Consider the following 80,744-nt stretch of genomic DNA (forward strand, 5'->3'; position numbering starts at 1 on the left):
TCCTGCATTAGCGCTTGGGATGCCGACACCATCGTTGGCAAAGATTAGAAAAGCGCGTTATTGACCTTGGTCGAACCTGTTACCCGCTACGCTATCATCAAACAAACCGATTTCCGAAACATCAGCGATCGGGAGATACGCAGGGTTCAAGATGAGTTGAACCACCGGCCAAGAAAAACACTTGGCTACGAAACGCCAAGTGTTTTATTCTTGAATCTGTTCCAACCACTGGTACCTTAGTGTTGCACTTGAAATCCGAATCCAAGGACCTTTTACCATATCTTATTCGACGGTTTCAGATAGCGTCCGTCATCAAACGTATTAATCCACTGCGGTCTTAACGCAATAAAAATAGCAACAGTAATACCGCTTAAAAACGCCTCTGCCCATGCAATAAGGAAAAACACGGGAAATGCCGTACTCCACAATGCCGTTTCAGGGAAAGCCCGCACCCTGTCCAATATACCGACCAAAACGCCCCCGGTCAGCAACATGCCTGCTGCGGATGCTAAAAAACCATTGACGAAAATGAAGATAAAAATATTGGCGGGAAGCCGGTTGACCCAAGCGCGCGACAGCAAATTGACCGCCAGTGCAGGCAGAAACAGCGCAAGCGCATTGACCGGATAGGCCTGCCAATCTGAGCCGAATATCCAAACATAGGGCAAATACAGCAACGCACAGACCCAAAATGCCAGCGGTACACCGAGCATCAAGGCAATCAGGTTAACCGCCAACAGATGGTAACTCATCCCCGCAAGCTGCCCGCCGTCAGGGGTGGCATTCAAGCTCCAGACCGACGCCAAAATAATCCCTGCCAATGCGGCTGCCGCACCATGTTTTCGAAAATCACGATAAGCCTTCGGCGCGGATAGTGCCAACAATAAAACCAACATGCACCATGCAGCGGCCAAAATCAAACCTGAAAACCATCCCGTTTGGAAAAGCATATATCCTCGATGTTTAAAAAGCGTTTCAGACGACCTGATTATAGTGGAAACAAAGCCTTGTCGGTTTTGTTTCACTCTAAAAAGCGTTAGAATAACGGACTTTGCTTTTTTGACTCGGGAAAATTTCAATATGTTGTGGAGCGTGCTGGTTATTATTTTATTGCTTGCCATCGGCATCGTGTTTTTACTGCACAAAAAACAGGAACAGGATTGGGAACGCGAGCTGGCCCGTCTGAAACGTGACAGGGATTTTGACGAAAATCCGGACGAAGCATACGAACTTGCGGAAGAAGCAAAAACCACTGGAAACAAAACCATCGCCCGCCAGCGTCTTTTGGCGGCGCAACACGACTATAAAAAACGTACGCAAACGCTTTCAGACGACTCCTCTTTCTCTCCAAGCTCGCTGGCAGAGGCTATGGGCGCATTTCAAGTTTCCCCTTCCGTACAAGAAGATGCGGCAGATTCATCACCCGCATACGAAACGTCGTCTGGAACCGATTTCGAGCCGGAATACCTCCACGAGCCTGAATTTCCCGCAACGCGCGACAATCTCCTCCCCAAAGTCCGTCCAAATGCCCACAAACCTGAGCAATATCCGGAAATCGTACCGTTTGAAACGTCCGATACGCCCGAATATACGCCCGGTTTGGTAACAGGCGGCGCTCTCGAAGAGATTACTTTGGAAGAAGCCACCCGCTCTCTGACCGAAGCTGCCGTTCAAGAATGGGAAGAGCATCAAACTGCCAAACAACACCCCGTTGCCATCACCGCTGAAAGCGAACCGGAAATCCGTTTGTGTGGGACATCGGTTACACCGATGAAAGGTTTGGAAGTCATTGATTTCAACGACCCTGTCTTACGCCGTACGCGCGAACGCGTCAAATCTTATGTGGACAGCATCCATCTGGAACAAGCCGGCCGACCCCATATCGAAACGGCACAAACCGCTTTGCGTACTGCCGAACGTGAGTCTGTTCCCTATACGTCCGATTATTATGGTCAAAAAGACGAAATCAACGTCATCGACATCCAAAATAATCTCGCCATGCGCCGTGCCGCTCGCGACAAACTTGCCACAGCCGTTGCCCCTGTGCGCGGATACCAGCCTCAAATTATTGAAGATGAAGATATTTTTGCCAATCTGAAACTGCCCGCAAACCGCCGCCGCAAGCTCAAGCACTCCGAAGCTGCCGCAGAAAAAATAACCCGTCGTCAACTGTCTCAACAAGAAGCAGAAAGTGTTGAACCATCAACAGCGAAACCCACCTCATCCTTTACAGCAAGAAGCCCAGCTCCTTCTGTCAGCCGAAAAGCGGCGGTTCCCGCCAAACTGTCCCGCGCCGTTCGTGAAAACACTTTTATCTCCCGTCCGCCCGCTCCTGACACAACCGTCATCGAACCGCCGCCCGTACCGCCCGTACCGGCACCTGCGGTCGATATTCCGAAACCGCCCCAATTCGATTTACCCGAAAACAAAATCGATATTCCCGAACCGCCCGTGTTCCGTAATCATCCCTCCGTTTCCGTATTTGAGTCGGAAGTTAACGCGCACATCAGCAACAATCCGGAAATCTCTATACATGATTACCTGATTCGCGAATCGGCAAGCGACACAATTAATGACGTTGATTCCGAAGCAGACAAAGATACCGTGGATGTATTCGGACGCGGCCTGCCACATGAGCAAACGTCGTCTGAAAACATTGAAACCAATGAAACACCATGGTTTGACGGCGACGATGATTGGGACGCGGCTTCAGACGACCTCACCGCCCCGCAGACGAACAGTATCCATCTGCCGACTACCGCCCTGCTCCTCCCGCCCCAATTCGACCCTGCCGCTACGCAGACCGAAGAAGAATTATTAAACAACAGCATCACTATCGAAGAGAAACTGGCGGAATTCAAGGTCAAAGTCAAAGTTGTGGATTCTTATTCCGGTCCGGTGATTACGCGTTACGAAATCGAACCTGATGTCGGCGTGCGCGGCAATTCGGTCATGAACCTCGAAAAAGACCTCGCCCGTTCGCTCGGCGTTGCCTCTATCCGCGTTGTCGAAACCATTCCCGGCAAAACCTGCATGGGTTTGGAACTGCCGAACCCGAAACGCCAAATGATACGCTTGAGCGAAATTTTCAATTCGCCTGCGTTTGCCGAATCCAAATCCAAGCTCACGCTCGCGCTTGGTCAGGATATTACCGGACAGCCTGTCGTTACCGACTTGGGCAAAGCGCCGCATTTGCTGGTTGCCGGTACGACCGGTTCGGGTAAATCGGTCGGCGTTAACGCCATGATTTTATCCATGCTCTTCAAAGCGACGCCTGAAGATGTGCGCATGATTATGATTGACCCGAAAATGCTGGAATTAAGCATTTACGAAGGCATTCCGCACCTGCTCGCGCCTGTCGTTACCGATATGAAGCTGGCAGCAAACGCGCTTAACTGGTGCGTCAATGAAATGGAAAAACGCTATCGCCTGATGAGCCATGTAGGCGTGCGCAACCTTGCAGGCTTCAACCAAAAAATTATGGAAGCAGCGGCACAAGGCATGAAAATTGCCAACCCGTTCAGCCTGACACCCGACAATCCCGAACCTTTGGAAAAACTGCCGTTTATCGTCGTCGTGGTTGACGAATTTGCCGACTTGATGATGACCGCAGGCAAGAAAATCGAAGAACTGATTGCCCGTCTCGCCCAAAAAGCCCGCGCTGCCGGTATCCATTTGATCCTTGCCACGCAACGCCCAAGCGTCGATGTCATCACCGGTCTGATTAAAGCAAACATCCCGACACGCATCGCGTTCCAAGTGTCCAGCAAAATCGACAGCCGCACGATTCTCGACCAAATGGGCGCGGAAAACCTGCTCGGACAAGGCGATATGCTGTTCTTGCCGCCCGGAACAGGCTATCCGCAACGCGTTCACGGTGCGTTCGCTTCAGACGACGAAGTACACCGCGTAGTCGAATATCTGAAACAATTCGGAGAGCCCGATTACATCGACGATATTCTGATGAGCGGCACAACCGACGATCTGCCGGGCATCAGCCGCAGTAGCGACAGTGAAGTTGATCCGATGTATGACGAGGCAGTATCCGTTGTTCTGAAAACGCGCAAAGCCAGCATCTCAGGCATCCAGCGTCAATTACGCATCGGCTACAACCGCGCCGCCCGTCTGATTGACCAAATGGAAGCAGACGGCATCGTTTCGCCTGCCGAAACCAACGGCAACCGTACCGTTTTGGCACAAAGCAGCGAACATTTGGACTAAAGCCACACCACCGCAGGGAAAAAGCCGATTGCCGTTGCAGTTTCCCCTGGTTTTGGTACAATACCGCCATTCATTCTTAAACAGACAAGCCGCCGAAATTTAGGCGGCTTGTATTTTTATTTTCATTTTGTGGATTATATTTACCGCGTATTACCAGGCAAAAGCAGCCCAAACGCTTTTGCGGAGAAGACAAACCATGCAAAAAATTCCATTGACCGCACGCGGCGCAGAATTACTCAAACAAGAATTGCAACGCCTCAAAAGCGTCGCCCGTCCCGAAATCATTGAAGCCATCGCCGAAGCGCGTTCACACGGCGACTTGTCCGAAAATGCCGAATATGAAGCTGCCAAAGAAAAACAAGGCTTTATCGAAGGCCGTATTTCCGAGTTGGAACACAAATTATCCATGGCGCACATCATCAATCCTGCCGAAATCCACGCAGAAGGCAAAATCGTCTTCGGTACGACCGTAACGCTGGAAGATTTGGAAACCGAAGAACACGTTACCTATCAAATCGTCGGCGAAGACGAGGCAGACATCAAAGAAGGTAAAATCTACGTCGGCTCCCCCATTGCCCGCGCCCTAATCGGTAAAGAGGAAGGCGATGTTGCCGAAGTACAGGCCCCTGGTGGTGTACGCGAATACGACATTATTTCGGTTCAATATATCTGATTGCCCTGAATATTATTAATATAAAAGGTCGTCTGAAAACCAAAGAAAATGGTTTTCGGACAACCTTTTCAGCATTCTCCCTAATTGCTGCTTAAAAGGAAAAGGAACGATAAATCAAAGTTCCGACACAAGACAACTCAACTTCATATTCCTGCCCCCTACTTTTTCATCCGCATTCAGCAAAAAAGGTCGTCTGAAATTTTTCAGACGACCTTTCATCAATCAAAATCGACTCAACGATTATTCAGGTGCTTTTTCTTCGCGGGCAGGAGCTTCGACCAAAGCCTTGATAGACAGACGTACGCGGCCGCGGTCGTCCACTTCCAACGCTTTCACATTCACAACCTGGCCGACTTGCAGATAGTCGCTGACATTGCGCACACGCTCGTGGGCGATTTGGCTGATGTGTACCAAACCGTCTTTGCCCGGCATCACGCTGACGATGGCGCCGACGTTGTTGTCGAGGATTTTAACCACAGTACCTTCGTACACTTTGCCCACTTCCACTTCGGCAGTGATTTCTTCGATGCGTTTTTTCGCAGCGTCGCCGGCTTCTTGAGTGGTTGCGGCAATAGTGATGGTGCCGTCTTCCGCGATATTGATTTCAGTACCGGTTTCAGAAGTAATCGCACGGATGGTTTCGCCACCTTTGCCGATAACGTCGCGGATTTTGTCTTGGTTGATTTTCATGGTGAACAGGCGCGGAGCATGGGCTGACAACTCTTGCGGACCTGCCACGGCAGCTTTCATCTGCTCCAAGATGTGCAGACGCGCGTCTTTGGCTTGCGCCAAGGCAATCTGCATGATTTCTTTGGTAATGCCTTGGATTTTGATGTCCATTTGCAGCGCGGTTACACCCTCGGTCGTACCGGCAACTTTAAAGTCCATGTCGCCCAAGTGGTCCTCATCACCCAAGATGTCGGTCAATACGGCAAATTTGTTGTTGTCCAAAATCAGCCCCATCGCGATACCGGCAACGTGTGCTTTCAAAGGCACACCGGCAGACAGCAGGCTCAAGCAGCCGCCGCAGACGGAAGCCATAGAAGACGAACCGTTGGACTCGGTAATTTCGGAAACGACACGCATGGTGTAGCTGAATTCTTCAGGGGACGGCAATACGGCAACCAATGCGCGTTTTGCCAAACGGCCATGTCCGATTTCGCGGCGTTTCGGCGCGCCGACGCGACCGACTTCGCCGGTAGAATATGGCGGGAAGTTGTAATGCAGCATGAAGCGGTCGGTGTATTCACCGGAAAGCGCGTCAATGATTTGTTCGTCGCGGGAAGTACCCAAAGTCGCTACGGCAAGGGCTTGGGTTTCGCCACGGGTAAACAGGGCGGAACCGTGTGTGCGCGGCAATACGCCGGTTTGGATGTTCAAAGGACGGACGGTGCGGGTATCGCGACCGTCGATACGCGGCTGACCATCCAAAATTTGGGTGCGGACAACGTCGGCTTCCAAATGTTTGAAAATACCTTTGATTTCATTGGCAGCCAGAGTATCGGTTTCTTCGCTAATCAGCGCATCTTTCACTGCACTCCAGGCTTCGTCCAATTTAGCGGAACGTGCTTGTTTTTGACGGATTTTGAACGCTTCTTTAATGGCTTCGCCAGCAATTTCGCGCACTTTGGCAACCAATTCTTCATTGGTTTCAGGCGCTTTCCAATCCCATACTTCAGGGTTTACTTCATCGGCGAACTCGTTGATGGCGTTAATCGCCACCTGCATTTGGTCGTGACCGTAAACCACGGCACCCAGCATCACATCTTCCGGCAGGATTTTGGCTTCAGATTCCACCATCAAAACAGCTTTGGATGTACCCGCAACCACCAAGTCCAGCTTGGATTTAGCCAGTTCGGCTTTAGTCGGGTTCAGCACATACACACCGTTTACATAACCTACTCGCGCAGCACCAATCGGACCGGCAAACGGTACGCCGCTCAACACCAGCGCAGCGGACGCGCCGAGCATGGCAGGAATGTCGGAATCGATTTCAGGATCAACGGAAACCACCATCGCAACGATTTGGATGTCGTGGTAGAAACCTTCGGGGAACAGCGGACGGATAGGACGGTCGATCAGACGGCTGGTCAAGATTTCTTTTTCGCTTTGTTTGCCTTCGCGCTTAAAGAAACCGCCGGGGATTTTACCTGCGGCATAAGTGCGCTCAAGGTAATCAACAGTCAGAGGGAAAAAGTCTTGACCTTCTTTGACTTCTTTATTGGTAGTCACAGCAACCAAAACAACGGTGTCGCCCATCGATACTTTAACAGCCGCTGCTGCTTGGCGCGCGATTTCGCCGGTTTCCAAAGTAACGGTGTGATTGCCATATTGGAAGGTTTTAACGTGTTTATCGAACATTTCGTTCCTTTCGAAATGCCGCACGCTAAAACACTAATAATGCACACTAAAAGTGAGAATGTGCATAGTTAGGGTTTCAGGTGTGCGGCGGTTGGTAAAAACTATATTTTTCAGACGACCTTTTAAAGGTCAATCCAAACGCGCATTATAATAGCAAATGTAAGTAAATCCAAGCATTCATGACAGCAAAAAGTCATCTGAAACGCCTTTCCGTGTTTCAGACGACCTTTTGTTTAATCCGCCATTTGTATCAAACTGTCGGCGAGGCGGTCGGCGGCTTGGCGGTAGCCTTTGCCTGAGAAGTGGACGCCGTCTTTAGCGGCAAGGCCTTGGTTCATCCAACTTTTCATGCTGCATTCTCCACCCATCGCGTTTTGCCACGACCAATACATGATTTTTTCGTCGCGGGCGACGCGCTGCTGCATTTGTTGGATGCTGCTTAAAGTGGCGGGACGTGTGCCGCAGCTTCCTGAAGTGCTTTTAAGGGATTCGGGTGCGCCGAGAATCAGGATGCCCGCATCAGGCAGGCTTTGTTTGATTTGGCGGATGTAGCTGCGCCAGCTTTGTTCGGTGGCTGTGATGTCCAAATCGCGGGCGAAGGCTTCGTTGGTGCCGTAGGCGATGATGACGAGGTCGGCGCGGGTTTGGGCAAGGTCATCCTGCCAAGAGGGACGCCATTTGGACCAGTGAGTCAGTTGCGCGCCGTTGATGCCGAGCGCGGAAACGGTTACGCCGCGTCCGGGATTTTCGATATTGATGTAGCCGATGTCCCAAGGCATGGAGCTGCTGAGGGTCAGCGGCAGGCGGCTGTTGCTGCGGATAATTTGCCAGCCGCTGTTTCCGGCGGGAACTTCGCGTCCGTTGAATGAAAGGGTTTGTTCGGGCAGGACGGGTTTGGCGAAGACGGAAATCTGCTTATCGCCGCTGCTGCCGTCTTTGGCACTGATGGTAACGCTGCTGCCGTTGGCTTTGGCGATGATGCCGCCTAAGGGGAAGTCGTCTGAAACGCTGCGGCTGCTGACGGTTTGCCACGAGCCGTCATAGCGGACGGCTGCGCTGCGCTGACCTTTGACGGTAGAGGGGTAAATCCAGCCTATGCCGCCATCGCCCCATTTTTGTTGGAGACGCAGGCGCAGTTGTTCGGTGAAAAGGTCGCCGGCGGTGTGTGAATCGCCGATTTGGAGGATGCGGAATTTGCCGTCCGAGCTGCGGTCGAGTTTTTTGAGCTTGGAGAGCCATGTGGGACGGCTGCTGCCGTAGTTTTCCAGCAGCATATCGGCGGCTGGGGCGGCGGCAGACAGGCACAATGCGGTAAGGGATACGGACAGGGTTTTGATATTCATGAGTTTCCTGTGTGTGGTTTCAGACGACGTCTTTTGACGCGGCGGACGGCTATTGTAACGAAAAAGACGGCATTGGATAAACAAAACGCCGTCCTTTTGCTGCCGATGCGGGCTTAACGTGCGGATAATTGTTCCGTGCGTTCTTCGCCGTTCATTTCAGGGGTCGTCTGAAAAACGATTTTTTCCATGATTTTATCCGCCAGCAGTTTTTGCCCTTCAGCAGAGAAGTGGATGCCGTCTTTGCTGCGGTAGCGGATGATTTTTCCATTGATGTTGACGGAGTCGGCGTAGGTGTCGGAGCCGTTGCTGAGGAGCTTGTCGGTCGGTATCCACAAGGCTTTTGGACTGATCTCGTCTGCTAAAAGTTTGTCGAGATATCGCATTTGCTTGTTAAGTTTTGCCTGTTTCATATAAGGAATGCCCATCCAAATGACTTGGACATGGTGTTGCTCGGCGGCGGTCAGGATGCGGTTGACACGGCTGAGGTATTCTTCCGACCATTCGGGCGAGGCGAATTTCAGGTATTTTTTGCCTTTTGGGAAGTCCCACGGGTCGTTAGGACCGAGGAAGACGACCAAAAGGCGGATGTCGGTTTGTTGTTTGAGTGTCTGCTCGATGGTGTTCGGCCAGTCGAAAAACTTGGGATAGGATAATCCGGTACTTTGTTTGCTTAGGTTCACCGACTGGATACCGTATTGTTTTTTCAGGCTTCTTTCGACAAAAGGCGCAACGCCCTGCATCATCGAGTCGCCCGCAAAAAAGACCTTGTCGCCTTGTCCGAGAACGATATTGGCGGGCGGGGCGATAGGGAGACGGTGCGTGTCGGGTTGTCCGCCGTTTTGTGCCGTTTGGGGTTGACGTCCGTCGGCGGGACGGTTTTTTTCGTGCGGTTCGGACGCATTGAGTGCATCTTGTTCAGACGCCCCGTCGTTTTGAGCGATTTGAGGCTCCGATTCGGCAAGTGTAGGCTGTCCTGCCAAACGTGCTTTGAGGTCGTCTGAAAAAGCGTAAGCGTTTTGTTGCAACTGTGCGCCGGTGCGCCACCATTCATATTCGGACAGCGGTTCCAGCGGGGATGCCTGATGATAAGTTTGCTGCCAATAGGCATTGATGGAGTCTTGGCTGAACCACGCCGCGCCGAAAGTGCAAACCAAAAGGGAAGCAAACAGGGAAATAAAGCGTTTCATGTTCTGATTATCCTTTTAAAAGTCGGCGTAAATAAAGCCTGGGATGCCCGACGGCGCCAATACGATAATTAGCACCAACGCCAGCGTCAGCGGTATAAACCAAAGCCACATCGGCATTTTTTCCAACACCGTCACCGCGCCGTCAAACAGGCGAAGCAAATACGGGTAGAGTAAAATCATCAGACCAAACGCGGCAAGCAACAGGATATCCGCCTGCTTTGGAGCCGCCCACCCCGATTCGTTGGCGAACAAGGCATCAAAAACCATCTGCGTATCGGCGAGGCTGCTTGTGTTGAACACGACGAAAGTGAAGCAGACGAAATGGAAAGTGACGAACCAGGCAAGCGGACGCAAGATTTTCAGACGACGTGAACCGTCCCGACCGAATATCTTGTCGCCGCAGTTGAGCAAAATTAATGCCACGCCGTGCAGCGCGCCCCAAAGCAGGAAATTCCAGCCGTAGCCGTGCCAAACGCCTGACAACACCATCGCCAGCAACAAGTTGAACTGCGTCAGGACGAAGCCGTGTTTGTTGCCGCCCAAAGGAATATAAATATAGTCGCGTATCCAAGTGGAAAGGCTGATGTGCCAACGGTTCCAGAAGTCGCGGATATTGAACGCGCGCAGCGGTGCGGCAAAGTTTTTCGGCAGGCGGAAACCGAGCAGCATCGCCATCCCGATAACCAAATCCGAATAGCCTGAAAAATCAAAGAAAAGCTGGAAAGTATAGCCGTACACACCCGACAACACGCCCCAGCCGTCAAACTGGGCGGGATTCTCGAAAACAGGCGATACCCAGCCTTCTCCCAGCGCGCCCGCCAACCACCATTTCTTTGCAATGCCGAGCAAAATCAAGCACACCGCCAGCGCGGGGCGCACCAATGCGCGCGGTTCGGCAGTCCGAATCTGCGCCAAAGCCCCCGCCTGTTCGCCGTCTATGCTTTTAAACGCCGCCGCGCGGATAATCGGTCCGGAAGTAATCGTTGGGAAAAAGCTCAAATGCAGCAGCAACTCATGCCACGCAAACCGGTCGCCCATCGGATGACGGCAGCAGTACACCAAATAAGCCAAAGATTGAAACGTGTAATAAGACAGCCCCAAAGGCATCAAGATATCGACAATCTCGCTCTGCCCCGTGTATTGGCGGATAAACGGGCGGAAAAAATCGAAATATTTGAAGAAACACAATACCGCCAAAGCCGACGCTATGCCGAAGCCCAGCCAAAATTTCCGCACGTTTTCCTTTTCAGACGACATCAAAAGAGCAAGCAGATGCACGCAGGACGAATAGCAGGCAATCACAGCGGCAAAGATGGGATTCAAGTGATACAGCCAACCCATACCCGCCAGCAGAAGCAAAACATTCTGCACCGACGGCATACGGAAAAATGCCCAATAAAGAGGCAGAAAAGCAATAAAAAATACTGCGAATTCAATCGACAGCAACGGCATAAATGTTCCTTGAAATTTTTATTATTCAGACGACCCGAAATATAGGTTTGGCAACTTGAAATAAAACCATGCATTGTAAATAAGTGTTCGAATCTATACAACTAACGTTAATCTGAAAAAATAACCGTTCGTCAAAAGGATAGGCAACTAAAGCGTTTGCACATGGCATCATTTTATTTATAATTATTTTACATATAAATACCTATCCCATCGGGAAAGAGCGATGCCTGAGTCTCTCTTAAAGTATTATGTAAATAAAAACAGCCGATACCTTCCTGTATCGGCTGTTTTGTTTACCGCTTCATTCATATCGGCCTTACTGGTGTTTGGGCAGCTCTTTCAAAGTGAGCGGCTGGATGTACCAAATATCGCGGCAGTAGTCGGCGATGGATCGGTCGGACGAGAAGAAGCCCATATTGGCGATGTTGATCAACGCGGATTTTCGCCATGCGGCAACATCGCGGTAGTGTTCGTCCGCTTTGTATTGCGTGTCGATGTAACTGCGGAAATCTGCCATCAGTTGATAGAAATCGCCGTAAGGTTGCAGGACGTCGTTGTAGCGGTTCGGCTCTTCAGGGGAGAATGTACCGTTGCTGATTTGGTTGACGACGCGGCGCAGGTCGTTGTCGCGCTCGATGTAGCTTAACGGGTCGTAACCGTTGCGGCGGATTTCTTCCACTTGCTCGACGGTGTTACCGAAGATGAAACAATTGTCCGCGCCGACCTTTTCCAGAATTTCGACGTTTGCGCCGTCCAGCGTACCCATGCAGAGTGCGCCGTTGAGTGCGAATTTCATGTTGCTGGTGCCCGATGCCTCCGTACCTGCCAGTGAGATTTGTTCGTGCAAATCGGCGGCGGGAATGATGATTTGGGCGAGGCTGACGCTGTAATTAGGGATATAGACGACTTTAATCAGGTCGCGGATACGTTCGTCGTTGTTGATGGTTTTTGCTACATCGTTAATCAGGCGGATGATTTTTTTCGCCATATAGTAAGCGGATGCGGCTTTACCGGAGAAGATGAAGACACGCGGTTGCCAGTCGAAATCCGGGTTTTCCAGGATTTTGTTGTAGCGGTCGACGATGTGCATCAAATTCAATGCTTGGCGTTTGTATTCGTGGATGCGTTTGATTTGGATGTCAAACAATGCGTCCGTGTTCACCTTGATACCCAATTCGGTTTCGATGTATTTGGCGAGGCGTTCTTTGGCGGCTTTTTTCACTGCACCGAATTCCGCCTGTACGCTTGCATCGTCAACTTTTTCGTTGAGCTTGGTCAGATTGTCCAAATGCAGACGCCAGTCTTGTTCGCCCAAGTGTTTATCGAGGAAACGGGTCAATTCGGGATTGGCGATGTTGATCCAGCGGCGCGGGGTCACGCCGTTGGTTACGTTGGTAAAGCGTTCGGGGAACACTTTGGCAAAGTCGGCGAAAATGGAAGTCGTCATCAGGTCGGAGTGGATTTTCGCTACGCCGTTGACTTTGTGCGAACCGATGACCGCCAGCCATGCCATGCGGACGCGGCGGCCGTGGGTCTCATCGATGATGGATACGCGGCGGACGAAGTCGTCGTCGAAGTTGCCGATGGCGCGCAGGGCGTTCAGGAAGTAGGCGTTGATTTCAAAGATGATGTCCAAATGACGCGGCAGCAGGCGGCCCATCAAATCAACCGGCCAAGTTTCCAAGGCTTCGCTCATCAGGGTGTGGTTGGTGTAAGAGAAAATCTTGCAGCACATATTCCATGCTTCGGTCCACGCGATGCCTTCTTCGTCAATCAAGATGCGCATCAACTCGGGAATCGCCAGTACGGGGTGGGTATCGTTCAAGTGGATGGCGACTTTGTCGGCAAGGTTTTTAATGCTGGGGAAACGGCATTTGTGGCGCGCTACGATGTCTTGTACGGATGCGGAAACAAGGAAATATTCCTGTTTCAGGCGCAATTCGCGACCGCTGTCGGTGGAGTCGTTCGGATAGAGGACGCGCGAGATGTTTTCGTCGCTGTTTTGCGCACGGACTGCGGAAGCGTAATCGCCGCGGTTGAAGTCTGCCAAATCAAAGCGGTTGCCGGCGTGTGCCGTCCACAGCCGCAACGGGTTGGCGACGTCACCGCCGTAGCCGGGGATAATCTCATCGTATGCCATCGCAGAAATTTCTTCGCTTGGATGCCATTCTTTTTTATCACCCATATTGATGACTTGTCCGCCGAAGCTGACGGCGTATTGTTTGTTCGGACGGCCGATTTGCCATGCCAAATCTTGGTCGAGCCATAAATCGGGTTTTTCGACCTGCTGGCCGTCCACGATTTCTTGTTTGAACATACCGTATTGATAGCGGATGCCGTAGCCCATGGCGGGAATGCGCAAGGTGGCGAGCGAGTCGAGGAAGCAGGCAGCCAAGCGACCCAAACCGCCGTTGCCCAAGCCGGGGTCTTGTTCTTGTTCGCAGACATCGGCGAACTCTTTGCCCAATTGTTTGAACGCCTCTTCAAATTCGGCATAAACGCCTTCGTTAATCAAAGCGTTGACGAAGGCGCGTCCCAACAGGAATTCCATGGAAAGGTAGTAAACCATGCGTTTGCCGTTGTCGATGTGGGCGCGGCGGGTTTGCAGGAAGTCTTCGGCAATCAGGTCGCGCGCGGCGAGCATGGCGGCGTTGAGCCATTGGTGTTCGGTCGCCTCTTTCGGATCGACGCCCAAAATGAAAATCAATTTATAGACAATGGACTTGCGGATGGTTTCGGCATCCGGTTTCGGCATGACATAATCAAAACCTGAAATGGGTTGTTTTTTCTTAGCCATGATAGCCTTTCTCTGTTGAGGATGGGGTGATGAAGCGGGGGAATTTGTATCTTTTGGCGGTCTGAGGTCGTCTGAAAAGCCGTATGCCTTTATGTTCCGTTAAGCAAGTCAATCAAGTAAATTTATTACTAATCCCCAGCATTATAACTGAGACATCATGAATAACAGGTTTATCTCTTAAAAACATCTCGCTAACTAAAAAGTATTATTTATCCGGCGATGCGTTTGTACGATGCAAAACCCAAATACCCATATGTTCGACTGTCAGCTTGCCATCTGTATTGTAATTAAACTTCTCAGATGGTACGCAAGAAAGCTGCCAACTTCCTTGAGGCAGGTTAAATATTTGTCGACTACGTTTGGCGTTGATCAACAGTAGCCACTCATCGTCCAGCACAATCTGCATAGCTTTTGCGCTGCGATTGTGCCAGCAAAGCTCGCCCATCGGTTCGCCTTCTGCATTGAGCCAGCCGACACGCTCTTTTTCCCACCAGACGTCATCACCCAGTAATTTAATTTCTTGCCGCAGGCGGATTAATTCGCGCGTATAGTTTTGCAACGCCTCATCCGCCTGATGCCAATCCAGCCAAGTTATCGGGTTGTCCTGACAATAGCTGTTGTTGTTGCCCTGTTGGCTGTTGCCAAACTCGTCACCCGCCAGCAGCATGGGCGTGCCGTTGGCAAGGAACAGCGAGGCAAGCAAGGCTTTGGCGGTGCAGGAACGGTCTTCCAAAACCGCCGCATCTTCGGTTTCGCCTTCGATGCCGTGGTTGTAGCTGATGTTTTCGTTATGCCCGTCGCGGTTGTCTTCGCCGTTGGCGTGGTTGTGTTTTTCGTTGTAACTGACCAAATCACGCAACGTGAAACCATCGTGTGCGGTGATGAAATTGATGCTGGCAGAAGGATGGCGGCCGCTGTGGTTGAAAATATCAGACGACCCCGCCAGACGTTCGGCAAACGCGCCCAAATTGCCGCTTTCCCACACCCAAAACGCACGCATATCGTCGCGGAAACGTCCGTTCCACTCGGCAAAAGGCTGCGGGAAATTGCCCAAGTGATAGCCGCCTTCGCCGATGTCCCACGCCTCGACAATTAATTTGCAGCGTGCCAACACGGGGTCTTGGTAAATCACCTGAAAAAAACGTCCGTAAGCCTGAAAATCGGGTTCGCGCCCCAATACCGTTCCCAAGTCGAAGCGGAAACCGTCCACATGAAATGTTTCCGCCCAATAGCGCAAGCTGTCCGCCGCCCAACGGGTTACGTCGCGGCGGACGATGTTCAACGTATTGCCGCAGCCCGACCAATTTTCATAGCTGCCATCGGGCTTCAGCCAATACCACAAAGCATTGTCTATGCCGCGCTGGCACAGCATCGGGCCTTTTTCATCCTGTTCGGCGGTATGGTTGTACACGACATCCAAAATCACTTCCAAACCTGCTTGGTGCAAGGTTTTGACGGCTTGTTTGAACTCCTCCGCAGCGCGTTCGGCATCTGCGGCATAAGACGGCTCGACGGCAAAATGAGAATAAGTGTTGTAGCCCCAATAATTGCTCAAGCCCATTTTTTGCAGGTGGTATTCGTCCAAATGCTGGTGTACCGGCAGCAGCTCGACGGCGGTCACGCCCAAATTTTTCAAATAATCAATCACGCGCGGATCGGTCAGCGCTTGATACGTTCCCGCGTGTTCCAAATCGGGGAACTGCTTGGTAAATCCTTTCACATGGGCTTCATACACTATTGTCCTACCCCACGGATGGTTCGGACGGCACTCGCCGCCCCAATCAAAATCATCGTCGCCCACTACCACGCTTTTGGGCACCATCGCCGCATTGTCCCGCTCGTCTTCCGGACGAAACCACGCCATTTCTTCATCGTCCCGGTAACTCGGCTTGCCGTCGATTTTTTTGGAATACGGGTCAATTAACAATTTGTTCGAATTGAAACATGAGCCGCCCGGTGCATCAGCGCGTCCGTAAACACGAAAACCATACTGCTGACCTGCTCCGACCTCCGGCACAAAGCCGTAAAACACCGACCCGCGCCGCGAAGGCATTTCCAAACGGGTTTCCTTTCCCTTGTCAAAGAGACACAGCTCGACTTTTGCAGCATGGATGGAAAACAGCGCAAAATTCGCGCCTTCCTCAGTCAGCGACACGCCCATCGGATAAGGCGCACCTTCTTCAATGCGCCATGTTTTGGTTTTCATTTTGTTTGTCCTGATTTGATGGAAACGCTTCGGGCTGCGCTTCCGGATAGGTATTCTTTTTATAGTGGTGATGCTTGAATGGAAAGAGGTCGTCTGAAAAACGAAATCCCGTTTTCAGACGACCTCTTTTAGCCATAAACCTTTGTTTTCATATCAAGGCCGTCCGAATCCGTCAGATGCTAATTCGGCAACCTTACCGCCAGCTCGGCGGGCCATGTCCCTTTGTCGTCGGTTTTCACGAAACCGTTGCCCGTCAGCCCGCCTTTCAGCAGACGGTTGTATTTCACCGCCGTCTCGCGCGGCACTTGCAATTTCACTTTAAACATCAGCTTCGCGCGTTCATCGACCGTTTCCACCGACTTGGGCGTAAATTGCGCGTCCGTCGCGATGAATTTGATTTTGGCGGGGAACACCGCATCAATGCCGTCCAAACGGATACGCGCCTCATCATTGACTTTCAGACGACTTATGCTGTCGGTCGGCAGAAAAATATTCATCGAAACATCGGCAGGATCAAGCAGGCTGACCACTTTCGAACCTGCCGCGACCACGTTGCCCGCTTCCGCAATGGTGTATTCCACCCTGCCCGCTATCGGCGCTCGGATATTCATATCATCGTTGGCGGATGTAGCCGATTTGACTGCCGCCCTCGCCTGTTCGACACCGGCGCGCGCTTCCGCTTGCGCGGCGGCACTTTGCGCCACTGTCGCCCGCGCTTCGTCCCGCGCCGCTTCAGCCGCCTTGACCGCCGCAACAGCGCGCTCATAATCCGCCTGACGTTTGGTAACTTCCGATTGCGACACCAGCTGGTCGGCAAGCAATTTGCGCGCATTGTCCAGCTCCATTTTCGCCACGCGCAACTGCTGCCTGTTCGCGTCCACATTCGCCTGAGCGCGCGCAACCGTCTGTTTCATCTGCGCTTCGGCAGCTTTGGCGCGACCGACCGCCTCCTCTTGGCGCAATTCCGCCGCCCTAGCCTCTTCCAAACGGCTGCTGCTGGTTTCAGACGACAGTTCCGCCAAAATATCGCCCTCTTTCACATCTGCGCCCTCTTCCACCAAAACCGCCTTCACCCGCCCCGGATACAGGCTGGCGACATCGATGCGGTTCAGCTCCAGCCGCCCGTTGGATTGCGCGATCCATGCAGGCAAAGTTTCTTTCTGGTTTTGAAGGACATACCACACGCCGCCCGCAACCATCGCGACGGTAAGAGAAGCAATAACAGCTTTTTTCATGTTGCGTTACACCTTAATCATCAAAACGGACGCGCCTTAGAGCGGTATTGCGGAAACAGCGCGGCAAACGCCCAATCTATCCTTTGGTGGATGGACGAATCGGTCAGCAAATCCTCATGCCGCCCGTTCATCTCATCGGTAAGTATCCCCAACATACGGTAACGCGTGTTCATAATCATCGGCGAGATGACCGCGCCGTTGAGAAACTCAAACTGATTCAACAATTCCAATTCCGACACACCCTCCCTGCCGTCGCACGCCCTGATATGCCGGATCATCCCGTAGGCAAGCATCTTATGCTGCTTTTTTAACGCTTTGGTAATCAAATCCACGCCCTCTTCGCTGTCCAGCAGCATCCTGTGTATCCACGCCAAATGCTCCCGTATCGTAACCGCTAGCCGCCAGACAATCTGATACAGCCGCTCCGCATCTTCGATATTTTGGGCAAAATCGAACGACACCCGCCCCAAAGCCCGATTGCTGTACTCTATCAACATCGCCTTCACGAATTCGTCTTTATCGGCAAACATCCTGTTGAACGTTTCCAAATTCGAATTCAAATGCTCCGCGATCGCCTGCTCTGACAGCCGCTTGTAGCCGCATCTAGGATAAAAACAAATGCCTGCGGAAATAAATTGCGCACTGGTTACACCGTTCATTATCTTCACCTCATCTGCCTGTATTGTTGTCATAGGACAAATATCCAAGACTCAAATGAAACAAAAATCTTCTGAAATATAGTGGATTAACTTTAAACCAGTACGGCGTTGCCTCGCCTTAGCTCAAAGAGAACGATTCTCTAAGGTGCTGAAGCACCAAGTGAATCGGTTCCGTACTATCTGTACTGTCTGCGGCTTCGTCGCCTTGTCTTGATTTAAAGTTAATCCACTATATCAGGCTGTCTGCGGACGCTGCCGTCAACCGTCAACGCATCATCCGCCCCCTGCCCGATACAAATGCCAACCCACTGTTATTTTATAAAACACGCAAAACGCCCCGACTCAATCATCCTGTCTGATTTTTTATTTCACTATATAACAAACCGCCCCCGCCTTCAATGCAGCCAAGCCCCCAATCATCATTAAAATCCGATAGTTAAATTTGTTTTAAGAGGATATGGGTCGTCTGAAAAAACGGTTTCAAACGATTTGAAGGCAAGCACCAAAATAAATAAACGCCTTATCAATATCTGAATGTTTGGAAGTAACTATAAAAAATCGTCTGAAAACTAACTTCCCGTTTTCAGACGACCTTTGCTCATTCTTTAGCAAATTGCTGCGTAAAGCGGATAAATTCTTCTTTTTTCGCTTTTGCCTTGCCCGAATCGATGGCTGCTTCGGCAGCTTTGACACCGTCCGCCAACGAAGGCACGACATTGCCGGCATAAAGCGCGGCGGCGGCGTTGAGCAGGACGATGTCGCGTGCCGCACCATGTTTGCCGCTCAACACTTCATCCATTTTCTCCAACGATTCTTGCGCGTTGGCGACTTTGATTTCGTCCAAATCGCGGCGGATTTCAATGCCGAAATCGGCGGGGCTGATGTCGTATTCGCAGATTTCTCCGTCTTTCAGCTCGGCAACGCGAGTTTTGCCGGTCAGCGTGATTTCGTCCAAACCGCCTTCGCCGCACACGACCAAAACGTGTTTGGAACCAAGCTGTTTCAATACGCGCGACAGGATACCGCATAAGTCGATGTGAAACACGCCCAAGAGCTGGTTCGGCGCACCGGCAGGGTTGGTCAGCGGGCCTAAGATATTGAAGATACTTCTAAACCCGAGCGAACGGCGCACGGGCGCGACGTGGCGCATCGCGCTGTGATGGTTTTGGGCAAACATAAAGCCCAAGCCTGTTTGACGGATGCTTTCGGAGACTTGCTCCGGCGTAATGTTCAACACCGCGCCCATCTGCTCCATCACGTCCGCCGCGCCGCTGGACGAGGAAACGGAACGCCCGCCGTGTTTGGCGACTTTCGCGCCCGCCGCTGCCGCGACAAACATGGAAGTCGTGGAAATATTGAAGGTTTTTGCGCCGTCTCCGCCCGTACCGACAATATCGACGAGGTCGTCTGAATTTTCCAGCGGCACTTTGGCGGCAAATTCGCGCATCACGGCGGCGGCGGCGGTGATTTCCGATACGGTTTCGACTTTAATCCGCAATCCGGTCAAAATAGCGGCGATTTGTTCGGGCGGCACCTGCCCGCTCATAATCTGGCGCATCAGGTCGGTCATTTCATCGTAAAACAATTCATTGTTGCTGATTAATCGTTCGATGGCTTGTTGCGGTGTAATCATGGTTCAATCCTTTTTACGGGTATTTTTACGTCAAACGTCGTCTGAAAATTTTCAGACGACGTTTGGTTTAAGCGGCGGACGCTTGGAAGTCTTTAAATTCTTCCAAAAAGTTTTTCAACATATCGTGTCCGTGTTCGGTCAAAAGGGCTTCGGGGTGGAACTGCACGCCTTCGATGGCGTATTCTTTGTGCCGCACGCCCATGATTTCCTGATCTTCCGTCCATGCGGTAACTTCCAGACAATCGGGCAGCGTATCGCGGGCGATGACAAGGCTGTGATAACGCGTGCAGGTAACGGGGTAGGGCAAATCTTTAAACATGCCTTTGTTTAGGTGGAACACAGGCGAAACTTTGCCGTGCATCAGCGTTTTTGCCCGCACTACATCGCCGCCGAACGCTTCGCCTATCGTCTGATGCCCGAGGCACACGCCCATAATCGGCAGCTTGCCGGCAAAATGGCGCATGGCGGCGACCGAAATGCCCGCTTCTTTCGGCGAACAAGGACCCGGCCCGATAACGAGATATTGCGGCTTCAAAGCTTCGATTTCTTCGAGCGTAATATCGTCGTTGCGGCGGACGACGACTTCCTGACCGAGTTCGGCGAAATATTGGACGATGTTGTAGGTGAAACTGTCATAGTTATCAATGAACAAAAGCATTTTGAATCTAACCTGCTGTTAATTAAAGAATCTTTGTTATTTCCGCCTGAATCATACCCGATTTAATACCCGCTTTTGATTTTCCGTTATGAAACTGGGCGCGTTTTAATCCAGTTTTCAACTTCATCCAATCGCCATCGGGAAGCTGCTCCAATCTTGTACGGGCGCGGAAATTCTTCATCCTTAATCATGGCATAAATTTTTGTCTTACCGCAACCTGTTTTCTCGATGACTTCTTTTATTTTAAGCAATTTCATTTTCTGCCTGCCTTTCATATTTTCATCAGGCGGCGGAAATGCCGCCTGTCGGATTGGTAGTTATTCAGCCACCGGCGCATTGTCGCCCCGTACAAACTTCGCAAGGTCGGGTTTAAAGTAATTTTCGCCTTTCACGATTTTCCCGCTCTTGTTAAAGATTGGATTGCCGTTTTCGTCGAACTTGCTCCAGTTTGACAAATTGACTTCTTTCAGCGCGCCGACCATATCAAAGCCCATCATATAGCCCACGCCGATTGCGGTTACAATCTGATCGCAAAGCGCGTCCAGTAACTCAATTTGCCAGTTTTCAGGCAACTCTACATCTTTGCCATCAATATCTTTATCAATGGCTTCACACGCATAAAATTCTTGCGCAACCTCATATGTCCTGCTTTCTATATTGTTGCAGGACAACGCCGCCATCATTTCGGAAACTTCTTCAAAATGCGCCCCGATTTGGGTTGCCTTATCTTTTTCTGTTGGATTTGGCTTTGCTGCCTTGAACCAATTAATGATTTTTTCGATATTCATCTTTGTCCTTTCTGATATTCGTTTATCTGCGTCGCCCCTTTCGGGATTCCTGATAGCTCGATAGCCATGACGACTGCGGCGATCAGGATTGCGGCTATTACTTCTTTCATGCCTTGCACACCCTTTCTCCAATCCACCGCATGACCGGAACTGCCATACTGTTGCCGATGGCTTTGTAACGCGGCGTGTCTGGGCATTGCTCGGCTGGCTTGTTTCGCCACGGAATCAGGGTGTAGTTGTCGGGGAAACCTTGTAACCTTTCGCACTCGACGGGGGTTAGTTTTCGTACTTTTGGATAATTTATAACGCAATTGCCGTTACAAATTTGGTCTGAATCTACGCCGCGGCCGCCAAACCCAGTGCTTAACGTTGCTCCAATTTTTGAAACTAATAAGGTTTCACTACCACCAGACAGCGCGCCACCTGTTCTTTTTACTGTGCCGCCAACGTCGGATTCTCGATATGTTCCAAAGCTGCTTTCAATAAAGGCGGAAGATTCTTCCCCCTTTTTTCTGCTCTGTTCAAGATTCCCGCTTTCGCCCGGCTGCTCAAATAGTATTTCGGCGATACGTCTGTTTCGACTACCTGCCGCAAGAAACACTCTTCGGCGACGTTGGGGAACTCCGAAATATTGGGCATCCAAGATTCGCCATGCGATTTCGCATTCGTCTGAGCGCACAATACCTGCACCCGTCCATCTGCCCCTTGTTGGGACAAGCTCTTTGGACTCGCCAAGCAAAGCTGCCAAAAAACATCCGAAGGCGTTGTCTCGTGTTGATAAAACGCCGGGGACGTTTTCCCACAGTACAACTGCGTCGGGCAGTCCGTAGCGTCTTCGAATAGTGTTAATTGCATTTAAAATCCTTACAAAAACAAGCGTCAGGTTTCCGCGTTCGTCATTTAGGCTGTTTCTTAAGCCGGCAACCGAAAAAGCCTGGCAAGGTGTCCCGCCGACCAATATATCCGGTGCCTCAATTTCGCCTGACAAAATCCGTTCCGGTAACGTCGTCATGTCGCCGTGATTTGGGACATCCGGGTAATGATGCGCCAATACGGCGCATGGGAAAGGTTCAATTTCGGAAAACCATATCGGCTTTAGATTCAATCCGTCCCACGCAACGGATACCGCTTCAATTCCACTGCAAACGCTGCCATAGGTTAGCTCTTTCATGCTGCTGCTTCCTGTCGTACAAGACTAATCAGGTTCGCCGCCCGCTTGAAATGCTTAGTCCAGTTGAAGCAGCTAAAGCCGGTGCCGCTGTCGCAATGTCGGATGATGTTTTCCGAATCCTTGACAGCCTGAACCAGTGCGCCCCCCTTATTCGCGACAAGCATTTTCATCATCGGTTGCCGCACGTCTCCGATGCGTTGCGGTCGTACAGGGTTTAATGGCTTGCCGTACATCGCCGAAAGCTCCGCATCTGCGTGAATGCCTACGTCGTAAAGAAGGTTGGCGGCGTGTAGGATTCGGTCTGTAAATTCTGCGTATGGCATTTTCAGGCGGCGAGCTTCCGCGCGGGAATCGCTGCCGTTGACGACTTTATCAACCGCCGAAATCAAACCGCCATCAAGCTCCAAAAACATCATGGATTTTTTTGTAACACTGACGGCGATTGAGTATGTCGATACTTCGGCAATCAAGCGAACTGGCGCGTCTTTCAAAAACTCTTCATATGCGGCAAAGAGATTAGACAGTGGGCGCAACACGAGTTGACGCTGATTTGGGCTAAGGTCGTCAAAATCCTTAGTCCATTGCGCGACCGCTTGCGATGCTTCGCGGCAGGAAAACTCCACGCTTTTCTCGTTCGCTGGGTCGTCTGTGTTGCAGTACAAGCCCAATCGTTGCACCTGCTTGATGATATGCTCGGCGAAGTTGATTAATTCCTGATTGCAGGCATAGCGCATATCTTGCAGGGATAACCACATCTTGACGCTACACGTTACCGCTTCATCTTCTGACACTTTCACGCCTGACAACATCTCGGCGATGTTCTCTTTTTGCGCTTTTGACAAAGTGGATAGGCGGTTTCGGTCAACGTTTTTGATTGCCCCCGCGCGTTTCAGTGCGCGCTCTTGCTGCGTTGATTTTTTTGCCGCGCGCTTGGCGGCAAGTATTTGGCTTGCCGTTGGTTTTGTTGCTACTGTTGCTGTTTGCATTTTGTTTCCTCGCTTTTTTGATGCCGTCCTCTCAACGGCTCGGGCGTTTGGCTGCCTATGGTCTAATGCCTCTCGTTATAAGTGCATTGCCGCGTCTATCGCGTCGCGCATACTGTCGATGTGCTTTTCAACACACTCGCGCGGGAGTAACACGCTGCCTATTTTGTTGTGCTTGTCTGCCAGCCAATCAAGGCGAACGGTGTCAGGGTGTGGGATTGGCTCAAATTCTTCGGCATAGTCAGCATTAGTCACTGTATTACCCTCAAGAACAAACCAAACGGAATTAAATTGCGCGTGTATAACAACAGCTTTCGCGCCATCTGATTTACGACGGACAATATCGCCGAATTTAAATTTATTTGTCATTTTTGCTCCAAAAGCGGTTATTTATATAGAGTACTTGACTTCCAGTCTCATTGCAGCGTCTATTGCATCGCGCAATAATGGTTTAGGCGTGGTTAGGTCAATATCATCATCAACCAAAACCCACCCTTTCATCATCTGCCGCTTGACCATGCCATCAATGTTGATAACTCTTTCAATAAAATCCAAGCGCAAAGTATCGGGATGCGGGATTAGTTCGAGACTCTCGGCATGTTCCTGCGAAACGCCTTTTGTATGCTCCCAACGGATGATGTAACTGTATTGGTTGCTTCCAGCATCTACCACCAAGCCTAATGTCTTGTTCGGGTGCATTCGGCTTTTAACCATGTCGCCGAATTTAAATTGTTGCGTCATGTCTCACTCCTAAAACGGGATGTCATCTGATTCATCACTACCATTAACAGTAGCGGCCGGTGCTTGTCGGTGCGGATACTCAGGCGGTGCGCCATTTTGCGTGGATTGTGCCTGTTGTCCATCATTACCACCGCCGAGCATCTTCATTTCGTTGGCGATGATGTCGTATGCGGTACGCTCCACGCCGTTTTTGTCGGTGTATTTTCGGCTTTGGATTTTGCCTTCCAAATACACCTGACTGCCTTTCTTCAGGTATTGCCCGGCGATTTCAGCAAGGCGGCGGTACATGGTGATGTTATGCCATTCAATTCTCTCTTGACGCTGCCCGCTTTGGTCTTTCCAGCTTTCGCTTGTTGCGACGCTGAAATTACAGACGGCTTCTCCGTTCGGCATATAGCGCGTTTCAGGGTCTTTCCCCAATCGTCCGATTAAAGTTACTTTATTCAACATTTTTGTTTCCTTTTAAAACTGTTTTGACAGGCTTCCAAACGGTTCGCCCGTTCACTTCCTGCGCCTGCCTGATTCCGACTATGTGGATGTCGGGATTGCCCGCAAACAGCCTGATAAATTCCTCCGCCGTCTCGATTGACGAATATTCAGGGCTGATTTGGTAGCGGGCGTTGCTTAACCGCGTCCATTTGCGGGTATCCTCGTACCACTTCGACTGCTTTTTGTCATATACAAGCCGCCGCCGTTTCTCTTCTTCGGGACGGCTCTTTCCGAAAACAGCAAACATGACGGCTCCTTACAGGGCGTTGATTTCTGCCTTTTGCTCGTCGGTCAGGTTGTAGTTTTCCAGCACTTCGGCAACTTCTTTCATCCCGGTGGATACTGCCTCCACCAATTCCGCGAACTGCTCTTCTGTCGGCGTAGGCTTTGGTGCTTTTCCCACCGGTTCAGGCTCTACCTCCTTGATGGGCTGCGCTTCGACCATTGCGTTTAAATCCTGCGCGTCTGACTTTTTGACTTCTTGGATTGCGAACCAGTCAGACGGCTTACTCATGCCGTCTTTAAGGCTTGTATAGATTTTCCGCAATTCGACAATCTGCGCGGGGCGGATGGCTTCGAGTCGGCATTGATAACGGTCTTGGATGTTTTCGGGAGTAATGCCAAACTTGCCCATCGCCTCGGTCAGTTTTCGGATGGTCTCTTTGACTTCTTCGGGTTTTGTGCCAACACTCGCCGCCTGCGTAACGGAACATTGCGACAATGCCGCCTCCACGATGTCGCCCGGAATGATGCTCAAGATACAGGCGCGTAAACGTCGGCTGCCTTGATTCGCCACCATCTCGTAAATGTCGCGCGGGTCAGTCAGTGTTTTAGTCCCGCCTTTTGCCATGCGTTTATGTGCGACCTGAAATACCTTTGCTTGTCGGACGTTGGTTTCCAAGTCCCATGCGTAGGCTTCGACTGTTGACACGCCGTTTTCCTGCGACAGTTCACGAATGCCAAAATCAAGGTTTCCCCAGTTTTGCGCCAACACTTCAGCCAGTCGTATTGATGGTCCTTCAACGTTTTGCCCGCCGCGCGGGTAACTGTAAACCGCCGAATCTGCCAGCGTCTGACGTGTGCAGGCATTTAAGATTCGGTCTGCCGCCTGAATCTGATTGCGCGGGAACTGTTTAGCCATGAATACCATCGCTTGGATTTCACTGGCTTCGCGTTGCGCCTTGACTTCGGTCATTGTGTTTGGCAGTGCTTCAGAAACCGCCGTTTGTTGAAACGGGTTTTTTACCATTTGATTCATAATGTATCCTTAATCGTAGTATGCCCAAGCCGGTAAAGATAACGGCTCGATTTGTTCGCTATATGCCTGAAATGTATTTGTTTTGATACATTCAGAAAGCGTCATTAAATCCCTGCGGAACAGTTCATGCCCGCGCTCTTTTGCCTCGTCGTCCAACGTGTAGCAAGCGACGGCAAACGGTGCTTTTTTCTCAACGGCGATAAAGATAAATCCTTTCGGATATTCCCCCGTCGCCTGATATATCCCGTTACTGTAAAAAGCGTCTTGAACGTGGTAGCGGTAATTTGCGACCGACCGCGCGAAACCTTGCGGGCTTGCATCTTCCGTTGACTTCAGGTCAACGATGATTCCGTTGCTATTCCAAAAATCAGGACGACAACGGCAATCAATCCCTGTTTCTTCGTCGCGCCAAAAGACAGACTGTTCGGGCTTGCCGCTGCTCAACAATGCCGCCGCCTTTGGGTGTGTTTGGATGGCTGCCGCCATGGCCTTTATTTGCTCTACCCATTCGGCTTTTAAAATCGTCTTGCCGCCTTTTTCAAGCTCTGCCAGATATGCCTTACCGTCTTTTGTGCGCCCGTTGAAGTCATCGGGCAAGACCGCGTAAGATTCGGCAAACACTTCAGGCAATAAGATGTAGTCGTGAAACGCGCTCCCGAAAATCATCGCCTGTGTGCTTTCGATTTCCGATTCCCGCGCATATTTGTAATGCGCGGGGCTTTTGGTAAGTTGGTCTAACTGTGTCTTGCTGACCGCTGCATGGCTGTGGTAGTCGGCATTGCTCATATTGCTTATGATTGTCATAACCCACCCACCAAAAGGCTATCCATATAAACCCGCGCGTCAGATTCCGTCTTGAAAACTTTAACGTCCTCCAACTGCGCCCGCTTTGTCTTGTCGGGTCGGTATGTGACCTTGTTGTAGCCGTCGGGCATGATTCCGACTTGATAACCGCCTCGTACTTTTCGCATGACTACATTCGGGCTGCGCGGCAAACCCATAAAGCCTTTAACCTTTGCCGCGCGGTTGCTGTTCATGGTGTATGGTTGGTGGTACATTTCGGAATCCTTTACTCATAATCCGTATCAGGCTTTAATGGCATGATATAAACTTGGCAATTTAGAAACTCGAACTTAAACGCCTTAAATTCTGTTTCATTAATTTGGTTCGAAAGGTAAACGGGGTAGAACATCGGGAACTGTAAACCTAAAGCCTTTTGAATCTTGCCCAGTTTTTTTATGTAATGAATAGCAAGTTTCAGACTTTCGTTCTTAATATCAACCTGTTTTAAATCTTCCGGGTTGATATTGGTAACGCTTTTATCGTTCGGGAAACTTGTTTTAAACATCTTTTGCTTTAAGCTCAGAATTGAAAACTCGCCATCTTCAAAACAGATGCTGATAAACGGGAAGTCTTTGTCCGTTTTTTTGACTGCGTATTTAATCCAGTCGGTCGGAATCATTATGCTTTGTGGAATATCTTTAATTTTTTCTTCGTTAATTACGCAATAAATATAACCATTAGTCGCCTTGATTTTGCCTTCTTCTTTATCAAGGAAAACGCCGTTAATCGGTCTTGGGTTGTCAGTTGCCGCCGCATATGCCGCCGCTTTCAATAAATTTTTATGTATATTAAATACTTGCATTTTATTTAACCTCCGCATCGCCGCGCATTCTTTCGGCGGCTGTCAGTTGTTCGTACATTTCCGCTATTGCGGCTTCGTTTTCGCGCGTCGCTTTTGCTGCCTCCTGCATTTCATGGCGGGCGATGTCGTCGCGGATGTTTTCGTATGGGTCGATAGAGTCCACGCTGATTGATGAAGCTGTCGTGTAGTCCATATATGCCTGTGCTTTCGCGTATGCCTGTACGCAAAAAGCTACTGTCGCCGAAGCGATGATGATTGCTGTGTATTTCATGGTTTCCTCGCTGATTCATGATGTTTGGGATTGCCCGCCGAATCTTCCTTACTAAACTCGGCGGGCTTGGCTGCTTCTTCGTTCAACCTGCGCCGCGGCAACTAAAGGTATCGTCGCCCGCGCATTGTCGCGGTTTGAGGCGGTGTAAAACTTTTCAATCAAAACCACCGCCGGCGTCCCCACTCACGACTTACGGTCTGCCTACTCTATTCCACTTCATGGGTATTCTTTTCAGGCTGCGATAATCCGCGCCTGCTCGATATATCTGTCCGCGTAGAAATCAAGATTTTCGATTCGTGTGTAGTAATGGTCGTCTTCGATAGCGGCTTCCATTACTTCCATCATTTCATCGCCAATCCACGCGGCTTCATCTCTCAGATTCATTCTGTATTCCCACTGGCGCGGGGTTTCGTCTTGGCATTGCTTGAGGGCTTCGCGGTACTCAAACGCTGTTTTCATGACGAGATATTCGATGTCGTCTTCCAGCGCGGTAAACGCTTCTTGCTTCGCCTCGCTGATTGCCTGCGCTCTCGTGTAGGCAGCGTCCTCGCCCGCCATGCCCCAATCGGATGTGATCGGTTCGCAAATCATTCGATGACCTCGCATGATATTGACGGAGACGATGTGATTTTCAGTTTCGTACCGTCGGGGAAGTAATAAAACATGGCTTTTTCTGTTGCCGCTCCCAGCTTCCCACCGACAAATCCGATCGTTTCGATGGTGTCTCTGAAAAGCTGGGAAGCTGAAAAACCTGCTTTCGCCTTGTCTTCAAATTCGCCCTTTACCCATCGGGCTTTGTTGTTGATGTGTTCGCTTAAATCAAGCATTTTGCGTTTCCTCGCGCTGTTGTCTTAATCAAGGGTTCGGGGCTTCCCGTTTCCTCGTGCCGTTGCCCTGCCGTGTGTAGTCGGCTTTGTGCCTCCGCGTTGGCGGTAGCTCGCCCAAGCCCTTGATTAAGCCGCCTGTCTTTCAAAGCGGCTCTGTTTGCGCTGCGGGTTGTTGTCTTTTCGGCTTCCCGCCTGCCTGTAACCGTTTGTTCGACTTCCCCCATGCCTATCCATGTCTTCCTATCGGCTTTCGCCTACCTGAAGGGCGGTTACTGCGTTTCCTGACTTTTAAAGATCGTTTAAACCGTGCCAGACTTTGTTTAGCTGTCTGTTTTGTTTCGATGTGTGTATTATAGCAAAGCTAAATATAATGTAAATAGCAATGCTAATCTAATTTGCTATATTTTTTGCTATATATTGATTTTAAAAAGAATTTAGTTCGAACTGATTTGAACCGCCTTGAACAAGGCGAAAAAAAGCCGCCCTAAATCGGCGGCTGTCAAGGTAGTAGCTTGTTGATTTTCTATTTCGGATATGAAAAAGCCCGCATTGCGCGGGCTTATTTGAGCTTAGAGGTTATGTTTGATTCATGGCAATTAAAGCAGCTTTTGCTAAAAAACCGCTACGGGTCTCATGATTTGCCGAAGTGTATTCATCTACTCTATCAAGTAGATACTGCGGCCAGCTAACATTAAACCTAATTTGCTGTTGGCTGATTTTGGCTGGGTCGATTTCAATCATTACCCATGTTGCTCCATCATAATCAGACTCTTGGCTTAAATCGGCAATACTGCTTACGGAAAGATTTTTAAACTCTCCGTCTTCAATCATGCCATCAATGTGCATATAGGCGGCAGAACGGGCATTTGAGATTGCTTCTTCAATAGTGTCGCCATAAGAGAAGCAGCCCGGTAAGTCAGGAATGGTTACGCCATATGCCGAATGACTGTCCTTGTGCAAAGCGGCAGGGATAAACATTTTTCATCCTTCTTTCATTTCGTGGATTTTTTGTGGTGGGTGAGTAGGGGCGTGAGATACCCTTGATTATTTGGTTAGAAGAATGGCAGCGGGTTTCCCCGCTGCTTGCCTTTACTTCAAACCGGCTTGCTTAAAGATATTTTTTACCGTACCTATCGGCAAGTCTTTTTTTGGATGTGGTACTGTTACACGACCTTTTTTTGTTGGGTGCTTGTATTGCGAATGGCTCCCAGATTGTGCAACTTTATACCAACCATCCTGTTTGAGTAGGGCGATAATGTCTAGACTATTCAATTATATCTCCTACGCTCAAAACATGGCACGTCTGCCATGTGTGTAATAATACACACCATTCTAATAATTGTCAAATTCTAGTGTGTATTTGTGTGTAAAGATTTAGGTAATCTTCAAGCAATCACGCTCCACCAAAAAACCCGACCGATAACATTTATGTCGCCTGCGTCTGCCTCTTCGTCGGGGTAGGCTTCGGAATTGTAGCTTTTGATGCGGATTTTATTGTCAGGCAGTTTTTGCAGAATTTTTGTCCGTAAAAGCCCGCCATGATTGACGGCATAGATTTTCCCGTCCTTGATAACCTTGTCGGCGGTGTTGATGCCGAGTGTCGCGCCGTCGGGAAATACCGGCTCCATGCTGTCGCCGTCCGCGCAAACGCAAACCACGTCGGCAGGATTGATGCCGTGCCGTCTAAGGGTTGATTTCGAGAAGCGCAGTTTATAGCCGTTGTAGTCCTCGATGTCGTCTGAAAATCCGTTGCCCGCCGATAAATGCACGTCCTTATAAAACGGGACTTCGCAATCATCAGCCGATAACGGCGTCTTACTGTCCCAAACGTCCAGCGTGCCAATTACTGTAGCGTTTGATTCAGGTCGTCTGAAATCTTCTTTCCCGTCTAACCACCCGCGCGGCAAAGATAGGGAATCTTCAATCTGCGCCGCTGCGCCATTGCCTATATTCCGATAGCCATTTACCCACTGGTTTACCTGCGCCGGCGCTTTCCCAATAGCGCGGGCAAATTCCGCTTGGCTGCCGTTAAACCGGCTTTCAATCAAGTTTTTCAGATTATCAAGTCTGCTCATTTCTTTACTCCCAGCTAAATCAACGTTTTAAATTATAAAGCAACGCTATATATAACAATGCTACTATTTTGCTTGCGTTTTGAGAATAGCTTTGCTATACTATTGCTATATTGAATATAGCAAGGTTGAAATATGAACTTAATTGAATATTGCGCCATTCGCGGGAATCAATCTTACCTAGCAAAAAAAACGGGGATTTCACCGGCATTCATCAATCAGATCGCACGAGGCGTTAGAAGTGTTCCTGTTCAGTCAGCGGCACTGATTGAACAGGCAACAAAAGGCGAAGTAACACGGCAAGAGATGTCCCCTGATGATTGGGAAAAGATTTGGCCTGAATTGGCAAAAAAGCAGCGAAAAAAGTGAATAACCGAAAGGAAAGAAGATGAAGAAGCAGGACAGAAACCGCCTGTCAAAGAAAGACAGACGGCTGATTAAAAAGGCGATGCTGAAAGCCGCCGCCAAAGGCAGCGATGAGGTTTACAAAATCGCGCTGGGTTTGAAAGAAGGCTTTGAATTACTTGGAAAGTAGCTCAATCAAATGGCCGTCATCGGTATTTAGCTCCGATTCTTCGAGTTTTTGATGAAGTGTTTGGATGAATACCGCCAATTCTTCGGCTTGTCCTTTGGCTGTATTGCCGTTTAAGCGGATAGAACCGCTGCGGATAAGCTCTTTGGTAAGTAGGAAGGATAAGTTGGACGACATTTTTTACTCCGTCGGTTGTTGTGTGGAAACTCGATTGTAACGGAGTGATGACAAATCGGAAAGACGGTTGACTGCCCGGACAGACGGGCGACCGATAAAGAAAAGCCCGCACGAGGCGGGCAATTCCCCTGAATTGCGAGGAAACGATTCAGGTAAGACTAAAAGTAAGGCGAAAGGAATTATGAACCAAAAACAAACGCAATGCAAGAAGATTGTCGAGTATATCCGGCAAAACGGGCATATCACATCTTTGGAAGCGGCAAAATATTTGAATATCACGCAGTTATGTTCTCGGATTATCGACTTGGAAAGCAGGGGCTTTGTTTTCAACAAGCCTAAATTCAAGGTCGGCAACTGTAAAAATCCGGTTGCCCATTACTCGATAGCAAGGTCAGGAATCGAACCATGAACGAATTTATCCCAAACAGTTTTCAGATTGCAAACTCGGTTATCGATGAATACCTGTCGCAGATGAGCGGGAACGCCCTTAAATGCTACATCTTGATTGTCAGAAAAACAAGGGGTTGGCAGAAGACGCATGACAGCCTATCAATTTCGCAGATTCAAAAAGCGACCGGAATCAAGTCAGAGGAAACGGTCGAGAAAGCTATTAACGAACTGGTCGAATTAGGGCTGATTGGCAAGCAAAGCAGAGTCGGATTGCCGAACGTGTATTTTCTAATTTCAGACCCCAAAAATGGGGGGACACCACCCCCAAAAAATGCACCACCCCCAAAAAATGCACCACCCCCAAAAAATGGGGGACACCACCCCCAAAAAATAGGGTAGGACCACCCCTAAAAAATGGGGGTCACATAAATACAAAATACAAAAAACAAATAACTACTAACGTAGTTATTAATACAGCGCCCGAAAAAACAGCGAAAAAACCGACCAAGCACGACGCCGATTTGGCACTGTTGGCAGAGCATGGAATTACCGGGCAAATCGCTGAAGACTTTTTGACAATCCGCAAAGCAAAACGGCAGCCGCTGACAGAAACGGCAATGCGCCTGATTGCAAGCGAAGCTCAAAAAGTTGGCATGACGGCATTTCAGGCAGTTGTTTTTTCCATTGGCAACGGCTGGGGAAGTTTCCGCGCTGAGTGGGTTAGGAATAAAACCTTTGGCAAACAGTCAGGCGGGAATGGTGGCTTAACCCACAACATGACGGCTGATGTACTGGACGGCAAAGAATACGGCGATCAGCCGACAACAGATTTCTAAGGGGGTGGATATGGCTTTGAAAAGTACCGCCGATTTTTTAAAAAACTATGGAAACGCCAAAACGGAGACACGCAAATGTGCGGAACATGGCGAATACACGTCAAAAAGCATTTTCCGCGGCGTGTGGACTGGCTGCCCTGTTTGCCAAAAGCTGAAAGCGGCGGACGAGATGGCGGCATACGCGGAAACGCTGCGCCGTGAAGCAAAGCACGACGAACTGTCAAAACGCATCGGGCGATCAGGCATCGCAGAACGGTTTAAAAATTGCCGAATTGAAAATTTCAAGGTCGATGAAGGCGTGATCGGAATGGCAAGGGCAAAAGCCGCCGCCGCCGACTATGCGGAAAACTTCGAGGATGTTTTGCAGACCGGGCGGAGTATGATTTTTTCAGGCAAGCGTGGTACTGGGAAAAATCATCTCGCCTGCGGCATTGCCCACAAAATCATCGGCGACGGGAAAAGCGCGATTGTTATCACGGTGGGAGATATGTTGCAGACGGTTAAAGACAGCTTTAACGGCGGCAGTGAAAAAGAGGCTGTCGGCGTGTTTGTAAAACCCGACTTGTTGGTGCTGGATGAATTTGGCGCGGGCAGCCTGTCTGAAACGGATGGTCGGATTTTGTTTTCGGTCATCAACGGGCGATATGAGCGGCTTATGCCGACGCTGGTGTTAACCAATCTGTCCCCCGAAGAATTTCGGCAAAACGTTGACGCGCGTATCAGAGACAGACTGCGCGATGGTGGTGGGAAATTAATACCGTTTGACTGGGGGAGTTATCGTGCGTGAAACCTGTTACCACTGCGCCCACGCAGATTTCAAAGCCGAATCAGAAGGCCCTATGCGCGGGTTTGCGAGGTGTACAAAGGCGCGAAATACAGAGGAACGGGCAACGTTCTACCACGGCGGGCATATCTGCCATCTGAAAGATTTTTTGGTCGGGCGGCAGCGGATTTGAAGCCGCACCGGCGGCGACGATGGCAAAACGAAGTGAAATTTTTGAAAAATGGCGAACGAAAGGAAAGTGAAAATGAATTGGATCGAATTATTCAGCTTTTTTATGATTTTATTTATGGTGGCGGGCATTGCCGTCAACGCGGCTTCACGCGCGCCGCTTGATGAGTTTGGTCGGAGGATTGAGCATGACGACTAAGAAATGTACCAGGTGCGGCAAAGAAAAGCCGTTGGACAAATTCCTATATTTGCAAAAACTGCGGGCGGACGGTTCGCGCGGGAGAATGGCGGAATGTAAGGCTTGTAAGTGTGAAAGGGTCAAAGCCTACTACCGGGCTAAAAAGGCAAAACTGGCAGAGCTTGAGATTAAGCAGGCAGAAGAAGCAGTCAAGACGGCGTTGTCTATGCACGAAGCCGCGCAACAGGCAAATCAGGCATTCCCGCTTTTAAGCCCGGCGTATTGGGACGTGGGAGCGGCAATGCGGGCGCATGAAGAACTGGGGATAGCATGGTAGTTTTGAGTTTACCCTATCCCATCAGTACAAATCGATATTGGCGGACGTTCCGCAACCGTCAAATCGTCAGCAAGGAGGCGGCGGCATACAAGGCGCGGGTTGCCGCCATCGCCGCTGAAAACGGTATCAAGCCGACCGATAAGACGGTAAGTCTGACAGTCCAGTTAATCCCAAAGGCGAACAAGGACGGGTCGGCAAGCAAAGTCTGCTTGGATTTGGACAACTGCCTAAAAGTCTGTTTGGACGCGTTACAGGGCGTCGCCTACGAAAACGACAATCAGGTCAGACGCATTGTTGCCGAGTATGGTAACGAGCCGGTCGCAGGCGGGGGGCTGGTGGTAAAGGTTGAGGAGTTGGAATGAGCCAAACCAAAGAGGAAAAGAAGCACCTTGAGCGCGTGGCCTCTCTCGGTTGTATCGTCTGCCGTAACAGTGGGCGGTACAACATACCGGCAGAGGTGCACCATATCCGAAACGGAGCAGGGATAGGGCGGAGAAACAGCCATTTTGAGACGATACCGCTATGCCCTGCCCATCATCGGACTGGTGGAGTGGGGATAGCCTTTCACGCCGCGCCGCGAACGTTTGAGAGCCTGTACGGAACGGAGCGAGAGTTATTGCAACAGGTTCGGGGATTATTAGAGGATGAATAGTCAGAAATTCAAAGCAACCGCCGATAACGCGGGCAACATCGTAACACTGTTTACTAACGAGCTTAAAAACTGGGTTAAGAATGGGGATTTAGAAATCACGATCCGACCTTACAAAGCCAAGCGAAGCCATGAGCAGAACAAAAGGCTTTGGGCGATTTATGGGGAATTAGCAGATAAGGCATGGGTCAACGGCAGGCGGTACAGCGCGGAAACGTGGCACGAGTATTGCAAAGGCGTGTTACTGGGCTTTGATATTAAAGCCATGCCCGACGGCACGGAAGTCAAAACGCCGATAAGCACAACCACGCTAAACACGGCGGAAATGACGGACTATCAAAACCGCTTGCAATCGTGGGCGGCTGGGGAATTTGGAATAATTTGGGAGTTTTGATGTACAAGAACGTGGAACAAGTCTTACGAGATGTTTATAAAATTCAAGGTGTACGGATGGAGCCGCTGAACAACACGGCTTCGGTCTGTGCTTGGTTCGAAAGCAAGGGTGTGATGGGTGGCGGTGGAGAATTGACGCAAGCCGAGACGCACGCAAACGCCGCGATGATTATCAGCCGCATAGAGCGCGTGCTTAACCGCTACGAGTTGGCGGCGGTAGAGTGTAAATACAGCAGCGACTTGAGCGGGATTATCGACCTGACGGCGTACATCGAGGAGCAAAACAACGGCGTAAATCTTCTGTTATGCGACGCCATTTTGTCAAATCTGTTCACGGAGCAGCCAAAGAAAACCGCCATCATGGATAAATACGACGTGTCGAACGGTCATGTTTACCGACAGTTTGAGAAAGTGGGAAAGATTTTAGCGGGGATTGAGACATCGGCTTATCTGAAACTCTATGACGAGTTTAAACAATGTGGCATAATCTCATAACCCACATTACTACACAAAAAAAGGATGAAAAATGAAGAATCTGATTCTTGCTGTTGTTGTCGCTGCTGGCTTGGTAGGTTGCGCCGGTACTAATTTTAATTGGGATAATGCTCGCCAAGTAAAAGAGGGTATGAGCGAGCAGCAAGTATTATCACTGCTTGGTAAGCCAAACATGACGACATCCACACCAAACGGCTTGATTTATGTATGGTCGTTCGCAAATGGATTCACTGGTTCAGCGCGTTCCGTTTCCGTGATTATGAAAGATGGTGTTGTGGTTTCCGCCCCATCTATTCCTGATAGCTATTAAACGCTTGACATAGCGGAGGAAAATGTTAGAATTATGGTATAGTTTGGAAATAGCTATATAAACCGCCTTTATTGGGCGGTTTTTGCGTTTTCAGACGACCTGAATTTCAGGTTTTCTAGCCGTGCTGTAACTGGCAAAAGGCAAGGGGCGGCGTAGCCGCTAAGGAAGATGACGCGGACGCTTCCAAATAAACTAGGGGGTCGCGCCCCACTCTCCTTTGTTGACAATCTGTAAAAAACGCGGAGCAAGTGAAACAGTGTTTGCCCGACCTAATGGTCGCCTGCCATGACAGGCTGTAAAGCGGTTCTTGCATATAGCCCCTGCCGTTATCGGTATGGGGCTATCCCTTTTATGTTGCTGTGTTTACACTCCTTGCCGTCTAATTCTGATTAACTTCGGAATCAGGCGGCTTTCTTTTTTCTGTGAGGTTCGATATGAGCGAGAAAGAAAAACGCCCTATCGGGCGTCCGACGAAATACAAACCTGAGTATTCCACACAAGCGCAAAAGTTGTGCTTATTAGGCGCGACAGATGAGGATATGGCAGATTTTTTTAATGTCGAAGTATCGACAATTAATAACTGGAAAAACGAATTTCCCGAATTTTTGGAGTCCGTAAAAAGAGGGAAGATGTTGGCGGATGCAAATGTCGCTGACCGATTGTATCAGCGTGCAATGGGCTATGAAGCCCCTGACGTAGATATACGGGTAGTTGGTGGAGAAATTATCCAAACCCCGCTGACGAAATACTACCCGCCTGACACACCTGCTGCTATTTTTTGGCTAAAAAACCGACAACGCGGGAAGTGGAGCGACAAATCGGAGCTTGACGTTAAATCAAGCGACGGCAGCATGACGCCGACGGTACGCTTAGATGCTGAAGAATATCGCAAGATAGCCAAAGAGGTTTTGGAAAAGGTTTAGCATAAAATGCTAATCTTATGAACGGCTAGAATGCCATTTTTAATTAATCTTCCAAAGGAATTTAAAATAAAATGGCATTAGAGCAATTCAGCAAAGAAGAAATATCGGTCATTCGCGATTTAAGCTCTATCAATCTGTATATGTTCACGCGCTGGATGTTTCGTGAGCGTCGCGGTTATCAGTGGCTTCAGGCGCGGCACCACGCCCTAATCTGTGATGCGCTTGAACGTGTTTTCAACGGCGAGACAAAACGCCTGATTATCAACATTCCGCCGCGCTACTCTAAGACAGAGATAGCGGTTGTGAACTTCATCGCGTGGGCGATGGGGCGTGTGCCTGATTGTGAGTTTATTCATGCGAGTTATTCGGCGACACTGGCGGTCAATAACTCCGTGCAGATCCGGAACTTGGTACAGCATGAAGAATATCGCGTGATATTCCCGAATGTGGAACTTGAGAGCGAAAGCAGCAGCCACTGGAAGACGACCGCAGGCGGCGTAATGTATGCGACTGGCGCAGGCGGTACGATTACCGGCTTCGGTGCTGGTAAGCAACGGGACGGCTTTGGCGGGTGCATCATTATTGACGATCCGCACAAAGCCGACGAAGCCCGAAGCGAGGTCAGGCGGCAAAACATCATCGACTGGTTTCAAAATACGGTCGAATCGCGGAAGAATAGCCCTGAAACGCCAATAATTTTGATTATGCAACGCCTGCACGAGAAAGATTTGGCGGGTTGGCTACTTGACGGCGGCAACGGCGAAGAGTGGGAACACCTTTGCTTGCCAGCGATTCAAGAAGACGGCACGGCGTTATGGTCTGAAAAGCACGATATCGAAACACTGCGCCGAATGGAGCAAGCCGCGCCGTATGTATTTGCTGGGCAGTATTTGCAACGCCCTGCCCCGCCCGATGGCGGTACATTTAAGCCTGATAATCTGCAATTTGTGAAAGCCCTGCCCGCTGGGAATATCAGATGGGTGCGCGGATGGGACTTGGCGTCCACTGCGAACGACGGCGACTACACAGCAGGCGGCAGGCTTGGTGTTACGGAAGACGGGCGGTACATCATCGCCAACGTCGTGCGCGGTCAGTATGGCGCGGATGAGCGGGATAGGATTTTGAAAAACACGGCGCAAAAAGACGGCGTGAAAACGAAAGTATCTATCCCACAAGACCCCGGTCAGGCTGGTAAATCGCAAACCCTGTATCTAACCCGTCAACTGGCGGGCTTTTCTGTATCTGCTAGTCCTGAATCGGGCGACAAGGTTACACGCGCCGAACCGTTCGCGGCACAGGTTAACATCGGTAACGTGATGGTATTGGATGACGGCACATGGGATACAGATGCGCTGATTGCTGAGATGCGGATGTTCCCAAACGGGCAGCACGACGACCAAGTCGACTGTTTAAGCCGCGCCTTTGGCGAGCTACTGGATACCCGAACAGGCATGATTGATTACCTGCGTTCGCAGGTCGAGGCAAACAAATGAGTAAAAAGACACCATTATCACAGGGCTTTATTGCCCGCGTTGCCGCTGGTGTCCGTTACGCCTTTACCGGCAACGCGGACGGGTGGTTTGACGCGGGCGAGCCTTTAGCCCCTGTTGCACAACAGGCAGAGGGTCGGCGGTTCGATTATGAGCCGTTTTACAACGTTGGGCATTCCAAACCGCGCGAACGTGAGGCGATAGGCTTTGCACAATTACGCGCCCTTGCCGATAACTACGACGTGCTGCGTCTGGTCATCGAAAAGCGCAAAGACCAGATGGAATGCCTGAAATGGACAATCCAAAAGCGCGACGTTGCGTCAACGGCGAACAACGAATCGCAGCGCAAAGACCAAAAGGTCGATGAAGCGATCGCATTTTTCCAGTCGCCTGATAAAGAGCATACATGGTCGGACTGGCTGCGTATCTTGCTGGAAGACCTGTTTGTTATTGACGCGCCGTGCATCTACCCACGAAAAACGCTGGGCGGCGACTTGTACGCCCTTGAAGTAATAGACGGCGCGACGATTAAGCGCGTTTTGGACAACACAGGTCGCCTACCTGCCCCGCCCGAAACGGCGTATCAGCAAATCCTGCATGGCATGGCGGCGGTCGATTACACGGCTGACGAGTTGGTTTACCGCTCACGCAATAATCGAAGCTACAAGGTTTACGGGTATTCGCCCGTCGAGCAAATCATCATGACTGTGAATATTGCCCTGAAACGGCAAATTCACGCGCTGGAATACTACACGGCGGGCAGCGTTCCCGATGCTTTGGTCGGTGTGCCTGAAACATGGTCGGCTGACGACATTCAACGCTTCCAAGAATACTGGGACTTGCTGTTGTCGGGCGAGACAGCGGAACGGCGCAAGATGCGTTTCGTACCGGGCGAGTTGTCCCGAAACTTTAAAGAGACCAAACAGCCGCCGTTGAAAGACGTTTACGATGAATGGCTAGCCCGCGTCGTCTGCTTTGCGTTTAGCGTCGAGCCTACACCGTTTGTGGCGCAGGTAAACCGAAGTGTGGCAGAGACTAGCCGCGAACAATCGCTTTCCGACGGCATGAGCAGCCTGAAGAACTGGGTGAAAGCCCTGATTGATGACGTGCTTGCCCGATATATGGATATGGCGTCGTATGAGTTTGTTTGGCAGGAAGAGGAATCGCTCAACCCAAAAGAGCAGGCAGAAATTTACGCCATCTACAAAAACGCAGGCATTCTGACCGCTGACGAAATCCGTGCCGAACTGGGTAAAGAACCGTTGCCAGAGCAGGAGCAGCCTGAGCCAAATCAGCAAGACGACAAACAGCCCAGAGAGCAGCCGAACCAAGAGGCTGAAAAGCTGGGAAAGTCGGAAAGCCCGATGAGCGAAGACGAAGCCGCTGCGCTTATTGAGGCTTATTTGCTGACGCGTGTGGACGGCTTGGCTGAACAAATCACCGCGCTGATTGCCGGGGCGGCTGTCGACTGGCAGGCTGAAGACCTGACCGCCGAAATGAACCGGGTAGCGAAAATCGTTACCGACGGTTTGGATTTTGGCGACTGGGACGGCTTATCCGATGTGGTCGAGCCGATAATCAGACGCGCGGCGGAAGATGGGGCGGTTGCCGCTTTGTTGCAGGTTATGCCTGACCCCGCTGTCGGTATGGTTACGAACATTCGCAGCCGTGCCGTCAAATGGGCGCATGACCGCGCCGCCGAAATGGTCGGCATGAAGTGGGTAGGCGGCGAGCTTATCCAAAATCCTGCCGCCGAATGGCAAATCACAGAGGGGACGCGCGAAATGATACGCGCCCAAGTGGTCGAAGCCATGCAAAACGGCGACAGCGTGCAGGAGTTGGCGGGTCGTCTGAAAGAATCCCATGCTTTCAGCAATACCCGCGCCCGAACGATTGCCAGAACCGAAACGGCGATGGCGGACAATATGGGCAACCTGATAGGCTGGGAAGAAACGGGGCTTGTTGCCGGTAAGCGGTGGATAACCGCCGAAGACGACAAGGTATCAGAAATTTGCAATACCAACGGCAAGATGGGTGTGATTGGTCTGCATGAGCATTTCGCACATGGCGGCATGACGCCGCCCGCACACCCTAATTGCAGATGCACGGTCGTGCCTGTTTTGGCAGAGGATATGCCGAAAGTTTAGTTTTTACTGTTGGTAGTGTTGGGGTTTGCCGCTCTCTTTACGGGGGCGGCTTTTTTTTGGAGTACAGAATGGCAAAGTTATACGCAGAAATCGCCAAGATGGAAGCGCAGGACGACGGTACCGTCAAAGTTTGGGGTTATGCCTCAAGCGAAGCGGTCGATTCAGACGGCGAAATCATTGCGGCGGAAGCAATGAAAGCGGCTATTCCCGATTACATGAAGTTTGGCGCGGTGCGTGAAATGCACGGCTCAAACGCAGCGGGGACAGCTATCGAAATCAACGTCGAAGACGACGGGCGCACGTTCTTCGGGGCGCACATCGTTGACCCTATTGCGGTTACGAAAGTCAAGACAGGTGTTTACAAAGGCTTTTCAATCGGCGGCAGCGTTACCGCCCGCGACGAGTTGAACAAGTCGCAAATCACGGGCTTGAAGCTGACAGAAATCAGCCTTGTTGACCGCCCTGCCAATCCTGACGCGGTGTTTACCTGCTACAAAGCAGATAAGCCCAAAGACGGCGAAGAGGTAGCGGATAAGGACGACGAGCCAGCCGACAAAACCGATGAAACGCCCGCCGACGATACCGAAAAGGCAGACGGCGACAAGAAAGATGACAAAGAAGACGGCAAGAAAGACGAAGCCGAGAAATCGGCAAGCGTTGATTTGTCTGAATCTGAAATCGCCATCTTGAAAGCGGTCTTGGCTAAAGCCGAAAAACCGAAAGACGAGCCGGTCGCTAAATCGATGTACCAAGTCAAATCACTGGCTGACGTGCTGACGTCGCTGAAATGGCTGATTGAAGACGCAGCCTACGACAACATCGATGAAACCGTTATCGCGCAAATCAAAGAATCAGCGGGCAGCCTCGCCGAATCGTTGAAAGCGTTGGCGGCAAGCGAAGCCGACAAGCTGGTTGATGGCTTGGCAGCTAAAGCCGACAAATCAGACGACCTTGCCAAAGCCGAATCAGTGGACGAACTGGCGAAAGCGCAAGACGCGCTGAAAAAATCAAATGACGCACTTGCCAAAGCGCAGGCGGAAATCGAAAGCCTGAAGAAACAGGCAGCCCCGCCGAAAGGCATCACCAAAGCCATCGGCAAAGCAGAAGATAACGACGAAGACCCTCTGAATGGTTTTCAGCCGATTGTGAAGAATGACGGTTCGCTTGATGACGTGGCAACACTCGTCAAGGCAGCACAAACAGGTCGTCTGTAACACCGCTTACAGGCGGTTTTTTTATTATCAGGAGCGATAAATGAAGAACGTGAATCTAATCACAAAAGAAACAATTGAGCTGATGAAGTCAGCTCAAGCAGGCGGCGAGCCGCTGAATAAAGGTTTTACTCAGCCGACCAGCTTTACCACTGGTTTGCAAACCTATGACCTTTCCGCGCCGTCTCAAAAACTCTATCCGGTATTGACCCCGTTGCGTAACCGTATCCCTCGCGTGGGCGGTGGTCGCACCATCGGCTCAAACTGGAAAGCCATTACCAACATCAACGTCGGCAATCAACGCGCAGGTATCAGCGAAGGTAAACGCGGCGGCGTCATCAACCATGAAATCGTTGAACGAAACGCCCAATTCCGCGCCATCGGCTTGGAAAACCAAGTAACCTTTGAAGCGGATTACGCGGCACGCGGTTTCGAGGATGTAAAAGCGTTGGCGGTTGCCCAAACTCTGCAAGCGACTATGGTTGCGGAAGAAATGATTTTGCTGGGTGGTAACACCAGCCTGAAAGCAGGCGTTACCCCTACCCCGACCGCTGTCGCCTCTAACGACACTTTGGGCAAAATCAGTGCCTCTACCCTGTCCATTGTCTGCGTGGCTTTGGGCTTGCAGGCATACTGGGATGTGGCAGGCGCAAATAACGGCGCAATCGGTCAAAGCCTGAACATCAAGACCGCCCAAGTCCCTGCCAAAATCACACGCCAAAACGCTGACGGCACGACTGACACATTCGGCGGCGGCTCTGCCCAAAAATCTGCGGCAGCTTCCGTTTCTGGTGTTGGCACAGGCAAAAAAGTAACCGCCATGATTCCAGCCGTTCGCGGCGCGGTTGCCTACGCTTGGTACTGGGGTGCGGCTGGCTCTGAAAAACTGGGCGCGATTACCACTTCTGCCAAAGTGGAAATTTTGGCAGATGCTGAGGGTACTCAAACCGCTGCTTCCCTGCCGTCTGAAGACAATTCGACTTCAGTGCTGGAGTTTGACGGCTTGTTGACCCAAATCGCCCTGCCTGATTCAGGCGCGTTCTGGTCGGACAATAAAGGCAACGGCTTGACCTCTGACGGCGCAGGCGGTGTGTATGAATTTGAAGAAGCGTTCGCGCATTTCTTCTCGAAATACCGCCTGTCCCCCGATACCATCTACGTCAATGCCCGCGATTTGGCTGCGTTGACTAAGCTGATTATCGGCAACGGCGGTGCGCCGCTGATTAAGCTGAAAGTGGACATTGACAACGCCGCGAACATTCGCGCGGGTGTGGTGGTCGGTTCATACCTTAACAAAATTACAGGCGACGAACTGAACATCGTGGTTCACCCGAACTTACCAGCCGGTACTTACCTGTTCTACTCGACCCGTCTGCCCGCCTATGTGCAAGGCATCGGTAATCTGCTGCAAGTACGCACGCGCCAAGAGTATTACCAAATCGAATGGCCGCTGCGTACCCGTATGTATGAGTACGGTGTCTATGCGGACGAAGTGTTGCAAGGTATGTTTATGCCTGCGTTTGGTATGATTACCAACGCCGCCTAACCCTAACAAGGTCGTCTGAATTTTCGGGCGACCTTTTCTTTTGGAGAATCAAAATGACAGAAATGGTTAAATTACAAGCCCCCGAAGGCTTTACCGATGTTTCCTTTGGTAGCCAAAGCTACACAGTGGGTGAAGACCGCATCGTGGAAGTCCCCGCCGAAGCGGCACAATTTTTGTATCAGTTCGGCTTCGGTAATGTTGCCTCTGAGCCTACTGAAGAGCCTGAAAAAGCCAAGCGCGGACGCAAAGCGAAAACCGAGCAGCCGGCAGAACAACCAGCCGAACAAGCTGAAACTGTTGAAGCGGTAGAGCCTGCTGAAGCCGAGCAGGTTGAAGCTGAGCAAGCCGCCGAAACTGAACAGGCTGAATAACGATGACCGCCCTTGTCTCTCTTGATTTATTCAAACAGCGACTAGGCGTTACCCACGATAAGCAGGATGGATATTTCCAAACCCTGCTTAACGGGGTATCGGCGGCTGTTGAAGCCTATATCGGGCGCAAACTCGAAGCGGCTGACTACGTCGAGCGTTACAACGGCAACGGTAAAAACCGCATCGTCCTGAATCAATACCCTGTCTTGTCCGTGTCGTCCGTGAAAATCAATGGGCGCATGGCGAACGACTGGGATTTTGATAATTGGCTGCTGATACGTCATGCCTGTTTTGCACAGGGAATCCGAAACGTCGAAGTATCGTACCGCGCGGGCTATGAAACCATACCCGCCGATATTCAGGAAGCTATCTTGATTATTGCAACGCAGCGCATGAACGAAATCGAGAACAAGGGCGTACAGTCGAAAACACTTGCAGGCGAAACCATCTCGTTTTCAACGTTCAGCGAGTCGGGTGGTATGCCGCCGTCAGCGTTTGCGATACTCAATGAGTACAAGCGGAAAGGCGTGTGATGCTGAAGATGGAATTTATCGGCGGCGATGTTTTGGTGGCGTTATTGCGAGCATATGGCGACAAGGTTCAGACGGCTATCGTGAAGTCTGTCGCACGGTCGGCGTTGAAGTTGCAAAGCGAAGTCATGGAAAACCGCCTGTCTGGACAGGTTCTGAATGTACGGACGGGCAATCTTCGTCGGTCGATACACCAGCGCGTAACCAACACGGGCAGCGCGGTAATCGGCGAAGTCAACACAAACGTCCGCTACGGCAAGGCACATGAATATGGTTTTGCCGGGACGGTCAATGTGAAAGCCTCTTTACGGCAGGTTCGCCAAGCGTTCGGACGCCCGCTGAAATCCCCGCGATATGTTCAGGTTCGCGCGCATTCCCGCAATGTACGCCTGCCTGAGCGGTCGTTTTTACGGACGGCTTTGCGCGATATGAAGCCTGAGATTGAAGCCGATTTGAGAAATTCCGTGAAAGGGGCATTGCAATGAACCGCGAAGCGATTTATTCCGCGCTGTGGGCAAAGCTGGACGCACTGGACGGCTTTGTAACCAAAAGCCGCAAACTGCTGCACTGGAACGACGTGAAACGCTACGACCAGCCCGCGTTATTCATGGCGCAGGGCGATATGCAGGCGGTAACGTTGACAGGGCAGGAAACCAAGTGGATTTTGCGCGTCGATGTTTACCTGTACGTCCAAACGTCAGGCGAGCCGCCCGCGCCCATTATGAATCCGCTGATTGACGCGGTGTGCGATACCGTGAACGCCGTCCACCCTATCACGGGCAAGACGGCTTTAGCGGTTGATGGTGCGGACATTGAGTATTGCCGCGTTGAGGGTACGGTGGAAACAGACGAGGGAACGCTTGGCGAGCAGGCGGTCTGTATTATTCCGATTATGATTTGCGCCGCGTAATGCGGTTTTATTTTGGAAAGGAAATGTCATGCAGTTGACGTTTGGTAGCGGCGAGGTTTTCGCCGAAATGATTACGGATGCCTATGGCAACCGTGTACAGAACGCAACGCCCGTGCGAATCATGGGCTTGCAGGAAATGTCCGTCGATTTGTCGGCGGAATTGAAAGAGTTCTACGGTCAAAACCGATTTGCTTTGGCGGTTGCACAAGGTAAGGTCAAAGTGTCGGGCAAATTCAAGGGCGCACTGATTAACGGTCTCGCCCTGAATACCCTGTTCTTCGGCGCGGAATATGCAACCGGAACCATGAAAGCAATTTGGGCGGATGTTGCAGGTAAGGCTATCCCTACAAGCGGCGCATATACCGTCCAAGCAGCCGCCCCTAACGGCGGACGCTTCGTGGAAGACGCAGGCGTGATGGGTAGCGACGGCACGGCATACGTCAAAGTAGCGAGCAATCCGACAGCCGGTCAATACATGGTGTCGGCAACAGGCTTATACACCTTCGCCGAAGCGGATAAGGGTAAAACCGTCTATCCGAGCTTCACCTACACCCAAACCATGCCGTCAGCCAAGAAACTTGAACTGACCAACTTGGCGATGGGCAACACGCCGACCTTTAAGCTGAAATACCTGACGCAGTTCAAGGGCAAAAAAGCCCTGCTGGAACTGGAAAGCGTAACCAGCGGCAAACTGGGCTTGTTCTCGACCAAAAACGACGACTTTTCCGTCCCTGAAATCGACTTCACGGCGCAAACCGATGAAGCGGGCTTTAAAGTCGGTACGTTGTGGATCCAAGAGTAATCCATGCAGACCGTCCGAAAGGGCGGTCTTTTTATTTGACCTGAATCAAGGAAACAAAAATGACAGTACGAATTAAAGGCGTAACCGTTGAACTGAACGGCACAAATTACGTTATCCCACCTATCGCACTCGGCGCGCTGGAGCAGTTGCAGGAGCGCATCGGCGCATTTGACGGCAACGTCCAAGACGCCAAACAAATCTCTACCGTTATCGACTGCGCCTATGCCGCCCTGCGCCGAAATTATCCCGATATGACGCGCGAACAGGTCGCAGATTTGATTGATATTGCCAATATGGGCGACGTATTTGCCGCCGTGATGGACGTTTCGGGACTGAAACGCAAAGAGCAGGAAGCCGCACAAGCGGGGGAAGTTCAGGCGGCGGACTGAGTTTCGGCGCGATGATTGCCCACGTCTGCGCCTCTACGGGGTGGACGTGGGACTACGTCGCCGACAACTTGGATTTGCCGCGCATCAAACATCTGAACGAGTATTGGCGCGAACACCCGCCCGTGCATATCTTGGTAGCGTCGTACATGGGCATTAAGCCGTCGTCAGGCGTCGTACAGAGCGAAACGGACGAAGCCGAAGCCATCGGCATGCTTGGCGGTAACAAACTGTCTGAAGACGAATTTGATGCCTTGCTGAAAGCGAAAGGAATCATCTAAATGGGCAATGCGATTTTTCCCACGTTTCCCGGCTTGAAGTGGGGGCGGAAAAAAACGGCGGTATGGAGTACCGGGACGCAGAAATCGGCAAGCGGCCGTGAATTGCGAACCGCTTACTACACTTACCCGCAATGGCGGTTTTCGCTGTCTTTCGAGGTATTGCGGACAAAAGCGTCTGTAAATGAATTGGAACGGCTGGCAGGATTCTTCAACGCCCGCAAAGGCAGCTTTGAAAGTTTTCTGTATGAAGACCCAACCGACAACGCCGTAACCGATCAGCCTATTGGAAACACGGTGCAAGGCGTTACGCGCTATCAGCTTGTCCGTTCGATTGGTGGATTTATCGAGCCTGTGTTGGCTGTCAAGGAGCGACCCGCCGTCAAAGTGGGCGGCGTAGCGTTGACGTATGGGCGCGATTATTCCGTTACCGATAAGGGCGTTTTGGTTTTCAACACGCCACAAACGCCGGGTCGTCCGATTACATGGACAGGCGGTTTTTATTTCCGCGTGCGATTTGCGTCTGATACGGTGGATTTTGAAAACGTTTTGGGCAGCCTGTGGGCAGCCAAAAAGATTGAGTTTACGAGCGTGAAGTTATGAAGACAGCGACAAAAGAACTAATTGACTTGCTGCACGGTAGCGACGAGTTTCAGATGGCGGATTTGTACACCATCACGCTTTCGGGCGGGCAGGTGCTGCGCCATACCAGCGCAGATATGCCCGTCGTTTGGGATGGGCAGACCTACGAAGCGCATAAGCTGATCATTAAGCGCGGGGCAACCCGTATCGCTGTCGGCTTGGACGTGGATTCCAACACCCTGCAAATCGCTTCCGACCCTGATTACAGGCTTGAGGGCTTGCAATGGGCTGAAGCTGCTTTGGGCGGCGTATTGGACGGCGCACGGGTCAAGATAGACCGCGTATTCTTCGGTGTTGGCGCATCATCTATCGGCAACATGGTAGAGGATGCAAACGCAATCCTAGAGGTGTCGGGCGTGAATCGAACCGAGACCAAGACGCTGCAAGTTCGTGGCGATTTGCCGAATGAGTTTGTTTTGTCATGTGATATTGCGCTTGAAAACGCTACATCAATCTACGGTAAACCCTATCCGCGTATCGGTGCCGAATTGTCTGTAACCTATACGGATAATTCCGTCGGCTATTTTAGTTGCTGGTACGAAGATGCGGTCAGCGGTAGTACAAAAACGCTGTCTGATCGCATTTCGGCAAAACACCAAATCCCCGCAGGTAAGACGGTCAAGGAAATACACAGCCTGATTTTACAGGCACGATACCAAACGTCTGATTCCATCAGGATTTCAGGCGTTGATTTGCGGTCGGTTGCCGATGTTAACGGCTCTCTTGCCGAACTTCGCCCCGTCGGTGCTGTGAATATCTTTTCGGGGCGCGTGTCGGATGTATCGGGTAGTAGGTCGTCGGTAAAGGTTGACGTCAAATCTGACATCGAGCTTTTGAACGTATCAAGCCCGCGCAACATCTATCAGGCGGGCTGCATGAGAACGCTCTATGACGAGGGCTGTAAAGTCAACCGCGAAAAATTCACGGTGGACGGTCGCGTAACCGAAAACAGCCAAACAGGCAATGCGCTGAAACACAATCTGACGCAGCCTGACGGGTGGTTTTCGCAGGGCGTGATTAAGTTTACGAGCGGTCGAAACGCAGGCTTGAGCAGGACGGTTAAGGCGCATAACGGCAATACGTTTGAATTTGCCCTACGCCTGCCCTACCCGCCGCAAGCGGGTGATGTGTTTAAGGTTTATCCGGGCTGCAACAAACGTCAGGATACCTGCAAAAACAAATTTAACAACGTCGTGCATTTTCGCGGATTCCCGTATATCCCGTCTGCTGACACGGTGGTTTAAAGGTCGTCTGAAATGGATTTGAGAGAGCAAATCATCGAAGAGGCGCGGTCATGGCTTGGTACGCCCTATCATCATTTCGCAATGGTCAAGGGCGCGGGCGTGGATTGTGCCATGTTGCTTGTCGGAGTTTACGGTGCGGTCGGTATCGTCCCCGATGACTTCACGCCGCCCAAATATTCCCGTGACTGGCATCTACACCGCGACACGGAGCGGTATTTGGAAGTCATCGCCAAGTTTTGCAAGGAAACGGACGACCCAAAGCCCGGTGACATTGCTATGTGGAAGTTCGGGCGCACGTTTAGTCATTCCGCCATTTTGGTTGGCGACGGCAAGATTATCCACAGCTACATCGGGCGCGGCGTGGTTTTGGACGACATCAATCAGCCCGAACTTGACGGGCGCGAAGTGAAATTTTTTACGTTGGAGGCATTTCATGAACATTGAAGTATCAGCCTACGGGCTTGGCGGCGGTAGCGGTGGCAGCGGTGGCGGCAGTTATGACGACACAGCAATCAAACAGGAATTGTCACGAATCAGGCAGGCGGTAGCAGCTTTGCCGAGCGGCGCGCCGTATGACGACGCCGAAATCAAAAAAGAACTGGAAGCCGTCAAGAAGCAACTTTCTGACCTGCCTAAGGGCGGTGGTGCAACATACGACGACAGCGACTTGCGAAAACAGCTTGCCGCCGCCGTAGCGCGTATCGATGAAATTGCTGACACCCGCAAAGAGTATCAGGCGGCGTATATCGCGCGGGCGGACTTCCTGACAAATCCTGCAAACAATGAATTTATGACGGTCAAGTTCAAAAAACCGTTCAGCAAAAAGCCGTTTGTCAAAGTGACTTTGGACTTGGTAACCGTACAAGCACGGCTGACCTATCAGGCAAACGCGACAGAAACAGGTTTCGATATTGCAACCAACTACGCAGGCTCTTTGCTTGGCTTGTGGTACGAGGCGCATTTAGTAGATTGATATTTAGAGGTTTTCTATGGGCGGTAAATCATCAACCATTACATCGGCAGAAGAACGGATTTTATCGTTACAGGTACAACAATCGTCGCAAGGGCTTACCCTGCCTGTCATCTACGGCAGAACCCGTGTAGCCGGAAACCTGATTTGGTACGGCGACTTTGTTACCATAGAAAACAAGACCACAACACAGCAAGGCGGTAAAGGCGGCGGCGGTGTGAAGCAAGTCGATATTGCTTACACCTACGAAGCCGCCGTCATGCTTGCTTTATGTGAGGGCGAAATTCAAGGCGTCGGTCGTATTTGGCGTGATAAGGAAAAGTTCGATTCGCTGGCACAATTGCGCCTGACGCTTATGCGCGGCGGCGACGAACAGCCGTTGTGGACGCATTTGGCGCAGGCGAAGCACCAAAACCAAGCCTTGAACTATTCCGGCACCGCCTACCTGTGCAGCCCAAATTACGAACTGACGAAATCCGCGCAAATCTACCAACACAATTTCGAGGTCATCGGGAAACTGGGCTACTCCGGCAACATTCCCGACGCAAACCCGCGCGAAATTATCCGAGACCTGCTGACAAACCAACGCTACGGCTGCGGATTTCCCGTTGACAGCATTGGCGATACCGACCGATACAGCAACTATTGCCGCGCGGTCGGTATTTTTCTAAGCCCCGCCTACACAGAACAGGGCGAGGCGCAACGGAACATTTCCGAACTGCTGGAGCAGACCAATAGCGCAGCGGTGTTTTCGCAAGGTCGTCTGAAAATCGTCCCCTACGGCGACGGCAATTATTCGGGCAACGGTGCGGTCTATGTTGCCGACAACAAGGCGTTATACGACCTGACCGATGACGATTTTATCGTCTCAGGCGCGGAAGACCCTGTAAGCGTCGAGCGAAAAACCAATGCCGACGCGTTTAATCAAATCCAAGTCGAGTATCTCGACCGTGATAATGACTACAACGTCGCCATCGCCGAAGTGAAAGACCAAGCGAACATCGAGCAGTACGGATTGCGCCCGAAAGAAGCCGTCAAAATGCACGGTATCTGTAACAGCAAGGTCGCGCAAAAAGTAGCCCAGCAACTCTTGCAGCGCGCCCTGTATGTCCGCAATGAATATGAGTTTAAGCTTGGCTGGAAATACTGCCTGCTTGAACCGATGGACATTGTAACCCTGACTGACGCAGGGCTTGGTTTGAATAAAACGCCCGTCCGAATCACGGAAATTGAAGAGGATGAAGAGGGTGTCCTCTCTATCAAGGCAGAAGACTACCCTGTCGGCGTTTACACAACGTCAGAATACCCAACGCAGCCGTCTTTGGGCTATTCGGCAGACTACAACGTTTCGCCGGGTAATGCCCATGCGCCTGTTATCTTTGAAGCCCCGTTGCAACTGACAGGCGGCGAACCGCAAATTTGGATGGCAACCGCCGGTGGCGATATGTGGGGCGGTGCTGAAGTGTGGGTGTCAACCGACGGCGACAGCTACACGCGCGTCGGCGCAGTCAATCACAAAGCGCGTTTCGGCTCGCTGACGGCTGCTTTGCCGAATGGTGCGGTTTTCGACCGTACCAACACCCTGAGCGTGGAAATTTCCGCCGGGCAAATCACAGGCGGTACGGAGCAGGACAGCCGCGATTTGCTGACGTTGTGTTATGTTGATGGCGAGTTTTTGGCATACACAAACGCTGAACTGAAAGGCGTGGGTCGTTACACGCTGGGCAACCTGACGCGCGGCGCGTATGGATCCGCTATTGACAGCCATGCGGCTGGCAGCCAGTTTGCGCGCATTGATGATACGTTGTTCAGATACACCGTTCCGCGTAACTGGATTGGTCGCACGGTTTGGGTCAAGCTGGTTTCGTACAACGTTTTCAGCGGTGGCATCCAAGATTTATCGTCTGTTCCCGCGTATTCCTACACCATCAAGGGCGCACCGCTGGGTCAGATTCAAAACTTGCGTCTGACATCATCTTGGGCATACGGCAAAGAAGCCGTCATCGTTTGGGATAAATTGGACGGGGCAGATACCTACGACATAGAAATCTACGCAGGCAACAGCCAACGCCGTTTACGCGCAATCAGCGGTATTGTGGACAACAGCTACACCTACACTCAAGCGGATATGAAAGCCGACGGCGGGCAGATGCGTGATGTTGTTTTCAAAGTTCGCGGTCGAGCCGTTACCAGCAAGACGGGCAACTGGGCGCAAATTGCGGCGCAAAATCCGCAACTGCAGGCATTGCAAGGCATCGCTATCGACAGCGGTTTGAAACAGGCGTTTTTTACTTGCCAAAAACCCGCTGAAGAAGACTTTGCAGGGATTATTATTTGGGTTTCCGAAAACGCAGCTGTACCGACCACTGACGCAAACAAAGTCTATGACGGTGCGGAAACGTTTGTAACCATTGCAAAATGCAACGGCAGCCCGCTGGAGAAAGGAAAGACCTATCATCTACGCGCGGCAGGCTATGACAGCTTCGGTAAAGACGCCCTAAAAGTCAGCAACAGCGTGGCTTTTACCGTCTATGACGTCAATACGACCGACCTGTCGGAAAGCAATCTGAACAAGTCATTGCGCGATAAAATCAACCTGATTGACAGCAACGGCACAGGCAGCGTCAACGAACGTATCAAAAACGCGAAGGAAGACAGCAAGCGAGAAGTCCAGACCCTTTCTTCCAAGTTTGATGCGTTTGAAGTGGGCGGTAGAAACTACGCCCTGTCGACAGGCAATAACGCAAAAGTGTTGGCCGTCAGTGGGAATAATCAGACCAAGTCCGTCAATATTGACGTTTCCCCTAATTTGGAACTGAAACAGGGCGATAATCTGATTATCTCGTGTGATATCGAACTGACAAACGCTACATCACCGCACGCCAAACCCTACCCGCGAATCGGCGCGGAATTTTCCGTTACCTATGCCGATAACTCGGTCGGCTATTTTGGCGCATGGTACGACGAAGCCGTCAGCGGTACGACCAAAACGCTGAAACAGCGTCTTGTTGCCAAACACACGGTTGCCAAAGAAGTTAAATCCGTTCGCGGAATTATTGTTCAAGCGCGTTATCAGACGTCCGATGCCATCAAGGTTTCGGGCGTGAAGCTGGAACGCGGAACGGTAGCGACCGACTGGACGCCTGCGCCTGAAGACAATGACGGTTTGCAGGAAATCAGCGGGACGGTTCAGGTTGTACAAAATACACTGGCCAAAGCGACGGGCGACATTAAATCGCTTGGCGAGCGTATCACAACAGCCCAATCAACCGCTGACGGCAATAAAGCTACGGTACAAACCCATGCGAAAAGCATCAACGGCTTAGAAGCGCAATACACGGTCAAGGTTGACGTCAACGGTAAGGTAGCGGGCTACGGCTTGGCAACCACGCCGAGAAACGGCACGCCTGAAAGCAAATTCATTGTCAACGCCGACCGTTTCGGTATCGGCGCACCGGGCAAAGAAGATGCTTTTCCCTTTACGGTAGACACACAGCAAAACCGTGTCGGTGTGAACGGCGAGCTGGTGGTAAACGGCAAAGCCATCATCGACAGGCTTAATGTCGGCGATATTGACGGCAACAAAATCCGTGTCAACAGCATTGGTGCCAGTAGGATTATCGCAGGCAGTATTGATTCGCGCGAAATCAGAGCGGCGGGCATTAACGCCGACCGCCTGAACGTGAATCATTTGTCGGCAATATCTTCGGATTTGGGGGATATTCGCGGCGGTAACTTGAATATCGGTAACGGTAATTTCACGGTGACGCCCGAAGGTATTTTGACGGCTAATAATGCGGTTATTCGCGGTCGCATTGAAGCCGATTCCGGGTATTTTAACGGGGTTATGAAAGCCTCCCATATCGAAGGCGACGTTTTCCGGGTACGTACTATGGAGCGCATAGGTAATATTTGGCGGGCTGAGTTCCCGGCTGAGGGGGTGCCGATGATGTGGCATATTGCAGGTACCGCACTGGTAGAAATGAATAAGAATCCGGCAAAACAGGATATTGCTAAACTAAGACTGAATGGAGTGAATATTCCTTTAGAATATAGTTCAATCATAACTAAACGTAGCATCTTAAATGATAAATATTCTACCGATTCAAAGAGTTTTCTTTCATATTCTTTTGGCTGGTATCCTGCCCAGGTAAGCGGCACGAATTTGATTGAGGTTCAGATTAATAGTGGATATTTTAAGGAGGATTATCCAGTTTTACAGACAGCTTATATAGTAAATAACGACCCATTGTATCATCGGCTCTCCCAGAATAAACGCTGGATAAGATACAAGGACGAGCATATACAAGATGGCGGCTCGTGGGAATCATTGCCTTTGCCTCAGAACATACTGGGTATCAGGTTTAATGCCATCCACCAGCACAATACGGGCTACAAGTTTTATTACAAGATGGAACACTCTTTAGGTATTGATGATATTGGTGTAGCCGGTAATGGTAATGTTGATACTGGCCTGAGTAGAGAATGGCAAACTCCTTTGCAATCGCCTGTATTAAAGTTTTACACGCAAAACAAATTTGTCATCTTGAGATATATTGACGTTCTGCAATATGTTTAACAAACGCCCCGAAAGGGGCTTTTTTATGGAGATTTAAATGGTTATCGCAATTAAGCATGAAATCGAAGACGAAATCACGGGGGCGGTTGCAAGCCACCATGTGATTGAGTATGTCAGTATCGACTACAAATACGGCAGCGCGACCGCGACGCTTAACGGCTATGTGTCCCAAAAGGCGTATGAAGCGGGTCGGAATCCGCTTTGCTCCCACTCGATTGCCGTCAACGTGCTGCCTGAAGAAGGCGAGGTATCCCGCGCATGGCTGTACGGCAAGGCGGTTGAGCAGGAGAACGAACAAAGCGTCTTTTCAGGCGCGGAACTGGTCGAAGCCTAATCTAAATTTGAAACCACGCCCGTGATGATTCACGGGCTTTTTTATGGGCGGTCGTATGAGCGATTTAGAAACCAAAATCAAGATAACCGTCGAGAACGGCACGGCTGCGGGTTTTAATCAGGCAGCAAACTCTGCGTCGAATGCTTCCAAGCAGATTGAAAACGCTATCGGTCAGGTGCGATCAGAATTGACGCGCAGCTTTTCCGAAATGCAGAAATCGATGGAAAAGGCGTTTGACGTTGATATGTCCGATTTTTCAGGCAGTATCGGCGACGGCAGGGAAAAGGTCAAAGCGTTAAACGCGGAGCTTGCCAAGACGGAAAACGTCGCAGAACAGGCGGCGGGCGGGCTGGGTAAAATCGGCACGCTGTTGGCGGGATTTGCATCGGTGTCTTTTGCGAAATCCATGCTTGATACCGCCGACGCCATGCAGTCGATAAACAGCCAAGTTAGGCAGGTGGTGTCGTCTGAAAGCGAGTATTTGGCCGTCCAACGTCAGCTTTTGGATGTAGCGAACAATACCCGTGCATCGCTTGAATCAACGTCGAGCCTGTACGTTTCGACAAGCCGTGCCTTGAAAGACTACGGCTACACGCAACAGGAAATCTTGCAATTTACCGAAGCGACAAATAACGCGATGACAATCGGCGGTGTGGCAGCGCAACAGCAAGCGGCTGCGTTGATGCAGTTATCGCAGGCTTTGGGCAGCGGCGTATTGCAGGGCGACGAATTTAAATCCATTGCCGAAGCCGCCCCTATCCTGCTGGATACCATTGCGGAATATATGGGCAAATCCCGCGCTGAGATTAAAAAGCTGGGCAGCGAGGGACAACTGACGGCGGATGTGATTTTCAAAGCCATATCGGGCGCGTCGGAAAAATTTGGCGAGCAGGCGGCAAAAATGCCCATGACGATGGGTCAGGCTTTGACGGTGTTTTCGAACAACTGGCAAAGCATGGTCTCCAAGCTGCTGAACGACAGCGGCGCAATGAGCGGCATCGCCTCCATTATCAAAATGATTGCGGATAACCTGAATTTGGTCGTCCCGATTATGGCGGGCTTTGCGGTTGCCATTGCCGCTGCGACGGCGCAGGTCATCGGCTTAAATGCTGCCATGCTTGCAAATCCGTTTGGGCTGGTTGCGGTTGCCATCGGCGCGGTTATCGGTTTGATTGCGCAGTTTGGCGATGAGATAGATGTTTTCGGCGGGGGCTGGTCGAATCTGCTTGACGTGATTCAGGCGGTTTGGCAGGCAATCACGGAAACCATCGGCGAAGCCATCGGCGCAATAAGGGAATGGTTTGACGGGCTGACGGGCTGGCTTGGCGAAAGCGTGGGCGGCTGGTCGGCTTTGTTCGAGCGTGTGATGGGCATCATATCAAGCGTCATCGGCGCATCGGTAAATGCCTTCGTGAACACGTTTGCGACCGGCTGGATGCTGATTCGCGAAGCCGCCAACAATATGCCGCAATTCTTCGCCAATCTCGGCAAATCTATCGGCAACGTGTTTATCTCCGCGATTGAGTGGATGGTAAACAAGGCAATCGGCATGATTAACAGCATGATCGACTTTGCCAACAAAGCCGCGTCGATGGTCGGCGGTTCGGGCATTAAAAAGCTGGATAACGTCGACCTAAAAAGGATGGACGATGGCGGGCTTGGCGGTCGAATCTCTGACAGCATGTCAAAAGACCGTGTTGGAAGCGCAGTTGACAACATCAAAGCCCGCGCTGCTCTGGTTCACGAACGAAAAGCCATGCGCGGCGGTGGTGGCGGAGGTGGGAGCATACCGAAATCCCGCGTCCCGTCAGGTGGTGGTGGTGGTAGTGGAGGTGGTGGAAGTGGTCGCAAAGGCGGCGGGCGTAAGGGCAGAAGCGGCGGCGGTCATGCCGGCGCAGCCAAAGACCCGATGCAGGCATGGGAAGAAGAAATCAAAGCCCAAAAGCTGGCACACCGTGAAATGCAGCGAGACACGCTGAATCATCAAGAATGGGATTTGGCGCGGGAAGCCGCTTACTGGCGCGCGAAACTGGCAACGGTTGACGCAGGCAGTAAAACAGGCTTGAAACTGCGTGAGAAAATCCTGACCCTCGAAGACCAGCTATCCAAGCAATCGACAGAAGCCAAAATCAATCAGGTGGCGGCATGGGAGAAGCTGGATAAGCACAAGCTGGATATGGAAAAGGACGCGGCAGACCAAGCCCTAGCCGCTGGGCGCATTTCGCAACTCGAACGCCTAGACTTGGAAATCGAGTTTGAAAATCTCCGGTACCAAATCGCCTATGACGCATTGCAAGAACGGATCGCACTTGCCGAACAAGACCCGACATACAGCCAATCAGCTATCGACAAGCTGAAACAGCAAATGGCGGAACTTGGGCAAGGTCACGAACGCGAGCAAACCAAGAATCAGGGCAAGCGTGAAAACCAACGCCGAAAAGATGCGCCCAACGTCATGGAAATGCTGCAAGACGGCGGGAAAAACGTTTGGGAAGAAGCACAGCAACAGATGGGGCAGGCTTTTTCTGCCATGCTGTCGAAGACGCAGAATTTCCGAACGGCGATGAATAACTTTTTCAAGAGTATGGGGCAAACCTTTATTCAGGAAATGGTTAGAAAGCCGATTGCGGGTATGTTACAGCGCATGGTTCAGGAATCAGCGATTTATAAGATGATTTTCGGGACTAAAGAGACGCTGGAAACGGCGGCTGCGGCTAAGACTGCGGCGACCAAAGCGACGGAAACGACGGCGGTCGTCGGTAGTAATGCCGTTCAAGCGGCGTCAGGTGCGGCGGCTTCTCAAGCGTCTATTCCGTATGTCGGTCCTATTCTTGCCGTTGCAGCGATGGCGGCAATGATGGCGGCTGTAATGGGTTTGATGGGCGGTGGCGGCTCTTCAACAACCACGACTACAACGCGGATTCCATCGGCGGCTGGCGGCTGGGATATCCCGGCAGGCATCAACCCGCTGACCCAACTGCACGAAAACGAGATGGTCTTACCTGCGGAACACGCGCAGACAATCCGTGAAATGGCAGGTCAGTCAGGTGGCGATAACAGCACGATTATTATCAACACAACGGGCGGCGATTTTGTCCATAAAAAGGATATAGCGAAGCTGCTGAAACAGATGAATCGTGATTTTAAATTGGTGTAAGTGGCAGGTCGTCTGAAAGGGCGGCCTTTTTTATGGAGGTTTTTAAATGAGCAAGTCTATTCAATGGCTTAAATACGCCTTTGAGCTTCGATTTCTTCCCGTTCGCTTTCAGCGTTGGTTGTTTGGCACGGGGACGCGGGCGGTTGAGTTTGTCAGCGGGTGTTCGATGATTGGTTATGCGCTGGTCTTTGCATTTTCGCCGAACGACATCTACAACTGGCCCATCTACTACAAGTTCAAAGACATTTCGGAACTGACGCTGATACTGGTATTCGGCGGCGTCGGCGTGTTGCAGTTGGCGGCAATGTACTGGCAGACATTCAAAGGGGAGGTTCTGTCAGGCTATATGTTGTTGATATCAGCTTTTATTTGGTATTTGACGGCATATGCGTTTTGGGCTGCCTATCCGCCTGCACATACAGGAATGGTCATCCCGCCCGTCTTGGCGTTCCTTTGCTTACTCGCTGGCAATAACTCACTTAAATTCTTGTTTTCAGAGGATAAATTTAAACGAAAACAAAAGGGGGAATGATGCACGATTTTTTTCAATTCGGCTATCTGTTTGCCATAGGGGGCGGCATCGTCGGTAGCGTTTGGTCAAGTATGAAAGACCATGACGCACCTGTATCAAGCCTGTTCGAAGCCTTGATTTCGGCGGTTGCAGCGGCGGCAGTAGCAGAGCGGTTTTTGATGGTTAATCAAGTATGGACTTGCGCGGTAGCCGGTGCTTTTGTCGGCATCCTGACAGGTCATGCGATGGATACCGTGAAAAGCCTAGCCCCAAGCATTATGACTAAATGGGTCAAGAAAACGGCGGGTAAATTCGTCGATAAAGATTAGTTCAACAACAGGTCGTCTGAAATTCAGGCGAACTTTTTATTTGGAGATAAGAAATGCAAATCACTGAACACTTTAGCTTAAAAGAACTGACACGAAGCGAAACAGCGCGTCGTTTAGGTCTTCAAAATACGCCCTCCTCTGCTGAAATGGCAAACATCCAATACACGGCGGAGCAGCTTGAAAAAATACGCGCTTATGTTGGGCGCGGAATTGTCGTAACTTCATGCTTTCGTAGTGAGCGTGTGAATAAGGCTGTCGGCGGCTCGCCAACGTCCGCCCACCGTTTCGGCTTGGCTGCTGACTGCGATGCCATCGGCTTAACTTCTTTGGCGTTTGCGAAAGAAATCATCAAAATGCGTGACGAAGGGAAAATCACGTTCGACCAGTTGATTCTTGAGTTCCCGGAACGCGGGGATGGCGCATGGGTTCATGTTGGTTTCCGCCGTAATAGCCCAATGCGTAACCAAATCATGACCGCAACCAAAAAAGGCGGGAAAACCGTCTATTTGCCCGGTCTGCACGTTTAGAGGTTGGGCATGAATCCCGTTGATTTTGCAAAACAGAAAATCACGGAATGACAAGAAAAAAGCCGCGAAGCCAGCGAAAACGCAGACCTAGCGGCTTTTGAGTTTGCCGAACGTGAGATTAAAACCTATAAGGATATGTTGGAATTATGGTTCAAACGTTGCTTAGAAATTGGAAATTGATTGCGGTTTTAGTTGTTTTTGCAATCATCATCGGTGCTTGGCAAGCCGACCGCAAAGCGGAATATCGGCGCGGTCGCGATGAAATGGCTGCTGAAATTTCAGGTCGTCTGAAAGATGCCGCGATTGAAAAAGCTAAAGAAGACCGCGAAACCTCTACTGTATATCAGGCAGGAAAAGCGGTGCGCGAGGGAAAAGAAAGGATTAGATATGTTCAAATGCCTAAAATTATTGAAAAAACTGTCTATCGGAATACCTGTCTTGATTCTGATGGGTTGTCAGTCATCAACGCCGCCATTGCCGACGGCGATTAAACCACCTGCCGATTTGGTGCAGCCATGCCCCAAACTGCCTAAACTTGAGGGCGGAACAGGGGCGGAGATACTGCCGTGGTCGTTACAGGTCGTCCATCTGTATAATGATTGCAAGGCACGGCACAAGGCATTGTCCGAACTGTCAATTAAAAGTTGACAGTCTCATCAAATATAAAGCAAAGACCGTCTGAAATCTCAGACGGTCTATCCTCATTTGCATACCACATAACCCATCAATATGAGCCATTGTTGGTGCGGCATACTTGCGTAACTTTTTTGTTTTGGGCTTGCCTCCCATCGTTGCGCGGTCGCTAAGGATACCTTTGTTATATTGGCGACATCTTGTTGCGTCAGGCCGTATTGTTGGCGCAATGCCTTGAGGTTCGCAGGCGTATAGCCTAATTCGGCGTTATCAATCATCTATAAGCTCCCGTGTGGGTGTGATTAGCTCATCTACTACCCGATGTAATGCCTCGAACTTAGGCTGCTGCAAAGCGCGCAAATCGGCAAATAAGTCGATAAGCTCGTCATCGTGTCCTTTGCTGATAGCCTGTTTGATTTGCGAGAGCAAAGATAAATAGTCCTGCTCCCATTTATGCGCCCACTCGTGCGCCATTTCGCGGCGCGACTTTCGTTTATGGTTCTTTTTGAGCCGCTCGGTGATGCTTGTTCGGTTTTTTGCCATATCGTCCTCCTATAAAACAAAAGCCGCTTGAGTAAAGCAGGCGGCTTTTATTTTTATTTATTTAGCGATATAACCACCAAAAACTTTTTTGCCCCAATTTAAATTATCAAACATATCCCAAAATGCCGGTACATCAAGAGAGTAGAATAAATGTTGCTCCCCGTTTTTGTATGTCATGATTTGGGCTGTTTTAATATTTTCATTTCCAATTGTAATAAATTTGAATGAAACTTCATGCACATTAAATTCTTCCCCATCTACAATTAAAAGATTTTGTTCAGGTTTGAACTCCACTTCTTTTGTTTCGCCCGTGTTGATTCGATTAAATCGTGTAACAGTTTCATATTGGCGTTTTACTTCAACTTTTTCCGTTTTGATGACGTTTATTGAGAATTTCATTTTTTTTGCTCCTATCCGCCCGATGGCGGTCAGTTTGTTAATCATGTTTCGGCGGTCTGTGTTGTCTGCCGATGTGTGTATATTACCGCGTTTAATGCGGTAATGCAAGAGGTTTTTTGATTATTCCACATAAATTCCATAACTTTATGATTTGTATGATAATTTATTTATAGGTTATCTACAAAGTCCGCCCAATCTTGCAACATTTGGCGGCGTTGCGTGATAAATTTGGCATGAAAATATGCCGCATCTGTTTGATTGTCTTTGGCATGGGCAAGCTGCGCCTTGATGTACTCATGCTCATATCCCATCTCTGATAGGTTGGTTGCAAGTGTCGCTCTAAAATCATGCCCCGATATTGTCAGTCCCATGTACTCCAATGCTCTATTTATGGTTGTGGCCGACAGCATATCATCGGGTCGTTTACTGTTCGGGAAAAGTAGCCGCCCGTTTCCCGTAACCGCGTGTAGCTCTTTGAGTAACTCGACAACCTGAGACGACAATGGCACGACGTGCGTTCTCGACTTTTTCATTTTGTTCGCGGGGATGCGCCAAATCGCGGCAGATAGGTCAATATCAACCCATTCAGCCCGCCTTGCCTCAATAGTTCGGACTGCTGTGTATAAAAGCAACTGCGCCGCTTTTTTGACGACAAACGACCCATTGTAGCTTGCGAGGCTTCTTTTAAAATCCCTGATTTGTTCGGCGGTCATGGCTTTGGCATGGGTTATTTCGGGTCGCTTGAGATACCCGGCAAAAGCCAACGTCGGGTCATTTGTCGCCCTCATTGTTCGGATCGCGTATAAAAATACTGCGCTCATGTGTTGGCGGGTGTATATACCCGACACAATAACGCCTTTGTCTTTGCAAACGTCGAGACACTCCATAATCTGACGCGGCGTTACTTTGGTTATCGGCGTGTCTCCGATGATTGGATAGGCGTATTTTTTAAGCATACGATGTATGGCTTTAATACTACCATCGCTGATTGCCTTAGATGCCAGGTACTCTTCGGCGATGGCTTCAAACGTGTTTCTGTTTTGGCGCGCGTTTTGGCGTTTCTTTTCGGCTCGGTCTTTGGCTGGGTTAATTCCCTGCTGGACAAGCAGCCGCGCTTCTTTGCGCCTTTCACGCGCTTCAGCCAGCGATATATCAGGATATGCGCCGATAGCGAAAACAGACTCTTTACCGTCAAGCCTGAAACGATACCGCCATAGTTTTGAGCCGTTTGGATTGATGACGATATACAAACCATTGGAATCGGTTAATTTATAAGGCTTTTCGGCTGGTTTCGCCTTGCGGATTTGGGTATCGTTAAGCATAAAAAAAGCGGGTATGTGTGAGGGGATACCCACAATCATACCCACTTTTTTTAAGGATTGCCACGCACTGACGCGAACAAAAACGGACAAGAAGTAGCGTTAAATTCAAATTTTTCAAAACGATAAGATTTAATACGGACTACTGCGAACGAGAATAACAATTATCAATGAACAAAAGCATGAGTGTGCGGCCTTTTAGGGTTGTTTGACGGCGGCGATGTTTTCAGGCGAGTTGATAAACGCCCACATCTGCTCTTCGGTTCGAAAAACGCCGTTACGGACGATATAATGCAGCGGATGCTTAATCAGCGCGTCCGCTTTGCGGACAAAAACACGCATATTGCAGCTATTTGCCGCCATTTCCAACACTTTGGCGGCAAAAGCCGGGCGGTGCAGCTTGTCGTGCATCAGCGGATGGCGGGCGATGTATTCGTTCAGAGGCTTGCCGCTGCTGTGGAAGTCGGTGTGCAGCGGGTCGAGGAATACAATGAAAAAAGGCATCTTGCCCAAATAATCGTCTGCATCGTTCATAAGCGTTTCGGACGGAATATTTATATCGCCATAATATCACAACCACGATTTTTGATTCGCGTCAGGTCGTCTGAAACATTGCTTGCCACATTCCGAAGTATCCACTTAAAATCAGCCTTACATTCCAAAAAGAGATTTGCTTATGGGTTTCAAACTTACCCCGATTGATGTTGTAGAAAACATCAGTCGCGAAGATTTTTATCAAAACTATCTCAAGCCCCGCTGTCCTGTCGTCATCAAAGGACTGACCCGCAACTGGCCCGCCCGCGACAAATGGTCGCTGGACTATATGAAAGAAACCATCGGCGATATCGTCGTCCCCTTGTACGACAGCGCCAAAGCCGACCCTTCCGCGCCGATTAACGCCGCCAGTACGGAAATGCGCTTCAGCGACTATATCGATCTGATCAAACGCGAGCCGACGGATTTGCGGATTTTCTTATTTGACCCCATCAAACACGCTCCCGCCTTGCTGAACGATTACGTTTTCCCCAAAGAGCTGATGGGCGGATTCTTAGACCGATACCCTACCCTGTTTTTCGGCGGTGCCGGTTCGGAAACCTTCCTGCACTACGACATCGATATGGCACACATCTTCCATACGCATTTCGGAAAGAAACACATCATCTTGTTCGATTACAAATGGAAAGAGCGTCTGTTCCGCATTCCTTTCGCCACTTACGCGCTGGAAGACTACCACGTCGACAACCCCGATACCGAACGCTTCCCCGAGCTTGAGGGCGTCGAGGGCATCGAATGTTTCTTGGAATACGGCGACACCCTGTTCATGCCGACCGGCTGGTGGCATTGGATGAAATATCTTGACGGCTCATTCTCCATCTCCCTGCGCGCATGGGATGAAAGCTGGGCGGTTAAGGCACACAGCCTTTGGAACCTGACCGTACAGCGCAAGTTCGACGACTTCATGAAAGCCCGCTTCAAAGCACGCTACATGAATTGGAAAGAACAGCTTGCCTGCAAACGCGCCCGCCGCGCATGGGAACGCGGCATGCCTCGTTAAAACAAACCTAAAGGTCGTCTGAAAACGGTATTTCAGACGACCTTTTTATTGACATCTTTTCCTCCATCAATACTCAGGCATCATCTCACCTTCACCGCCCATGCTGTTTGCCGCATTAACCCGCTCCTGCGCGGCTTTCACTTGATTTTCCAGGCCCTTAATCCGTTCTTGATAGCGGGCGTAGTTGCGCTCGTTGCCATAACGGACCTGTTTGCCCTCTTCCAGATTTTTCTGTGCCTGAGCCAATTCGTTTTGTGCCGAAGACGAACCGGGTATTGCTCCGGCTGGCGGAAGCGGCATTTGTTCGGAAGGAACGTTTCTTGAAGCAGCGTTTGCTGATGCCGAGTGTGCGGACGGTGCGGCGGAGGTATAAACCGAAGGTCTGCCGATATTGCCCGGTTTGCAGTTTTTGCCGCCGGTCTGCGTATAGGTTTTACGCCCTGATTTGTCGATACATTCAAATACGGGGGATGCCGTTGCTACGACGGAAAATGCGAGCAGTAATGTGCTTAAAAATCAATTTATTCATTCTTATACCTTTCATCAAATCATCAAAACCATATCCACCATGCCACCAAAGCAATGATCATCACCAAATTCGCAATAATAATCGGCTTCCATTGCCTAGGCGCACGGCGCAATTCTGCGCCCGAACGTGTTCGGCGGATATAGAAAAACGGACTGAGCAGCATGGATGCGGCACACAACAGAATAATCACGGCGTAATAGATTTTTTCGGTTTCCATTTCCTCCGCCCCCGTTTCAGACGACCTATACAAAATATGCTACAATCGCCGGCGATTATAACACCCTGTTTATCTATATTTATAAAGGTTTTACCAATAATGATTTCTACCAACGGCATTACCATGCAGTTCGGCGCGAAGCCGCTGTTTGAAAACGTATCCGTCAAGTTCGGCGAAGGCAACCGCTACGGCTTGATCGGCGCGAACGGTTCGGGCAAATCCACCTTCATGAAAATCCTCGGCGGCGATTTGGAACAGACTGCGGGCGAAGTGGCGATTGAAAACGGCGTGCGTTTGGGTAAGCTGCGCCAAGACCAGTTTGCCTACGAAGACATGCGCGTGCTGGACGTGGTGATGATGGGGCACACCGAAATGTGGGCGGCGATGACCGAACGCGACGCGATTTACGCCAACCTCGAAGCCACCGAAGACGACTACATGAAAGCCGCCGAACTGGAAGCCAAGTTCGCCGAATACGACGGCTACACCGCCGAAGCGCGCGCCGCCGAACTGTTGAGCGGCGTGGGCATTTCCGAAGACTTGCACAATGCGACCATGGCGGAAGTCGCCCCTGGCTTCAAACTGCGCGTATTGCTGGCGCAAGCCCTGTTCTCCAAACCTGATGTGCTGTTGCTTGACGAGCCGACCAACAACTTGGACATCAATACCATCCGCTGGCTGGAGGGTGTGTTGAACCAATACGACTCCACCATGATCATCATCTCGCACGACCGTCACTTCCTGAACGAAGTCTGCACCCACATGGCGGATTTGGACTACAACACCATCACCATCTATCCGGGCAACTACGACGACTACATGCTCGCCTCCGCCCAATCGCGCGAACGCGCCCTGAAGGACAACGCCAAGGCAAAAGAAAAACTGCAAGAGCTGCAAGAGTTCGTCGCCCGCTTCTCCGCCAACAAATCCAAAGCCCGTCAGGCAACCAGTCGTCTGAAACAGGCTGACAAAATCAAAGCCGAGATGGTCGAAGTCAAACCTTCTACCCGCCAAAACCCTTATATCCGCTTTGAAGCCGATGAAAAAGCCAAGCTGCACCGTCAGGCAGTAGAAGTCGAAAACCTGGCCAAACGCTTTGAAACCCAGTTGTTCAAAAACCTGAGCTTCATTCTCGAAGCCGGCCAGCGCCTCGCCATCATCGGCCCCAACGGCGCGGGTAAATCCACCCTGCTGAAACTCCTTGCCGGCGCGTTCAACCCCGAATATTCAGACGGCCTCACCCCCGACGCAGGCACCATCAAATGGGCGGAAAAAGCCAACGTCGGCTATTACCCTCAAGACCATGAAAACGACTTCGATGTCGATATGAACCTGAGCGAATGGATGCGCCAATGGGGCCAAGAAGGCGACGACGAACAAGTCATCCGTGGCACTTTGGGGCGTTTGCTCTTCGGCAGCAACGACGTGGTGAAAAAAGTGCAGGTTCTCTCCGGCGGTGAAAAAGGCCGTATGCTCTACGGCAAACTCCTGCTGCTGAAACCCAATGTGCTGATTATGGACGAACCCACCAACCACATGGACATGGAAAGCATCGAATCGCTGAACATGGCGCTGGAGAAATACAACGGCACGCTGATTTTCGTGTCGCACGACCGCCAGTTCGTCTCCTCGCTCGCCACCCAGATTATCGAGCTGGACGGCAAGGGCGGTTACGAACACTATCTGGGCGATTACGAAAGCTATCTGGAGAAAAAAGGCTTGGCTTAATTACGCCGTTTTAATCAATGTCTGAAACACCAACGTCGTCTGAAAGACTGTATCTTTCAGACGACGTTTATTTTTTAAAATCCGTTTATAAAATGTTTAAACAAGTTGCATCTACTTCGGTTGCCTATGATGGAAATAAGCAGGCATATATCGTGTTACCAAACTTGCGCTGCCATTCATCTTATTGACAGGAACTAATCCAAGTTTCTGAAGTTTCAGCCATTTCCAATATTTCTAAAATATCAGAGAAATCATAAGCAACAACAAAAGGTCGCCTGAAAACCCAAATCCAAGTTTTCAGACGACCTTTTCATATCAACCGATTATTTAAGCAGCAAAGCGTTTGGCGACTTCGTCCCAGTTGACGATTTCCCAGAAACCTTTCAGGTAGTTGGGGCGGCTGTTGCGGTAGTCGATGTAGTAGGCGTGTTCCCATACGTCGCAGGTCAGCAGCGGAGTGTTTTCAGTGGTCAGCGGAGTTGCCGCATTGGAAGTGGAAACCAAATCCAATTCGCCGGCAGGGGTTTTCACCAGCCATGCCCAACCTGAACCGAAAGTGCCTGCCGCGCAAGCATTGAAAGCTTCTTGGAATTTCTCGAAGCTGCCCCATTTGGCGTCGATGGCGGCGGCCAGCTCGCCGGAAGGTTTGCCTTGACCTTTGGGCGTAAAACCCAGCCAGTAGAAGGTGTGGTTCCAAGTTTGGGCTGCGTTGTTGAACACGCCGCCTGAAGATTTTTTCACAATCTCTTCCAAAGGCAGGTTTTCAAATTCGGTACCTTTGATTTGATTGTTCAGATTGGTGATGTAGGTTTGATGGTGCTTGCCGTAGTGGTACTCCAAAGTCTCTTTGCTCAGATGCGGGGACAATGCGTCCAGTTCATAAGGCAGTTGTGGCAGCTTATGTTCCATTTTAGTGCTCCTAAATTATTTGTTTTTGGTAGTGTCCGCTGCTCGGTATAAACCGGACAGCTTCGTTATTTTACCTGCTTTAAATCAGAGAAACCAGTTAAACTTGCGCTGCGCTATAATAACGGTTTCCAATTTCCATTCACTTAGGATTGCCGCCATGAACGATTATCCCGATACGTCGTCTGAAGACCGCGAAGTCAGCGCGTTGTCGCTGCCGCCGCATTCGATGGAGGCGGAGCAATCCGTTTTGGGCGGTCTTTTGCTCGAGAATTCGGCTTGGGACAGAATCGCCGATGTGGTTACCGGTGAAGACTTCTACCGACACGAACACCGCCTGATTTTCCGCGCCATCGCCAATCTGATTAATGAAAGCCGTCCTGCCGACGTGATTACCGTTCAGGAAAGTTTGGAGCGTAACGAAGAATTGGAGGCGGCGGGCGGATTCAATTACCTGATTACTTTGGCGCAAAACACGCCGTCCGCTGCGAATATCCGCCGCTATGCCGAAATCGTGCGCGAGCGTTCCATCATGCGCCAGCTTGCGGAAGTCGGTACCGAAATTGCCCGTAGTGCCTACAATCCGCAAGGCAGGGATGCGGGGCAGCTTTTGGATGAAGCGGAAAACAAGGTGTTCCAAATTGCAGAAAGTACCGCCAAGTCCAAACAAGGTTTTCTCGAAATGCCTGCGCTTTTGAAGGAAGTAGTCGAGCGCATCGACATGCTTTATTCACGCGATAATCCGGATGAAGTTACCGGTGTGTCAACAGGGTTTATCGACTTGGATAAAAAAACCTCAGGTCTCCAGCCCGGTGATTTGATTATTGTGGCAGGTCGTCCCTCTATGGGTAAAACTGCCTTTTCCATCAATATCGCGGAACATGTTGCCGTAGAGGGCAAGCTGCCTGTCGCCGTATTTTCGATGGAGATGGGCGGCGCGCAACTGGTGATGCGTATGCTGGGTTCGGTGGGCAGGCTTGATCAGAGCGTTTTGAAAACGGGCAGATTGGAAGATGAACACTGGGGTCGTCTGAATGAAGCTGTGGTCAAGCTTTCCGATGCGCCTATGTATATTGATGAAACACCGGGCTTGACCGCGCTCGAATTGCGCGCCCGCGCCCGCCGCCTTGCGCGCCAGTTCAACGGAAAATTGGGCTTAATCGTAATTGACTACCTGCAATTAATGGCAGGTTCCGGCCGCTCGGACAACCGCGCCTCTGAACTCGGCGAAATTTCGCGCTCCCTCAAAGCCTTAGCGAAGGAGCTGCAAGTTCCCGTTATTGCTTTGTCGCAGTTGAGCCGTACCGTAGAGCAGCGTACCGACAAGCGCCCGATGATGTCCGACTTGCGGGAATCCGGTGCCATCGAGCAGGACGCCGACTTGATTATGTTTATGTACCGAGACGAATACTATAACCAAGAATCGCCCATGAAAGGCATCGCAGAATGTATTATCGGCAAACACCGTAACGGTCCCGTCGGGAAAGTATTCCTTACTTGGATGGGGCAATTTACCAAATTCGATAATGCAGCCCACATACCCGAATCCGCATTGATGGAAGATTGAGACAAATCAGCCTGAAAACCAAGCAAATTTCATATTTTATTAGGCAATCCATCCCAATATCGTTTAAAATGAACCAAACCGCATAATTCCGGCGATAAAAATATTCTAAGCCGGATGATAAAACACATTACTTAACTCCAGACGTTTTTACCACTCATGTACGCACAACAAAAAGGTTTTACCTTAATCGAATTGTTGGTCGTGATTGCTATTACCGCCATCATGGCCACTATCGCCCTTCCCAATATGAGCGAATGGATTGCCTCCCGCCGCGCTGCCAGTCAGGCAGAGCAGGTGGCAAACCTCTTGCGTTTCGCACGAGCCGAAGCAGTCCGCCTCAATCTCCCTGTCTATGTCTGTCCCGTAAAAGTTAGAAAACACGGCTTGGCTGACGGCACATGCGACAGCAGCCAAAAAAGCAGCGGCCTGCTCGCCTATGCCGATACAAATCGGGACGTAGCCTATAAGAATGACACAAGCGATATTTCTTTGCGCTCCATAGTCCTCAACGGTACCGACCCTGCCAAAGTTTCCCATACATTCCAACACGTCGCATTTGGAAAAGATAATGCCGATGACGGTGAGGCCGTATTTTGGTCATTTATGCCCAACGGCACATTCGGCTATACCGCCTCTAAAACACTGGATAAATCAACAACTTTCAAATACGCCGACGGCTACATCAAAATCAGCATGACCGATTCCGCCGCAACGACCGAAGAAACCAAAAAATCCCGCGCCAGTATCGTCCTTATCGACAGCAGCGGTCGAGTCGAAATCTGCGCCAAATCAGATTCGCGACCCCTTTGCCAATATTCAGAATCTCAAAGTCCCGAACCCAAAAAATAAAAATACCATCCTATGAAATACATAACATTACATACAAAAGGTCGTCTGAAAACGAGCAAAGCGAGTTTCGCCAAAACCCGTTATTCAGATTTTTCCAAACCTAACCAAGCAGGTATGACTTTAATTGAAGTCTTGGTCGCCATGTTCGTCCTCGCAATCGGCGTACTCGCCCTACTCGCCATCCAGTTGCGTACCGTTTCCAGCGTACGCGAAGCGGAAGGGCAAACCATCGTATCCCAGCTTACCCAAAACTTAGTTGAAGGTATGCTGATTAATCCAAGGCTGGAAGAATGCACTCGTAACAATGGTCAGCGTGGATTTTGTAAAACATACATTGATTATTACATTACTGCCGGCTCTAGTGATAATCCCAAAAACGAAAAATTAGATCCCACAACCAGCATGAGCAAAAAAAGTTTAGCAAAAGCACAGATCGCACAATTCGATCAAGCCTTGCGTGCTGCTTTACCTGAATCCGAATTTCATTATGAAATCTGCCGAGACAGTTCTAATGAAGAGCCTACTTACGATGGATCATTTAATTCTCATTGTGACAAAAAGGCAGATGCTGATACTGTTATTAAAGTGTTATGGCTTAAAGATGCAGAAAGCGACAAAGCAGCAAGCGGCAAATCCGATGAACCAATTGTTTACACCTACCAAGTACGCATAAGGGAAAGATAATGAATAATAAAAACCGCCCACACATTCCGGTAAAAACAGGTATGCAAGGCTTCAGCCTGATTGAATTCCTTGTAGCAAGCGCATTGAGCATGATAGTCCTGCTGGCCGTCAGCTCGGGCTATTTTACCGCCCGCAGCCTGAACACCGCTGCAACCTCCCGTCTAAACGTCCAACAGGATTTGCGCAACGCATCCAACCAAATTGTGCGTGATGCCCGTATGGCTGGTAACTTTGGCTGTTTCAATATGTCAGGCTTCGATGACCAAGTCGTTATTCAAGATTTCGGTTCCGCAGATTTATTCAAACTCAAGGGTACTGGATCAATACTTCCCGCTGTCAGAGAAACAGACTCTTTAGGCTTAAAGGACTTTACACCGAGTGGAAAAGCACTGATTTTCCAATACGGCATAGATGCCCAAGATCCGCCTGCAGAAACTGCAGTTGCCAGCAATTGTACTAACATTACCAAGCCAGGAACGAAAATCACCGATGGTAAAGCAGCTTTAAAGTCAGATAGTTCCCAAGCAGGCAATATCTCAATCATGAAACATGAGGTAAATGCTTACGCTGTTGGTAAAGTAGATGGGCAAGAAGGTTTGTACCGTTTCCAACTGGCTGACAACGGTACATGGAGTAATCCGCAGTTGCTGATTAAGGGAATAAAAAATATGGACATCCATTACTTTTATACTGAAGAATGCCCTGAGACCTTTGAAGGAAGTGAAGCCGCATCAGCCCCTACCCCCACCACTGCTGGAAATGCACAAAATCAGGGAACAAGTCAGGAAAAAGACGAAAAATTCAAATATACTAAAGAATTTTCCAATAAAGAAACACCTGCCTCCATCGAGATCCTGTTGAACGGAGGTAACAGTATCAATGTAGGCAAAAACAATGATAAAAATGAAGTCCAAATCTATCGAATCAACGCGACTGTACGCGGAGGAAACAAATGCGCAGACCGATTACTTTAAACCATCCTGCTAAAGCCTCTGCACAAACAGGCTTCGCATTATTCATCGTCCTGATGATCATGATCGTCATCGCCTTGCTCGTCGTTACTGCGACCCAGTCCTATAATACCGAGCAGCGTATCAGTACAAATGACGCCGACCATAAATTTGCTACCACGCTTGCGGAAGCGGCATTGCGTGAAGGTGAGAACTATATTTATTCTATTGAAGATGGAACAACAACCTTTGATGATGATTGTACAAATGGCCTTTGTAAAGCGAAATCACTCCCCGCGTCGAAGCCCAATGAACCATATACCACCACCACAGGCAAAGTAATAGTAGAAGGGAATTCCACTGAAGAGGCTTGGCATAGAGAATGTGGCAAAGATAAAGTTAAGTGCATTGATATTAACGGTATCCCCTATCCTGGCAAAAATAGCGGAGCTAAAAAAAATTGCAGACCTAAAAAAGATGCGTGTTACATCATCGAATACCTAAGCACCAATTCTACCGACAACCGTACCATTTATCGCGTTACCGCCAAAGCATGGGGAAAAAACGAAAATACGGTAGTTATGCTGCAATCCTATGTGGCCAACGAATAAATAGATAAAATCATGAATACGTCTATCACTAAAGTTCAAGGGTTTACGCTGGTCGAGATGCTGATTGTCGTTGCTATCATCGGCATCCTCAGTACCATCGCTTACCCTTCCTATATCCATTACATCGAACGCGGCTATCAATCTCAAGCGCATACGGAACTGCTTGCTATTAACAATGCCTTAAAAACCGAATTAGTCAAAAATCCTACCCTTAAAATAAAAGATGAAATTGAGGGAGATACGGGATTGGTTAAGACCTACAAAGCTGCGCCCGAGGTCGCTGCCAAATACGACTTCAGCGGTGAAATGAAAAATAAGGACGCTAAAAACAGCAGGGCTTATTATCTTTTCGCCACTCCGAAAACCGGTACTGATTACAAACTTTCCGTTTGGATGGACAGCTTGGGCAATGCCTATAAATGTACTGATGCAGAATCGGCTAAAACCAAGTCAACAAGCAAAAACGGCAATACAGGCTGTGAACAGGTAGGTTATAAAAAATAGAGAACTAAATCGGCTCTTTTATTTGCTTTTAAGCCTTAAGATCTATTTTGTTAAAATTTAGTTTCGTCGAATAATATCGGCTATCCATATTCCAAAATATAGCGATAAAGCAAACAAAGGTCGTCTGAAAACACATTTGGTTTTCAGACGACCTTTTTCTATTCCAACAATCAAGCCAAGCTGACTTCCAAATTGTCAATCAGGCGCGTCGTTCCCAAGCGGGCAGCGGCGAGGACGACGAGGGCTTTGTCGCCGGTGCGGGCGACGGCGAGGCTTTCGGCATGGCGGATTTCGACGTAATCAACCACCCAGCCGGCTTCGGTCAGGCGGCGGACGGTTTCTGTTTCCAGTCCGACATAATCGAGATTGCCGTTTTTGAGTTCGGCGGCGACGCGTTGCAATTCGCGGTACAGACGCGGGGCTTCGGCACGTTCGGCTTCGCTGAGGTATTGGTTGCGGCTGGAAAGCGCGAGTCCGTCGGAAGCACGGCCGGTATCGACAGGCACGATGTCGATATTGAAATTCAGGTCTTCGACAAATCCTTTGATAATCGCCAACTGCTGATAGTCTTTTTTGCCGAAACAGGCGGTATCGGGTTGGACGATGTTGAACAGTTTGCTGACGACAGTAGCGACACCGCGGAAATGCCTGGGGCGGAATTTGCCGCACAATTCGTTTTGAAGGTTAGGCGGTTCAACGTTGAAACGTTGCTCGACATTGGGATACAGCTCTTTTTCGTCGGGTGCGAACACGACGGCTACGCCTTCGTTGGCGAGTTTGTCGGCGTCTTGCTGCAAGGTGCGCGGGTATTTGTCGAAATCCTCGCCCTGCCCGAATTGCAGGCGGTTGACGAATATGCTGACAACGACGTTGTCGGCGCGTTTTTTGGCTTCGCGAACGAGGGCGAGATGGCCTTCGTGCAGATTGCCCATAGTCGGTACAAAGGCAACGCTGCCTGCGTTTTTGCGCCATTCGCGTAATTCTTTAATGGTATGAATGATTTGCATGGTGGAAAATGTCCTTTATCTTTTTCGGGATTGCGGCGCACAGCCGCCATGTTTTGTCAGCCCGAAAATCACGCGCCGATTATACGCTGGGAACACCGACAAACAAAGGTCGTCTGAAATTCGGTTCTCACGATGAAAAACCTTTTCAGACGACCTTTTTTAGTCGTAAGCATCAAGCGAACGAATGTTCCGCAGCGGGGAAGGTTTTGGCTTTGACTTCATGGACATAGGCTTCAACGGCGGCTTGGACGCTGTCTTTGCCCTGCATGAAGTTTTTGACGAATTTGGCGGTTTTGCCCGGGAAAATGCCGAGCATATCGTGCATAACCAAAACTTGTCCGTCGCAATCCACGCCCGCGCCGATGCCGATGGTCGGGCAAGAGACGGTTTCGGTTACTTTTTTCGCCAACTCCGCCGGCACGCATTCCATCAATACGATGGCTGCACCCGCTTGGTCGTGTGCTTTTGCATCTGCCAACAAAGCTTCCGCCTTATCGCCCCGCCCTTGCACTTTATATCCGCCAAACGCAAACACGGACTGCGGAGTCAGGCCGATATGGGCGCAGACGGGAATGCCGCGCATTTGCAGGAATTCGGTGGTTTCTGCCATCCAAACACCGCCTTCGAGTTTGACCATATGCGCGCCCGCCGCCATCAATTCGGCAGCGGCGGCAAACGCCTGTTCTTTACTCTGCTGATACGCACCAAAAGGCAAGTCGCTGACAATCATCGCGTTTTCCGTACCGCGCGCGACGTTTTCAGTGTGGTAACACATATCGCGCAGGCTGACGGGCAGCGTGGATTTGCGTCCCTGCACGGTCATGCCCAAGGAATCGCCTACCAGCAAAACATCGACGCCGGCATTATCCATCAACGCGGCAAAGCTGGATTCATAGGCGGTCAGCATGGCGATTTTTTCGCCTTCTGCCTTCATCTTTTGCAGTGTGTTCACAGTAATCATTGGAATGTGTTCCGCCTTTTTCAGACGACCTTTTAGATTAAAACGGGCTATTATAGTGAAATGCCCGCCGCCCTGCCACCATCCACCCGAACGGCAGACGCAAAACAGCCCGACTGCTTTCACAATCGGGCTGTTTGATTGGTGCCGGCACCAAGAGTCGAACTCGGGACCCCCTGATTACAAGTCAGGTGCTCTACCAACTGAGCTATACCGGCAAAGAAGCCGAATTATGCCGTTAACCGCCCCGCTTGGCAAGAGCTTGTTGCCCACAAAGTAAATTTTTATAAAAAATATCTGATTTAAAAAGAAATTTATTTCAGGCGTAATGATTACCCCATATATAAACCAAGTCGCTCAGACGCATAACCGCAAGGTCGTCTGAAAAACACAAGCACAAAAAGCATTTCAGACGACACTCTGATAAAATACACCCCTTCCCCTCCATCCGTCCTACACCATGCCACGACACCCCTACCGCCGCCTGCGCCCCGCCAAGTCCGACCTGCCAGAAGTCGGCATTTCAGAAGAAGGCAACATCCGCTCGTTGCATTTGGGCAGCGACACCATCCAAAGCTCGATGAACCTCGACCATCCCGCCGAACTGGTTTTGTCGTACAGCCGCGCAATGATGGGCTGGCTTCTGTTTGCCGAAGAAAAGCCGAAACACATTACCCAAATCGGCTTGGGCGGCGGCTCGTTCGCACGCTGGATAGACAGTTATTTACCCGACACCAAACAAACCGCCGTGGACATCAATCCGCAGGTTATCGCCGTCGCACGCAGCCTGTTTGAGCTGCCTTTTGAAGGGGAAAACTTCGAAATCGTCGAAGCGGACGGCGCGGAATACATCAAAGTGTTCCGCCACAATACCGACGTGATTTTGGTGGACGGCTTCGACGGCGAACAAATCATCGACGCACTGGTGGAAGAACCCTTCTTCCAAGACTGCCGCAACGCCCTCTCGCCAGACGGCGTGTTCGTGACCAACTGGTGGAGCGGCGACAAACGCTACCAACGCTTCGTCGAACGCCTGCTCAACGTCTTCGAAGGCCGCGTGCTGGAGCTGCCCGCCGAAAGCCACGGCAATATGGCGGTCATGGCGTTCCAAAGCAGCCCGAAAGAACAAAACCTCGACAAGCTGAAAAAACGCGCAGAAAAATTAAGCGAACAATACGGTTTGGATTTCAAACGGATGTTGAACGATTTGAAAACAAGCAACCCGAACAACGGCAAACATTTTTATCTGTGAGACGGATAGGTCGTCTGAAAACCTAAAGCTGCCGACACATAAAATTTCAGACGACCGCCACCTACCCGCCCCTCCTTATCCGTTCATTTCATACTTGAATTGGGCTATAATACCGCCCGACACACACCATTCCGCAAAACACCCTCCCCATGCAACTCACCGCCGTCGGACTCAACCATCAAACTGCGCCCCTGAGCATACGCGAAAAATTAGCATTCGCCGCCGAGCATCTCCCCGATGCCGTTCGTGCTTTGGCACACAGTCCGGCTGCTAACGAAGCCGTCATTCTGTCTACCTGCAACCGTACCGAGCTCTATTGCGTCGGCAATACAGAGCGGATTATTGAATGGCTCGCCGAATATCATAATCTTCCTATCGAAGAAATCCGTCCCTACCTATACACTTTAGACAACAACGAAACCATCCGACACGCCTTCCGCGTAGCCTGCGGGCTAGATTCCATGGTATTGGGGGAACCGCAAATCCTCGGACAAATCAAAGATGCCGTCCGTATCGCCCAAGAGCAGGACAGCATCAATTCACACCTCAATGCGCTGTTCCAAAAAACCTTCTCGGTGGCCAAAGAAATCCGTACCGATACCGCCGTCGGTGAAAATTCCGTATCTATGGCATCCGCCTCGGTCAAAATGGCGGAACAAATTTTCCCCGATATTGCCGATTTGAATGTTTTATTTATCGGTGCAGGCGAAATGATTGAATTGGTGGCTACCTACTTTGCCGCGAAAAACCCCAAACTGATTACCGTCGCCAACCGTACCCTACCCCGTGCGCAAGAATTGTGCGACAAACTCGGCATTACTGCCGAACCTCGCCTGCTGACCGACCTACCTGAAATTTTGCACGAATACGATGTCGTCGTTTCTTCAACTGCCAGCCAGCTTCCGTTGGTCGGCAAAGGCATGGTCGAACGCGCTTTGAAACAACGCCATAACATGCCTGTTTTCCTATTGGATTTGGCCGTCCCCAGAGACATCGAAGCAGAAGTGGGCGAACTTGGAGATGCCTATCTTTATACCGTCGACGATATGATGAACATCGTCCAAAGCGGTAAAGAATCACGGCAAAAAGCCGCCGCGGCCGCCGAAGCCATGGTTGAAGAAAAAGTCGGCGAATTTATCCAACAACAAAAAAGCCGCCAAAGCGTTCCGCTTATCCGCGCACTTCGCGACGAGGGCGAACGCGCCCGCAGACAAGTGCTGGAAAATGCAATGAAGCAACTGGCGAAAGGTACGTCCCCCGAAGAAGTCCTCGAACGCCTCTCTATCCAACTGACCAACAAACTGCTCCATTCCCCTACCCGCACCCTCAATAAAGCAGGCTCAACCGACCGTGATCTTGTAGAAGCCGTTGCCCAAATTTATCATTTAGACAAAAATGATTGAAGCTATAAAATATAAGGGTCGTCTGAAATCTCAAATAGCGTTTCAGACGACCTGGTATTTTCAAGAATAGCCAAGACCTTTGCGAAATATAGTGGATTAAATTTAAACCAGTACGGCGTTGTCTCGCCTTGCCGTACTATTTGTACTGTCTGCGGCTTCGTCGCCTTGTCCTGATTTAAATTTAATCCACTATAACCCTTTTTACCCAACAGTTAAAATTCCAACACAGATTTTCGGCTGTTTTCCGTTGTCCGAGCAGGACGGCTATGAATGCGGACAACAGGGTATAGGCGGGACGGCCGCGATGGTCTCGGAGATAACGGTTTTTTGTCGATTCAGGTACTGTTCGATCGGCTGCCAATCAATCACTTGATCCAACTTCAATAGTGGGAAGCGGTCGATGTGTTTGGCGATCATGGCTTGTGCGGTTTGCTGGAAGAAGGTGCTCATGAGAAATCCCCTAAATGTCTTGGTGGGAATTTAGGGGATTTTGGGGAATTTTGCAAAGGTCACATGCTGTCTGTTGGTTTTGGCAACCCAAACTATGCTTGCTGTGAAACCTACCCCAACTATTAAATGCTGTTTTACTCCCTGCCGACCAGCAACTCCGCCAGTCTTTCACCGAATTTCTGCAAAGATTCGTTACTGTTCAAACCGTGAGAACCGCTCGGGAACGGCAATACTGCCAGCAATGTGTCGTTTTGATTGCGCTTCCATTTTAATTTTTTCCGACGATTTCTTCCTGACGAAAACCTGAAAGGCCGTCTGAAAACGCAACGTTAAACTCCTTATCGTAAGATGTGCCGAATCCGATAATCAGGCGCGGGCGGTATTGTTCCGCCCATTGGTTCATTTGGGCAAAGCGGTATTTGTTGCAGAAATTGACGTATTCCTGCTTGTCGGCAAAACCCGTAATCTCGGAAAACTCCTGCTGCCAAAGGCTGGCATCAGTGTTTTTAAACGCAATCGGATACAGGTTCATTTTGAAATAGCCCGAATCCGCTTTGTGTACAAACGGCTGCACTTCTTCGGCAAAGCGGCGGTAATTCTCTACCTGCCCGCCGTTTAAGGCGCACAACAGTTTGCAGACGCTGATGTTGTAAGGATAGGCAACGCATTCCTGCCAGTCTCAATAACCGAACTCCGTGTCGCCCGTGTACGGCTCTGCCGCAATCTGCCGCAGGTTTTCAACGGTGTGCCCGCCGCCCCATTCGATGCCGCATACCCATACAGACGGTTTCTCAGGAGAACCGATGTCGCCGCCGTCGCAGCCGTGAAAGTCGCGCAGCCAGTCATAGTTTTGTTTGATATTCATTTAATTCCCCTAGTATCAAAATATCTATCCATTTCCACGAGTTACATCATCTGTGCTTTCATAAATCTCAAATTTTATTTTTCCACCTTCTTTCCAAAAATCTACATTCATAGAGCCTGTGGTTTTACGCTTTCCTCTCTGCACTTTCATGCTATATCCGCAATCAATATGGCCACCACTTACAACTTCCCCACCTATTTCATAAATTTTACCTTTATACATTAGCTGACTCTTCCCAATTTTTCCAAGCCAAACCGTAATATTCTTTTGGGAATCAATATATGTCCCGATATTAGGATCAGAGTTAATCAACGCAATTGCTTGATTACTGCAAAATTCCGTTGCCACTTTGTTATTTTTAACAAAGGCACCTGCATTTAAACTCATACAACCCAATACAACCGATAAAATAAATTTCTTCATTTCAAACTCCTTATTAGTATCCAATATACATCCAACGCTCCGTTTCAGGAATCAACCTTAATCTAACAGTATGACTCAAAACATTTCCTTTATCACTTTCAAAATAAACAGTTGCATCAGTTACATATCCTGAATAATTTCCAACTTGGATCTGAGCAACATGGTAACAATCCTGTTGAATATATTCCTCAGAATTGATTTTTCGAGAAAAAACCAGAGCTAAAATTGGAACGGTTGCCTGCTCTCCATAATAATCGTTATCAGCAACCCATTTGAAATCAATATGGGTTTCTTGCTTCAAATCCTGATAACTCGCATTACAGGCAAGAGAACCGATAAGCCGGCTCAATACGGGTTTGATACCCCTCCAATCCGAATAACTCACTTTTTCCGGCCGGGCTTTATCCAACAGTCGGTTTACATCGGCCTGTGTTTTTTCCTGAATAAAATAAGGAGAATTAAGCAGGGATACGGTTTGCTGGGTTGCCGTACCCTGTTGCAGCTTTTGATTCAAATCATCCAAATAAGCATTAACGTAAGGTTGCACAGATTCGCAAGCCGTCAGCGTCAATACCAGACAATAAAGCAATAATTTCTTCATATGATACCCCTTAATCAGTTTGATAAAAATTGAGTACGCTCACCCGTCATCCGCGCATAACACTGATGAAAACGGACAGTCTGTTCATTTTTATCAGCCTCACTCAGCGACTCGGCCTTACATTTGTTTTCGCGTTCTTTAAGCCACGCTCTTTGCAACGGTAAAATTTCCTGCCTTACTTCCTTATCCAAACCATTCCAAACCAAATTCAGTTTGTCATCAGACAGCTTCGCCAACGACTTGGCCTGCGCAACACGTGCTTCGGCTTCCTTTTCCTGTGCCGCAGCCAACTCTGCCTGCCTTTGCCATTCCGCCTCCTGAGCCTCTCTTGCAGCCTGTTCTTCTTCCTGTTGTATTCTTTGGGCTTCGGCTTCTTCCTCCTGCGCCTGTTTCTTAGACATGGCCAAAGCAAGCAGTTGGGTTGGTGCTTGAATTACATTGTCCTGATTTGCCTCAATTTCGGCAAAAATCACTTTCTTATCATCGCTGGGCTGCAAGTTGTACAACAAGGTGCCTTCAAAACCGTTAGCCGACTGCTTAGATTTTTTAAACGCGTACGAATCCAAGAAATTCTCCAAACTGTCTGCATTGCCACGGATTTTCAACACCGTTTCGGCATCTTTCACAGTTTCTACTGATGGTGTGATGCGGAATGTAGCCTGACAAAAAACTTTCGTACTGTTTGGGTCTTCTTTAGAGGTGCGGATTTCCTCAAAACTCATCGGCAAAGCGGCAATTGATGCTCTGATATTGGCCAAATCAAACAACCCTTGATTTTTTAAAGATTTTTCAATTTCTTCCCCAACCAAACTGCGCAGAACCTGAATACCATTTTCATTCGAACAGGCAACTTTACCTCCGCCGATGTCGCACGCATTCAGTGCAAAAACAGAAGCTGCCGCAACGCTGATCAATTTTATTTTTCCCATTTGAAATTAAACCTTTTAACAAAATTTTTCGTATAGTGCAGGAACTCTGTATGATAAACTTCCACCCATGCCGATAACACCAACCCGTAGTATCGGCAATACCAACCAATAAGGAGGCTGGATGAAAGTTCATGAAAAAGTACGTAAGATTCGCGAGTTGAAAAACTTCTCGCAGGAAAACATGGCCGAGCAGTTGCAGATGTCGGTCAACGGCTATGCGAAAATCAAGCGCGGGGAGGTGGGTTTGCAGATGGACAAGCTGGAAAAAATCGCCGATGTGTTGGGCATGGACGTGGTGGATCTGCTCACGGTTGAGAAAAATCTGGTGTTTCTGAATATGGAAAACAGTACCAACTTCGCCAACTATTACGCATCGCAGGAGCAGTATGTGATCGAAATCGAAAAGTTGAAGCAGCAAAACGGCTATTTGCAGGCCATATTGATGGAAAAGGAAAAACTGATTACTTGGCAAAAGCAGCAGCTTGACAGTTTGAACGAACTGATTAGAACAATCGGACGCGGATAGGAAACCTGTGGTTTTGATGGGCGACGAAGTCGAACCCCGCCGCGCCTTCATCGAAAACAACGCCCTGATCGCGCAGAACATTGACGCGTAAAACCGTTTAAAGGAAAACCATGAGCTACCCGCAACAGGCCATAGACAACATCCTCAAACAGCGGAGACAGCCCGTGAACAAACGCAAAACGAAAAACCGCCAAGCCCGCGCCGCACGACCTGCCGTGTCGGTGCGGCGGGCGAAGCCTTTGGAAAAGCTGTCGGAAAAACTCTTTGCTATCGGCATGGTCACGGCGTTTGCCGCGCTGGTGCCGCTGTTTTCCCTGATATCGGAGATTGTGCGCGCTGTCATGGGAAACGGCTTTTCAGACGGCCTGAGACCTTTGCAAAAAAGCCTTCCCTCAACAACCGAAACCCCAAACACAGGTTTTCGGCTGTTTTCTCCCCCAATCACTCCTAATTTTACCCAAATACCCCTTAATCCTCCCCGGATACCTGATAATCAGGCATCCGGGCCGCCTTTTAGGCGGCAGCAGGCA

At 50.1% G+C, this 80,744-nt stretch carries 96 protein-coding genes, 1 tRNA gene and 3 pseudogenes; 52 read left to right on the plus strand and 48 right to left on the minus strand.

The window, feature by feature from the left end; translation table 11 throughout:
- Positions 1-240 (plus strand): annotated as a pseudogene (locus NSCA4_RS13390) (hypothetical protein); the annotation flags it as partial.
- 32 nt (positions 241-272) lie between these two features.
- On the opposite strand, the gene NSCA4_RS0100570 reads toward NSCA4_RS13390, so the two are convergent.
- Positions 273-950 carry an energy-coupling factor ABC transporter permease gene (locus NSCA4_RS0100570; protein WP_016686340.1) on the minus strand — a complete coding sequence of 226 codons (678 nt, stop codon included), beginning with the start codon at positions 948-950 and terminating at the stop codon, positions 273-275.
- Positions 951-1,080: 130 nt separating this feature from the next.
- On the opposite strand from NSCA4_RS0100570, the gene NSCA4_RS0100575 reads away from it, so the two are divergent.
- Complete coding sequence (locus NSCA4_RS0100575; protein WP_016686341.1) at positions 1,081-4,221, plus strand: DNA translocase FtsK; 3,141 nt, start codon at positions 1,081-1,083, stop codon at positions 4,219-4,221.
- A gap of 196 nt (positions 4,222-4,417) precedes the next feature.
- Positions 4,418-4,894: a transcription elongation factor GreA gene (greA, locus tag NSCA4_RS0100580; protein WP_016686342.1), complete on the plus strand. Its 477-nt coding sequence runs from the start codon at positions 4,418-4,420 to the stop codon at positions 4,892-4,894.
- A 240-nt stretch (positions 4,895-5,134) separates the two neighbouring features.
- On the opposite strand, the gene pnp is transcribed toward greA, so the two are convergent.
- The 29 genes from pnp to NSCA4_RS0100725 all read right to left on the minus strand — a co-directional run bounded on the left by pnp (position 5,135) and on the right by NSCA4_RS0100725 (position 30,673).
- The gene (gene pnp, locus NSCA4_RS0100585) at positions 5,135-7,255 is read right to left on the minus strand and encodes a polyribonucleotide nucleotidyltransferase (RefSeq protein WP_016686343.1); all 2,121 of its coding nucleotides are present in this window, start codon (positions 7,253-7,255) and stop codon (positions 5,135-5,137) included.
- 233 nt (positions 7,256-7,488) lie between these two features.
- Positions 7,489-8,598 (minus strand): SGNH/GDSL hydrolase family protein, encoded by a 1,110-nt coding sequence (locus tag NSCA4_RS0100590; protein WP_016686344.1) that lies wholly within the window; start codon positions 8,596-8,598, stop codon positions 7,489-7,491.
- A gap of 113 nt (positions 8,599-8,711) precedes the next feature.
- Positions 8,712-9,785, minus strand: a complete 1,074-nt coding sequence (gene patB, locus NSCA4_RS0100595; RefSeq protein WP_016686345.1) for a peptidoglycan O-acetyltransferase PatB — start codon at positions 9,783-9,785, stop codon at positions 8,712-8,714.
- Positions 9,786-9,800: 15 nt separating this feature from the next.
- A complete protein-coding gene (locus NSCA4_RS0100600) occupies positions 9,801-11,237 on the minus strand; it encodes an MBOAT family O-acyltransferase (RefSeq protein WP_016686346.1) in 1,437 nt (478 codons plus the stop codon).
- A 316-nt stretch (positions 11,238-11,553) separates the two neighbouring features.
- Positions 11,554-14,034 carry a glycogen/starch/alpha-glucan phosphorylase gene (locus NSCA4_RS0100605; RefSeq protein WP_016686347.1) on the minus strand — a complete coding sequence of 827 codons (2,481 nt, stop codon included), beginning with the start codon at positions 14,032-14,034 and terminating at the stop codon, positions 11,554-11,556.
- Between the two features lie 205 nt (positions 14,035-14,239).
- Entirely contained in the window at positions 14,240-16,240 is a 2,001-nt protein-coding gene (gene glgX / locus NSCA4_RS0100610) for a glycogen debranching protein GlgX (protein ID WP_016686348.1), read from the minus strand.
- Positions 16,215-16,376 (minus strand): hypothetical protein, encoded by a 162-nt coding sequence (locus tag NSCA4_RS15390; protein ID WP_176621459.1) that lies wholly within the window; start codon positions 16,374-16,376, stop codon positions 16,215-16,217. The genes glgX and NSCA4_RS15390 overlap by 26 nt, the downstream gene beginning before the upstream one ends.
- A 43-nt stretch (positions 16,377-16,419) precedes the next feature.
- Positions 16,420-17,475: an HlyD family secretion protein gene (locus tag NSCA4_RS0100615; protein WP_016686349.1), complete on the minus strand. Its 1,056-nt coding sequence runs from the start codon at positions 17,473-17,475 to the stop codon at positions 16,420-16,422.
- Between the two features lie 20 nt (positions 17,476-17,495).
- Complete coding sequence (locus tag NSCA4_RS0100620) at positions 17,496-18,167, minus strand: TetR/AcrR family transcriptional regulator (RefSeq protein WP_016686350.1); 672 nt, start codon at positions 18,165-18,167, stop codon at positions 17,496-17,498.
- A gap of 565 nt (positions 18,168-18,732) precedes the next feature.
- Positions 18,733-19,767: an anthranilate phosphoribosyltransferase gene (trpD, locus tag NSCA4_RS0100625; protein WP_016686351.1), complete on the minus strand. Its 1,035-nt coding sequence runs from the start codon at positions 19,765-19,767 to the stop codon at positions 18,733-18,735.
- Positions 19,768-19,834: 67 nt separating this feature from the next.
- Positions 19,835-20,425, minus strand: coding sequence for an aminodeoxychorismate/anthranilate synthase component II (locus NSCA4_RS0100630; RefSeq protein WP_016686352.1), 591 nt, complete (start codon positions 20,423-20,425; stop codon positions 19,835-19,837).
- Between the two features lie 86 nt (positions 20,426-20,511).
- Positions 20,512-20,682: a helix-turn-helix transcriptional regulator gene (locus NSCA4_RS13400; RefSeq protein ID WP_016686353.1), complete on the minus strand. Its 171-nt coding sequence runs from the start codon at positions 20,680-20,682 to the stop codon at positions 20,512-20,514.
- Between the two features lie 60 nt (positions 20,683-20,742).
- Positions 20,743-21,213, minus strand: a complete 471-nt coding sequence (locus NSCA4_RS0100640; RefSeq protein WP_016686354.1) for a nucleoside triphosphate pyrophosphohydrolase family protein — start codon at positions 21,211-21,213, stop codon at positions 20,743-20,745.
- 106 nt (positions 21,214-21,319) lie between these two features.
- The gene (locus NSCA4_RS16240) at positions 21,320-22,384 is read right to left on the minus strand and encodes a DNA cytosine methyltransferase (RefSeq protein WP_016686356.1); all 1,065 of its coding nucleotides are present in this window, start codon (positions 22,382-22,384) and stop codon (positions 21,320-21,322) included.
- Complete coding sequence (locus NSCA4_RS0100655) at positions 22,381-23,370, minus strand: hypothetical protein (protein ID WP_016686357.1); 990 nt, start codon at positions 23,368-23,370, stop codon at positions 22,381-22,383. Before NSCA4_RS0100655 ends, NSCA4_RS16240 begins: the two co-directional genes overlap by 4 nt.
- A gap of 75 nt (positions 23,371-23,445) precedes the next feature.
- The gene (locus NSCA4_RS0100660; RefSeq protein WP_016686358.1) at positions 23,446-23,736 is read right to left on the minus strand and encodes a hypothetical protein; all 291 of its coding nucleotides are present in this window, start codon (positions 23,734-23,736) and stop codon (positions 23,446-23,448) included.
- Between the two features lie 21 nt (positions 23,737-23,757).
- Positions 23,758-24,108 (minus strand): hypothetical protein, encoded by a 351-nt coding sequence (locus NSCA4_RS0100665; RefSeq protein ID WP_016686359.1) that lies wholly within the window; start codon positions 24,106-24,108, stop codon positions 23,758-23,760.
- Positions 24,109-24,117: 9 nt separating this feature from the next.
- Positions 24,118-24,558: a single-stranded DNA-binding protein gene (locus NSCA4_RS0100670; RefSeq protein ID WP_016686360.1), complete on the minus strand. Its 441-nt coding sequence runs from the start codon at positions 24,556-24,558 to the stop codon at positions 24,118-24,120.
- Positions 24,548-24,844, minus strand: coding sequence for a hypothetical protein (locus tag NSCA4_RS0100675; RefSeq protein ID WP_016686361.1), 297 nt, complete (start codon positions 24,842-24,844; stop codon positions 24,548-24,550). The genes NSCA4_RS0100670 and NSCA4_RS0100675 overlap by 11 nt, the downstream gene beginning before the upstream one ends.
- A gap of 9 nt (positions 24,845-24,853) precedes the next feature.
- Positions 24,854-25,855: a hypothetical protein gene (locus tag NSCA4_RS0100680; RefSeq protein ID WP_016686362.1), complete on the minus strand. Its 1,002-nt coding sequence runs from the start codon at positions 25,853-25,855 to the stop codon at positions 24,854-24,856.
- A 9-nt stretch (positions 25,856-25,864) separates the two neighbouring features.
- Positions 25,865-26,659 carry a PD-(D/E)XK nuclease-like domain-containing protein gene (locus NSCA4_RS0100685; RefSeq protein WP_016686363.1) on the minus strand — a complete coding sequence of 265 codons (795 nt, stop codon included), beginning with the start codon at positions 26,657-26,659 and terminating at the stop codon, positions 25,865-25,867.
- Positions 26,656-26,913, minus strand: coding sequence for a hypothetical protein (locus tag NSCA4_RS0100690; RefSeq protein WP_016686364.1), 258 nt, complete (start codon positions 26,911-26,913; stop codon positions 26,656-26,658). The genes NSCA4_RS0100685 and NSCA4_RS0100690 overlap by 4 nt, the downstream gene beginning before the upstream one ends.
- Positions 26,914-26,924: 11 nt before the next feature.
- Positions 26,925-27,500, minus strand: coding sequence for a hypothetical protein (locus NSCA4_RS0100695; RefSeq protein WP_036537862.1), 576 nt, complete (start codon positions 27,498-27,500; stop codon positions 26,925-26,927).
- Position 27,501: 1 nt separating this feature from the next.
- On the minus strand, positions 27,502-27,771 hold the full coding sequence (locus NSCA4_RS0100700) for a hypothetical protein (protein WP_016686366.1): 270 nt from the start codon (positions 27,769-27,771) through the stop codon (positions 27,502-27,504).
- 231 nt (positions 27,772-28,002) lie between these two features.
- On the minus strand, positions 28,003-28,362 hold the full coding sequence (locus NSCA4_RS0100705; protein WP_016686367.1) for a hypothetical protein: 360 nt from the start codon (positions 28,360-28,362) through the stop codon (positions 28,003-28,005).
- Positions 28,359-28,598, minus strand: coding sequence for a hypothetical protein (locus tag NSCA4_RS0100710; RefSeq protein ID WP_016686368.1), 240 nt, complete (start codon positions 28,596-28,598; stop codon positions 28,359-28,361). The genes NSCA4_RS0100705 and NSCA4_RS0100710 overlap by 4 nt, the downstream gene beginning before the upstream one ends.
- A 576-nt stretch (positions 28,599-29,174) precedes the next feature.
- Positions 29,175-29,576 carry a type II toxin-antitoxin system HicB family antitoxin gene (locus NSCA4_RS0100720; RefSeq protein WP_016686370.1) on the minus strand — a complete coding sequence of 134 codons (402 nt, stop codon included), beginning with the start codon at positions 29,574-29,576 and terminating at the stop codon, positions 29,175-29,177.
- Positions 29,577-29,687: 111 nt separating this feature from the next.
- Positions 29,688-29,870 carry a type II toxin-antitoxin system HicA family toxin gene (locus tag NSCA4_RS13405; RefSeq protein ID WP_016686371.1) on the minus strand — a complete coding sequence of 61 codons (183 nt, stop codon included), beginning with the start codon at positions 29,868-29,870 and terminating at the stop codon, positions 29,688-29,690.
- A gap of 113 nt (positions 29,871-29,983) precedes the next feature.
- Positions 29,984-30,673 (minus strand): LexA family transcriptional regulator, encoded by a 690-nt coding sequence (locus NSCA4_RS0100725; protein ID WP_016686372.1) that lies wholly within the window; start codon positions 30,671-30,673, stop codon positions 29,984-29,986.
- A gap of 132 nt (positions 30,674-30,805) precedes the next feature.
- On the opposite strand from NSCA4_RS0100725, the gene NSCA4_RS0100730 reads away from it, so the two are divergent.
- Entirely contained in the window at positions 30,806-31,039 is a 234-nt protein-coding gene (locus tag NSCA4_RS0100730) for a transcriptional regulator (RefSeq protein ID WP_016686373.1), read from the plus strand.
- Between the two features lie 19 nt (positions 31,040-31,058).
- The gene (locus tag NSCA4_RS14345; protein ID WP_016686374.1) at positions 31,059-31,205 is read left to right on the plus strand and encodes a hypothetical protein; all 147 of its coding nucleotides are present in this window, start codon (positions 31,059-31,061) and stop codon (positions 31,203-31,205) included.
- Here NSCA4_RS14345 and NSCA4_RS0100740 read toward each other — a convergent pair.
- Positions 31,191-31,379 (minus strand): hypothetical protein, encoded by a 189-nt coding sequence (locus NSCA4_RS0100740; RefSeq protein ID WP_016686375.1) that lies wholly within the window; start codon positions 31,377-31,379, stop codon positions 31,191-31,193. The two genes, NSCA4_RS14345 and NSCA4_RS0100740, sit on opposite strands and share 15 nt — an antisense overlap.
- A gap of 181 nt (positions 31,380-31,560) precedes the next feature.
- On the opposite strand from NSCA4_RS0100740, the gene NSCA4_RS0100745 reads away from it, so the two are divergent.
- The 35 genes from NSCA4_RS0100745 (at position 31,561) to lysC (ending at position 59,454) form a co-directional block, all read left to right on the plus strand.
- Positions 31,561-31,788, plus strand: a complete 228-nt coding sequence (locus NSCA4_RS0100745; RefSeq protein ID WP_016686376.1) for a helix-turn-helix domain-containing protein — start codon at positions 31,561-31,563, stop codon at positions 31,786-31,788.
- Positions 31,785-32,168 (plus strand): replication protein, encoded by a 384-nt coding sequence (locus NSCA4_RS15865; RefSeq protein WP_255265248.1) that lies wholly within the window; start codon positions 31,785-31,787, stop codon positions 32,166-32,168. Before NSCA4_RS0100745 ends, NSCA4_RS15865 begins: the two co-directional genes overlap by 4 nt.
- Positions 32,169-32,290: 122 nt before the next feature.
- The gene (locus tag NSCA4_RS15870) at positions 32,291-32,605 is read left to right on the plus strand and encodes a phage replication initiator YdaU family protein (RefSeq protein WP_255265249.1); all 315 of its coding nucleotides are present in this window, start codon (positions 32,291-32,293) and stop codon (positions 32,603-32,605) included.
- A gap of 10 nt (positions 32,606-32,615) precedes the next feature.
- Complete coding sequence (locus NSCA4_RS0100760) at positions 32,616-33,392, plus strand: ATP-binding protein (RefSeq protein WP_029609423.1); 777 nt, start codon at positions 32,616-32,618, stop codon at positions 33,390-33,392.
- 241 nt (positions 33,393-33,633) lie between these two features.
- Complete coding sequence (locus NSCA4_RS15875) at positions 33,634-33,756, plus strand: hypothetical protein (protein WP_255265250.1); 123 nt, start codon at positions 33,634-33,636, stop codon at positions 33,754-33,756.
- Positions 33,746-34,072 carry a hypothetical protein gene (locus tag NSCA4_RS0100770; protein ID WP_016686377.1) on the plus strand — a complete coding sequence of 109 codons (327 nt, stop codon included), beginning with the start codon at positions 33,746-33,748 and terminating at the stop codon, positions 34,070-34,072. Before NSCA4_RS15875 ends, NSCA4_RS0100770 begins: the two co-directional genes overlap by 11 nt.
- On the plus strand, positions 34,066-34,434 hold the full coding sequence (locus NSCA4_RS0100775; RefSeq protein ID WP_016686378.1) for a RusA family crossover junction endodeoxyribonuclease: 369 nt from the start codon (positions 34,066-34,068) through the stop codon (positions 34,432-34,434). The genes NSCA4_RS0100770 and NSCA4_RS0100775 overlap by 7 nt, the downstream gene beginning before the upstream one ends.
- A complete protein-coding gene (locus tag NSCA4_RS0100780) occupies positions 34,431-34,724 on the plus strand; it encodes a Ref family recombination enhancement nuclease (protein WP_016686379.1) in 294 nt (97 codons plus the stop codon). Before NSCA4_RS0100775 ends, NSCA4_RS0100780 begins: the two co-directional genes overlap by 4 nt.
- Entirely contained in the window at positions 34,717-35,115 is a 399-nt protein-coding gene (locus NSCA4_RS0100785) for a recombination protein NinB (RefSeq protein ID WP_016686380.1), read from the plus strand. The genes NSCA4_RS0100780 and NSCA4_RS0100785 overlap by 8 nt, the downstream gene beginning before the upstream one ends.
- 56 nt (positions 35,116-35,171) lie before the next feature.
- Positions 35,172-35,609 (plus strand): hypothetical protein, encoded by a 438-nt coding sequence (locus NSCA4_RS0100790; RefSeq protein WP_255265251.1) that lies wholly within the window; start codon positions 35,172-35,174, stop codon positions 35,607-35,609.
- A 31-nt stretch (positions 35,610-35,640) separates the two neighbouring features.
- Positions 35,641-35,919: an outer membrane protein assembly factor BamE domain-containing protein gene (bamE, locus tag NSCA4_RS0100795; protein WP_016686382.1), complete on the plus strand. Its 279-nt coding sequence runs from the start codon at positions 35,641-35,643 to the stop codon at positions 35,917-35,919.
- A gap of 434 nt (positions 35,920-36,353) precedes the next feature.
- Positions 36,354-36,842: a hypothetical protein gene (locus NSCA4_RS0100800; protein ID WP_016686383.1), complete on the plus strand. Its 489-nt coding sequence runs from the start codon at positions 36,354-36,356 to the stop codon at positions 36,840-36,842.
- Between the two features lie 71 nt (positions 36,843-36,913).
- Positions 36,914-38,335, plus strand: a complete 1,422-nt coding sequence (gene terL / locus NSCA4_RS0100805; RefSeq protein ID WP_016686384.1) for a phage terminase large subunit — start codon at positions 36,914-36,916, stop codon at positions 38,333-38,335.
- Complete coding sequence (locus NSCA4_RS0100810; RefSeq protein WP_016686385.1) at positions 38,332-40,479, plus strand: phage portal protein; 2,148 nt, start codon at positions 38,332-38,334, stop codon at positions 40,477-40,479. The genes terL and NSCA4_RS0100810 overlap by 4 nt, the downstream gene beginning before the upstream one ends.
- Positions 40,480-40,547: 68 nt before the next feature.
- Positions 40,548-41,693 carry an HK97 family phage prohead protease gene (locus tag NSCA4_RS0100815; RefSeq protein WP_016686386.1) on the plus strand — a complete coding sequence of 382 codons (1,146 nt, stop codon included), beginning with the start codon at positions 40,548-40,550 and terminating at the stop codon, positions 41,691-41,693.
- A gap of 82 nt (positions 41,694-41,775) precedes the next feature.
- Positions 41,776-43,236: a hypothetical protein gene (locus NSCA4_RS0100820; RefSeq protein WP_255265252.1), complete on the plus strand. Its 1,461-nt coding sequence runs from the start codon at positions 41,776-41,778 to the stop codon at positions 43,234-43,236.
- Positions 43,237-43,289: 53 nt separating this feature from the next.
- Positions 43,290-43,607 carry a hypothetical protein gene (locus NSCA4_RS0100825; RefSeq protein WP_016686388.1) on the plus strand — a complete coding sequence of 106 codons (318 nt, stop codon included), beginning with the start codon at positions 43,290-43,292 and terminating at the stop codon, positions 43,605-43,607.
- Between the two features lie 2 nt (positions 43,608-43,609).
- Positions 43,610-44,140 carry a head-tail connector protein gene (locus tag NSCA4_RS0100830; protein WP_016686389.1) on the plus strand — a complete coding sequence of 177 codons (531 nt, stop codon included), beginning with the start codon at positions 43,610-43,612 and terminating at the stop codon, positions 44,138-44,140.
- Positions 44,140-44,622: an HK97 gp10 family phage protein gene (locus NSCA4_RS0100835; RefSeq protein WP_016686390.1), complete on the plus strand. Its 483-nt coding sequence runs from the start codon at positions 44,140-44,142 to the stop codon at positions 44,620-44,622. Before NSCA4_RS0100830 ends, NSCA4_RS0100835 begins: the two co-directional genes overlap by 1 nt.
- A complete protein-coding gene (locus NSCA4_RS0100840; protein ID WP_016686391.1) occupies positions 44,619-45,047 on the plus strand; it encodes a hypothetical protein in 429 nt (142 codons plus the stop codon). The genes NSCA4_RS0100835 and NSCA4_RS0100840 overlap by 4 nt, the downstream gene beginning before the upstream one ends.
- A gap of 28 nt (positions 45,048-45,075) precedes the next feature.
- Positions 45,076-45,849: a hypothetical protein gene (locus NSCA4_RS0100845; RefSeq protein WP_016686392.1), complete on the plus strand. Its 774-nt coding sequence runs from the start codon at positions 45,076-45,078 to the stop codon at positions 45,847-45,849.
- 59 nt (positions 45,850-45,908) lie between these two features.
- Entirely contained in the window at positions 45,909-46,238 is a 330-nt protein-coding gene (locus tag NSCA4_RS0100850) for a hypothetical protein (protein ID WP_016686393.1), read from the plus strand.
- Between the two features lie 11 nt (positions 46,239-46,249).
- On the plus strand, positions 46,250-46,516 hold the full coding sequence (locus NSCA4_RS0100855) for a hypothetical protein (RefSeq protein WP_016686394.1): 267 nt from the start codon (positions 46,250-46,252) through the stop codon (positions 46,514-46,516).
- Positions 46,517-47,116 carry a DUF2460 domain-containing protein gene (locus NSCA4_RS0100860; protein ID WP_016686395.1) on the plus strand — a complete coding sequence of 200 codons (600 nt, stop codon included), beginning with the start codon at positions 46,517-46,519 and terminating at the stop codon, positions 47,114-47,116. It abuts the gene before it with no gap.
- Positions 47,113-48,399: a phage/gene transfer agent baseplate hub protein gene (locus NSCA4_RS15880; RefSeq protein WP_016686396.1), complete on the plus strand. Its 1,287-nt coding sequence runs from the start codon at positions 47,113-47,115 to the stop codon at positions 48,397-48,399. Before NSCA4_RS0100860 ends, NSCA4_RS15880 begins: the two co-directional genes overlap by 4 nt.
- Positions 48,400-48,411: 12 nt before the next feature.
- On the plus strand, positions 48,412-48,843 hold the full coding sequence (locus tag NSCA4_RS0100875; RefSeq protein WP_016686397.1) for an NlpC/P60 family protein: 432 nt from the start codon (positions 48,412-48,414) through the stop codon (positions 48,841-48,843).
- On the plus strand, positions 48,833-49,372 hold the full coding sequence (locus NSCA4_RS13275) for a hypothetical protein (protein ID WP_016686398.1): 540 nt from the start codon (positions 48,833-48,835) through the stop codon (positions 49,370-49,372). The genes NSCA4_RS0100875 and NSCA4_RS13275 overlap by 11 nt, the downstream gene beginning before the upstream one ends.
- 16 nt (positions 49,373-49,388) lie before the next feature.
- The gene (locus tag NSCA4_RS0100885; RefSeq protein WP_016686399.1) at positions 49,389-53,948 is read left to right on the plus strand and encodes a phage tail protein; all 4,560 of its coding nucleotides are present in this window, start codon (positions 49,389-49,391) and stop codon (positions 53,946-53,948) included.
- Positions 53,949-53,985: 37 nt separating this feature from the next.
- Positions 53,986-54,282 carry a hypothetical protein gene (locus NSCA4_RS0100890; protein WP_016686400.1) on the plus strand — a complete coding sequence of 99 codons (297 nt, stop codon included), beginning with the start codon at positions 53,986-53,988 and terminating at the stop codon, positions 54,280-54,282.
- A 43-nt stretch (positions 54,283-54,325) separates the two neighbouring features.
- On the plus strand, positions 54,326-57,439 hold the full coding sequence (locus NSCA4_RS0100895; RefSeq protein ID WP_016686401.1) for a tape measure protein: 3,114 nt from the start codon (positions 54,326-54,328) through the stop codon (positions 57,437-57,439).
- Between the two features lie 46 nt (positions 57,440-57,485).
- Positions 57,486-57,971, plus strand: coding sequence for a hypothetical protein (locus NSCA4_RS0100900; protein ID WP_016686402.1), 486 nt, complete (start codon positions 57,486-57,488; stop codon positions 57,969-57,971).
- Positions 57,968-58,279: a hypothetical protein gene (locus tag NSCA4_RS0100905; protein ID WP_016686403.1), complete on the plus strand. Its 312-nt coding sequence runs from the start codon at positions 57,968-57,970 to the stop codon at positions 58,277-58,279. The genes NSCA4_RS0100900 and NSCA4_RS0100905 overlap by 4 nt, the downstream gene beginning before the upstream one ends.
- Positions 58,280-58,332: 53 nt before the next feature.
- Entirely contained in the window at positions 58,333-58,806 is a 474-nt protein-coding gene (locus NSCA4_RS0100910; protein WP_016686404.1) for a D-Ala-D-Ala carboxypeptidase family metallohydrolase, read from the plus strand.
- 146 nt (positions 58,807-58,952) lie between these two features.
- Positions 58,953-59,297, plus strand: a complete 345-nt coding sequence (locus tag NSCA4_RS0100915; RefSeq protein WP_016686405.1) for a hypothetical protein — start codon at positions 58,953-58,955, stop codon at positions 59,295-59,297.
- Positions 59,254-59,454, plus strand: a complete 201-nt coding sequence (gene lysC / locus NSCA4_RS16320; RefSeq protein ID WP_438284936.1) for an Rz1-like lysis system protein LysC — start codon at positions 59,254-59,256, stop codon at positions 59,452-59,454. The genes NSCA4_RS0100915 and lysC overlap by 44 nt, the downstream gene beginning before the upstream one ends.
- A 53-nt stretch (positions 59,455-59,507) precedes the next feature.
- On the opposite strand, the gene NSCA4_RS0100920 is transcribed toward lysC, so the two are convergent.
- From NSCA4_RS0100920 to NSCA4_RS0100940, 5 genes are all read right to left on the minus strand, one after another.
- A complete protein-coding gene (locus tag NSCA4_RS0100920; protein ID WP_016686406.1) occupies positions 59,508-59,717 on the minus strand; it encodes a helix-turn-helix domain-containing protein in 210 nt (69 codons plus the stop codon).
- The gene (locus NSCA4_RS0100925) at positions 59,710-59,982 is read right to left on the minus strand and encodes a hypothetical protein (protein ID WP_016686407.1); all 273 of its coding nucleotides are present in this window, start codon (positions 59,980-59,982) and stop codon (positions 59,710-59,712) included. The genes NSCA4_RS0100920 and NSCA4_RS0100925 overlap by 8 nt, the downstream gene beginning before the upstream one ends.
- Positions 59,983-60,039: 57 nt before the next feature.
- Positions 60,040-60,426 (minus strand): hypothetical protein, encoded by a 387-nt coding sequence (locus NSCA4_RS0100930; protein ID WP_016686408.1) that lies wholly within the window; start codon positions 60,424-60,426, stop codon positions 60,040-60,042.
- A gap of 122 nt (positions 60,427-60,548) precedes the next feature.
- The gene (locus tag NSCA4_RS0100935) at positions 60,549-61,742 is read right to left on the minus strand and encodes a tyrosine-type recombinase/integrase (protein WP_016686409.1); all 1,194 of its coding nucleotides are present in this window, start codon (positions 61,740-61,742) and stop codon (positions 60,549-60,551) included.
- A 156-nt stretch (positions 61,743-61,898) separates the two neighbouring features.
- Complete coding sequence (locus tag NSCA4_RS0100940; protein WP_016686410.1) at positions 61,899-62,234, minus strand: hypothetical protein; 336 nt, start codon at positions 62,232-62,234, stop codon at positions 61,899-61,901.
- 142 nt (positions 62,235-62,376) lie between these two features.
- Between NSCA4_RS0100940 and NSCA4_RS0100945 the strand changes: the two genes are divergently transcribed.
- Positions 62,377-63,255, plus strand: a complete 879-nt coding sequence (locus NSCA4_RS0100945) for a cupin-like domain-containing protein (RefSeq protein WP_016686411.1) — start codon at positions 62,377-62,379, stop codon at positions 63,253-63,255.
- A 66-nt stretch (positions 63,256-63,321) separates the two neighbouring features.
- On the opposite strand, the pseudogene NSCA4_RS0100950 reads toward NSCA4_RS0100945, so the two are convergent.
- Both NSCA4_RS0100950 and NSCA4_RS0100955 read right to left on the minus strand, forming a co-directional pair.
- Positions 63,322-63,799 (minus strand): annotated as a pseudogene (locus tag NSCA4_RS0100950) (DUF4124 domain-containing protein).
- A gap of 7 nt (positions 63,800-63,806) precedes the next feature.
- On the minus strand, positions 63,807-64,001 hold the full coding sequence (locus NSCA4_RS0100955; protein ID WP_016686413.1) for a hypothetical protein: 195 nt from the start codon (positions 63,999-64,001) through the stop codon (positions 63,807-63,809).
- Between the two features lie 99 nt (positions 64,002-64,100).
- Between NSCA4_RS0100955 and NSCA4_RS0100960 the strand changes: the two genes are divergently transcribed.
- Positions 64,101-65,729, plus strand: coding sequence for an ABC-F family ATPase (locus NSCA4_RS0100960; protein WP_016686414.1), 1,629 nt, complete (start codon positions 64,101-64,103; stop codon positions 65,727-65,729).
- Between the two features lie 327 nt (positions 65,730-66,056).
- Here the strand turns inward: NSCA4_RS0100960 and NSCA4_RS0100965 are convergent, their stop codons facing one another.
- Positions 66,057-66,638, minus strand: a complete 582-nt coding sequence (locus NSCA4_RS0100965) for a superoxide dismutase (protein WP_016686415.1) — start codon at positions 66,636-66,638, stop codon at positions 66,057-66,059.
- Between the two features lie 157 nt (positions 66,639-66,795).
- On the opposite strand from NSCA4_RS0100965, the gene dnaB reads away from it, so the two are divergent.
- The 6 genes from dnaB (at position 66,796) to NSCA4_RS0100995 (ending at position 71,800) form a co-directional block, all read left to right on the plus strand.
- Positions 66,796-68,202 carry a replicative DNA helicase gene (gene dnaB / locus NSCA4_RS0100970; protein ID WP_016686416.1) on the plus strand — a complete coding sequence of 469 codons (1,407 nt, stop codon included), beginning with the start codon at positions 66,796-66,798 and terminating at the stop codon, positions 68,200-68,202.
- A 156-nt stretch (positions 68,203-68,358) separates the two neighbouring features.
- Entirely contained in the window at positions 68,359-69,051 is a 693-nt protein-coding gene (locus NSCA4_RS0100975) for a GspH/FimT family pseudopilin (RefSeq protein WP_016686417.1), read from the plus strand.
- A 12-nt stretch (positions 69,052-69,063) separates the two neighbouring features.
- Positions 69,064-69,735 (plus strand): type IV pilus modification protein PilV, encoded by a 672-nt coding sequence (gene pilV, locus NSCA4_RS0100980; protein ID WP_029609430.1) that lies wholly within the window; start codon positions 69,064-69,066, stop codon positions 69,733-69,735.
- Entirely contained in the window at positions 69,735-70,709 is a 975-nt protein-coding gene (locus tag NSCA4_RS0100985; protein ID WP_016686419.1) for a PilW family protein, read from the plus strand. Before pilV ends, NSCA4_RS0100985 begins: the two co-directional genes overlap by 1 nt.
- Entirely contained in the window at positions 70,688-71,296 is a 609-nt protein-coding gene (locus tag NSCA4_RS0100990; protein WP_016686420.1) for a pilus assembly PilX family protein, read from the plus strand. Before NSCA4_RS0100985 ends, NSCA4_RS0100990 begins: the two co-directional genes overlap by 22 nt.
- A gap of 12 nt (positions 71,297-71,308) precedes the next feature.
- A complete protein-coding gene (locus tag NSCA4_RS0100995; RefSeq protein WP_016686421.1) occupies positions 71,309-71,800 on the plus strand; it encodes a PilX family type IV pilin in 492 nt (163 codons plus the stop codon).
- Between the two features lie 170 nt (positions 71,801-71,970).
- Here NSCA4_RS0100995 and panC read toward each other — a convergent pair whose 3' ends face one another.
- The 3 genes from panC to NSCA4_RS0101010 form a co-directional block, all read right to left on the minus strand.
- Entirely contained in the window at positions 71,971-72,807 is an 837-nt protein-coding gene (gene panC / locus NSCA4_RS0101000) for a pantoate--beta-alanine ligase (RefSeq protein WP_016686422.1), read from the minus strand.
- A gap of 172 nt (positions 72,808-72,979) precedes the next feature.
- Positions 72,980-73,768 carry a 3-methyl-2-oxobutanoate hydroxymethyltransferase gene (panB, locus tag NSCA4_RS0101005; protein WP_016686423.1) on the minus strand — a complete coding sequence of 263 codons (789 nt, stop codon included), beginning with the start codon at positions 73,766-73,768 and terminating at the stop codon, positions 72,980-72,982.
- A 139-nt stretch (positions 73,769-73,907) separates the two neighbouring features.
- A tRNA-Thr gene (locus tag NSCA4_RS0101010) sits at positions 73,908-73,983 on the minus strand.
- Positions 73,984-74,225: 242 nt separating this feature from the next.
- Between NSCA4_RS0101010 and NSCA4_RS0101015 the strand changes: the two genes are divergently transcribed.
- Both NSCA4_RS0101015 and hemA read left to right on the plus strand, forming a co-directional pair.
- Complete coding sequence (locus NSCA4_RS0101015) at positions 74,226-75,017, plus strand: polyamine aminopropyltransferase (protein ID WP_016686424.1); 792 nt, start codon at positions 74,226-74,228, stop codon at positions 75,015-75,017.
- A gap of 149 nt (positions 75,018-75,166) precedes the next feature.
- Entirely contained in the window at positions 75,167-76,420 is a 1,254-nt protein-coding gene (gene hemA, locus NSCA4_RS0101020; protein ID WP_016686425.1) for a glutamyl-tRNA reductase, read from the plus strand.
- Between the two features lie 247 nt (positions 76,421-76,667).
- On the opposite strand, the pseudogene NSCA4_RS12540 reads toward hemA, so the two are convergent.
- The 6 genes and pseudogenes from NSCA4_RS12540 to NSCA4_RS0101050 form a co-directional block, all read right to left on the minus strand.
- A pseudogene (locus NSCA4_RS12540) lies at positions 76,668-76,870 on the minus strand (transposase); the annotation flags it as partial.
- A 268-nt stretch (positions 76,871-77,138) separates the two neighbouring features.
- The gene (locus NSCA4_RS15885; RefSeq protein ID WP_016686426.1) at positions 77,139-77,498 is read right to left on the minus strand and encodes a hypothetical protein; all 360 of its coding nucleotides are present in this window, start codon (positions 77,496-77,498) and stop codon (positions 77,139-77,141) included.
- Between the two features lie 51 nt (positions 77,499-77,549).
- Positions 77,550-77,735 (minus strand): hypothetical protein, encoded by a 186-nt coding sequence (locus NSCA4_RS15890; protein WP_016686427.1) that lies wholly within the window; start codon positions 77,733-77,735, stop codon positions 77,550-77,552.
- 24 nt (positions 77,736-77,759) lie between these two features.
- Complete coding sequence (locus tag NSCA4_RS0101040) at positions 77,760-78,158, minus strand: hypothetical protein (protein ID WP_016686428.1); 399 nt, start codon at positions 78,156-78,158, stop codon at positions 77,760-77,762.
- A 13-nt stretch (positions 78,159-78,171) separates the two neighbouring features.
- Positions 78,172-78,759: a hypothetical protein gene (locus tag NSCA4_RS13280; RefSeq protein ID WP_016686429.1), complete on the minus strand. Its 588-nt coding sequence runs from the start codon at positions 78,757-78,759 to the stop codon at positions 78,172-78,174.
- Between the two features lie 14 nt (positions 78,760-78,773).
- Positions 78,774-79,688, minus strand: coding sequence for a lysozyme inhibitor LprI family protein (locus NSCA4_RS0101050; RefSeq protein ID WP_016686430.1), 915 nt, complete (start codon positions 79,686-79,688; stop codon positions 78,774-78,776).
- Positions 79,689-79,809: 121 nt separating this feature from the next.
- Between NSCA4_RS0101050 and NSCA4_RS0101055 the strand changes: the two genes are divergently transcribed.
- A complete protein-coding gene (locus NSCA4_RS0101055; RefSeq protein ID WP_016686431.1) occupies positions 79,810-80,214 on the plus strand; it encodes a helix-turn-helix domain-containing protein in 405 nt (134 codons plus the stop codon).
- Positions 80,215-80,324: 110 nt separating this feature from the next.
- Positions 80,325-80,744, plus strand: a 420-nt coding sequence (locus tag NSCA4_RS15395) for a hypothetical protein (protein ID WP_176621458.1), incomplete at its 3' end; no start/stop codon positions are given.

Source organism: Neisseria sicca 4320 (assembly GCF_000193735.1).
Classification (GTDB): Bacteria; Pseudomonadota; Gammaproteobacteria; order Burkholderiales; family Neisseriaceae; genus Neisseria; species Neisseria sicca_E.

Excerpts from the sequence above, each read along its gene's own strand:
- NSCA4_RS13400 (WP_016686353.1), bottom strand. The coding sequence starts at position 20,682 with ATGAAATTGCTTAAAATAAAAGAAGTCATCGAGAAAACAGGTTGCGGT.
- NSCA4_RS0100600 (WP_016686346.1), bottom strand. The coding sequence starts at position 11,237 with ATGCCGTTGCTGTCGATTGAATTCGCAGTATTTTTTATTGCTTTTCTG.
- NSCA4_RS0100925 (WP_016686407.1), bottom strand. The coding sequence starts at position 59,982 with ATGGCAAAAAACCGAACAAGCATCACCGAGCGGCTCAAAAAGAACCAT.
- NSCA4_RS0101050 (WP_016686430.1), bottom strand. The coding sequence starts at position 79,688 with ATGGGAAAAATAAAATTGATCAGCGTTGCGGCAGCTTCTGTTTTTGCA.
- NSCA4_RS0100815 (WP_016686386.1), top strand. The coding sequence starts at position 40,548 with ATGGCAAAGTTATACGCAGAAATCGCCAAGATGGAAGCGCAGGACGAC.
- NSCA4_RS0100680 (WP_016686362.1), bottom strand. The coding sequence starts at position 25,855 with ATGAATCAAATGGTAAAAAACCCGTTTCAACAAACGGCGGTTTCTGAA.
- NSCA4_RS0101040 (WP_016686428.1), bottom strand. The coding sequence starts at position 78,158 with ATGAAGAAATTTATTTTATCGGTTGTATTGGGTTGTATGAGTTTAAAT.
- NSCA4_RS0100930 (WP_016686408.1), bottom strand. The coding sequence starts at position 60,426 with ATGATTAACAAACTGACCGCCATCGGGCGGATAGGAGCAAAAAAAATG.
- NSCA4_RS0100690 (WP_016686364.1), bottom strand. The coding sequence starts at position 26,913 with ATGTACCACCAACCATACACCATGAACAGCAACCGCGCGGCAAAGGTT.
- trpD (WP_016686351.1), bottom strand. The coding sequence starts at position 19,767 with ATGATTACACCGCAACAAGCCATCGAACGATTAATCAGCAACAATGAA.
- pilV (WP_029609430.1), top strand. The coding sequence starts at position 69,064 with ATGAAATACATAACATTACATACAAAAGGTCGTCTGAAAACGAGCAAA.
- NSCA4_RS0100780 (WP_016686379.1), top strand. The coding sequence starts at position 34,431 with ATGAGCCAAACCAAAGAGGAAAAGAAGCACCTTGAGCGCGTGGCCTCT.
- pnp (WP_016686343.1), bottom strand. The coding sequence starts at position 7,255 with ATGTTCGATAAACACGTTAAAACCTTCCAATATGGCAATCACACCGTT.
- NSCA4_RS0100900 (WP_016686402.1), top strand. The coding sequence starts at position 57,486 with ATGAGCAAGTCTATTCAATGGCTTAAATACGCCTTTGAGCTTCGATTT.
- NSCA4_RS14345 (WP_016686374.1), top strand. The coding sequence starts at position 31,059 with ATGAAGAAGCAGGACAGAAACCGCCTGTCAAAGAAAGACAGACGGCTG.
- NSCA4_RS0100890 (WP_016686400.1), top strand. The coding sequence starts at position 53,986 with ATGGTTATCGCAATTAAGCATGAAATCGAAGACGAAATCACGGGGGCG.
- NSCA4_RS0100605 (WP_016686347.1), bottom strand. The coding sequence starts at position 14,034 with ATGGCTAAGAAAAAACAACCCATTTCAGGTTTTGATTATGTCATGCCG.
- patB (WP_016686345.1), bottom strand. The coding sequence starts at position 9,785 with ATGAAACGCTTTATTTCCCTGTTTGCTTCCCTTTTGGTTTGCACTTTC.
- NSCA4_RS0100920 (WP_016686406.1), bottom strand. The coding sequence starts at position 59,717 with ATGATTGATAACGCCGAATTAGGCTATACGCCTGCGAACCTCAAGGCA.
- NSCA4_RS0100840 (WP_016686391.1), top strand. The coding sequence starts at position 44,619 with ATGAACCGCGAAGCGATTTATTCCGCGCTGTGGGCAAAGCTGGACGCA.
- NSCA4_RS0100935 (WP_016686409.1), bottom strand. The coding sequence starts at position 61,742 with ATGATTGTGGGTATCCCCTCACACATACCCGCTTTTTTTATGCTTAAC.
- NSCA4_RS0100895 (WP_016686401.1), top strand. The coding sequence starts at position 54,326 with ATGGGCGGTCGTATGAGCGATTTAGAAACCAAAATCAAGATAACCGTC.
- NSCA4_RS16240 (WP_016686356.1), bottom strand. The coding sequence starts at position 22,384 with ATGAAAGAGCTAACCTATGGCAGCGTTTGCAGTGGAATTGAAGCGGTA.
- NSCA4_RS0100655 (WP_016686357.1), bottom strand. The coding sequence starts at position 23,370 with ATGCAAACAGCAACAGTAGCAACAAAACCAACGGCAAGCCAAATACTT.
- NSCA4_RS0100700 (WP_016686366.1), bottom strand. The coding sequence starts at position 27,771 with ATGAAATACACAGCAATCATCATCGCTTCGGCGACAGTAGCTTTTTGC.
- hemA (WP_016686425.1), top strand. The coding sequence starts at position 75,167 with ATGCAACTCACCGCCGTCGGACTCAACCATCAAACTGCGCCCCTGAGC.
- NSCA4_RS0100710 (WP_016686368.1), bottom strand. The coding sequence starts at position 28,598 with ATGCTTGATTTAAGCGAACACATCAACAACAAAGCCCGATGGGTAAAG.
- NSCA4_RS0100905 (WP_016686403.1), top strand. The coding sequence starts at position 57,968 with ATGATGCACGATTTTTTTCAATTCGGCTATCTGTTTGCCATAGGGGGC.
- NSCA4_RS0100810 (WP_016686385.1), top strand. The coding sequence starts at position 38,332 with ATGAGTAAAAAGACACCATTATCACAGGGCTTTATTGCCCGCGTTGCC.
- NSCA4_RS0100960 (WP_016686414.1), top strand. The coding sequence starts at position 64,101 with ATGATTTCTACCAACGGCATTACCATGCAGTTCGGCGCGAAGCCGCTG.
- NSCA4_RS0100855 (WP_016686394.1), top strand. The coding sequence starts at position 46,250 with ATGATTGCCCACGTCTGCGCCTCTACGGGGTGGACGTGGGACTACGTC.
- greA (WP_016686342.1), top strand. The coding sequence starts at position 4,418 with ATGCAAAAAATTCCATTGACCGCACGCGGCGCAGAATTACTCAAACAA.
- NSCA4_RS0100835 (WP_016686390.1), top strand. The coding sequence starts at position 44,140 with ATGCTGAAGATGGAATTTATCGGCGGCGATGTTTTGGTGGCGTTATTG.
- NSCA4_RS15390 (WP_176621459.1), bottom strand. The coding sequence starts at position 16,376 with ATGGCTAAAAGAGGTCGTCTGAAAACGGGATTTCGTTTTTCAGACGAC.
- NSCA4_RS0100770 (WP_016686377.1), top strand. The coding sequence starts at position 33,746 with ATGACGACTAAGAAATGTACCAGGTGCGGCAAAGAAAAGCCGTTGGAC.
- NSCA4_RS0100940 (WP_016686410.1), bottom strand. The coding sequence starts at position 62,234 with ATGAACGATGCAGACGATTATTTGGGCAAGATGCCTTTTTTCATTGTA.
- NSCA4_RS0100705 (WP_016686367.1), bottom strand. The coding sequence starts at position 28,362 with ATGATTTGCGAACCGATCACATCCGATTGGGGCATGGCGGGCGAGGAC.
- NSCA4_RS0100910 (WP_016686404.1), top strand. The coding sequence starts at position 58,333 with ATGCAAATCACTGAACACTTTAGCTTAAAAGAACTGACACGAAGCGAA.
- NSCA4_RS0100675 (WP_016686361.1), bottom strand. The coding sequence starts at position 24,844 with ATGTTTGCTGTTTTCGGAAAGAGCCGTCCCGAAGAAGAGAAACGGCGG.
- NSCA4_RS0100590 (WP_016686344.1), bottom strand. The coding sequence starts at position 8,598 with ATGAATATCAAAACCCTGTCCGTATCCCTTACCGCATTGTGCCTGTCT.
- NSCA4_RS15865 (WP_255265248.1), top strand. The coding sequence starts at position 31,785 with ATGAACGAATTTATCCCAAACAGTTTTCAGATTGCAAACTCGGTTATC.
- NSCA4_RS0100775 (WP_016686378.1), top strand. The coding sequence starts at position 34,066 with ATGGTAGTTTTGAGTTTACCCTATCCCATCAGTACAAATCGATATTGG.
- NSCA4_RS15875 (WP_255265250.1), top strand. The coding sequence starts at position 33,634 with ATGAATTGGATCGAATTATTCAGCTTTTTTATGATTTTATTTATGGTG.
- terL (WP_016686384.1), top strand. The coding sequence starts at position 36,914 with ATGGCATTAGAGCAATTCAGCAAAGAAGAAATATCGGTCATTCGCGAT.
- NSCA4_RS0100825 (WP_016686388.1), top strand. The coding sequence starts at position 43,290 with ATGACAGAAATGGTTAAATTACAAGCCCCCGAAGGCTTTACCGATGTT.
- panB (WP_016686423.1), bottom strand. The coding sequence starts at position 73,768 with ATGATTACTGTGAACACACTGCAAAAGATGAAGGCAGAAGGCGAAAAA.
- NSCA4_RS0100725 (WP_016686372.1), bottom strand. The coding sequence starts at position 30,673 with ATGAGCAGACTTGATAATCTGAAAAACTTGATTGAAAGCCGGTTTAAC.
- lysC (WP_438284936.1), top strand. The coding sequence starts at position 59,254 with ATGGGTTGTCAGTCATCAACGCCGCCATTGCCGACGGCGATTAAACCA.
- NSCA4_RS0100845 (WP_016686392.1), top strand. The coding sequence starts at position 45,076 with ATGCAGTTGACGTTTGGTAGCGGCGAGGTTTTCGCCGAAATGATTACG.
- NSCA4_RS0100670 (WP_016686360.1), bottom strand. The coding sequence starts at position 24,558 with ATGTTGAATAAAGTAACTTTAATCGGACGATTGGGGAAAGACCCTGAA.
- dnaB (WP_016686416.1), top strand. The coding sequence starts at position 66,796 with ATGAACGATTATCCCGATACGTCGTCTGAAGACCGCGAAGTCAGCGCG.
- NSCA4_RS0100850 (WP_016686393.1), top strand. The coding sequence starts at position 45,909 with ATGACAGTACGAATTAAAGGCGTAACCGTTGAACTGAACGGCACAAAT.
- NSCA4_RS0100695 (WP_036537862.1), bottom strand. The coding sequence starts at position 27,500 with ATGCAAGTATTTAATATACATAAAAATTTATTGAAAGCGGCGGCATAT.
- NSCA4_RS0100945 (WP_016686411.1), top strand. The coding sequence starts at position 62,377 with ATGGGTTTCAAACTTACCCCGATTGATGTTGTAGAAAACATCAGTCGC.
- NSCA4_RS15880 (WP_016686396.1), top strand. The coding sequence starts at position 47,113 with ATGAAGACAGCGACAAAAGAACTAATTGACTTGCTGCACGGTAGCGAC.
- NSCA4_RS0101015 (WP_016686424.1), top strand. The coding sequence starts at position 74,226 with ATGCCACGACACCCCTACCGCCGCCTGCGCCCCGCCAAGTCCGACCTG.
- NSCA4_RS0100570 (WP_016686340.1), bottom strand. The coding sequence starts at position 950 with ATGCTTTTCCAAACGGGATGGTTTTCAGGTTTGATTTTGGCCGCTGCA.
- NSCA4_RS0100990 (WP_016686420.1), top strand. The coding sequence starts at position 70,688 with ATGCGCAGACCGATTACTTTAAACCATCCTGCTAAAGCCTCTGCACAA.
- NSCA4_RS0100985 (WP_016686419.1), top strand. The coding sequence starts at position 69,735 with ATGAATAATAAAAACCGCCCACACATTCCGGTAAAAACAGGTATGCAA.
- NSCA4_RS0100875 (WP_016686397.1), top strand. The coding sequence starts at position 48,412 with ATGGATTTGAGAGAGCAAATCATCGAAGAGGCGCGGTCATGGCTTGGT.
- NSCA4_RS0101055 (WP_016686431.1), top strand. The coding sequence starts at position 79,810 with ATGAAAGTTCATGAAAAAGTACGTAAGATTCGCGAGTTGAAAAACTTC.
- NSCA4_RS0100885 (WP_016686399.1), top strand. The coding sequence starts at position 49,389 with ATGGGCGGTAAATCATCAACCATTACATCGGCAGAAGAACGGATTTTA.
- NSCA4_RS0100730 (WP_016686373.1), top strand. The coding sequence starts at position 30,806 with ATGAACTTAATTGAATATTGCGCCATTCGCGGGAATCAATCTTACCTA.
- panC (WP_016686422.1), bottom strand. The coding sequence starts at position 72,807 with ATGCAAATCATTCATACCATTAAAGAATTACGCGAATGGCGCAAAAAC.
- NSCA4_RS0100860 (WP_016686395.1), top strand. The coding sequence starts at position 46,517 with ATGGGCAATGCGATTTTTCCCACGTTTCCCGGCTTGAAGTGGGGGCGG.
- NSCA4_RS0100820 (WP_255265252.1), top strand. The coding sequence starts at position 41,776 with ATGAAGTCAGCTCAAGCAGGCGGCGAGCCGCTGAATAAAGGTTTTACT.
- NSCA4_RS0100640 (WP_016686354.1), bottom strand. The coding sequence starts at position 21,213 with ATGAATATCGAAAAAATCATTAATTGGTTCAAGGCAGCAAAGCCAAAT.
- NSCA4_RS0100615 (WP_016686349.1), bottom strand. The coding sequence starts at position 17,475 with ATGAAAAAAGCTGTTATTGCTTCTCTTACCGTCGCGATGGTTGCGGGC.
- NSCA4_RS0100630 (WP_016686352.1), bottom strand. The coding sequence starts at position 20,425 with ATGCTTTTGTTCATTGATAACTATGACAGTTTCACCTACAACATCGTC.
- NSCA4_RS13275 (WP_016686398.1), top strand. The coding sequence starts at position 48,833 with ATGAACATTGAAGTATCAGCCTACGGGCTTGGCGGCGGTAGCGGTGGC.
- glgX (WP_016686348.1), bottom strand. The coding sequence starts at position 16,240 with ATGAAAACCAAAACATGGCGCATTGAAGAAGGTGCGCCTTATCCGATG.
- NSCA4_RS0100830 (WP_016686389.1), top strand. The coding sequence starts at position 43,610 with ATGACCGCCCTTGTCTCTCTTGATTTATTCAAACAGCGACTAGGCGTT.
- NSCA4_RS0100785 (WP_016686380.1), top strand. The coding sequence starts at position 34,717 with ATGAATAGTCAGAAATTCAAAGCAACCGCCGATAACGCGGGCAACATC.
- NSCA4_RS13280 (WP_016686429.1), bottom strand. The coding sequence starts at position 78,759 with ATGAAGAAATTATTGCTTTATTGTCTGGTATTGACGCTGACGGCTTGC.
- NSCA4_RS0100965 (WP_016686415.1), bottom strand. The coding sequence starts at position 66,638 with ATGGAACATAAGCTGCCACAACTGCCTTATGAACTGGACGCATTGTCC.
- NSCA4_RS0100665 (WP_016686359.1), bottom strand. The coding sequence starts at position 24,108 with ATGACGCAACAATTTAAATTCGGCGACATGGTTAAAAGCCGAATGCAC.
- NSCA4_RS0100575 (WP_016686341.1), top strand. The coding sequence starts at position 1,081 with ATGTTGTGGAGCGTGCTGGTTATTATTTTATTGCTTGCCATCGGCATC.
- NSCA4_RS0100740 (WP_016686375.1), bottom strand. The coding sequence starts at position 31,379 with ATGTCGTCCAACTTATCCTTCCTACTTACCAAAGAGCTTATCCGCAGC.
- NSCA4_RS0100720 (WP_016686370.1), bottom strand. The coding sequence starts at position 29,576 with ATGTTTATCCCTGCCGCTTTGCACAAGGACAGTCATTCGGCATATGGC.
- bamE (WP_016686382.1), top strand. The coding sequence starts at position 35,641 with ATGAAGAATCTGATTCTTGCTGTTGTTGTCGCTGCTGGCTTGGTAGGT.
- NSCA4_RS0100915 (WP_016686405.1), top strand. The coding sequence starts at position 58,953 with ATGGTTCAAACGTTGCTTAGAAATTGGAAATTGATTGCGGTTTTAGTT.
- NSCA4_RS0100620 (WP_016686350.1), bottom strand. The coding sequence starts at position 18,167 with ATGACAACAATACAGGCAGATGAGGTGAAGATAATGAACGGTGTAACC.
- NSCA4_RS0100955 (WP_016686413.1), bottom strand. The coding sequence starts at position 64,001 with ATGGAAACCGAAAAAATCTATTACGCCGTGATTATTCTGTTGTGTGCC.
- NSCA4_RS0100745 (WP_016686376.1), top strand. The coding sequence starts at position 31,561 with ATGAACCAAAAACAAACGCAATGCAAGAAGATTGTCGAGTATATCCGG.
- NSCA4_RS0100790 (WP_255265251.1), top strand. The coding sequence starts at position 35,172 with ATGGAGCCGCTGAACAACACGGCTTCGGTCTGTGCTTGGTTCGAAAGC.
- NSCA4_RS0100995 (WP_016686421.1), top strand. The coding sequence starts at position 71,309 with ATGAATACGTCTATCACTAAAGTTCAAGGGTTTACGCTGGTCGAGATG.
- NSCA4_RS0100760 (WP_029609423.1), top strand. The coding sequence starts at position 32,616 with ATGGCTTTGAAAAGTACCGCCGATTTTTTAAAAAACTATGGAAACGCC.
- NSCA4_RS0100660 (WP_016686358.1), bottom strand. The coding sequence starts at position 23,736 with ATGACAAATAAATTTAAATTCGGCGATATTGTCCGTCGTAAATCAGAT.
- NSCA4_RS0100975 (WP_016686417.1), top strand. The coding sequence starts at position 68,359 with ATGTACGCACAACAAAAAGGTTTTACCTTAATCGAATTGTTGGTCGTG.
- NSCA4_RS0100685 (WP_016686363.1), bottom strand. The coding sequence starts at position 26,659 with ATGACAATCATAAGCAATATGAGCAATGCCGACTACCACAGCCATGCA.
- NSCA4_RS0100800 (WP_016686383.1), top strand. The coding sequence starts at position 36,354 with ATGAGCGAGAAAGAAAAACGCCCTATCGGGCGTCCGACGAAATACAAA.
- NSCA4_RS15890 (WP_016686427.1), bottom strand. The coding sequence starts at position 77,735 with ATGAATATCAAACAAAACTATGACTGGCTGCGCGACTTTCACGGCTGC.